Below are 112,429 nucleotides of genomic sequence, written 5' to 3'. Positions count from 1 at the left end.
GGGCCGTACCGAGATGGTCATACGGGCACCCGACTTGTAGCTGTCGGGAATACTCCACAGGAAGCCAAACTTGTTGTAGCCGTAGCCGAAGGCGCTGGCCACATCACTACGCACCCGGTCAGCCGCGATGGTGGCGACTTTGGTGCCGTTGATATAGACGTCGAGGCTGATCGACCGGTTGGGGTTGTTGGCGTCGAGAACCCAGCCGCCAATGGTTTCGCAACGGGCATGCTCGAAGGAGGAGCGATAGCTGGCGTTGGGGGCGGGCGGGGTCACCACCGTGGTGGTTGGTGGCGTCGTTACGGTCGTCGTGGGCGGGGTGGTTACCGTCGTGGTGGGCGGCTCGGTGGTGACGGGGGGTGTACCGCTCCCGGCGCAGACGTCGGTGGTGCGTGGGCTGCTGTTGAGCTCGATGCTGGTGCCGGCGGGCCGTACCGAGATGGTCATACGGGCACCCGACTTGTAGCTGTCGGGAATACTCCACAGGAAGCCAAACTTGTTGTAGCCGTAGCCGAAGGCGCTGGCCACATCACTACGCACCCGGTCAGCCGCGATGGTGGCGACTTTGGTGCCGTTGATGTAGACGTCGAGGCTCACCGACTGGTTGGGGTTGTTGGCGTCGAGAACCCAGCCGCCAATGGTTTCGCAACGGGCATGCTCGAAGGAGGAGCGATAGCTGGCGTTGGGGGCGGGCGGGGTCACCACCGTGGTGGTTGGTGGCGTCGTTACCGTGGTCGTTGGCGGGGTGGTTACCGTCGTGCTGGGGGGCGTGGCGGTCGTGCTACTGGGCGGGGTGGTTACCGTCGTGGTTGGGGGCGTCGTTACCGTCGTGCTGGGCGGAGTGGTGGCCGTTGTAGTGCTCGGTGGCGTGGTTACGGTCGTGCTGGGGGGCGTCGTTATCGGCGACTGGCCCGAACCAACGCAAATCTCGGTAACGCGGGGACTGTCGGTCAGTTCGGTCGTGCTGCCGGTAGGGCGTACCGACACGATCAGCTTATCGTTCGACTTGTAGCTGGCCGGCAGGGTCCAGGTAAATCCGTATTTGTTATAGCTGCTGCCGAAGGCGCTGGCGACGTCGTTGCGGGGCTGGTCGGCGGAGATGGTGGCTACCTTCAGCCCGTTCAGATGAATATCGAGGCTGACCGACTGGCTGGGATTGTTGGCGTCAATGACCCAGCCGCCAATGGTTTCGCAGCGGGCGTGTTCGAGCGATGACCGATACGACGGAGCAGCCGCCCGAGCGCCGGCGGTTGTGGCTGCGGGCTCCGGCTCACCAATCACCATCAGCGTCTGGTCGTCGATGGTATTGGATGATGAAGAGGCTCTGGGCTCTCCGGGAACCGCTTTCAGGTGAAGCTGGGCTTTTTCGATGAAGAGGCTCTGGTCCGTGGCCTGGCTATGCCCGCGTAGGAGCCGGAATGAGGTGCCTTCGGTGATACTGCGGAAGCGACCCTGAATGCGATAGGTGGCTACAGGGTGAGCCGGGTACGATAGTTCGTCGCCAATAAAGTCGACATAGTCTCCGCCTGTCTGTTCGAAACCCGGTGGCAGCAGCAGCTTCAGCCGGTAGGCATTGGCTCCGGGCAGGAAGAACATGGAATTGGGCGACAGGTTAAGCAGCTGCGCTGTAATGACCAGTTCGACCGATTCTCCCAGCCGTACAGACCGACGGCTTACCTGCAGGTTAAACCGAATGGGATCGCTGTAAATGAGATGAGGTAGAGGTTTGTATGCAACAGGAGATGCTTTTGTTTTAGTGATCGGAGAGACAGGTAACGCGACTTTGGGCGGGGCCGTTGATGATCGATTGGGTGGAGCGTCCTTACCGAAAAGGAGCGGGGCTGAAGAGCCGATGGCGGAATGTCTGACGCACGTCAGCAGGCATAGCAGTAGCAGGGTGCACGTACGTACACAAGCGCTCTGCATGAGCGAAAAAGGATACATGAAATTTACGGATAAAGCGGTTTGGTTGCAAAGAAAGCAAGGAAAAACTAATATGCAATAGGTATGATAGAATAAGTGTGCTAAATAAATATCCTGTCATACGTTATGTTATAATGTAAATTATTAGTAGTGAGGTTACTATATGTATTCTTGAAGTTACTTGTTTATCATAATGGAAACAACCGTTTGAAAAATATATCTGTACTCTGGAGGTAGTTGGTCTATTTTTGCTTATTCCCTATTTTCCCTTATCCTCATGAGAAAAAGAATACGTAAAGCCCTGACGTTCCTGATCGTCGGGCTCCTGGTTATTGTTGGTGCTGGTCTGGCGTTTATCCGGCTGGGACTGCCCGACGTAGGGCCTGCGCCCCTGCTGGAGATTGATTCCGATGCGGCTCAGATCGAGCGGGGGCGGTACCTGGCCAACCACGTAGCCGCCTGTATGGATTGTCACTCTACCCGCGACTTCACGAAACTAACCGGGCCCATGGTAGCCGGTACCGAAGGAAAAGGGGGCGAAGGATTTTTACGGGAGCAGGGTTTTCCGGGTAATTACTACGCCCCGAACCTGACCCCCGCGCATCTGGGTACCTGGACCGACGGGGAAATTTACCGGGCCATTACAACCGGCGTCAGTCGGGATGGCCGCGCTCTGTTCCCGGTGATGCCGTACCAGAATTTCGGGCAGATGGCCCCGGATGATATTCACGCGATTATTGCTTACCTGCGTAGTCTGAAGCCCATACAGCACGTGGTACCCGCGTCGGAGTCGGATTTTCCAATGAATTTTATCATCAACACCATACCCGCCAAACGGGAAGGTGGCAAACGGCCGGCCCCAACGGACCAGATTGCGTATGGGAAATACATAACCACGTTTGCGGGCTGTGGCGATTGCCACACACCGGTCGATGCGCAGGGGCAGGGGCTGCCCGGTATGTCGTTTGCCGGTGGGCGTGAGTTTCCGATGCCTACCGGTACGGCCCGCGCAGCTAACATCACTCCGGCTCAGTCGGGTATCGGCAAATGGACCCGCGAGGCATTTATTGCCCGCTTCAGGGCCTATACCAACGCGTCGGCACAACCCACTGTCGGGGAGGAGGGTACCAACTCAATCATGCCCTGGACCATGTATGCCCACATGACCGATCAGGATCTGGGCGCTATCTACGACTACCTCCGAACGGTAAAACCCGTTGAGCACACGGTACCGCCCTTTACGCCCAAACCCCGGATGGTAGCCACCCGCTAACAGCAAAAACGCCCCGCATCGATCGATACGGGGCGTTTTTTACGGGTGGTAACGCTAAGCCGTTCTGACCAGGTCGACCAGGGTTTCTACCCAGATCGGGCTGTCGTTCAGGCTCTCTACGAGCTGCCAGTGTTCTCCGCCCAGCTCTTCGAATAGTTCTTTGTACTCTTCGCCCACTTCGATAGTGGTTTCCAGACAGTCGGCCACGAAAGCCGGTGAAAAAGCCAGCACCCGTTTTATGCCTTTCCCGGCCAGCTCCCGGATGGTATCTTCCGTATACGGCTTGATCCAGGGGTCGCGGCCCAGTCGGGACTGAAAACAGGTGGTGTATTTACCCTCCGGAATGCCGAGCTCCCGCACGAGCCGGCGGGTGGTTTCGAAACACTGTGCCCGGTAGCAATGCTGATTATCGGCACGGAGCGATGCGCAGCACTCCCCCAGCTGACAAACCGTTTTGGTTATATCGCCTTTGCGAATCTGGCGCTCGGGCAGGCCGTGGTAGCTGAAAAGAAAATGATCGAAGTCGTGCTCAGCCATGTACTTGCGGCCCAGCTGCACAAACCCGTCGATGAATTTCGGATGTTCGAGAAACCGGTTGATGAAGCGAATCTCCGGAATGACCTGCCAGGTTTTTATAATGTCCATCACCTTTTCGTAGACCGATCCTGTGGTAGCCGAGGCATACTGCGGAAAGAGCGGAATCACGATGATGTCGGTCAGGCCCAGCCGCTGAAACTCGCTCAGACCGGCGTCGATACTGGGGCTCTGGTAGCGCATGGCCAGCCGAACTACGTACTCGTCGCCCAGCGCCTGCTGCAGCTGCCGTTCGTTGACCTGCCCGTAATATTTAAGAGGAGAGCCGTTTTCGGTCCAGACTTCCTTGTAGGTCTTGGCCGACTTCGGAGCCCGAAATGGCGCGATGATGCCGTTGACGAGCAGAAAACGGGGAATAAACGGAATATCGATGACGCGCCCGTCCATCAGAAACTCCCGCAGGTATTTGCGTACGTCGGGAACAGAAGGGCTATCGGGGGTGCCGAGGTTGACGAGTAGAACCCCCGTTTTGCCGAGCGGCTTCGGGGTGGTGGTAGTACGATTCAGAACAGGTGCTTCCATGCTGGCAGAACAGCAATTTTAACGAGTTAGTTTACCGAAAACGAGCCGGGGGCGGGGGGCCTCCCAACGCGGTGGCCGTACCCCCGGCCTGTTTACTTCGCCTGCGGATAGCGATTCAGGTCCGGGCGGGCAAAATCGCTGAACACCTCGCCGGGCAGGCCGGTGAAGACCATGATATCGGTCAGGTCACGATCACCGCGTTCGCCCGACAGCAGAATGCCGCCGTGCTTCTGGTAGTCGATCCAGGGCAGCGTGAAGCGGGGCTGCTCATCAGTGAACTTGGGAAAGTAGGCCCACTGCCAGACCAGATGCGTTTTTTTATCGACCCAGATCTTGTACTTGTTATCGGGCGTATTGCCGACGCTCTTGAACGTAAGCTGAAGCACATCGGCAGGCTTGCCGCCCTGGGTCGTCTCTTCACCCAGGTACTTGAGCGTTACGCCCGAGTCTTTCAGTTTGAAGGGCATAACCAGCCAGTACGAATCGTTGATCCAGGCGGCTTTGCCCTGTTTTACGTACTTCGCTACGGAGTCGGCGTCGGTTACTTCGGCACCCTGCCGAAAAACGCGCCCTTTGTCGTTGTTGACGTTCAGAATAACGGTCTGGTCGTCTTTGAGGTTGTCGACCCGGACGGTGCCGCTCCATTTGTCCCAGATCAGTCGGCGCGACCCGAAGAAGTTCCAGGCAATCAGGTGTGTGTTGTCCCAGGCTTTCCGGCCGCCCATGGCCGCCATCACCTGGTCGGCAATCTGTACGGCGCGGGCATCGGACCCGGCTACATCAAAGCCCGCTGCGGCCGGATTAACCGACTTGGCCGACTGGGCAAATCCAACGGTCTGGGTCAGGACGAATAAAAAAATGAAAAGTTGACGTGTTTTCATGCAGAGTGGTTGTTTCATCAGTAAAAGTATTGGAATTTCGATTTATTACCGCCAAAATCGGAATTAGTCCCGCCCGGCGGCTGTGCTTAAAATTGTAATCACCTACCGGATTGACGCTCACTCAACTCGATTATATAGTAGCCGTTGACACCTTTCGGCATTTTGCTACGGCTGCCGATGCCTGCCATGTTACCCAGCCTACGCTCAGTATGCAGATCCAGAAACTGGAAGATGAACTGGGGGTGCTGATTTTTGATCGGTCCAAGCAGCCGGTTGTGCCTACCGAGCTGGGGCTGGCCATTCTGGCCCAGTCGCGCGAAGTGCTTCGGACAGCCCGGCGTATCCCGGAGCTGGTCAGCGAGTCGAAAAACGATTTTCGGGGCGATCTCCGCATCGGCATTATACCTACTCTGGCCCCGTATCTGCTGCCGTATTTCATCGGCGAGTTTATCCGGAAATACCCGGCCGTATCGGTTCGCATCCAGGAGCTGGTGACCGAGCAGGTCGTTGAACGGCTGCGGAACGGACTCATCGACGTTGGGCTGGTGGTGACGCCACTGACCGAGAACGGCATTACCGAGGTGCCGCTTTTTGAAGAGCCCTTTGTCCTCTACGCATCGGAAGGCCATTCGTTATCGGCCAAAAAAACCATCGCACCGGCCGACCTGCATACCGATGGGTTGTGGCTCCTGACCGAGGGCCATTGTTTCCGCAACCAGGTGATCAACATCTGCGGGGCCGACCGCCAAACGCCCGACGGCTCGCTGCTGGAGCCCGCCCGGCTTCAGTACGAGACGGGCTCGCTGGAAACCCTTATCAAACTGATTGACCGCCAGAGTGGCTTCACGCTGCTGCCTTACCTGGCCACCGTCGATATGGACCCGGTTCGGCGGGCGCGGCTTCGGTCGTTCGAGTCGCCCCAGCCCGTTCGGGAGGTGAGTCTGGTCATGCACCGCAGCTTTCTGAAGCGGCAGCTCATCAACGCGCTGAAAGGCGAGATCCTGTCGCACCTGCCCGGCGAGCTGGTGCATCAGAAAACGGACCGCGGCCTGGTCGTGCAGCTCTAGGCGATGCGGTAAGCCCGGGCCGATACGGGATCGCCATCGGCCCGGGCAACACACTACCGGCCAGCCGCCAGCCGGTCGGCCAGCAGTTTTATATAGTAGCCACCCACCACCGACCGGGCCTGAAAACCAACCTGTTTGGCGTTGGTCGTTTCGTGCCAGTCGGAGAGTGGTACGCGTGTCGGCGTTTCATTCGCATATTTCCAGATGGGATCGACAAAGGCCTGGAAATCGGTGTTCGAGTCGGCCATTGTGGCGGTCCACATGATCCAGTCGGACTTGGTATAGGTCCGGCGGCTGTCGAGCGGGAGTCCGTATGGCTGCTGATTTTTGAGGTAGAAGGCCACTTCTTTCCGGGCTACCTCGGTCGGGAACACGTCGAGTCCCAGCAGCTTATCCCAGACGATATTGTATTTCTGGCTCCAGCTACCCGGTGTTTTGTCGAACGTCAGCGCGTAATGATCGCCGTCGGCATCCATCTGCATCCACCGCCGGGCCAGCTCACGCGCCAGGGTCAGGTGTTCGTCGGCCGTTTTCTCATCGCCCAGCATCCGGGCCATCTTGCCGTAGCACGCAATGCCTACAATCGCTTTGGCGGAGAGGTTGGCGTTACGGGCCAAATGACCGGCAAAATCGTCGGTGCAGAGCTGGTTGGCCGGGTCGAAGCCGTCGCGTTTCAGAAAGCCTACCCACTTGGTCAGCGTGGGCCAGTGCTCGCGCGCGAAGTCGGGTTTCCCGTCTATCTGTACCGAAGCCGCCGTCAAAATCATCATGTTGCCGGCTTCTTCAACCGGCATATCCTCCCCGTAGGTTTGCCCGTTTGCCAGCGGATAGGTGCCTACGTCGTGGGCCGGGAAGTCCTTTTTCCAGTTGCCCGATTCGCTGTAGTCGAAGATGAACCGCAGCAGCCCCTTGGCCAGTTCGTTGTTGTACAGCAGGAAGAGCGGAGCCGACGGATACGTCACGTCGACGGTACCGATGGAGCCGTTGGAGAAGTTCTCCTTCGAGAAAAAGAGGACATCGCCTTTGGGGCCAGCCACGATCTTGTGGGCCGCGATGGCCTGCCGATAGGCCAGCACGCACAGGTCGGCATAGGATTTCCCGCCCGACTTCTGCGCATCGGCCAGCAGCTGCGCATCGAAGGCGCTGCTTTTCTGCCGCAGGCGGGCGTAGTCTTTTTCGGCGGTTTCCAGCAGTCGGGGCATCGTCATCGTCTCATCCCGACGCCACCAGGCCCGCAGGTTTTTGCCGAAATACTGCACGGAATACAGGTCGTCATAGGCCAGCAGCAGGTGTTTCTGCACCGGTGTTGTGCCAACCGACCCCATCGACAGGCTGAGTGCCAGCCCCTGCTCCTGGGCGGGGCCGCTCGTTTTCTGGCCGGCGGGCAGGGTGCCCTGTTTCAGAAAAGCCGCTTTGAGGGTGGCCAGCGATCCCGGCGTCAGCTGGGTGCCGGCCTGTTCGGGTACGGCCAGATACGCGTAGCCCCAGTCGATGCGGATATTATCACCTTTTTTCTGAAGAACGGGCTGCTGCTGTGTACCCACGTTCAGCCAGCGCAGCCCCGCCGTACGGCCTGCGTCGGTAATGACGTCCTGACCGGGCGTGTTGGTAGCCACCGTGGCCGACGCCCCGAAAAAGACCTGTACGGTATGCGGTTTGCCGTCGCGGGCGCTGGTTTCGAACGTCACGTACGTAACCGGGCGGGCGGCCACCTCCAGTTCGTCGAGCAGCAGGGGCGACAGGAAGTTCAGCCGCAGATTTACCGGGCCAGCCTCAAACGTATACGCTGTCTGCGTGGCCGAAACCGTTACGCCGGTCTGGTTGGCGGTTGCCATGGCCGTTGAGGTGACGGGGTTAACGATCCCGACATCGACGAACGAGCCGCCCCCGGGGCTGACGCCGTGGAGCGCCAATACGTTTTTGCCGGGGCGCAGTGCCTGCCGGGCTTCGGCCGGGAGGGGCAGGTAGATGTATTCGCTGATATAACCCGGCTTGTTCAGGATTCGGATTCCGTTGAGGTAGATGGTGACCTCGTCGTCGTGGTTGAGGGCCAGCAGTAGTTTGGCCGGATCGGATTTGCCGTCGTAGGTAAACTCACGCCGGAGGTAGATGCCTTCCTTATGCGTCTGGCTGTTGCGCCAGGTCGTGCGGGCGTCGGGCGTATCGCCGAAGGGGCCGGGTGCCGACTGCCAGCTGCGGGCGTCGAAGTCGGGTTTCTCCCAGCCGTCGGTGGGTTTGGTCAGGGTATAGAGCGCCGTATACGGTTTCGACTCACCGGTGGGCAGAATGGGCTGGTAGGTGGTAGGGACAGCGCCCAGAAACTGATACGCCTTGCCATCGACCCGGATCAACCCCTCGAGCGACTGCGGGCGACCGGTCCAGTGGCGGGTGGGGGAGTCGGTCAGTTTATCGGTGGTACTCCACAGGCTGAAGTACGGGTCGTGGGTAACCAGCGGGTAGGCGGGTGGGCGGAGCGTCTGGGCCTGAGCCGAAACCAGCGCCAGGGCCGTCAGGAACAGCGACAGGCGGGAAGCGAAGGAACTACACATGGACACGTTCATTAAGGGGCGGCAAAATAGCGTTTAGCGCATAAAGGTAACTTACCGGGGCTGGTCTACTGATTCGTGGGCGGTAAGGGAGTAGATAGGGGAGCTGGGTTTCGGTACGTCGATGGCAATCAAAGCCTGGGCCGGGTGCCCACCCGAGGGGGCGGTGTCTGCCCGGCTACCGGTAGATAAATAGACAAATGATGGAGCGTTTGAGGGATAAGTAGACTGGTAGTTGCAGTCTATATTTGTAGTAGTCTATCCACACTTTTCTGTTCATTCATGACTCAACGTCTACGTCTAGCCGTGAGCTTACTGCTTGTTTGCAGTACCATGCTCCGGGCGCAGGACCCTCTACGCTCATCGGCCCCCTCGCCAGCCGCTATCTGTCCGGGTACGTTCCCCAATGGTTTTTTCGATATTGCCGGTACGCAGGAACAGGCGTATGCCGCCTTTGTTGTCCAGCTATCCAGCGGGAATGGGTTTCGTACTATACCCTCCGTAATCCTGAGCAATCTGGGCCGATACGGTGCACAGGTACGGGCCACCGTTCCCGCCGATATACCAGCCGGCACCTACAAGGTGAGACTGGTTGGAACCCGTGATACAACCCTGGTCAGTAATATCACTGAACTTACCGTTAAGGCAAAGCCTGCCCCGCCTAGTGTTACTGCCGAGAGTGAAGTGTGTCAACGGCCGATGGGGTCTAATATTACTTCTTTTACAGTACCTGTTAAACTAAGTTCACCAGAAGCAATCCCCCGGCTATATGATTCAAATGGTAATACCGTCGGCTCTTTGACACCCTACGGAACTGCTACCGATAAATCATTCGAAATTTATTCTGGTAATGAAATTCCTGGCCAGAGGACGTTCTTTGCTACTCAGCAGATAAACGGTTGTGAGAGCGATCGGGCACAAGCCCGAATTACTGTAAAGCCCAGGCCTTCGTCATCTATCAACGTTGATAACATTGTTGGCGTAGGCAACGGAGCTGTTTACGGAATAATAGATTACTGTCAGGGCGACAAAGCTCTACCCTTGAACGAAAAAGGACATAAACCGCTGACGGATGGATCTATAGTGCTATACTCAAAGGATGTTTTTGGTTTAGGAGGAGAATCTAAACCACCTACGCCCTCTACAGATCAGGTCGGCAGTATTCAATTTGCTTTGTCTCATTATTTGAACGGTTGTCGAGCTTCACTGCAGCCTACAGCCTACATTACCGTAAAAATCAATGCACGACCTGAAAAGCCGACCGTATCGACCAACACGGTTACAGTCTGCCAGTTTCAGACGGCCGGCGGGCTGAGTGCTCAGACCAATGCGGATGGTGCCTCGCTGGTGTGGTACGGCACAAACGCAACGGGGGGGACGGGGTCCGCACAGGCGCCGGTACCATCGACAGGCAGTGCCGGCACGTTCACCTATTACGTAGCACAGAAAGTCAACGACTGCGAAGGTGAGCGGGCGGCAATTACCGTAGAGGTGAAAGCTGCCTCACCCGCGCCTACGGTATCGGCCGTGAGCTATTGCCTGGGTGCATCGGCCAGTCCCTTGTCGGCCATAGCGGCCAGTGGCGGTACGCTCAACTGGTACGCGGCTGCTACCGGGGGCACAGGCTCTCCGGCGGCACCATCGCCGGTTACCACCAGTACCGGGCAGCAGACGTACTACGTGTCGCAGACGGTGAGCGGGAGTTGCGAAAGTCCACGGGTGGCGTTGCCCGTAACGGTCTATGGTATTCCGCCTGCTCCGCGGGTCAGTACCGCCGAGGTGTCGCTTTGCCAGTTTTCGGCCAGCCAAACGCTCACCGCAACGGGCGAGAATCTGAAATGGTATGAGCAGGCATCGGAGGGAGAAGCCCGCGGCTCGATTACCCTTACTACCGATGCGCCCGGTACCCGAAGCTATTACGTCAGCCAGACTGTCAATACCTGTGAAAGCGCCCGTACCGGCGTCAGCGTGACGATCAAAGAGGCACCGACGGCCCCGGCCGTTCAGAAGACAGCCTATTCGTTCTGCTTCGGCGACCCCGGCGCCGTCATTCGGACGGAAGTAGCGGCTCAGTCCGGCACCTACACCTGGTATGGCGTGGGGAACGGCCAGCCAACCCTCACCGATGTTAACACTGGGGAGCGGCTGCTCAGCGCGCGGGTACCGGCTACCCAGACCGGCACGTTTACTTACTGGCTGACCCGCACCGTCAACGGCTGCGAAAGCGTGGCCAGCGAAAAAATATCGGTTACCATCCACGCTATTCCGGCGGCTCCCGGGGTTGGCCCGGTGGCGATCTGTCAGAACACGGCCGCCCCCACGTTGCAGGCCACGGGCGAGAACCTGCGCTGGTACACCCGCGATAGCTCGGCTACCGGCTCGGCAACGCCCCCCGTAATCAGCACCGGGCAGGCGAGCCAGATGACCTTCTATGTAACCCAGACGATTAACAACTGCGAAAGCGCCCGGGCCACCCTGTCCGTGACGGTTTACCCCATACCCGCTGCACCGGGCGTAGCCAGCAACGGCCCCGCCTACTGCCAGAACGCGCAAGCTCAGCCACTGCAGGCCAGTGGCCAGGGCTTAACCTGGTACCGCGAATCAGATACGCGGATCGGTGAAACGGCCATTCCGGAAACCAATAGCCCCGGCCGGTTTACGTACCGGGTCAGCCAGACCATCAACGGCTGTGAAAGCCCCCGCAGCGACCTGACCGTAACCGTAACTGCCCTGCCCGAGGCACCGGCGGTTACTAGTCTGGTGAGCTACTGTCAGCAAGCGGCTGCTTCGGCGCTGACTGCGTCGGGTAATGAACTGCGGTGGTACGATATGAACGGAAACGGCAGCAGCCAGGCCCCCACACCCTCGACCGAAAATCCGGGCACAACGACCTATTCGGTTAGCCGAACCGCGGGCGGTTGCGAGAGTCCGCGGGCCGAAATCAGGGTTATTGTCAAACCTACGCCCGGCAGCCCGGCTACGGCGCCCTTGGCCATCTGCCTGAACGAACCGGCCCGAACCGTATCGGCTGGCGGGCAAAACCTGCTCTGGTACACGACCGAGGCTGGGGGCTCCGGCTCGACAGCCGCCCCCACCGTGACTACCGGGCAGGCAAATCAGACGACCTTCTTTGTCACCCAGACGATCGACGGTTGCGAAGGCCCCCGGGCTGCGCTGGTCGTAACGGTTAAGCCGCTGCCGGCTCCGCCCGAGGTAAGCCCCCGAACGATCTGTCAGTTTGCGCCCGGCGAAACGGTTACGGCCAAAGGCGAGAACCTCGCCTGGTACAACCCCGATGGGAACCGGTTCACGATGCCGCCCACGATCAGCACCAGCCAGGGAGCTACCTTTACCTACCAGGTTACGCAGACAGTTAACGGCTGCGAAGGGCCCAAAGCAACCCTGACCGTCAGAATATTGACCACCCCGGCGCCGACCGTAGCAACTACTACAGTCGAGTTATGCCAGGGCGCGACCGCACAACCGCTGGAAGCCAGTGGCAGGAACCTGAAATGGATTGACCCGAAAGGTGTGGTCAGCACGACCGCCCCGGTGCCGCCAACGGCGTCGCCAACAGCCAGCGCCGAGGGGGATATCTATTACGTGACCCAGACAGACACCAACACCTGCGAAAGTCCACGGACGGCTATTCGGGTCTTTGTGCAGACGACGCCCACCCTGTCGATCGGCGGAACGACTGCCGTTAACCTGGGCATAGAGGTACCGCTGAAGCTGGCGTTTACCGGGGTGGGCCCCTACCGCTATCGGCTCTCGAACGGGCTGGCCGGAACGGCAACCAAAGACACCACCCTGCTGGTTCTGCCCGAGCGCACGACGACCTATCGGGTGGCCGAAGTAAGTAATAAATGCGGGCTGGGCCAGCCGGGGGGCGCGTCGGCGACCATCACCGTAGCGATCCCGGAGATACAGACCCTGGACCTTGCGGCCTCTTCGGTCTGCGCAGGCACGAGCGTTTCGACGGCCTTTACCACAACGGGGGTTTTCAATCCGGGGAGTGTGTTTAGGCTACAGATTGCCCGGGTCGAAGCGGATAGCACGAAAAACGACTTTATCACCATAGGCAACCAGACCATAAACGGGCAGATCTCGGGTGTTATTCCGACCAGTGTGGCCGCGGGTACGTACCGGGTGCGCGTGATGGCTACCAACCCTAAAATTCCGATCAACGGGACCTATAGCCCTTCGTTGCTGACGGTACGAGCCCGGGCAACGGCTACGATGACGGGCAGCCGAACCATTTTTGAGGGCGAGTCGGCCAATCTGTCGGTGGCGTTCACAGGCGATGCACCCTGGGTGTTTACCTATCAGGACACTACCGGGGGGGTACTGGGCAGTCCGAAAACGGTGCAGACGGCCTCCAATCCGCATACGCTTACGGTGATGCCCGCCCGAACAGCCACCTATTTCCTGACCGCCGTCAGTAACGTTTGCGGGAACGTAACCCCACCCCACAAAACCGTGCTGATTACAGTGGCTCCGCTGCTTTCGATCGATGATCAATCGCTGGCTAGTGTGGTTGAGGTGTATCCCATACCGGCTACAACCACGCTGACGGTACGTATTCACGGCTTGCCATCCAGCCAGACGGCCCGGCTGGAACTGGTCGATCTAACCGGCCGAGCGACCTGGCAGCACGAAACCCGTCGCGATGCGGCTCTGGTGCCGCTAGACCAGCAGCCGGCCGGGACCTACATACTGCGGATTCGGGTTGGCGACCGAATGGCATCGAAGCGCATTACGAAGTTGTAGCGAACTGATGCAGACGATAAGCGCTTGAGCCGCGACCGGGCTGGTCGCGGCTCAATTTTGTACACACAGTCAGGTAAGTATCTGGCTCGGTACGCGTCATTGTATATCAGCGGATGATGTGATAATATTACCCGCTGATTGCTTCCTCTTGTTCATGAACATCTTTGCTCGTTTCGGCGCAACGGCCTGCCTGTTGTCGCTGCTGGTATGCCTGACGATCACGCCCCTGCTGGGCCAGGGACAGTTAACCCAAACCCTGCGGGGCCATGTGGTCGATAAAGAATCCAAATTTCCGCTCGTGGGCGCCACGGTACAGCTGGCCGATAAGGGCGTACTGACCGATACGGCCGGCCTGTTTCGGCTAACCGGGATACCCGTTGGGCGGCATACCGTAAAGGTGACGCTGGTGGGCTACAAGGAGATGGTGCTCGCTGATGTGAGCCTGGATGCCGGGCGGGAAAAAATCCTGGACATTGAGCTGGAAGAGGAAATCCGGCAGCTGGTGGCGGTAACGGTGCAGGCGCAGCGAACCGGCGAGGCCCGTAACGAAATGGCAGTGGTGTCGGCCCGGCAGTTTTCGGTGGAGGAAACGAACCGGTACGCGGGCAGCCGGGGCGAACCGGCCCGGATGGCTTCCAATTTTGCCGGGGTGCAGGGCGCCGACGATTCCCGAAACGACATCGTTATTCGGGGCAACTCGCCCCAGGGAGTGCTCTGGCGCGTCGATGGCGTAAGTATTCCCAGTCCCAACCATTTCGCTATTGCGGGTACATCGGGCGGGCCGGTCAGTATCATCAACAACCGGTACCTGGCCAACTCCGACTTTTTTACGGGGGCTTTTCCGGCCGAATTTGGCAATACCGTGGCGGGCGCGTTCGACCTGAAGCTACGCAACGGAAACAATGAGCGCCACGAAAAAATGGTGCAGTTCGGGTTTCTGGGCACCGAAGCCATGGTCGAGGGGCCGCTGTCGAAGAGCTCGAAAGCGTCGTATCTGGCTACCTACCGCTACGCCAACCTGTGGCTGTTCAACAAAATCGGTATCGACATCGGAACCCAGGCGGTACCGACCTATCAGGACGGTTTTTTTCGGTTCAACTTCCCGCTCAGAAACCGACGGGGCGAGTCGGTCGGGGCACTGGCGCTCTGGGCCCTCGGCGGAACCAGCACCGTCGATATCCTGATCAGCGAACAGGAGGTGAAAGACCGCAACATCTTCGGCAATAACGACCGCGATCAGTATTACACCGCGCGTATGGGGGCCGCCGGACTGACCTACACCCGCCCGCTAAGTTCCCAGACGTTCTGGAAAGCGACGCTGGCCGTATCGGGCAATTCGCAGGATGCCAACCACAATTACCTGTTTCTGCGCAGGGACGGCGACCGCAACCCGCTGGTGGTGAACAACCGCTACGTAATCGACTCGCTCCGGCCGATCCTGGACTACCGGTTTTCGGAGGTGAAGTACTCGCTGGCTACCTTCGTCAACCATAAGATCAGTACCCGCGCTACCCTGAAAGTTGGTCTGAACACCGATCTGTACCGCTTTCGGGCGTTCGACAGCGTTCGGTCGTTTACCGATCTGAGCTACACCCGCTTCACCCCCTGGCGCACGCGCTGGAACACGAACGAAACCTTTGCGCTGGTACAGCCCTATGTCAGCTTCCGCCACCGCCTGACCGAAAATCTGACCCTGACGGCTGGCCTGAATGCGCTCTGGTTTACGCTCAACACCAGCAGTGTAGCGCCGGTAGAGCCTCGGATCGGGTTGAGCTGGGACCTGCCCGCCCGGCAGAAACTGAGTCTGGCCGCAGGACTACACAGCCAAATACAGCCGCTCTATACCTACTTCTACGCCGAAAACCCGGGCAGTGGCTCGGCCGCGGGGCCGCTGGCCAACCGGACAATGGGCCTGACCAAAAGCTGGCATTATGTAGCCAGTTACCAGCGGCTGCTGGGGCGTAGCATTCGACTGCTGCTGGAGACGTATTACCAGCGCCTGTTCAACATACCCGTCGAACAGGCGCGGTCGTCGTTTTCGATGGTCAACACGGGGGCGGCCTTCTCCCGAATCTTTCCGGGTCCGCTGGTCAACACCGGAACCGGCCGTAATTACGGGCTGGAGCTAACGGTCGAGAAGTTTTTCAGTAACCACTATTATTTCCTGCTCACGGGCTCGGTCTTCGATGCAAAATACACCGGGTCTGACGGGGTGCTGCGGAATACGGATTTCAACGGGCGCTACGCCTTCAATGCCCTGTTCTCGAAAGAGTTTGTATTCCGGCGCTCGTCGCTTAACCTCGGGTTCAAATACACCACCACCGGCGGGCGCTGGTACGGCCCGGTCGATGAGGCAGCGTCGCGGCTGAACCAGGAGATTATTTACCAGAGCGCAAGCCGCAACACCCTTCAGTTTGCGCCTTACAAACGCTTCGATCTGAAGGTCGATTACAAGATGAACCGCGGGGCAGCCGACCGCCGGGGCCTGACCCATACGATCTCGGTCGATCTGGTGAATATCCTCGGTATACAGAACCTGCTGTCGCTCAGCTACGCGCCCCAGCCCGACGGCAGCTTCATCAAACAGGAATACCAGCTCGGGTTTCTGCCGATTTTCCTGTACCGCGTCGATTTTTAATGGCTGTTTAGAGGTGGCCGAAGCGCGCGAACGCCTGCCGTTCCAGCTCTTCGCGGTGGTCGGGATGGGCAATGTTGATCAGGGCCCGGGCGCGCTGGCGCAGGTTCTGCCCATACAGGTCGGCGATGCCGTATTCGGTAACGATGTAATGCACGTGGGCGCGGGTCGTGGTGACGCCGGCGCCTTCTTTTAGAAACGGAACGATCTTGCTCAGGCCCTTGCTCGTTACGGAGGGGAGGGCAATTATCGGTTTGCCGCCTTCCGACAGCGACGCGCCCCGTACGAAGTCCATCTGCCCGCCAACCCCCGAGTACTGCATGGTACCGATGGTGTCGGCGCAGACCTGGCCGGTGATGTCGATCTCGATGGCCGAGTTGATGGCCGTTACTTTCGGGTTACGCCGGATGATAGAGGTGTCGTTGGTGTAGCTGGCCTGCTTCATAGCCACCCCGGGGTTGTCGTCGATGAAGTCGTATACCCGCTGACTGCCCATGACGAAGGCCGATACAATCCGGTAAGGTAGCACGGTTTTGTGCTCGCCGGTGATGACGCCCCGCTCAACGAGGTCGATGACGCCGTCGGAGAACATTTCGGTATGAATACCCAGGCCTTTGTGATGAATCAGTTCGGCCAGGGTGGCGTTGGGAATACCGCCGATGCCCAGCTGTAGCGTAGCCCCATCCTCAACCAGGCTGGCTACGTACTGCCCGATTTTACGGTCGTCGGCGCTGATCTCGCCCGTGTGTACTTCGTAGATCGGCTCGTCGACCTCCACGGCCGCGTGCAGCATACTGGCCGGAATCAGTCCATCGCCGTGGGTGCGGGGTACGCGGGGGTTCACCTGCGCAATGACGTACTTGGCCGACCGGATGGCCGCCAGCGACACATCGACCGAGGGGCCAAGCGAGCAGTAGCCGTGCTGATCCGGGGGCGACACCTGAATCAGGGCCACATCAACGGGTAGAATCCGACGGCTGAACAGCAGCGGCACCTCACTCAGAAACACCGGCACATAATCGCCGATACCCTGCGCGAGCTGTTTCCGCATGTTGGCGCCGATAAAGAACGAATTGGGCCGGAACGACTCGCGGTACTGCGGCTCCAGATAGGGCAGGGGGCCTTCGGTATGGATGTGGCAGACTTCTACGTCGCGCAGCTCGGGCGCCCGGTCGACCATAGCCCGGATCAGGACATGCGGAGTCTGGGCTACGCTGTGGATAAAAACACGATTGCCCGACTGGATGGCCGATACGGCCTGCTCGGGCGTGGTAAGAGGAAGGATAGTGGACATAAACTGGGGAACAGAACGGATTATGATGAGTGGGGAGCGATGCGGCTGGCCGTTGTTCGGTTCGTATCCCTCCCCGCTCGTCACAACGCGTTAATTAGGGGCGTTACTGGCGGTTTTTACGTTGTCGAAAAGGGGCGCATAGTCGTCGGACAGGGTAATCCTGAGTTTGTGGAGCTCGCCCTCCGTGACCATCGGGCCGAATACCTGCATGAACTGGTGCGTATAGCGTTGGCCGGTATCGGTGTCGACATTCAGTTTGTCCGCTACACGCTCATAAAATTCGGTTAGTTTAAAGCGTTCGCCCTGGTCGCGCTCTTCGGGGCTGATTTCGCGGATGATATCGAGCAGCGGAGCCGGGAGCTGGGCGCCGAGGTTATCGGCTGCGTTGCCGGCCAGGTGCTGGGTCAGGGTGTGCAGAAAAGCGCGGGTAATATCGAGGACTTCCTGTTCGGTGTCGACGCCGAGTTTTTCTTTGCCTTCGTGGATGAATTCAGGGTATTGCATAACGTTGGTTTTGGTTTAGAAATACAACTGCTATGAACGGCGAAGTGTTGGTAATTAGCGGCAACGGGGACCGCCGGGGTCTACGGGTTTATAGTCGTTTCGACGTTTCGTTTTCGGCGGTCAGAAACTGCTGAAACCACCGCCCCGACGCCTTGACGATGCGCTGCTGGGTGCGGAAGTCGACGTAGACGAGTCCAAACCGGGGTCGGTACCCTTCGGCCCATTCGAAGTTATCGAGGAACGTCCAGGCAAAATACCCATCGACCGGAAGCCCCTCCTGCCGGGCCCGGAGCACCTGAGTGAGGTACTGCTGATGATACTCGGTGCGGGCCGTATCGTTAACCATTCCGTGCTGAACGGTGTCGTAAAAAGCCGCTCCACTCTCGGTAATGATCAGCTTTTTTATGCCGGCATACTGGCTGAACTGACGGATGATCCGGTACATGCTGTCGGGATACACTTCCCAGCCCATCTCGGTGATGACGGGCACGCCCCGCCGAAGCGCCGTGACTTCCTTGGCCCAAAGGTAAGGCATGAACAACGACTGCTCAACGACTGCCCGGAAGTAATGCTGCAGGCCAATGAAGTCGAAATCGAACGCCAGCCGCTCCATGTCGCCGGGTTTGGCAACCTTCCGGGCAATGTCGCTCAGGAAAGGCAGGGTGTCGCTGGGATAGCCGAGGCCGAGGGCGGGTTCGATAAAAAGCCGGTTCATCAGCGCATCGACCCGGGCCGCTGCGTTCTGGTCGCGGGGGGTAAACGGATCGACCGGCGAGCAGGAGAAAGCCGTGCCGATCTGAGCGTCGGGCACATTTTGCCGTACCATGCGGCCTCCTTCGGCCTGCGCCAGGGCGGTGTTATGAATAACGGGCAGCAGATTCCAGAACCCCCGACGCCCCGGCGCGTGCTGACCGGTAAAATAGCCCAGTACCGAAAAGGCCAGCGGCTCGTTCAGTATGATCCAGTGTTTGACCTTGTGCCCGTAGGCTTTGGTGCAGACATCCACGAAATCGGTGAACCAGTCGACGATCTGGCGGTTGGGCCAGCCGCCCTGGTTCTCCAGCGCCAGCGGCAGGTCCCAGTGGTAAAGGGTAATCCAGGGGGTAAGGCCCAGCCGGAGGCAGTGGTCGATCAGCCGGTCGTAAAAAGCCAGGCCCGCTTCGTTGATGCGTCCACCCCGTGGTGGGGCCGTACCGTCGGGCAGAATCCGTGACCACGACAGTGAGAACCGGAAATGGTCGAGACCCAGCTCTTTATGGAGTCGTAAATCGGATTCATAGCGGTCGTAAAACTCGCAGGCTATATCGGCATGCTCGCCGGTTTTGATCTTGCCTTTCTGTTTGCTGAACGTATCCCAGATGGAGGGGCCGCGCCCGTCGCGGTCGACAGCGCCTTCAATCTGGTAGGCGGCTGTGGCTGTGCCCCAGATAAAATCGGTACCAAATGCCGGGCGGTTCAGCAGGGGCGGGGTGTCGGTTCGGGGCGGTTGGTGGGTCGACAAAATAGACGGACTAGCGATGAAGACATAACGATCGAACAAACGCAAAGGGTTTGGTCGTAACAAAAGCTTAATATGACACCGTCGGGGCGCCGGGGGCCAGCCCGCGAAACAACCCATCGTGTCGGCCCGTATCTTTACCCCGCCACCCAGCTACCGGTTGTCTATGCCTATCATCTCAAAGAAGAAACGTGCTTATCCCATCAGTGGCCCCCTGCGGGTATATCTGGAGCAGTACAATCGCGAGCATCGGCTGCCGATACAGTATACCGACCTGCTTCGGTACGATAATTCGGCTTCGCTGTTCGACAAGCGCGACCGCGATACGCTCTGGGAAACCGTTTATTACCCGGCGCTGGAAACCGACGATATCCTGCTGGCGCTCAAAACGATCTACGCCATCCTGAAAGCCGACGGCGATATGTCGATCACGGCCCACCTCACCATCGACCGGGTCGATCTGTGCCTGTACGGCAACACCCGGCCCTTTCGGGTGCGGGTGCGGAACCTGGTCAACGATAACTTCGACTATTTCTACATCAAGAATGCCGATGCCTCCCGCATTTACGGTCTGGAGCTGGAGCATATCCTGTCGCCCAACCGCATCAGCTACCTGACCAGCGGGCAGACCCTTATCGAAGAGCACATTGCCGGGATTCCGGGCGATATGTTTTTCGAGCAGCAGATGCACGACGAGGACATGAACCCGATCCGGCTCTGCAAGGAGTTCGTGAAGTTCAACGAGCGGTGTTTCGTGCGGCTCCTGGGAGATATGCACTCGAGTAATTTCGTGGTCGACATCACGCCCGACTTCGACGAGGTCTACTACCGCATTCGCGCCATCGACTTCGATCAGCAGTCGTACGAAGGCCGTAAATCGGTCTATATGCCGCAGTACTACCGGCAGAACCAGCCTATTATCGACCTCGGTACGAGCTGTCTGACCCCCGAGAGTGTGCGCCAGTACCAAATTGAGGAGCGCTCGCTGGTAGCGGGGCGGCTGCGGGTAGAACAAGCCCGGATCGGCGATCTGATGGCGGCCATGCGGGTCGACGAAATTGCCCCCGGGGCCAACGTGGAGCAGTTGCGGGGCGCCCTGAACCGGCATTACCGAACCCGCCACTTCGATGCCTGCCGAACCATGGGCGACCTGGTCTGGCACAGTCTGGACATGCTGGCGGTTCACTGACTGGCGGCCGGTTTTTCCCAAAAAAACAAAAGGAACCGGCATCACGCCGGTTCCTCGTTTCGTTACGGTGGGGTATAGCTTAACCTCTGCGACCGAAGGGGGCGTTAGGGCGACGGTACTGCTGCTGCGCAAACAGGCGCTCGCGCTGGGCGGAGGTCAGCACAGCCAGCATGTCCTGGCGTTTCCGGAGTTGCAGCTGGCGGTAGGCGCTGGGCGTCAGGCGGGCCGTAGCTACGGTATGGTCGTAATTGTCTTCGATCTTGTGGAGCTGCTTTTCCTGACGGCGCGACAGACCAACGATGGCGTCGATACGGTCGATCTTCAGCTCCTCCTGCAATTCATCCCGGTTGCTGTTGTATTGGGTTCCGCCATACTGGGGACCACGGTTCGGCTGCGGGTAGCCACGTTGAGCAAAGGTTACGCCAGTGGTCAGAGCGAATAAGGTAAGGGCGGCTGCAATTGTCTTTTTCATGATTCAGTTGTTTTGCGTTTGTGGTTTACTGATCGTTAGAGACAATCCACGGCCGGGCGTTTAACCAGGGTATGGGCCTATCTGGCCGAATGCCGCTTTCGGGTGGCTGAGTCGCCCCGAATCACTTCTGAATGACAGGAGCGGGCGTGTCCCGCTGGCGGGCCATCGCCTGCGCCAGTATGCTGGCCACGATAAGCTGCAGCGCATGGTACATCATAATCGGCAACAGGGCAATACCGGCCACGCTGGCTGGAAACAGAACATTGGCCATCACGCTGCCCTGCACCAGCGATTTCTTGGAACCACAAAACAGCGCCGTAATCCGGTCTTCACGGCTGAAGTGGAGCAGTCGGCTGATCAGGGTAATAAACCCGTAGATGAGGAAAAACAGACCCAGCATCAGCGCGGCCAGCGAAAGCAGATCGGCGGCCGAATAGTCGGCAAACAGCCGTCGCTCGAACGACTCGCAGAAGGCCGTATAAACGATGAGCAGGATGGTGAACTGGTCGAAGTAGCGCAGGTACGTTTTGTTTCGTTCGGCAAACCACCCCAGCCGCCGGTTCAGCAATAGCCCCAGCACCACCGGCACCAGCACCTGTAGCGTCAGTTTGCCGATAACCCCGCCCAGATCATAGTCGCCACCCGTACTCGACAGCAGATAACTCATCCAGAGGGGAGTGATGAAGACGCCGATCAGGCTGGAGATGCTGGCGTTGAAGATTGCCGCCGGCAGATTACCCCCCGCAATAGAGACCATCACGACCGACGACGAAACCGTAGAGGGCAGGGCCGCGACGTAAAAGATACCGAGCCATAGCAGTTCGGTGTCGGGAGTGAGCCAGACCGCCCGGGCCGCGAGCACAACCGCCGGAAAGACGAGAAACGTGGTGAGGTGAATGACCGAATGAAGCCGGTAGTTGCGAAGCCCGGCCCGTAACTGTTCGAAGTTGAGCCGCAGCCCGTAGAAGAAAAAGATCAGCGAGACGCCATAACCCGCCAGCGATGACAGCGAGAAAGGCCCCTGCTGAACACCCGGTTCGGGAAAAAAGCGCGCCAGGCCGATCATGGCCAGTAGGGCGAGAATAAACCAGTCGAGCCCGACGCGGGCCAGTAAAGAGCCGAATGATGAGTTTGCCATACCAACGGGTAACCGACCCCGGGTGGTTTTCGTTTGAAACCACCCGGGGTTTTGGAGGTGGGCTCGAAGGGTTGCCTTTTCTACCCCCAGCCCCCTGAAGGGGGAGATGACCCCGTCGAGTGGGCTCCCCCTTTAGGGGGCTGGGGGCAAAAAAGGCAGCCCCTCGAGCCGACTAAAGTCAGCAGATATCTTCCCCAGACAACCTCTTGGCTGAGCAGACTGGGTACTGGCCAGACCACGTTTTTTGATAATGAAAAATGAACTTATAAGATGATCATCAGATCATTAATTGTACGGCGGAACGACCGCTTACGAAAAGGAAGGCTACAGGTCGGTCATTAATTTGTTTCTAAGCCTGTATAATTTATATATTAGTGTCGGAATTCGATTCCCCTATCCATGCCTTCTTTAGCTAGAAATGACAGCCAGTTGGAGCAACTGATTGACGATCTGAGTCAATTGCCTGCCTATACCATCGGGCGTCGTTTCGACAATCAGATTGTGATTGCCAACGCCAGAGTAAGCGGCTACCACGCCCGGTTGATCCGCTGTACACCCACCACCTTCGTTCTCGAAGACCTCGCCAGCAAAAACGGTTCGTTCGTGAATGGCACCCGCATCGTCCGCAAAATTGTGGATAGCCACGATACAATCCGTTTCGCCGATGCTGAGCTAACCATCCCGGAGCTACTGGCTCTGCGGAAGTCCGACCCGGTAACGGTCGAGCCGACGCCACCCCCTGCCAACCCGGAGCCCACCGCTAATCCGCTGGATTTTACACGCGCTTTTGCCGACTTACGACAGGTGTTTGACCAGTATCCTAACCTGCGCCGGGACTGTCGAAACCGCGAAAAAATGATCCGGACGGGAAGTGTACTGCTATCATCGGTGGTCGGTATCGGTGCCGTACTGTCAACCGGTGGGCTGGCGTTTACGCTCCTCTCCAGTGCGGGATTGGGCATGCTGGTGCCTACGCTATGCTCTACACTCCTGTCGACCGACGAAAAACTCGAACTCATCGACAAGGAATACCGGGAACGTTACCGCTGCCCTAACCCCACTTGCCGCGATCCGTTTGGGAGCCGGGAGTGGGAGCTGCTGGCCCATCAGAAAGTGTGTCGACGCTGCCAGGCGATCTGGGTCCGGTAAAATTATCGTCAATAGCCACTTACCTTTTTCGGTCGACACCTATACAGAGTTATACAGGCACTTTTCATCTATAATCAACGTATTATCATGTCACAACTATCCACACCCATCGATCTGCAGACTGACGTTTATCCGTCGACGCCAGCCCCGGCTACCCCAACGCCAGCCGTTGTTACTACCCCGACCAGCCGCCCGGACCGGAAGAAACTGGCGGGCATCTCGGCCGCAGCCCTCTTGCTCGGCGGAGCCAGCTGGGTGGTCAGCCGGGCCATCCTCGACAAACAGGATAATCCGGAACCCCGTGTCAATGGTGACTCATCAGATACTGGTGTACCATCGTCGATCGAGTTGCCGGCCGAGCTGGACGTAGCCGGGACGGTTACCGATGCCATGCCGTTTGAGCAGGCCTTCGAGGTTGCGCGGCAGGAAGTCGGCTTTGGCGGGGTGTTCAGCTGGCACGGCCACTGGTACAGCACCTTCGAACAGGCCGAATGGAGCAGCCTCTCGCTGGCCCAGCGCCATCAGTTTGCGGAAATGATTACCCAGGAGCAGCTGCCCGTCAAACCCTATGCCGACCCGGATGCACCGGTTGCCTCGACTCCATCGGAGGCCGAACAGGACGTAAAAGCCGGGACCGAACCTACCGTCATTGAAGGGCACGTGAATGGTCAGCGGGTTATGGGCATCGACTACGATCAGGACGGCGTCATCGATACGCTGGTGATGGAAGGAGCCGACGGCCATGCCTACCGAGTGGTCGATGCCAGCGGTGACGAAGGGCTGGACACCCTCCTGCGCTACGACTCCCTCGACGGAGAACTGGTGGAGATCAAAAAGATCGACGATCCGTTCGTGCTGAGCAACGACCAGTTCAGCCAGGGGCTGGAAGCCAGTATGTCGAAAGAAATTGTGGACTCCATTCTGGAGCCGACCATGGCGCCGGTAACCCCCGCAGCACCGACCGATCAGCTGAACGACGCCAGCACCGAACCCGATGAGGTTGACTACGTAGCCGATGCTCACGAGCCGGACGATACCTACGTCAACAACGGCGATGTCAGCGAGATGGACGAGTAGGGCGTATGACAGGCTTCAAAACTACGCTTATCACCTGCCATCAGTGCGCCCGGCGCATTATGGTTCGGGCGGCCGATGCCGAGCGCGGCAGCATCATCTGCTCTCACCTGGGCTGCGGGGCCATCAACACCCTGCAAACGACGTTTCAGTATGACGAACGGCTGGTACAGGGGCTTCCCGGCTTTGGAAAGCTGGTTTGTCAGCGCGACCCGACGCAGGTATACCCGCTTCAGTTCGGCGATAACGTGATCGGCACAGCCAATACCTGTACGGTTCAGGTAGAACGGTTCATGCATAGCGGACAGTGCTTCGTCAGCCGGCGGCATTGCACCCTGACGGTTACGTTCGATCCCTGGGCGGGCCAGCTGCGGTACCTGCTCCAGGACGGCGTTGCTGATCCGCAGCAGCCCGATACCCGACAGTATAGCCTCAACGGCACCCAGCTGAACCAGGTCCCGATTCGCAAAACTGAACTGATCGACGTCGCTGACCAGGCGCTGATTACCCTGGGCGGAGTCGATCAGTTTCGACTATTTCATTTTTCTATCCCACAACCCATGCTCGACACCTATAAAATCGAGCTGGCCTTCAACCCCGATCGCACTCAATAAGTTATGATTATTCAGCCTGCTTTGCCGCTTGCGTTTTCGCAGGTCGGTCAGCGGCCTGTCAACCAGGATGCCCTGTATCCGCCGGTCGACATGGCCACGCCAGCGTCGCAGCTCTTTATCGTTTGTGATGGAATGGGGGGCGCCGACAAGGGCGAAGTGGCGAGTCAGCTGCTGTGCCAGGCCCTCGCCCGGTACGCCAGCGCCCGACCTGAACTGGTCTTTGACAGCCACCACCTGAGCCGCGCCCTCGACGACGCGTACGAGGCCTATAACGCCTATCTGCAGGCGCACCCGCTCGTTAGCCGCATGGGCTCGACGCTGGCCCTGGTACAACTCCACGAGCAAGGCGTTACGGTAGCGCACCTGGGCGACAGCCGGGTTTATCAGTTTCGGGATGGGAAAATTATCTTCTGCACGCAGGATCACCGGCAGGTGACCGACATGGTCGAGGCCGGCATTATCACCGCTGCCCAGGCCCGAACCCATCCCTGGCGAAACCGGCTCAGCCGGGCGGTACTGGCCGTTGCCAGCGCGTCGGCCGTTGACAAACCCGCAGCCCGGCCAGCGGCCGATGTGGTCGTGCTGACCGATGTTCAACCCGGCGACTACTTTTTCATGTGTACAGACGGGGTGCTGGAAACGCTCGACGATCAGATGCTGGAAACGATACTGGCCATCGACCGGTCGGAGCGGGAGCATATCCAGTCTATGCAGATCATGTGTGCGGGCCAGACCAAAGACAACTACTCGGCTTATCTGATCGGTATCCGTCAGGTAGCCCAGCCCGAACCCGCTAGCTCTATTTTGTCATGATCGTACACGCCTTGCTGAGTCTGCTGTCTTTACTGTGGCTACCGGGTCGGGTAGCTACCGGGCAGACCTATGCTGTAGTGATCGGCATTTCGGACTACAAAGCCCTGACGTATTCGACGGGTGATCTGCGGTTTGCGGATCGGGATGCCTGGCATGTGGTTTCATTTCTGAAGAGCCGCGCCGGGGGCAACGTACCAGCCGCCAACATCCGGCTCCTGACCAACCAGCAGGCTACGCAGGCCAATATTGCGCAGGCGCTCCGGCTGTTTCGGCAGGCCCGACGCGCCGATCGGGTGATTCTGTACTTTTCGGGACATGGGCTGCCCGACAGTTTTGTGCCCTACGATGCCCGCCCCGACAGCCCGGCGCGACTGCTGAGCTACCCAATGATCAAGGCTGCCTTCCACGACTCGGAAGCCCAAACCAAACTCTGCATCGCCGACGCCTGCATGTCGGGGGGCATGACCCAGCCCAGGACCAGCCGCCCGACCCTCGTACAACCGGTTCATGACGGGAGCAACGTGGCCATGTTGCTGGCCAGCCGGTCTACCCAGTACGCGCTCGAAGATGGCCGGCTGGCCGGGGGCGCCTTCACGTATTTCATACTGCGGGGCCTGACGGGGCAGGGCGATCTGGATGGTAACCGAATCGTGACCATCCGCGAGCTGCATCGATACATTGCTCCGCGCGTCCGGAAGATGACACGTGGTCAGCAAACGCCCCTGTTTTACGGCCGCTTTTCCGACGATCTGCCCCTGGCCTATCTGTAAGCGTTCACCTGACTGATTAATTACGTTGCTTGCTATGAATCAAACGTTTACTACTTTTCAGGACTTCAGACAACGCTACCCCATCCGCCCCAACGATGAGGGAATGCTGTTGGGCAGCGGCTCGTACGGGCGGGTTATCAAGGTTGAGGATCAGCTGGAAACGGAATGGGTTGCCATCAAGATCAGCGAGTTCAAAGGCAACGATACCAAATCGCTGAAGGCCGAAGTGGAGCTGGCCCAGCGGGTGCCGCGCCAGGCCAACATTGCCCGGTACGACGCCTGCTACCGGCTCGAAACCGACACGAGCGTCAGCGATTTTGCCATCATGAAGTATTACCCGGATGGCAACCTGGCCGATCTGCTCCGGCGGGTCACGCTGACACCGGCCCAGATCTATGATATTTCGCGGGGTATCCTGCTCGGCCTTCAGCACCTGCACCGTAGCCGAATCGTACACCGCGATTTCAAACCGGCCAACATCCTGATCTCCCGCGACAACGCCGGCCGGTTCATCCCCAAGATTGCTGATTTCGGACTGAGCAAACTGGTGCGTGACGATGAAATCGAAAGTTCTGACTTCGACCTGAGCGATGGGCGCGGCACTCCCTCCTATAAAGCTCCCGAACAGATTGAAGGGAGCCGGGTGAGCTTCAACCTCGACTTATGGGCGTTTGGGGTGATTCTCTACGAGATCATGACGGGCGAAAAACCGTTCCGGGCCGACCTGCGTGTCACCAGCGAACAATCGGCCCGGCGTGAGATCGAGAAAAAAATCATTACCGTTGAGCTGCCTGCCCGGCTCGATCAGGTGCCCCAGCCGTATAATGCCATGATTCGCCGGTGTCTGGTGCGGGACATCCACGAGCGTGTTCGCAAAGAAGATGAGCTGCTCGACCTGCTCGACCGGATTCCGCAGCTGCTGGCCGACGCCAAAGCGCTGGCCGATGCCCGTCAGTATAAGCAGGCCATTGCCGTTTACGAGCAGGTACTGACCAAGCGCGAAAACCAGGCCGAAGCGCAGGCGGGTATCCGGCAGGCCAGGGCCGCGCTGGAGCGGCAGCTGCTCAACGACCTGATCGCCGAAGCCGAAACGCTGGTTCGGCAAAACCGGTTCGATCAGGCCAAATCGGTCTACGAGCAGGTGTTGCTGCGAGATGCATCACATACGGTAGCCACGCTGGGTCTGGCCCTGTGCGAAGAGCAGCTGCGTCCCAAACCTCAGCCGATCGAGCCGGAAACCGATGCATTTGTCGGCGAGCGGACTGACGTGTACGTAGCCCCACCGGCGCCTAAACCCGCTGTTGTCCGGCGTCCACCCGTCGTTAAACCACCCGCGACGGAACGCGCCAAACCCGTTTCGGGGCCGGTCGTGACCGCACCGCCGGTACCTATCGGTTTACCCATCAGGCCGGTATCGGCTCCTGTGGCTGCGGGTGTCGATACGCGCCTGGCTACCCGAACGTTTCCGTGGCGGGTGGTTGCTCCGCTGGTGGGGCTGAGCGGTCTGGCCCTGTTTTTCGTGTTACAGCAACCCGGTTTGTTCGGTGGCAGCCAGCGTGTGGAAGAGCCGGGCACAAAGAGCGACAAGGCAACGGTCGTCCCGGCAGTACCGCCCGCTGGTGAGGATAAAAAAACGCCCAGGGAAACCGCATCCGAAACAGTTTTGCCGGCTCCCGCAGGCCGGGAGGCCATCAACCAGCGCGTTACGGTTGCTCTTCAGAAGGCCAGATCGGCTTTTCGGCTGAAAGACTACGAAAAGGCGTATGTGCTGACTACCAGTGCCCTGCAGCTCGATCCGTCCCGGCGCGATGTGGCGTATTTGCGTACGGCATCCCTGAACGAATTGCGTAAGGCCAAAGCTCCCATCCCGGAAACACGCCCCCTGGCGGAGACGCCCAAACCCGGCGAGTCGCCCGCCCCGACGGACGATGCCAAAACCAAGCCGGCTGATCCGACCCCAACCCCCAAAGAAACCGGAACCAGTGCAAAGCAGCTGGCGCAGGAAGAATTTGACCAGCTCATCGACGAGGGGATGAAGGCCATCACCAACGGCAACAACAAGGCCAAAGCCATGGCTGCCTTCACGAAGGCGCAGGGCCTCACCAAAGAATACGAACTCAACACCGCCCGGGCCGAAGCGGCTTACGCCTACAACATGAACAAGGCCGGGAAACTATTTGACAGAGACGAGCTGGAAGGCGCCAAAGACTGGTACCTGGTGGCCAAAGCTGTAAAAGACACCGAAGAAGTCCGACGGAAAATCAAACAATGCACAAACTAGTATCTCCATTTTATGCGTAAACTATTACATCTATCCATCCTGCTTTCGTTACTGACAGCCCCCTTTGTGACCACCGCCCACGGGCGCACCGCCTTCAGCCTGGCAGCGGTCGATGACGAATATGACCGGTACAAGAAACGGGGCGACGATTACTTCAAAGAAGGCAAGTACTTCGAAGCCCGCCGGCAGTATCAGAACTGCCTGGAGGTGCCCGGCTTTGAGAACGACGCCTACGCCAGGGGCCAGATCGAGGAATGTACTACGGGACTGAACCTGCGCAAACAGGCCGAAGATGCCCTGCGGCAGGGCAAAGGACCCGAAGCCGTGGCGCTGCTGAACCAGCTGCTTAACCTAAACCCCGACGACGTAATTACCCGCGCCCAGTATGCCGACTATTACGAACGGGAAGGGAACGTACTCTTCAACCAGAAGCGGTATCTGCTGGCCCGGGAGAGTTATTCGAAAGCCCTTACCTATACCACCACCCGGCAGGAGACGCTGCGGCTTCAGATCAGAACCATCGACAACCTGACCCGGCCCTCCCGGCGCGTGGGGCTGAAACTGGCCACGGGCGTTGTAGCCATCGGGGCCGGGGCCTACGCCCTTCTGCTGCGGAGCGACTACCAGTCGAAACTAGATGCCCTGAACCAGATCAGCCAAACCACCGACCCAACCAATAGTGGCGAGATTGCCGACCCGGCCGCGTATCAGCAGTACAGCGATGCTTATGACGCAGCCGCAGCGGCCCAGAAGAAGAGCGGCCTGTTCAAGGCCTGCATCGGGGTAGCGGCCGTAGCGACGGTGGCCGAGATCTACCTGCTGCTGCGTAAACCCAAACCCCGCACAACGGCGCTGGAGCTGAAACCGGCCTCGCAGTCGTGGGGACTGGCTGTATCCTACAAGTTTTAACTGTTTCTGTTCACACCCATTTTCGTGATAACACCCATGAATCGTTTCTCAACCTATATTATTTTCCTGCTTATGCTGGCCGCGGGCGGCACCCTGCTCGTAAGCTGCGACAACTGGGATCTACTGCCCAACAAAAAAACAAAGCGCAGCTGTGGTGAACCGAAAGGAACGTTGCGTGCGGACATACAACAGCTGAAAGTGAACTTCAGCATCGGGGAGGCTAGCGGCACCATTGACCAGGTCAAATGGAGTTTTGGCAACGGCAGTACGACCGTTACGACCGGTACGACAGCCACGCATACCTACGCCCAACCGGGTACGTACAATGTACAGGCAACGCTTACCAACGCCTGTAAGACGGAAATAACCCTGATCACGTCGGTTACGGTGAGCAATGCCGTTCTGCCAACGGTCACCCTCCAGCCGATAGCCGATATCTCGAAGACGACAGCAAAAGCTACGATGGCGATAACCTCCAACGGGAATGCCACGATTACGGCGTATGGAATCTGCTACTCGTCAAGCAATAAAGTGCCTGCATTAAATCAGTCAGACTGTAAAACGGCCCCAATTACAGGCACCGGCGATATCAATAAAGATTTTCCAACGTCAGTAACGGGTTTGTCTCCGAATACGACTTATTATATACGCAGTTATGCCGTCAATCAGGCAGGACCTGGTTATAGCTCCCCTGTGCTAACATTTACGACGGGCCAGGACCCGTCGGTAACGACACTGGGGTCTTCCAATGTCGCGTCAACCACCGCTACCGTCGGCCTGGTCGTCAACACACCTGGTACTCCGTCGGCTGTAGAATACGGTATATGCTACTCATTGAATAGTACGCCCGATCTAAATAATGGCAGTAAACATATAGTTACAAGTCCGCCGGTTGGTGCCAATGTGTCTGTTTCGCTTACAGATCTTACACCCAATAAGACATATTATTACCGGGCGTATGCCAAACTGCCGTCTGGCGAAATAATTTACAGCACTACGATTCTGTCGTTTACGACGCCACTGGACGCCGTAACAGACGGTCTTATTGCGTCAGTATCGTTTACAGGTGGTTCTAAGCTGGATATTAGCGGCTACGATAACCATGTGATTTTTGTTGACAACCCATCCTTCACAACAGACCGGAATGGGAAACCAAACTCAGCTATTCAGCTTGATGGTATCAACGATTATTTCTACATGGCCGATAATGCTAGCCTGAATAATTTGGATGAATTTAGTATCAGCATATGGATCAAGGCGAATCCAATCAATAATGTAAATGATCGGATACAAATATTTAACAAGTCAAAATGGGCTACCAGCGAAAATGAGATGTACAGCGCACTGATTAAGAAAAGTGAGAACGGGTCGAACAACTACATATTTATGGCTGACATAAAACAAAATAGCAACTGTCAAAAGGGTTTTAACTGGCAACCATCAACATTTAGTGGTAACCTTAGTACCGGCATGTGGAATCATCTAGTGTATGTGTACTCTGGAAACAGACTAAGTATTTACTATAATAACTCACCCCTAGCGCAAAGCGATCCTCTACCAGCCGCTAAAATGGACAAATGCCCCGGTGGGGAGTTGAAGTTTGGGGCTCAGATTGTCAATTTCCCTAACTACTTCAGCGGGGCTATGGACGATATCCGGATCTACAAGCGGGCGCTTAGACCTGACGAAATAAATTCGCTGTTTGGGCAGAAATAGCAGCTAGTTGCTGATTTTTTGCAGGACTCGCTGCGCCTGCGTGTGGAAAGGGTTGGCCCTGTCGTTGCTGATTTGCTTCAGTGTCGGCAGGGCTTTCTCTTTCTGTCCGTTTTTTACGTAGGCCAGCGCCAGAAACCAGTCGGCTTTTTGCCGAAGCGACCGGGTAGGGGAGGCCTGGGCTTTGGTCAGCAGCGGAATGGCTTCGGCGGGCTGATTGTTGGCCAGATGACTTAACCCCAGCAGGTAGTTTTTGTAATGGATGGTCTGCTTGTCGGCCGGGAGCGTGGCGAGCTGGTCGATGACCTGGTCGTACTTGCCAGACTGGTAGCTACGCAGGGCGTCCAGAAACTGGTTGCGGACGGAGGGCGGTAACTTTCCCGTCGGAAACGCTTTGCGGAGTTCGCTGGTCGGGTCGGCGGGAAGGGCGTTGTTGTACGCCAGGTCAGCTGCCGGGCGGGCGGTCTGCTGGTAGGCGTAGTAGCCAGCCCCCAGCACTACCACGACCGATGCGGCCGCGGCCCAGTACCGCCAGCTTCCCAACGGACGGACCACGGCCCGTTCGGGCGCAACGGACCGGGCTGCGGATTCGGTTTGCTGATACTGAAGCCGGGCCCGTTCGAGCGCCCGTTCGATCCCGATGGCCCGCAGGCCAAGCCGCAACTCACGCTGCCGGTCAACCTCGGCCCGTAGGTCGGCATCGGCCCGGATCTCGTCGTCAAAAGCCGCCCGGTCGGCGGCCGATAATTCGTTGGCCAGGTAGGCATCAATGATTTCGTATTGCTCCTCCGACAACTTCATAGTCCCTGATTGATGGCGGTCTGCCGATAATAGGTTTTTAACTTTTCGGCGCAGTCGTATCGTTTCGATTTGACCGACGATTCTTTCATACCCAGCCGCCCGGCAATTTCGCGCAGGGACAGTTCATCTACGTAAAACCATTCCATCAGATTTCGGCACTCGCCTTTCAGCTGATGGAGTGACGCCCGTACGGCCCGGATCACATCGGCCCGCTCCAGATCTCTCTGCACATCGTCGGTCTCGGCCGCTTCGTAGCCCTCGGGCAGGGTACCGCGCCGGCGTACCCGGGCCGATTTCAGTTCGGTAAACCAGACCCGTTTGCAGTATTCGAAAAGAACGGTCGTGACCCGCGTTTCGGGCTGATACTGGTATTGGCCGGTTTCGAGGTTGAGTAGAAAATTGAGCAGCCCTTTTTGAAAAGCATCTTCGGCGTCCATGGCTGTACCGCTATTGGTGATGACCCAATACCGAAACGGAGGCAACGATTCACTGTACAAAAGTTGATAAGCTCGCTCATCGCGACGGCGCAGGGCGTCGTACAAATCCTGATCTCTGGAAAAGATCGGTAGCGGTTGAGTAGACATAGTCGTGTGGAATAGACGAATATATGATCCAATCCAATACGGACCCGTCTGGCCGCTACTTATTGCTTAATCGGTCATGCGGCCAAAAGGTAAGTCGTCGCCCGGGAAAAAAACGGATAAAAAAAACTGAAAAAAATCAGGGCGAAATGACTCACCTTTTTACGGCGTCGCCGATACAGAGCTGTAACCAGATGCTGACACTGATGAAAAACGCGACCGCTGTCTATCGAGGCCCCTGACGTTCGTACTGATGCCCGTCATTTCCTCAAAAAATTATATCCACACCCCTTTATTCGTCCATGTTCGGACAACACAATGATGAACTCAACACTAACTGTCGAAAAACCAGCCGCTGTCAATGCTGACGATTATTACTTCTACCACACCATCGATCTGCCCGGCCTGGGCGAGATGAAAGGCGAATGGGACCTCCGCCAGTCGCCCGAGAAATACCTGGGCAACGTAAGGCTTACCAACAAACGGGTTCTGGAAATGGGCGCGGCCAACGGCTTTCTGTCGTTCCATATGGAGCAGAAAGGGGCGTCGGTGGTGAGCTACGACCTGTCGCCCGAGCAGGACTGGGATATTGTGCCGTTTGCCGATAAGAACGCAGCTGCGCTGGCCCCCGACCGGAAAAACCACATCCGGAAAATCAACAACGCCTACCGACTGGCCCATTCGCTGCTCAACTCCTCCTGCGAATATGTCCATGGCTCGGTATACCACATTCCGGACTCGGTCGGGCAAGTCGATATAACTACGTTTGGCAGTATCCTGCTCCACATCCGCGACCCGTTCCTGGCCCTGCAGCAGGCCGCCCGGATCACCCGCGAAACCATTATCATTACCGACATCCTCGACAATAACCGCCAGCGGCTTATCAACACGCTGTTTGGCTGGCTCGGCAAAGGAGCCGTACGTGCGATCCGTCAGAAGCTCTTCGGCCCGTCGATGATTTTCCGGCCCGACCCGGCCATCGGGCACCCGGAAGAAACCTGGTGGCACCTGTCGCCCGAACTGCTTGAGCAGGCGCTGGGGGTGCTGGGTTTCGGTGATATTCAGATCAGCTACCATACCCAGTATTTTGCCCAGCACCACAAGAGCCAGCTCATGTATACGCTGGTGGCGCAGCGCACCGTACCCATGCGGGCGCAGTAGCCACCAGGTTCTTTTTCTATCCACCCTTTCAGATCACTGTAATGGATATTTCGTCAAAATACTTTGCGTTGCTCCGGCAGCCCGATCCGCTGATTATAAAGCGCTTGTGGGATCTTGCCGTCGATCTCTACCGGGTCGGTAAACTGCGCGAGAGCGTTTCGTTCCTGCGCTGGGAGATTGTTCACCGGCTCCGCCTGTTCCGGCTTGGAAACCGATACGTTTCTTTCACGGATCAGTCGTTTTTTTCGATCACCAACGATCGGGTCTGGCTCCGGAAAAATACGGCCGCCGGTTCAGTATCCATCAACGCGGGGCTGTCGTTCAGGGCGGTGCCGGTCGATTGGAAGTACAGTTTTCAGGCGACCGATGGTCGATTGTATGGCTGCTTGTTTTCCAGGCCGAATGCGCTGGTTGTCAGCGTTGACCGGAGCCAGTCGGTCGAGGTGCTTCACGAATTTCAGCACCCCATCGCGTCACTGTTTGTGAGCCGGAACTCGACACTGTTTGTGTGTGTAAAAGGGGTTGTTTACCAAAGCCGGAATGGCGGACTGTCGTTCAGGCCGGTGTTGAACCTGTCGACGCCGATCAGCTATTTCCTGTTCAACAACGGCATGACCGAACTGCCCGATCATACGCTACTGCTGGGCGAATACGGGTCCATCTGGCACGGGCGGTCCTGGCAGAATCTGGCCTATGTATACTCGTCCGTCGACGGGGGCGAAACCTGGACTTCGTCCGACTTTCTGCAGCGGCAGGGCGTCAACAAACACGTGCACCTGGTGCGGTATTCGGCTACGGCAAAGACGGTTTTCCTGACCGACGGCGACAACAAAAAACAAATCTGGTCGAACCGGGCGCTGGTGAACGAATCGACTGGGTTTACGACGGGCTGGCAGCTGATCAACCGCTACCACCATCAGACGGGCGGCTACCTGTCGATGGCCGAAACGCAGGACGCGGTGGTCTTTGGCAGCGACTACCTGGGCGGCACCAACTTCATCGTCAGAACCGTTGACGGAGTTCGTTTCGAGAAGCTAACCTTACCCGATCCGTACCGCCGGAGTCCGGTGATGAACCTGGTAACGCGGCAGGGCGCATCGGGTAGCGAACTATGGGCTACGACCTACAGCTGTCTGTCGAGCCAGGCCAAAAGTCTGCTCATGTGCAGCTACGATTCGGGCAAAACCTGGACCCGGGTCATCGAGTTCGACGGAGCTAGTCACGAAATTCGGCTGGTGAGCTCGTCGCAAACGCCATCCGATGACCTGTACATATCCATTACAGAGTTCGACAGCCTGCATCGTCAGCAAAGCCATCGCGTGTACCGGCTCGAATGCGACTCTACCCCCCTGGTCCAGCCCAACTAAACCGCTACAATCACCGATACGGCAGCCCTCGCCAAACCCCCGCCCTCACCCGTTGGCGTGTCCTCAAGGCAACCCACGCGCCAGCCAGGTTTTCCCATCCGGGCAGGTTGCTGTGAGGACACCGCAACGGGTGAACATAGTGAAGGGGCACCGAACCATATTCGGTGCCCTTTCTTGGTGTGGTAGTTATCCTGGTTAAAACAGGTACCGCACGCCAAACTGGAACTGGCGTGGGGGCGCAGCATTTTTCTGTAGGATACCCGCCGATGGGGGGCCAACCTGAATCTGATTGCTCTGGGTGGCATTATTGGAATAGCCACTGAGGTTCACCGTGTTGAGCACGTTAAAGGCATCGGCGCGGATCTCGAGTCGGCTGCGGTCGCCAACCGGCAGTTGATACTGAACACTGGCGTCGATTGTTTCGGACCAAGGCAGGCGGTCACTGTTGCGCGATTGGCCGGGCTGCCGGTCGCTGTTACCCTGGTAGGCATCCCCAAACGAGCCACCGTCGCCGTTGAGGTCGTTGGTGAACCGGCGCGCGCCACCTATAAGAACGGGTGACAAGCGGCTGTTGACCAGGTAATACTGCGACGCGTCGGGAATCCGGTTGATGGGCTGACCACTCTGGATCAGGGCGGCCACCGTCAGGGTCAGGTTTTTGAGAGGATAGACGTTGACAATACCGTTGATGATATGCCGGCGATCGTTGACCGACGGGCCCCACTCGGCCGCGAAATTGTTGGCATCCTGCGCCCGGAAGTTAATATCTTCCGTATTGTTTCGCAGCGACGACAGGGTATAAATCAGGCGGTAGGCCAGCGGACCCGTGCCTCGGTCTTTCTGGAAGTTGAAGCTCAGCGCGTAGTATTCTGACTCGCCGGCGGTTTCGGTCACCACGATGCTTTTGGCCCCGCCCGCCAGTCGCTGGCCATTGATCGACACGAACTGTGCTCCACCGGCGCCGGTATATACGGGGATGGGCCGTGTCGAGTCGGCGGTGGCCGTAGACCGGGCAATACCAAGCTGTCCGCTCAGACTATAGTCCCAGGGGGCGGGAGCGTTCAGGTTGCGGGTCCGGAAGAGGTTATAGCCGTGGTTATACACTGCATCGACGTAGAACAGGGTGTTGCTGTTGATCTGGTACTGATAACCGATCGACGTCTGAACGGTATACGGGTTCTGGTAACCGTTGGGGTTCAGGATCCGGTTTTCGCCCCCGTTAAACGTGTTACGCTGCCCCGCAAACGATTCCGCCGAAGGGCCCTGCAGGTAACGAACCGGAGCGCCCCCGCTGCTGGTGCCGCCCACCGACAGGTTGCCGTCGTAGGTGATGCGGTCCAGGCTGGTCGATGCGGGCAGAATACCGGTATCGATCAGGGCCTGTAGCTGGCGCCGGTAGTCGGCCGAGGTGTTGTTCTGGGCCAGCGCATCGCTGTAGATCGTGTACAGAATCTTGTCGTAAAAAAGCCCGACGCCACCGCGCAGGCTGCTGCGGGGGCTAAGTTTGTAGTTGGCACTGAAGCGCGGAGCCAGGTTGTTGAAATCGCCGGAAGCCGCCCCGCCTTTCGACAGGTTGTCGTAGTCGTAGCGCAGACCCAGCGTCAGGTTCAGCTTGTCGCTGACCGACCACTGGTCTTCGAGGTAACCACTCAGAATATTCTGGGTTTTGCCGAATGAGTTGGGACGCAGTTCAACTGAATAACCCAGCACCGTCACATCGGCCGGAATATCGGACGGGCTAAGCGCGGCTCCGAGGTTGCGGCTCCGCAGCGCGTCGAGCTGGGGCTGGGTTAGCTGAACGGTATAACTGCCGTTGGGGTTACCTCCGCCAAACAGCGAATGGGTGCCGCTGATCAGCTCCACGCCGGCCCGGATGGTGTGGTTGCCCCGGTAAAGCGTGAGCTTTTGCTGCACCTGAACGGTGTTTTCGAGCTCGTCGAACAGGTAGCCCGGATGCCCCAGGAAAGCAATGCCGACGCCCTGCGGATCGAGTACCGTAACGCTCGGGCTATTGGGGTTGAGCGCCCGGGCGTAGTTCCAGCGAAAACGGGCGTACTGCAGATTGGTCTCGGAGGTGAACCGGTCGGTCGTGTAAATGTTTTTGTTGGCAATGGTGATCGAGTTGCGGTCCTGCGCGTTGGCTGCCGACGGAAAGGCATTGCCGCCGGTTAGCCCGCCTGCCTGCCGGCCAATGGCCACAATACCGACGTTGGCCCGCAGCGACGAATGAAACTTGCTGCTCCAGAACTGGTCGAGTTTACCCGAGATCAGATCGAACTGGTTGGTACCGCGAATGGTCTGGTTAACGCCCAGCGCCGGTGCCGTCAGCAGGTTGTCTTTCACGTCGGTGGTGTGTTCGTAGTTGAGGTAGTAGAAGGTTTTGTTCTTCACCAGCGCCCCGCCGATGCCGAAACCGCCCTGGAACCGCTGAAACCCATCTTTAACCTGATTGCCCGACAGATCGCGCTGCGCGTAGGCCGAGGGCGAATCGGTGAGTCGGCCGGGCCGCGACAGCAGAAATACCTCGCCCGTGGTTTCGTTGCTGCCCGATCGGGTTGTCAGGTTGATAATGCCGTTGCCGGTGTTGCCGAACTCGACGGTGTAGTTGTTGGTCAGCACCGAGATGTTACGCACGAAGCCAACGGGCATGGCAAACCGCTGCCCCCCCAGAAACCGCTCGTTGTTATCCTGCCCGTCGATGAGGTAGTTGTTGAACAGGCCGTTGGCGCCGTTGATGCTGACGTTGGGAGCCTCGGGAAAGAAACCCGTTGCCTGGCTGACGTTCGGCAGGCGGTACAGCACCCGGGTGATATCGCGCCCTTCGACCGGCAGCTCCTGCACCTTCTGAATGACCATCTCCGACGATACTTCGGCATTGACGGTGTTGATCCGCGAGGTGCTCGTGCTGCGAACCACCACCTCGTTCAGCGTTTGTTCGGTTCGGGTGGGGAGCAGCAGCGTTACCGATCGGCGGCCGTTGGTGCGGAGTTCGATATTGTCGGACGAGGTTTCGAGGTAGTTCGCATCGTCGCGGGTGAAAACGCGGTAGCTGCCGTTGAGAGGCAGGGCTCTGAACTGAATTTTACCCTGCGCATTGGTAATGCCGGAGGTCGACAGGCCAATGGCGTTGTTTTCGAGGTAAACCGTAGCGCCTTCGACCGGCGTTTGTCGGGTCAGCTGAAGAACCGTAATGTCCAGATCCGTTTGGGCCAGTAACGTTGAGCAGGTGCCCAGCAGGAGCACGAGTGTGTAGAGTACTTGTTTCATGAATGAATTGGTAGACAATAAACGAAAAACAGCCTGCCTTACTAAGCAGGGGCATCAGCGCACGCAGCCGGGTTAGCCAGACACGTGCCGGTTTGAACAGACCGATTATGAAACGATCCGAAAAAGGAGCAGGAAGAGGACGCAGCGCGTCAGGCGAAGAGGGGCGGAGCGCGGCCCGACGAGGGGTCGATAGCCAGTGCCAGACCGGAGCCGCAGTGCCCGCAACAGGCGGCCGTTCGGGTGGGCGACAGAGCTTGTCGGATGGTGTTGAGCAGACGACTGGCAACCTGCCCCGTCCATCGAATCCGGATAATGTCGGCGGAGTTGTTCAGGTCGGTCCGGACGGGGAGTTCGAGCAGTGCGGCATCCTGCGATGAGACGAACTGCCGCATCGCATCGGCCAGCTGACCGGTTTGCCAGGGTAGTTGAGCTACCACATCGGCCTTAAACCGGGCCTGATCGAAACCAACCAGGTAGAGCCCGCCCCGGCGGTCGGGGCCGACCGGCAGCTGGCCCGCAGCCAGCGCGCTGGCCGCCCGGCGCAGATCAACGGGCGATAGGTCGGGGCAGTCGTTCCCCACGCAGATGACCCGTTCGTAGCCGCGCGCAAAAGCTGCCGAAACGGCCGAACTGAGCTGGTTGCCAAACGAGCCCCGGTGGTCGATGAGCTGATCGGAAGAGAGCAGCGGCAGCCCCGCAGCCTGCGCCTTTTGCTCGACTAACCGACGCATGGCGCGCCAGGTCGACAGGCTGGCTACTGACTTGCGGCTGGCCTCGTGGGTATCGGGGAGCGCAATCAGTAAAACGACCGTCGACGGATGGAGCAACTGCATAGGTTGTTGAAAAAACAGCCAACGGCTGGGGTATCCGGCCGTTTCTGTTTATAGACTAAACGTACGAAAAGGCCCGACGGTTGGTTTTATCAGCAGCCGTCGGGCGGTGATTCTTTACATATTTCGGCGATACTTGCCCCCTACGGCGTACAGGGCATTGCTGAGCTGACCCAGCGAACAAACTTTAGCGGCCTCCATCAGGCTCTCGAATAGGTTTCCATTGGCCAGGGCGGTAGCCTGGAGGTTGGCCAGTGCTACCTCGGCTTCGGCGCGATGACGCTCCTGAAAGGTCCGGCAGTTGTCGACCTGGCTGCGTTTTTCGTCGTCGGTGCTACGGATCACTTCGGCCGGCACGATGGTAGGTGAGCCGTTGGGGTCGAGGAAGGTGTTGACCCCCACGATGGGCAGGTCGCCGTTGTGTTTCAGGGTTTCGTAGTACATCGATTCTTCCTGAATCTTGCTGCGCTGGTACATCCGTTCCATGGCGCCCAGCACCCCTCCGCGTTCGTTAATGGCCAGAAATTCCTGATAGACGGCTTCTTCGACCAGGTCCGTAAGCTCTTCAACAACGAACGAACCCTGCAGCGGATTTTCGTTTTTTGTCAGGCCGAATTCGCGGTTAATGACGAGCTGAATGGCCATGGCCCGCCGAACCGATTCTTCGGTAGGGGTCGTGATGGCTTCGTCGTAGGCGTTCGTGTGCAGCGAGTTGGTGTTGTCGTAGATGGCGAGCAGGGCCTGCAGGGTGGTGCGGATATCGTTGAACGCAATCTCCTGCGCGTGCAGACTCCGGCCCGAGGTCTGGATGTGGTACTTCAGCTTCTGGCTTCGGTCGTTGCCCCGGTACTTGTGCTTCATCGCCTTCGCCCAGATGCGCCGGGCTACCCGACCCAGAACGGTATATTCGGGGTCCATGCCGTTGGAGAAAAAGAACGACAGGTTGGGCGCAAAATCGTCGACCCGCATACCCCGGCTGAGGTAGTATTCGACAAACGTAAAGCCGTTGGAGAGGGTGAAGGCCAGCTGCGAGATGGGGTTGGCGCCCGCTTCGGCAATGTGGTAGCCCGAAATCGACACCGAATAAAAATTCTGGACGCGGTTGTCGGTGAAGTACTGCTGGATGTCGCCCATCATTTTGAGCGCAAATTCGGTCGAGAAGATGCAGGTGTTCTGGGCCTGGTCTTCTTTCAGAATGTCGGCCTGTACGGTACCACGAACTTTGCGCAGGGTGTCGGCTTTGATCTGCTCATAGACCTCGCGCGGCAGTACCCGGTCGCCGGTGGTGCCCAGCAGGCCCAGTCCCAGCCCGTTATTGCCTTCGGGGAGCGGTCCGTTGTAGGCCGGAGCGTGGGGGCCTGATGCGGTTTGCCGGCTGTCTTCGTTGTCGGCCAGCCATTTTTCGCACTGCTGGTCGATGGCTGCGTTGAGGAAGAAGGCCAGCAGCATGGGCGCGGGGCCGTTGATGGTCATCGAGACGCTGGTGGCCGGGTCGCAGAGGTCGAAGCCCGAATAGAGTTTTTTGGCATCGTCGAGGGTACAGACGCTCACGCCCGAGTTGCCTACCTTGCCAAAAATGTCGGGACGCAGGGCCGGGTCTTCGCCGTAGAGCGTTACGGAGTCAAAAGCGGTGGAGAGCCGTTTGGCGGGCTGCCCTTTGGAGACGTAGTGGAACCGGCGGTTGGTTCGTTCAGGGCCACCCTCGCCCGCAAACATACGGGTTGGGTCTTCGCCCTCGCGCTTGAGCGGGAACACGCCAGCCGCGTAGGGAAACTCGCCCGGTACATTTTCGGTCAGCAGCCAGCGCAGCACATCCCCCCAGTCGTGGTATTTGGGCAGGCTGACCTTCGGTATTTTCAGGTGCGACAGGGTTTCGGTATACAGCGGCTGCCGGATCACTTTGTCGCGGACTTTGAACTCGTAAACGTCGGCCGTATACCGCTGCTGCATGGCGGGCCACTGCTGTAGCCAGTAGCGACAGTCGGGATGAAGCCGCGCTTCGAGTTCGGTATACAGTTTCTGGAGTTCGGTGTGTACCGACACCCTGTCCGTGGTTGCAGACCCGGGGAGCGGTGTCGGTAGAGTTTCCCCTCTGCTCGCCATTCCACCCCTGTCCGGGTCTACGACCACGGACAGGGTTTGGAGGACGCCGTCAATCTGGTAGAGTTGGCGGGCGAGGGCTGTCTGTTCGTTCACGAAGGCGTCGTAACGGCGGCTCTCTTCCACAATTTCGGCCAGGTACCGCACCCGGTCGGGGGGAATAATGGCATGGGGGGGAGCAGGGGTTGTACCTTGAATTTCTGCGTTGCTCGCGACTGGTCCCGGCGAAAGTCCCAGCGTTTCCATCAGCCGATCGAACAGGGCGTTCATGCCCGGGTCGTTGAACTGCGAGGCTATCGTGCCCAGAATAGGCAGCGCATCGTCGGCCGTGTCCCAGAGGTTATGATTCCGGCGGTACTGCTTGCGCACATCGCGCAGGGCGTCGAGCGAGCCGCGTTTGTCGAATTTGTTAATGGCAATAACGTCGGCGAAGTCGAGCATGTCGATCTTCTCCAGCTGCGTCGCTGCGCCGTACTCCGCCGTCATCACGTACAGCGTCTTGTCGGCATGTTCGGTGATTTCGGTGTCGGACTGCCCAATGCCGGAGGTTTCGACGATGATCAGGTCAAAGTGGGCGGCTTTGCAGACGTCAATGGCATCCTGCACGTGGCGGCTCAGCGCCAGATTCGACTGCCGCGTGGCCAGCGACCGCATGTAAACGCGAGGGTTATGGATGGTATTCATCCGAATTCGGTCGCCGAGCAGGGCCCCGCCGGTTTTTCGCTTCGAGGGGTCGACCGAAATAATGGCCAGTGTTTTGTCGGGGTAGGTACGCAGGTAGCGCAGCACCAGCTCATCGACCAGCGACGACTTGCCGGCTCCGCCCGTACCCGTAATACCCAGCACCGGCGGGTTCGACAGGGCGCCATCTGGTCGCTGAGCCGCAAAGGCCGGTTCGCCGGGCCGTTGCTTCTCCGTGGCGCGTTCGTTCTCGGCCGTGGTGATCAGCCGGGGAATGGCGTGGACGTCAATGGGGTCGGTGGTGGGCAGGGGGGGGAGTTCAAAATCGCACTGCTGCAGCAGGTCGTTGATCATGCCCTGCAATCCCATGGCGCGGCCATCGTCGGGGCTGTAAATGCGGGTGATCCCATAGGCGTGCAGCTCGTCGATCTCCGAGGGCAGAATGGTGCCGCCCCCTCCGCCAAAAATTCGGATATGACCTGCCCCGCGTTCATTCAGCAGGTCGTACATATACTTGAAAAACTCAAGGTGGCCGCCCTGATAGCTGGTAATGGCAATGCCCTGTACGTCTTCCTGAATGGCGCAGTCGACGATTTCGGCAACGGATCGGTTATGGCCAAGGTGAATGACTTCAGCGCCCGACGCCTGCATCAGCCGGCGCATAAGGTTGATAGCCGCATCGTGGCCGTCGAAGAGCGACGCGGCCGTGACGATACGGATTTTATGGGTCCAGCCGGTTTCGGGCTGGGACTGGGGTTTAGCGGGAGTAGCGATCATATTGATGAAGGGAATAAGGCGGAGACGAGCAGGCTGATCGTGGTGAAACAGACCGGATCCCGTTGTCGAAATCGCCTGCCTGCCGTCTGCTGGTCTGCCGTTCTTCTCCTTTTTTGCCAAAGTTACTAAAGCAATCGGGAATGGGTTTCATCCCATCGTTGCTGCTGTTTGTCCCATCTTCGCCCGACTTGCCCCCATTTTGTTGGCAGAGCCTGTCCGTCTGTCGTAGCTTTGGTTCAACCAAACAGACAAACGCCTGCCAATCTCATGAAAAAACAACTAATCGCCGGTCTGCTGCTGGCCGGAACACTCATCGGCACAACGAATGCACAGGATAACGCTTTACTCTATGAAGTGACGGGCGACGGCCTCAGCCAGCCATCCTATCTCTACGGCACCTTCCATCTGGTCTGCCCCACGGACCTGAACATCACCGAGGCTACGAAAAAAGCCATTGGCGACGCCCAGCAGGTTTATCTCGAACTGGACATGGATGATCCGGCCATGATGGGGCAGATGCAGAAGGCTATGATGATGCCCAATGGGAAAAACATCAAAGACATGCTCAAGCCCGATGATTACACGGTGCTGGATACCTACCTCAAGCAGAAGATGAACGTGAGTCTGACGCAGGTGGGGGGCTTTAAACCCATCGGCCTGATGTCGCTCATGTACATGACCGTATTGCCCTGCCAGCCAGCTTCCTACGACCTGACGTTTGCGCAGATGGCGGGGAAAGACAAGAAAGAGGTGCTGGGGCTCGAGTCGCTGGAGGCTCAGCTGGCGGCACTGGACAAAATTCCGGAGCAGGAACAGCTGAAAGGCCTGGTCGATATGGCCAGAAAGCCCGATGAAGCCAAAAAAGAATTTATGAACCTGCTCGACGCGTACAAAGCCCGCGATATTGCCAAACTGATGAATATGGTTAAAACCAGCCAGTTCAGCAGCAACTCCGTTGAGTTTGAAGACAAGCTGCTCAACGAACGGAACGCCAACTGGATACCGGTCATCGAGAAGGCCGCCAAAGACAAACCGACCTTTTTCGCGTTTGGGGCGGGCCACCTCGGTAACGATAAAGGCGTCGTGAACCTGCTCCGCCAGAAAGGCTATACCGTTCGGGCGGTCGAATAAGCCAGAAAGACATTCGGCTCTCATCCGCGATAGACCTGAAAACGCAGCTATCGCGGATGAGAGCCGATGAACGTTTCGGCGGGGATACCGTTTCGGGTGAAACCCCGTTTTTCTACTTTTTGAACGCCAGCGCTTTTACGGGCTGAATGCGGTTGATGACGAACGTCGGTAGCCAGAGTACAAGGGCAATCAGCAGGACGGTAGCGCCGTTCAGCGCCAGAATCGTAGGCCAGTCCCAGGCAATGGGGACGTGGTTGACGAAGTAATTTTTAGGGTCGAGGGGGATGAGCTGGTACCGATACTGGAGAAAACAGAAAGCCAGCCCGACAGCGTTACCGATCAGCAGTCCCCAGCCCACCATATTGAGGCCGACGTAGAGAAACACCTTCCGGATCAGGGGATCGTCGCCCCCCAGCGCCTTCAGCAGACCAATCATTGGCGTGCGCTCCATCATCAGCACCAGCAACACCGAAATCATATTGAACGAGGCCACAAACGTGACCAGCGCCAGCAGAATGACCATGTTGCGGTCGAGCAGAACCATCCAGTCGAACAAGGGGCGGTACTGATCGGTAACGCGGGTTACGCGCATATCGGGCGTTGTCTGGTCGAAGACGGCGTTGCGGGTCGCTTCGAGCTGATCGAAGTCGTTCACGAAAATTTCGTAGCTGCCTACCGAGTCGGGCCCCCAGCCGTTGAGCCGCTGCACCAGCCGGATATCGCCGATGGCAATGGTCTTGTCGACCTCTTCGAGTCCTGTATCGTAGATGCCGACGACGGTCATGCTGCGGGCACGGGGCGGGTTACCCAGAAAATACATCGGTACTTTTTGACCGACCGAAAGACGCAGCTGCCGCGCCATGTACTGGCTGATAAGAAGCTGGGTGCTGCCGTTGCCTGTATCGGCCCCCACAACCGGTACGGTGCCGGCTACGAGCGATTCGCGCACCAGGTCCCAGCGATAATCACGGCCGACGCCTTTCAGGATAACCCCCGCCAGGTCTTCTTTAGTCTTCAGAATGCCGGCTTTCAGCGCCACGGCCTGCATATACTGAACGCCCGGAATGGGCTCGCGCTGCTGATACAGCGCCGTATTGACCGGCAGGGGCGACTCCTCGTACGAGAAGTTGTTGGTGAATTTAGACACCTGCAGATGAGCCCCGAACAGGAATATCTTCTGCTGAATGGTGCGTTTGTAGCCAAACAGGATCGCGAAGGCAATGATCAGAATGGCCAGCCCCAGCGCAATGCTGGCTACGCCTACCCGCGTTACCGTTGCCGAAAAAGAGCCGATCGGGGCGTGGCGTACCTTGCGGGCCAGAAAAACAGGAACGTTCAAAGCGATGGTTACTCGTTCATAAATTACCCTCCGATGGGTAACTTGGCAGATAACGACAAAACTACGCTTTTTGCCTGTTCCGGCCGACATAGCCCGGCTCCGGTTATGAACTAACCCGGTCGGTGCGTATTTTTAGCGACTAAATCACGAGATGTAATGGGGTTGTATGCCCGATTTTTTTGGCTGATCGTGCTGGTCGGCGGTTTCGGGTTCGCCCATGCCCAATCCCCAATCCAGGTCGACAGTCTGCCCGACAACGGGCTGCTCCTCAGATCGGGCTGGCGGTGGCATCCAGGCGATCAGGCCATATGGGCCAGTCCTGACTTCGACGACCGCCGATGGAGTCCCATTCAGCCCATCCAGTCCATTGATGAACTGCCTGACTTCCAGCGCTCACCCCTGGGCTGGCTGCGGATTACGGTCAACCTGGGTTCTGCCGTTGCCCGTCAGTCGATGTCGATGGAGCTGAATCAGTACGGCGCGTCTGAACTGTATCTGGATGGCAAATTGCTGGTAAAGCTGGGAACCGTCGGGAAAAACTACGCGCAGCAGCAGTCCTACACGCCCGCCACCTGGGAGCGCTACCTGCTGCCGCCGTTGACGGCTGGTCGGCATGTCATAGCCGTACGCCTATCCCAGCACAGACCACCCGGCTACGTGCCTCATCTGTATTACCAGAGTTTGCCGATTTTTTTTGTGAAGCTGGTGCGGACCGAGAAGACTACCAGCGAGGTGGCCGAGCAACTGTTTGCCTCTACCCTGACGAACTACATGCTGGTCGGGATATTTTTCATGCTGGGTGCCATCCATTTTCTGTACTTCTATTACCGGCGTCAGCGCATCAACCTGATCTTCGGACTGACGGCCGCATCCTGTTCGCTGTTTATAGCCCTGCTTACCTCGCTGGGGGTGATTACCAGTCCGGAAGCCGCGGAGTGGATGTCGCTGGTGGGAAATCTGATGGTCACCTTGTTCATGACCCTGCTGCTGGCGATCTACTACGTGTATCTGGGATACCGGTTGTCGTGGCTGTTCTGGCTGATAGCGGTTGTTCTTTTCGTATCGCGCCTGCTGCTGCATTATTCAGATTACTCAAAGGCGGGAAGTTTACTATATACTGTAACGGTTGTAGTCTTGTTCATTGATGGGTTGCGGGTCAGTATCCTGGCCAACCGGGCTGGTCGACCCAATGCGCGGCTGGTGCTGGGTAGCTCGCTGGCGCTGCTGCTGATTCTGGTTGTGGGCGGGTTTGCCAGCGCCTGGCTCAGTGATGCGTATCCGACCTATGCCGCCTACTGGGGAAACGCCACCAATCTGCTGTTTTTTGTGGTACTTCCGATCAGCTTTGCCATCATCCTGGCGCGCGAATACGCGCAGACCAACCGCAGCCTTGAGGCCCGGCTGGATGAAGTTGAACAGCTGTCGGCCGAGAAAGAGAGCCTACTCAAAAGCCAGAACGAGACGCTGGAACGGCAGGTGGCCGACCGTACCGCCGAACTGCGGCAGTCGCTGGCCGAACTGCGAAGTACCCAGCAGCAGCTGGTGCAGCGCGAGAAAATGGCCAGCCTCGGCGAGCTGACAGCCGGCATTGCCCACGAAATCCAGAACCCGCTCAACTTCGTCAACAACTTCGCCGAGGTATCGGGCGAACTGGTTACCGAACTGGAAGAAGAACGAGCCAAAGAGCCGGATAAACGGGATGACGACCTGGAAGCCGAACTGCTGGCCGACCTCCGGCAAAATCTGGACAAAATCAACCAGCACGGCAGTCGGGCGTCGGGCATCGTGCGCAGTATGCTCGATCATGCCCGTAATAATACCGGCCAGCCCGCCCTAACCAATCTGAACGCGCTGGCCGATGAATACCTGAAGCTGTCGTACCATGGCTTGCGGGCGGCCCATAAAGACTTCAACGCTCAGCTCATCGTCGATCTGCAACCGGATCTGCCTTCGGTAGCGGTGGTGCCGCAGGAGGTGGGGCGGGTGCTGCTTAACCTGTTCAATAACGCTTTTCATGCGGTGCGGGAACGACAGCTGCTGAGCCCGGCCGGCTACCAGCCCGCCGTTACCGTTCAGACCCGGCAGGTAGCCGACCAGGTCGAGATCCGGGTGAGCGACAACGGAACGGGGGTGCCCAGCGAGGCCGCACAGAAAATTTTTCAGCCTTTTTTTACCACCAAACCAACCGGCCAGGGCACCGGACTTGGGCTGTCAATCAGCTATGATATCATCACCAAAGGCTACGGGGGCGTTCTGTCGCTAGATTCTACTTCGGCCAGCGGTACTACCTTTGTTATTCAGCTACCCATCCGGCAGCGGCCGGGTGCTGATCAGCATACCGATTAATTACTGATTTGTTATGAATCCAATTTCCATTCGTTCGCGCATCGTCACCGCAGTTTGTATACTCTTAGTCATTGTCAGTCAGGGAGCGCAGGCCCAACCCGTTACCGGAGCCTCACAACTGCCGCTGTACCTGCCCGCCCTGCAGGGAAAACGGGTGGGGCTGGTCGTTAACCATACCTCAACGATTGGGCGTACCCATCTGGTCGATACGCTCCTGGCGCGGGGCATCAGCATAAAAACCATTTTTGCGCCGGAACATGGCTTTCGCGGGCAGGCTACCGATGGTGAAGAAATCAGCAGTGGGCGCGATTCGCGTACGGGGATTTACATCACCTCGCTCTACGGCAAGAACCGCAAGCCAACGCCCGAGCAAATGGATTCGCTGGACGTAATCCTGTTCGATATCCAGGATGTCGGTACCCGTTTCTATACGTACATCAGCACCATGCATTACGTGATGGAAGCCTGCGCCGAAACCCGTAAGCCCATGATCGTGCTGGACCGTCCCAATCCGAACGGGCATTACATCGATGGCCCTGTACTTGACCCCAAGTTTAAGTCGTTTGTCGGTATGCACCCTATTCCGGTCGTTCATGGACTGACCATCGGCGAACTGGCGCGTATGATCAACGGCGAAGGCTGGCTCGGGCCCGGCCGGATCGCTCCGCTGACGGTTATTCCCGTAAAAAACTACACCCACAAAACGCCCTACGTGCTGCCCATACCGCCGTCGCCCAACCTGCCTAACCAGCAGTCGGTGCTGCTCTATCCGTCGCTTTGTTTCTTCGAAGGAACGGTGGTGAGCATTGGCCGGGGCACCGATAAGCAGTTTCAGGTGATTGGCTCGCCCCTTACCAAATACGGCCCGTATACGTTTACCCCCGTCGATAAGCCCGGTGCCATGAACCCACCCCAGGAAGGTAAACTCTGCTACGGCCTCGATCTGTCGACCGTACCGGTGTCGCGCCAGAGCCTGGTGCTAACGTACCTCATCGACTTCTACAAACGCGCTACGGACAAAACCAGCTTCTTTCTGGCCACGAACTACATCGATAAGCTGGCGGGTACGGATCAGCTGCGGCTGCAACTGCAAACGAGTGTCCCGGAAAGCCAGATTCGGAAGAGCTGGCAGCCATCTCTTAACGCTTATAAGTTGACCAGGAAAAAATATCTGCTTTACCCTTAAATACAGCTGAGCCGTCAATCGAATCAACAGACTCTCACGTATATACGTCATGTAACTTGCTGAATCGGTTAGGTTAAAATAGTTGGCAGCAGTCTATTATGTGTACAGACATCTAAGTAGATTTGCGTTTTACTTACCGTCGTCTTGTGAAGTCCTTACGTATTGTCGCTTTCTTTCTGGGATTCTTCCCTGTCATGGTTCAGGCACAGTCTGTTGTCCTGGACCAATGGCCCACACCACTTCAACTCTACCCCCGCGATCAGTCCAGCCAGTGTGCCGTAACCATCAGTGGCCGTATCCCGATCGGGAGCGCCAGAGCCGTTTCTCTGGTTGTTCATCGAAACCAGACCCTGTATCAGCATAACCGGGTTGCTGTCGACTCGCTAACGGGGCGGTTTGCCTTCAGGCCCATCATCAAAGCGGAGCTGAGCGAGTACCGGTTTTCGCTGTTCGTGCATCCGTCGGCCGGTGATTCGGTGCGGGTTGCTGTTCGTGACAGCATCGTCTGTGGCGATGTGTATCTGGTCATGGGCCAGTCGAATGCGGTGGGCCGGTTCGATAACAACGCCTACCGGAGTGAGTTCTGCCGGACGTTTGGCGTCAATCGGGGCGATGTGCCCTACAACCCGGCCGATACAGCCTGGAGCCTGTCGAATACGACGGAAGGCAATAACGCGCTGTGGGGTATTGAACTTCAGCGCCTGATCGCGCAGCAGCAGGGTATCCCAACCGCTGTCATCAACGGCGCTGCGGGCTCTACCTCCATCAACAGCCACGTGATTCGGGATGCGACCCAGCCCACCAATCTGAATACGCTCTACGGCCGGTTGCTGTACCGGGCTACCAAAGCGGGCGTGGCCGGTCAGGTTCGGGCCATGATCTGGCGGCAGGGCGAAGCCGAAGCCGTTGGCGATCCGGACACCTACAGCCGGTTGTTTCCGCAACTGTATGCCAACTGGAAGCGCGACTACCCCGGCCTGACCAAAGTGTACCACGGGCAGCTGAACCTGCTGACCGAAAACAAGATACAGGCCGGTGCCCTGCGCGATTACCAGCGCCGGTCGAAAGCCATATTTGGCGATAACGAACCCATCGCAACCGTCGGCCTGCCCGGGTACGATGGCATTCACTATGGCGAGGCCGGTTACCGGCAGTTCGGTACGGAACTGTACCGGCTGGTGGCCCGCGACCTGTACGGCGCAACCGACACCAGCAACATAGCCTCGCCCAATGTGCGCAAGGTGTTTTACAGCACCCCCGAGCAGAATGAGATCACCCTGGAGTTTGAACCGGGGCAGGTGATGCGCTGGCCCGCCGACACCATCATTGTCAATACGATAAACGGCGCGCGCTACACCCAGAGCCTGCGTAATTTCGTGTATACCGATTACCCATCCGGTGAGTCGAACGTTGTACAGTCCGTGTCGGAACAGGGCAACCGGCTCGTGCTGAAACTGACCAAGTCCGTCAACGCCAAAAATCTGACGTATCTGCCGTCGTCATACCGGGATCTGGAAGTCGGGTATTACGTTGGCCCTACCATCCGAAACCAGCGGGGTATGCGGGCGCTGACCTTTTTCCAGGTGCCCATTGCGGCTCAGCTGCCCGGTGCTCAGGCGCTGCAGGCCGTTCCGATCGATACGATGGCGATCCGGCTGGCCTGGAAATCGCCCTCGGCCGCTATTACCCAATGGGTGCTGGAGCGGGCCGATACCAGCGGGCGGTTTCAGCTGCTGGCTACGCTGCCCGGTTCGGCTACCAGTTACCTCGATCTGCGGCAGACCTCACCACTCAGGCCTATGCGCATCGGCGCCATCTACCAGTATCGGATACGGGCCGTGAATCAGGAGGCCGAGTCGGCCTCCTCGCCCGTAGTTACGGCGTCGCTCCAGCTTATTCTGTCCATAAAGCAGGAGTTGCCGGTAAGCCGGACCGCGGTTGATACCACCTTCGTTCAGACTGCCGTGCTGATTCCGAACCCCGCCAGCGACCAGGTTCGGCTCAAGCTGCCGCCCGACTGGTCGGGCGATACGGTTTCGCTGCTGGTCACGAATGAGTCGGGCCGGGTCGTGCTGTCGCGCTCAGAACGGGTGCCGGCCGGCGCGTCGTCGATGCCGTTTTCGGTGGCGGCCTTACCGGTAGGGCCTTACCTGATTACCGCTCAATATAGGGGTGGCGGGCTGCGCTCCCGACTGATTGTGGTTCGCTAGTGACCCGTTCAGACAGGTGGTACAGGGGGGATTCCTGGTTTTTAGGTCAGCGTATTGAAAAATGCCCTACCTTTGTGCTTTAGAGACCAATCCATGGCCACCGAACAGATTCTGATTCTGGATTTCGGTTCGCAATACACCCAACTCATCGCCCGCCGGGTCCGCGAACTGAACGTTTACTGCGAAATCCATCCTTACAACAACATTCCAACCATCAGCCCGGATGTAAAAGGCGTCATCCTGTCGGGTAGTCCGTCGTCTGTGCGCGATGCCGACTCGCCTGATGTGCATCTGGCTGCTTTTCGCCATAAGCTGCCCGTTCTGGGCGTTTGTTATGGCGCACAGCTGCTGGCACACACCAGCGGGGGCGAAGTACAGGCGTCGGCCATCCGCGAATACGGGCGGGCCAAACTGGGCACCGTCAATACCGACAGTCCGCTGATGCGCGGCATCGACCAGCACTCGCAGGTCTGGATGTCGCATGCCGATACGATCACCAACGTTCCCGATTCGTTCCGGGTCATTGCCTCAACGGATACGGTGCGGGTGGCGGCTTTCGAGGTCGAAGGCGAACCGACGTACGGCATTCAGTTTCACCCTGAAGTGACCCACTCGCTGCAGGGTAAAACGCTGCTCCACAATTTCGTTGTCGACATCTGCGGCTGTTCGCAGAACTGGACCGCCGAGTCGTTTGCCGAAACGACCATTGCTCAGCTGACCGAGAAACTGGGCGACGACAAAGTCGTACTGGGTTTGTCGGGCGGAGTCGATTCGTCGGTGGCGGCAGTGCTCATTCACCGGGCTATCGGCAAAAACCTGTACTGTATCTTCGTCGACAACGGCGTATTGCGCAAAGACGAGTTTGCCGGGGTATTGGAGTCGTACAAAACGCTTGGCCTGAACGTGAAAGGCGTCGATGCCAAAGACCGCTTTTATACAGCCCTGGCCGGCCTGACCGATCCCGAGGCCAAGCGTAAAGCCATCGGAAAAACCTTTATCGATGTGTTTGACCACGAAGCCCATCTGATCGAAGGCGTTTCGTGGCTGGGACAGGGAACCATCTATCCCGATGTGATCGAGTCGGTTTCGGTCAAAGGACCATCGGCTACCATCAAGTCGCACCATAACGTTGGTGGTCTGCCCGACTTCATGAAACTGAAAGTGGTTGAGCCGCTCAACACCCTTTTTAAAGACGAAGTAAGAGCCGTAGGCCGCACCCTGGGTTTGCCCGATGCCATCCTGGGCCGCCACCCGTTCCCGGGGCCGGGACTGGCGATCCGTATTCTGGGAGATATTACGCCCGAAAAAGTGCAGATTCTGCAGGAGGTCGACGCCCTGTTCATCAACGGACTCAAGCGGGAGGGCCTGTATGACAAAGTCTGGCAGGCAGGCGCTATGCTGCTACCAGTACAGTCGGTGGGCGTTATGGGTGATGAGCGTACCTACGAACGAGTCGTGGCGCTGCGTGCCGTAACGAGCGTCGATGGCATGACCGCCGACTGGGCCCACCTGCCGTACGAGTTCCTGGCCGATATTTCGAACGAGATCATCAATCGGGTCAAAGGCGTAAACCGGGTCGTGTATGACATCTCGTCCAAACCCCCGGCCACCATTGAGTGGGAATAAGCAAACTGGTTGACAATGAGAACATGAGTCATTCCGGAGTTTGGAGGGCAATTGGGTGAGTAGCCACTAAAATGGCCAAAGCGGCTCGTAGTCAATAGAGCGGTGTCAGTACAGACTGGCACCGCTTTTCTGTTCTATGGCGCCAGCCTCGCCATACAAACAGGAGGTGAAAACTATTGCTGTCTCCATCAATATGACCGCGTTATTAAGCCCTTACGAGCGTTTTATGTCTAAGCGAGTTAGCTTCGTCTGTCTGCCTGTATTCATGATCAATACCGCGTTTTGTATTGCATAAACCGCGTTTCGTTTAGCTGACGGGGCGGGCACTGGGCTGACCTTTGTATCGTAATTAATGGTTCAAACCACAAGACGATATGAGCATATTGAAAACAATACCGCTAGGCAGTCAGGGTTTACAGGTCTCCGTACAAGGATTGGGCTGTATGGGCATGAGCGATTTTCCCGGCGGCACGATATACGGTACGCCCGACGAACGCGAAAGTATTGCCACGATTCACCAGTCGCTTGAACTCGGAGTAACCATGCTCGATACGGCAGACGTATACGGCCCCTTCACCAACGAACAGCTAGTGGGTAAAGCCCTGGCGGGAAAACGCGACCAGGTTACGATCGCGACCAAATTCGGTTTCGAGGTCGACGACGCCGGCACCATTACCTACGCCTTTAATGGCCAGCCGGCGTATGCCCGGAAGTCAATTGAGCGATCATTGAAGAACCTCAAAACGGATTACATTGATCTGTATTACCTGCACCGGCTGGACCCCAACACGCCCATTGAAGAGACCGTAGGGGCTATGGCTGACCTGGTTCAGGAAGGAAAAGTCCGGTATCTGGGTCTGTCGGAAGTGCCTTCGGACATCATCAGACGGGCGCATGCCGTGCATCCCATCACGGCCATTGAGAGTGAGTATTCGCTGTTTGATCGGGGCGTAGAAATAACGGGGGTGCTGGAAACAACGCGGGAACTGGGTATCGGCTTTGTGGGCTACTCGCCCCTGGGACGAGGGTTTCTGTCGGGTGCGATCAAATCGCCGGCCGATTTTGAGCCAACTGATTCACGCCGGATGTTTCCCCGCTACCAGGGCGACAACTTTTATAAGAACCTGGAGTTAGTTAAGAAGCTGGAATCAATGGCCGTAACGAAAGGCGTTTCCGCTTCGCAACTGGCCCTGGCCTGGGTACTCGCTCAACACGTAGTGGCTATACCTGGAACGAAGCGACGAACGTACCTGGAAGCCAATGTGGCCGCTGCTGCTATCACGTTGAGCCCTTCGGAACTCGACGAACTCGATGCAATTCTGCCAGTGGGCAGCGTAGCGGGCTCCGCTTATCCGGTTTTTAGCTAACCAAACTCCGTTTCGGGTTGTTGGATTGCCCATACAGGCGAATCAACAACCCGAAACGGATTACAGCCAATGGTTTATCGTATCGATGAAACACACGACCACCGACATCCAGACGCTACAGACCGTTACCGAGTATACCCGGTTCTACGACCTGCCCGCCCCCGCGCATCCCTTGCTCACCCTGATTGATCTGGGAGCGGCTAATCAACAGGTGGTGGCCCGTGGCGGCAAGGGTATACACAAACCAGTCGCCCTCCAACTCTACACGGTATTTTTAAAACGAAACCTGAATGGATTGCTGTACTACGGCCATCGCCCCTACGATTTCAGCGAGGGAGTCATGGGTTTTTCAGCGCCCGGCCAGGTATTCGCTGTCGATCCGTCACTAGATACCACCCAGGTGACGGGCTGGATGCTGGTCTTTCACCCGGACCTGCTGCGGAAATACCCGGTAGGCAAACGAATCGGCAGCTATGGCTTTTTCGCCTACGCCGTGCATGAAGCGCTCCACCTGTCGGAACAGGAAGAAGTTCAGCTTGGCCGATTGCTCGATAACCTGCGGGCGGAGTGCGACCGGCCGATCGACGCGTTCAGTCAGGACGTATTGGTAGGCCAGGTCGAGTTGCTGTTAACCTACGCCGACCGTTTTTACACCCGTCAGTTTGTTACCCGGCGTTCGGTCGAACACGACCGTGACGAAGGATCGGTATTGAGCCGGTTCGAGACGGCGCTGAAGGACTATTTCGCGCAGGAAACTGACCAGCCTTTGCCAACGGTTCAGTTTTTCGCCGATCAGCTGAACGTGTCACCCGCCTACCTGAGTGATCTGCTGCGCGTACTGACTGGTCAGAACACCCAGCAGCACATTCACCAGGCCCTGATCGAAAAAGCCAAACGGCTCCTGCTGACAACGTCTCTGTCGGTCAACGAGACGGCTTTTCAGCTTGGCTTCGAATACCCACAGTATTTCAGCCGCCTGTTCAAAAGCAAGACGGGCCTCAGCCCGGTGGCCTTCCGTTTCTCGGCGCAATAGCGACTTCGCTCCAGCAACAGCTATTAATGACACTGGCTGATAATCGTATACTGGGTCGCTCCGGCCTGGTGGAGACTGGACATCATGGCCTTTGGCAACACGGCCTGGAACTCGCCTGACGACACCCGCCAACTGATCTTTAATGAGTACGTCGATGCCGGGGGTAACTTGATCGACACCGCCAACGCCGATTCTGGTGGGCGCAGAGAAGAACTCGTCGGCCAGTGCATAGCTGATGGCGGGTTGCGCGACCAAATTTGGCTTCAACACGCCCCCGCGCATCCCGCGCGCGGGGAGCAACGGCCGCAAGCATATTCACCACGCCCTCGAAAACTTCCTGCGTCGGCTGAAGACCGACTACGTGGACCTTTACTGGCTGCACGTCTGGGATATGGTGATACCCGTGGAGGAGGTGTTGCACACGCTGGGCGCTCTGGTGCAGGCGGGTAAGATTCGGTATATCAGTTTTTCAGACATGCCCGCCTGCTACACGGCTCAAGCTGCAATCTTAGCCGACGTTCATCAGATACCCGGCCCCATTGCAGATGGAGTACTCGCTGGTGGAGCAGGGGCACACTCCTGCCGGTCGCAAATGCGGACTGAGTCTGTTGCCCTGGAGTCCGCTGGCTTTCTGGCGGGCAGGTACCAGCAGAGCAACGAAGGTGCCGACAGGCAGGGACGACTGGGCGGCTCACCGCTTAGTTGGTAGAAGGATAGATGTCAACGTACCCAGTATCAGGCTTGTGTGCGTCACGGTCCCGTCATCTTGTATCAGAACTCCTGGTAAACGGTGCCAAACCGCGTTCGTAAGCATTTGACAGTTTCCCTCCGATGACTGGTAGCTTGCCTGGTGGCGATTTATAGTATAGCTGGTTATAAAGTCGTCAAATAACAATTGCTTGGTTGTATTGTGTAAGTTTGTTCCATGGGGCCAACAGAAACAATAGCCGATTTTTACCGACTGAAATTTAACCAGCAACCGGCTGGTCTGCACCATGACGCCACGCATATCAATGTGTTCCGCTTAGAGGACTGCATCGGTCAGGGGACCGTTCCTGTTCAGTACAGCCGCCGTGATTACTACAAAGTTTCCCTGATCCGGGGAGACAACCTCTATCATTACGCCGACAAAAGTATCCGGGTTAATGGGTCGACCCTGCTGTTTTTTAATCCGCAGGTGCCCTATAACTGGGAGCCTCTTTCCGACAGGCAAACCGGGTTCTTCTGCATCTTTCGGGAGGCCTTCATGGCTGAGCGCATGCGCAGTAACCTGCAGGAGTTACCCATGTTCCGGATTGGGGGTAAACCGGCTTACCCGCTCGAAGCCGCCCAGGATGACCTGGTAAGCGGGCTTTTTGAGAAAATGCTAGCTGAAGTCAACTCAGACTATATCTACAAATATGATCTGATTCACAGCTACCTCTCCGAATTGATTCATACAGCCCTGAAATTCCAGCCCTCCGACAGCCTTTATCAGCACCCGGATGCTAAGTCCCGCACCACGGCTGCCTTTATCGAGTTGCTCGAACGTCAGTTTCCCATCGAGTTGCCGGGGCAGCGGTTCCGGCTACGGTCGGCCAGTGATTTTGCCCGGCAGTTGTCGGTGCATGTCAACCACCTGAACCGATCCATCCGTGATACCACCGGCCGGACAACGACGGCTCACATCGCCGATCGGCTTATCAGCGAAGCCACCGCCTTGCTGAAACATACCGACTGGAACATTGCTGAAATCAGCTACTGCCTGGGCTTCGACGAACCAGCTCATTTTACCTACTTCTTTAAAAAGCATACCCGACTGACCCCATCTGCCTTTCGAACTGTTTGAATTTGGTAAGCATTGGTTTGATTGGCGAAAGCCGGGATAGACCCTGCTCCCCGACCTTTGCTGCCAATAAACACGCAAGCAACATGGAGAACAAAAAAGTATGGTTTATCACGGGGGCCTCTAAAGGATTCGGTCTGGGTTTGGTCAATCAATTGCTGGAGGCCGGCCATGCGGTGGCAGCAACCTCCCGCACTATCGATGGACTGCGCCAGGCCGTTGGTCGCCAGTCGGCTGATTTTCTGCCACTGGCTGTGGATCTGGAAAACGAGGCCAGTGTTAGAGAGGCCCTCAACGCCACCGTCAGCCAGTTTGGCCGTGTTGATGTAGTCGTCAACAATGCGGGTTATGGCCAGCTGGGTAGTCTGGAAGAATTGACGAATGAAGAAGCCCGGGCCAATTTCGAGGTCAATGTATTCGGGATGTTGAATGTCATCCGGCAGGTTATGCCTTACTTACGGAAACAGCAGTCCGGTCATGTCATTAATATTTCTTCGATTGCCGGCATTACGGGTAGCTTTCCTGGCTGGGGTATTTATTGCGCCACCAAATTTGCCGTCGAGGGCTTATCGGAATCGCTGGCTGCCGAGGTAGCCCCCTTTGGGGTGAAGGTAACAATCGTTGAGCCCGGTTATTTTCGGACCGAGTTCCTGTCGTCAGGCTCGATGCGGGTCGCGCAGGGGCAGTTGTCCGATTACGCCCTGGTGCGGGAGTCAGAAGCTATGCATCGGGAACAAATCAGAGGCAATCAGCCCGGTGATCCGGTAAAAGCGGTAGCCGCGATAATCCAGGTGGCTAACGCGCCCAACCCGCCCCTGCATTTGCTGCTCGGTCAGGACGCTTACGATATGGCGTATGGGAAAATACAGGCCTTGCAGCATGATCTGGAAAACTGGAAAGCCGTTACCGTAGCCACCGGTTTTACGACGGTTGGCGATTCTGCCACGTCCTAAGCACGAACGATTAGGCAGATCCGTATGGTGTGGTTGACTGAGCACACCATACGGATTACTCGTCAGACGGCCGGTCAACGATAGCGGTGGGTCAATCCAGCAGGGCCAATTGTCCCGGACCCCTATCCAGGCACATGCATCTGGGTAAATAAGCCGTTGCGGCCACTCATTCTAAAGACCATTACCCGTACCCACGAGGATAGCTCTTATGCCTCCCCTGGCTGCGGGCGTCTACCCGTAACGGTATTTGACTGGGTTCGTTCAGATCCGAAGCCCAGCGAGAGCTTCCTGGCTGTCTATCAGTAAAACTCCCAAATGGATACTATGGAAGGCTAGGGTGTCTTATCCCCTGTAAATTGACCAGCTGATCCGGAAATAGCAGGTAAAACCCCAGGCCTGTTACCGTACACAAAAACAGGTACTTATACTCTTTCAGATGCCCTGTATGCCTTGAAACTTTAGGTGTCAATATTGACGCACCTAAAACCAACTTATCATGGCAAACACCTTTTCAATCTTTAAAGAAGGTACTTCACCTATCAAGGTGGAGGGCGCTTACCGGTCGTTTGATCACTACAAAGATTTAGTGAAATGGACACGCCGTCGAATTAGCGTACTGATCGTCGTTGACACCTCGGTTCGCATTGGTGAAAATGATGGTTTTGGCGTTGGTCGTTTTATCAAGCTGTTGCGGGAAACGACGGTGGGTTGTACCGTTTTTAAGGTAGACATTGCCCAACGGCCAACGGTCATAAACCCGGCCGATATTGTGTTCACGGAAGTAGCCTCACCCGGCCCGTTTGAGCCCAGATACATCGACTTTCGTTTCGACTCCACCTCCGGTGGCAATCCGGTGCTGAACCGCTACCACGAAGTATTCCTGTTTGGCTTCGCGCCAGACAATGCTGCCGGGCCAGACACAAACATCACCAGTCACCCCTGGCATAGTACCGACGCCGAGTTACGGGTATTGACCGACTGGATGAACCAGGGAGGGGGCGTATTTGCTACCGGCGATCACGACTACCTTGGTGCCAGCATGTGCCATCGGATACCCCGGGTGGGCAGCATGCGCAAATGGACCAACGCCGATGGTGTACCGCCAATTAACGGGCCATCCAGACTGGATACCAACCGGCCCGCCACCCCCGATGAAGATACCGGCGTTGATGTGATTGCCAACGCCAATGAAAGCGATAACCTGCCCCAGACCATTCAATGGGTGCCCCAACGCATTATTCGGCAGGGATTTTTCCGGTACAAATACCCCCATCGGATACTTTGCCACCCCACCCATGGCCCCATCAATGTAATGCCTGATCACCCGCACGAGGGTCGTTGCGAGGACCCCGCCACCATTGACTATGCGGCTACGGTGGGGTTTGGGCCGGAGAAGGAATACCCGGATGCAGGTGGCGTACAACCCAGGCCGCAGATTATCGCCTACGGAACTATTGAAGCCAAGTTGAACCACCAGAAAGGGCCAGTGAACGCTGCTCACTTCCCCATGATCAGTGTGTATGACGGCCGTAGCAATGGCAGCACCGTGGGCCGTGTTGTCGTCGATTCCACCTGGCACCACTGGTTCAATATGAATCTGATTGGGTTGGAGAATGCGGTCAATAAAACAAACTGGGAAAAAATAAGCCGCTATTTTATCAACGTAGCCCTCTGGATAGCCCCTCCTAACGTAGGTCGTTATTGCTATTGGGAGTTGTTACTCCTGCATTTTGAATACACCGGATTGCGGGAAATTAACCGCAATACGCCCCTGCTTGAGGTGGGCATCGTGGTGCGGCAAGCCCTTTGGGCACGCTTTGGACGCTGCTGGACCATTGACTTTATCCTCTCCCAAATCCCTATATTCCGGCCCCGGCTGTATACCTATTTTGACAAGTTTAACCCAGCCGAAAAGTTACAATCGCCATTTGACCTAAGCGATATTATACAACCACAGTTCGATTTGATCGAGCTGACTCTTTGGGGCCATATTTACCGCAACATGGAGCCCCTGGCCGATAAACTTCGCTATTCATTAAGTACTACTGACAGAAACTCATCGCTGGAGTTACAGGCCGAAGACATAGAAAAAGCAACGGTAACGGGCGTAGGCACTGCTTTTGAACAGATCGACAAATTGATGGACGTAGATTTACGAGAGATAACCCAGGCCTTCAAAAAGTAATAAAAGCCCGGCTGCACTCTTCAGAGGTTGTTTGGGGAAGGTATCTGCTGACTTTAGTCGGCTCGATGGGCTACCTTTTTACCCCCCAGCCCCCTAAAGGGGGAGCTCATTCGGCGGAGCTAACTCCCCCTTTAGGGGGCTGGGGGTAAAAAGGTAGCGATTCGGGCTAGTAGGATTCACATCAATTCCTTCCCCAAACAACCTCTTAGGCCGGGCCGCCGTCGCGGACCTGGGGGGTAGAAAAGTCAGCCCATTCGAGCCGATTAACGTCAGCAGATACCTTCCCCAAACTCCCCCTGCAGGGGCTATTCAGATTGCTAACAAGTATTATTCAGCCAGCCCCTGTAAGGGTTAATTCAGCTGCTGGCTGATTGCCCGACCCGCCCGGTGCAGGGCCTGTTCTATCTCTTTCCGACGGCGGGCGTTGCAGCGCACTTGAGGCAGAAAAACACTTAGACTGGCGATGACCAGGTCGCCCCGACGAATGGGGACAGCCAGCCCGATGATATGCGTTTTGGAAATGGTAACAGCCAGCTCATCACGCCGGATACTGGCCAGGCTGGAAGCCAGGCCCTCGGCCGTAGTGGCCTCTTCCCAGACATCCGATGCCGGTAAACCAATTTGATTAACCAGACTTTCCAGTTCACGGGGGGGCATGAAGGCGACCAAAAGCCGACCACTGGCCGTTTCATACACGTTTCGTTCGGTTCGGCTGCGAACCTGCAAATCCTGATCACTATTGACCAGGTGCAGAATGAACCGCTTGTTGTTGCGAATGACGCCCAGAATAGAGGTTTCGTTCAACTCGAGCGTCAGCGCTTCCATAACCTCTTTCGACGCCGACACCAACTGCTGCTCGTAGTTGGCGTTGTTGGTCAGGCTGAAAGCCATCGGACCCAGTCGGTAGCCTTTTTTACGCCCTACATGTTCGAGGTAATTTTTGGAGACCAGCGTCTGCAGGATGTTGGCACAGGTGGCCGGGTTGAGCTGCAACCCTTCGGCTATCTCGGTAAGCGTAGACGGCCGGGTTTGGTCACGGGCTACGTACTCCAGCACATCCAGCGCTTTAATAATGACTAGTACCATAACGGAATGTAAGCAAAATCGGATAAGTAACGGCTGACAGATTCGCTTCGTTTTCGGATGGAAAGGAGTTAACGCCCCATCCAGCCACCATCTACTGTCAAAATGGTGCCATGAACGTAATCAGCGGCCGCGGATGCCAGAAAGACAGCCGGCCCTTTAAAGTCGTCCGACTCACCCCAGCGCCCAGCCGGAATCCGGGATAAAATACTTTGGCTGCGGTCGGGGTCGGCCCGCAGGGCTTCGGTATTGTCAGTAGCAATGTAACCCGGTGCAATGGCGTTGACGTTTACCCCTTTGCCTGCCCATTCATTAGCCAGCGCCTTCACCAGACTCCCCACGGCACCTTTGCTGGCTGCATAGCCCGGCACGTTGATGCCGCCCTGAAACGTCAGTAGCGAAGCCGTGAATATTATTTTACCCTGGCCACGTTCGAGCATGCCTTTTCCCAGTTCGCGGCTCAGCACAAACTGCGCATTCAGGTTCGTTTCAATGACCGTATCCCAATACTCGTCGGGGTGCTCGGCGGCCGGCTTGCGCAGAATGGTACCGGCATTGTTAACCAGAATATCGATGACGGGAAACGCACGCTGGATCTGGTCAATGAACGCATATAGCGATGTCCGCTGACTAAAATCACATTGGTACCCGGTGAACTCCCGGCCCAGCGCTTTGATAGCCTGCTCTACCTCACTCCCGCTTGTCTCGAGTGACGCAGAGACGCCAATAATATCGGCCCCAGCCTCCGCCAGCCCTATGGCAATTGCTCGGCCAATACCCCGTTTGCAGCCCGTTACCAGGGCCACCTTACCCGTTAGGTCAAAAAGAGAAGCGACACTCATAGTGTATCATTGTTGTAGTAAGACGCAAGTATAACAGATAAATACGAAATAACACGACTGGTAAGCTGGACGCCCAGCCTAGCGTGAGCATTTCGTTGAAATTGGATTATTTGTAGCAAATGAGCTAATGTAATTAAGAAAAATGAGATAAAATTATAATAATACTTATACCTGAAAACATGGAATAATTATGATTTATAAAAAATAAGTGAAAATAATTGCTGGATATTGATAAAAGATATAGTATTGCATTATAGAATTGTTATTTACTATTGTCAAATAATAATCATTATGAACCCTGACTTTACTTCCCGCATTCGAAAGAGAACCTGGCTGCTGCTGATGCTGGGGCTGGCTGTTTTTCTGACAGCTCATGCCCAAACTACCCTGACCGTCACCGGCCGTGTTACCGATGAAACCGGCCAGTCATTACCCGGCGTGACGCTATTGCTCAAAGGCTCCTCCAACGGTACAACAACCAACGCGGAGGGGATCTACCGGCTATCGGTGCCTGCCGGTAATGCCGTACTGGTTGTATCCTACGTGGGGTACCTTAGCCAGGAAGTAGTCGTTGCCAACCGGTCGACGATTGATGTCCAGTTGACACCCGGCGATAAAACGCTGGGCGAGGTTGTGGTGGTTGGCTACGGTACCCAGGAAAAGAAAGATCTGACGGGCGCCATTGCTTCGGTGAGTTCAAAAGATATTCAGAAGTTACCCGTCTCGGGCGTCGATCAGGCATTGCAGGGGCAGGTAGCGGGCTTGCAGATTTCGCAGAGCAACGGTGCGCCCGGCGGCAACACCAACATTCTGATTCGGGGTATTGGCTCAATTTCAGGCGGAAACGAACCGCTCTTTGTGATTGACGGATACCCGGTGACCAACTCAGGCATCGGCAACCCGCTCAACACCATCAACCCCAACGATATCGAGAGTATCGACGTGCTGAAAGATGCCTCATCAACGGCTATCTATGGATCGCGCGGCTCTAACGGGGTTATCATGATCACAACCAAGCGCGGAAAGGCGGGTAAAGCACGCATCGAAGTGGACGCGTACACGGGTTTTCAGCAGGTAGCCAAAAAACTGGATTTATTGAATACCCGCGATTTTGCCCAGTTCGTCACCGAAGGGCGTAACAACGGCTATCTGGATAACGTGGCTACGGGAAAGGTAACGGACCCGAATTCTGTTCGCCCCAATTCGTACCAGATTCCGAGTATCCTCCAGGGCGACCTGTCTAAGCTTCCCGATACGGACTGGCAGGACGTTATTTTCCGCACGGCCCCGATTCAAAACTACCAGGTGTCGGCATCGGGCGGTACCGACAAGCTGCGGTATGCCTTGTCGGGCGGTTATTTCAGCCAGAAAGGCATCATCATCAGTTCCGGTCTGGAGCGCTACAGTTTTCGGCTTAATCTGGATGGCAAACTGTCGGATAAACTCACGGTGGGTGTAACGATGCTGCCAAGTTTCACTAAAATCGACGATGTCAGTGCCATTGGCCACTCGGGCGGGGCGGTGGTGCAGGCGGCTTTGTCATTGCCTCCGTATGTGCCTGTTTATGACGCCAACGGCAATTACACCATCACCTACCAACCCACCGAAGGCGACATTGCGTATCCGCATCCGGTGCAGTTGGCGAATGAATTACAGATCAACGGCACCCAGTTCCGCCTGTTTGGGAATGCCTACGCCGAATACGAAATCCTGAACGGCTTGAAGTTCAGGTCGACGGTAGGGGCCGACCTGAACTACTCGAAAAACCGCCGGTTCGATCCCAACACGTACAACCCGGTATCGGTGCTGACCAACGCCACCGCCACCAACAGCGAAGCCACCAACTGGCTCACAGAGAACACCTTTAGCTACAAAAAGCAGGTGGGTCGCCACGCCGTTGATGCCGTGGTTGGTTTCACCGCCCAGAATGCCTACGCCAATAGCATTCAGGCGCAGGCCACCCGCTTTCCCGACAACCTGATCGACAATATTAACGGGGGTACGGTCAATGCGGGGAGTGAGGGCACAACGGTTCATACGATGCTGTCGTACCTGGCCAGGGTCAACTACTCGCTGAACGACAAATACCTGTTTACCGCTACTGTTCGGCGCGATGGGTCATCCCGGTTCGGTGCCGACAACCGGTGGGGTACGTTCCCATCGGCATCCGTGGGCTGGCGGGTATCGGAAGAGAATTTCATGAAGGGGCTGACATTCGTGTCGGACCTGAAGTTGCGCGCCAGCTACGGCCTGACCGGTAACAATGCTATTGGCGATTATCGGGCCATTGGCCAACTGCGCGATGCCAACTATGTGCTGGGCAATGCGCTGGCCCCCGGTCTCGGCCGGTCGTCGTTCACCAATAGTTTGCTGGGTTGGGAATCGATGAAGCAGCTTGACCTGGGCATTGACTTTAGTCTGCTCAACAGCCGGGTTGCCGTCACGGCCGACTATTACGACAAGCGCAATACCGACATGCTCTTTAGCATTCAGACCCCATCGGCAACCGGACTGACGAGTGCGCTCGTCAACCTGGGCGAAGTGCAGAACCGGGGTATCGAACTGGCGCTCACCACTCGGAATACGGTGAAGGCGTTTAAGTGGACCACCAACTTCAATATTACCTTCAACCGAAACAAGGTGCTGGCCATGAGTGCCGAAACGGAGAAAATATTCTCGTCGGCACTGGGCCGGCAGGTATACGCCGTGACGCAGGTGGGCGACCCCATCGGAAGCTTCTTCGGTCGGCGGATGATCGGCGTGTTCCAGACCAACGAAGAAGCGACGACCTACGGTAAACAGCCCTTCGCCAAAGCGGGCGATTTCAAGTGGGAAGACATCAACAACGATGGCCGGATCGACGATAACGACCGGACGGTGATCGGCAGTCCCCATCCCGACTTCTTTTTCGGCTTTAACAACAATTTCTCGTACAAGGGCTTCACGCTCGACGTGCTGACTAACGGTATGGTGGGGCAAAAGATTTTCAACTCTACTTTCTCGATCAACACCTCCGGCGTTCAGAACCAGATTCAGGAGGCTTTTGACAACCGCTACGTATCGCCTACACAACCGGGCAACGGCGTGTATGGCCGCGCTATCCGCGGAAGCCGGAACAACAACACGGTGTTTAGCAGTGCCTACCTGTTCGATGGGTCGTTCCTGCGGATTCGCAATGTCTCGCTCGGCTACAACATACCCACGTCTGTCGTGAATCGGCTGCGTCTGGGCTCTGCGCGGGTGTATGCCACGGCGACGAACCTGTTCACCTTCACCAACTATAACGGCTTCGATCCGGAGGTGAGCGGATCGGGCGACGATGTTCGGGCGGCTGGCCTCGACTTTGGCACGTACCCACAGGCCCGTACCATCACGTTTGGTATCAATCTCGGTTTTTAACCCACCACTTTACCTTCACAAGACGATGAAAATCAAGTATATATCTTTGGTTCTGCTGGCGCTGTTATCGACCGCCTGTGAGGAGTCATTCCTGGAGCAGGTGCCGGTTACCGAACGAAGCGAAGTTAACTTCTACAAAACAACGGCTGATTTCAACAACGCCGTGGTGGGGGTGTATGCGACCCTGAAAAACCCCGGTTTATACGGCGGGGGAAGCGGTGCCCTGTTTTCGATGGCCGAAATCATCACCGACAACACTGATCTGGGTGTTACGCGTCAGCCGGTAAACCTCCCGATCTTCGAGATCGACGACTACCTGATTACGATCTCTAACGCTACCGTCGGGGCTGCCTGGACGGGGCATTACCTGGGCATTGCCCGGACCAATGCCATTCTGGATCGCCTGCCTGCCACCACGATTCCGCAGGCGAGTAAAGACAGGTTCGAGGGCGAGGCCAAGTTTATGCGGGCCATGTTCTACTTCAACCTGGTTCGGTTCTTTGGTGATGTTCAATTGCTTACGTCGGAGGTTAGCTCGCCCTACGGGGCTAACGACCTGCCCCGGAGTCCGGCGGCTCAGGTGTACGAACTCATTGTGAACGACCTGAAAGCAGCCGAAGAGAAATTACCCGCTACGATTGCCAACGCCGAAGCCGGCCGGGCGTCCCGCTGGGCGGCAAAATCATTGTTGGGTAAGGTCTACCTGACCCTTAAGCAGTACGATAATGCGGCTGCAAAACTAAAAGAGGTTGTCGATTCGAAGGCGCACGACCTGATGCCGTCGTATGCCAGTGTGTTTGCCAACACAACCTCGTTTGCGGCCAATCGCGAGGTGATTTTTGCGGTGCAATACCTGTCGGGACAAATCGGGCAGGGCTCCGATATGTGGTCGAACTGGGCACCGTTCAACGCCGGTACTGCCTTGCTCGGCACGGGCGGTGGCGGTGGTGGCGGATTCAATCGCCCCACGGCCGATCTGGTCAAAGCCTACGAAGCGGGTGACGTGCGCAAGGATGCGTCGTTGCTAACCACTTATAAAAACGCGCAGGGGCGCGATGTGGCCGATGCGTATGTGGTGAAATTCCGGCAACAGGGAGCACTAAATGCCGACTCCGACGTCGATTTTCCGATACTACGCTACGCCGATGTACTGCTGATGTATGCCGAAGCGCTCAACGAACAGGGCAAAACAGCCGACGCCCTGCCGTTCCTGAATCAGGTTCGGAAACGGGCCGGCCTCGCTGACAAAACGGGCCTCACCCAGGCGACAATGCGGCTGGCCCTCGAAGACGAACGCCGGGTTGAGCTGGCCTTCGAAAATCATCGCTGGTTCGATCTGCTGCGTACCGATCGGTATATGACGGTTCTGACGGCCAAAGGGCTGAAGGTGTTGAGCCATCAGAAACTGTACCCGATCCCACTGCGCGAAATTGATCTGAACAAAAAGCTGACACAAAATACAGGCTATTAAGCCATTGGCCATGTCACGACTGAGCGTCATCTTACTGGGAGTTGTCTTGTTGTTGTTGGAGTTTCCTCTGAACGCGCAGCCGGTGAAACGACTGTACCTGGCCAACGACGACCATACCGACTATATGTGGACGGGGAACGAAGCGCAGTACGACACGGTGTTCGTCCGTATGCTCGACTATTACCTCCGGCAGATCGATTCGACCCAGCATTTACCCGATGATTTTCAGGCGCGGTTCAATTGTGATGGCAGTTACTGGCTCAAAACGTACCAGAAGTTTCGGAGTCCGGCCCAGTTCGAACGGCTCATTGGTCGCATTCGGTCGGGGCATATCAGCAGTCCGCTCAATGGGTTGGTCAGCACGTATGGGGGCCAACCCACCGAAGCGGTCCTGCGGGGCATGTATTACGCCGGGCAACTCGAACGGCAGTGGAATTTACGGTTCAGGATGGCGGTATGCATGGAAAACCAGACGCTGCCACTCGGCCTGAGTTCGCTCTGGGCGGGGGCGGGGGCCAAATACAGTTGGCGGGGCGTGTGTGGCTGCGCGAGTAAAATATCCCACGAAAGTCTGGCGCACCGCCGAAACCAACTTTACCGCTATATGGGTCAGGATGGCCGGTCCGTCATCATGAAATGGTACAATCGACCCATCTATAACGGTCGGACACTGGGCGGCTACGCCGAAGCCCGGCGCGAGAAAGTGCCAACGGATATTGTGGGCGACATGGGTAAGGTGATAACCGACCTGAGCACGATGTGCGATACCGTTTCGGCCCGTTCGGTTTATCCGTTCAATGTAGCGGGTGCGTTTGGCTATGGCTGGGATGATCTGGATACCTATGTGTCGCCCGCCTTTACCACCGCAGCCCAACGGTACTCGACGGCCACTCGCCGGGTACGTGTCTCGAACGAAGAAGACTTCTTTGCCGACGTTGAACGTACCTACCCGAAGCTCCCGACTGAGTCGGTGAGTTATGGCAACGAGTGGGATTTGTACCCCGTCTCGATGAACGAAACCACCGCCCATATTCGCCGGGCCACCGAAAAACTACGGTCGGCCGAGGGGTTGGCGGCTCTGGTATCGCTCAAAGACAGCACTTTTGCCCGCGACCTGAAAACGGCCCGCGATCTGGCCTGGGAAGCCTATGGCCTGTATTGGGAGCACGACTGGACGGCTGATGGCCCCGTATCGAAACGCGAGCGAGCCAACTGGCAAACCAAACTGCACCATCGGATTGTCGGGTACGTAGATTCGCTCTATACCCGGGCGGTGTTGGCGATGGGTCAGCAGCTTAAGGCCAACCCGGGAGCGAGAGCACAGCGGTTTTACGTATTCAATCCCCTGAACTGGTCGCGAAACGATTTTGCTGATGTTGCGTATGCCGGAAATGGCCCTGTCCGGGTGATTGATTTGCAGATAAACCGGGAGGCTATTAGTCAGCTGATTCAAAAAGGCGGCAAATCATTCGTGCGCATCTGGGCCGAAAACGTACCATCCGTCGGCTACAAGGTCTATGAAATTCAGCAGGGATCGCCGACTCGATGGCCCGACGCGGCTGAGGTAGCGGGTGAGTTTATTCAGAACGACTACTACCGAATTCGGCTGAAAAAGTCGGGTGTCATCAGCGAACTCTATGACCGGAAAGCGAATAACCGTCAGTTGGTGAAGCCGACCTATGGGCGATTGCTGAACGACATTGGTACCACGAATCCCGACGCGGGTAATTCGCTGGTCGCGGAAAATAAAGGCCCCGTATCGGTCACGTTCAAAGCGGTTTCCAACGACCCAATTGCTCATACGGTACGGGTAACGCTGTTTCGGAACAACCGGATCGATATTGAAGACAGCCTGCAAGCCAATTTTGGGGATGTGAAAGCCTGGTCGTTTTCACTGAACCTCGATAAGCCAACGACTAACCACGAAGAGTTGGGGGCAATTCTGACCGCGAAAAAGGAGACTCGTGGCGGCCACTATGCCAGCCAGAATGCCCGGCATGATTACCAGACCTTCAACCACTTTGCCGACGTCGCCGAACCAACTTACGGGGTCACGATCTCGAATCAGGATTGCAGTTTCTTCAAGCTGGGTCAAAGCATCGCAACGGCGGCCCGGCCCGATTCGCTTTGGGAAACGTCGGCCCAGTTGAACGCGCTGGCTGGCGGGCAGGTAGATACCTATGGGTCCGGCAAAAAAGACACGCTCCGGCTGGGTATCTACAATCAGAATGGGGTAAAAGACCTCCGCTACCACTTTGCCCTGACGACTCACTCGGGTGCATTCGACGCATTGGTTGCCATGAAGTTTGCACTCGAACACCAAAATCCGCTCGTAGCCGGAGCCGTAACGGGTAATGCTGGTACTTATCCTGAAACGACATTCTCGCTGCTGAAAACCGACGCTCCGGGCTTGCTGATCTGGGGCTTGAAACCGAGCGAAGAAGGAATCAACAACGGTCTGATTGCCCGGTTCTGGAATCTGAACAAAACGGCCGCCACACCCACGCTGAATTGGGCATTGCCAATCCGCCGGGCCTGGCAAACCACGCATATTGAAACCAATGAGCAGGTGCTGAAGCCTATTAGTACCAGTCTGAAAACGAGTTTTAGCCCTCGTCAACTGAACACGTATCGGATTCAATTCTAAACGAGAGCTTGATTGTCCATAAATGTCAATACGTATTTGAGTAAACTGATTAATCATAGGTTGGAATGGAAAGGCCGTCGGGCCGCCGACGCGGGGAATCCTGGCGGCCTTTTTTGTCAAACAACTAATGAATGAGTACTGATAACCTACCTTAAAACACCATTATGCTTCGTCGTCTGTTTCTTGCCGTCAGCCTTCTGTTACCTCAACTCATTCTGGCACAACCTGATTGGAAGGTTGTAGGGCAACTTAAAACGCGTGATGCCAAATCCATCAAATCGAGCACCTGGAGCATCGGGGGCGAAACACTCGACCGCGATTACACCGACTACCAATCGTACAAGTCGTATTTGGGACCATTGGGGGCCAAACGGATCCGGTTGCAGGGCGGCTGGAGCAAGTGTGAAAAAACGAAAGGGGTATACGATTGGAAATGGCTCGACGTGGTTATTCCCGATGCGGCTTCGCGCGGGGTAGCGCCCTGGGTCGAGCTTTCTTATGGGAACCCAATTTATGAGGGTGGGGGTGAAGCCAAGCTGGCGGGCCACATCCCAACCTCGCCCGAAGCCCTGGCCGCCTGGGACAACTGGGTGCGTGCCATCGTAGCGCGCTACAAAAATCAGGTGCCGGAATGGGAAATCTGGAACGAGCCTGACCTCAACCCATCGCACACGGGTAAAGAAATCGGCGAGTTTTATATCCGCACAGCCCGATTGGTTAAAGCTATCCAACCCAACGCTCGACTGATTGCGCTCGGTATGGCCAGCGTGACCCGGCTTGACTTTGTAAAGGACTTTTATGAGACACTCAAAAAGGAAAATGCGCTCGATTTGGTCGATGTAATGACCTACCACGGCTACGCGCATAACCCCGACACCTCGTATCCAAGGATTGAAGAGATGCGTAAACTCGTCTGGAGTTATAAACCGGGCGTTGTGTTTATGCAGGGTGAAAATGGGGCACCGTCGACCCCCAAAGAAATTACCATCGGTGCTATGCGCGATCAGGACTGGAGCGAGCTAACGCAAGCTAAATGGGACCTGCGACGGATGCTGGGCGACCACGGACGGGGCATCGCCACTAACCTGTTTACCATCTCCGACATTCACTACGCGGCCGGCGACCACATGGTTGGCGTAAACACCAAAGGCCTGTTGCAAACCAATCCCGACAAGACCATCAAGCGCCCTAAACTAGCTTACAAAGCCGCTCAGCACGTTTTTTCGCTGTTCGACGATCAAATCGAGCGAGTGCCCGATGTCAGACCAACCGTAAATCAGGAAACGGTGAACGGGTTTGCATACCGCCACAAATCAACAAAGGGCAGTCTGGTAACCCTTTGGAGTAAAGAAGCCCGACCCGCCGAGGAATATGTGGCCAAACCAACGATGATAGCTATCAAGGGTCAGTTCAAAACTCCAGTTTTCGTGGATTTGATCACGGGTAAAGTTTACGAGATCCCCAAAAAGCAGTGCCAACAATCAGGCGACACCTGGACATTTTCCGAAATACCCATACCCGATTACCCGGTATTGATTGCCGAGAAATCGGCCGTACATCTGTAGAGACGCATCCTTGCCGCACCGGCGGACCGGTCTCACCGCCGGATGGTACGCCGAAAAACAAATTGCTGACGCACGGGAGACGCAAGGATGCGTCTCTACAAACACATGAAAAATCTCCTGTTCGCCTACTTACTGCTCCTTTCAGGCACCGCATCTGCCCAGTTTATCGATACCTCAACCGAGCGGGTTAAAACGCCGTTGTCGGTCAAATTTAAGCGAATCGGAACGCTGAAGCCACGGTCAACAAACGACATTGCTTCGTCGCGCATTACAGTGGGCTGCGAAACCCTTGACCGCGATTTTACCGACTTCAACGGGTACAAAGCGTACCTGCCTCCGCTGGGTGTCAAGAAAATCCGGTTGCAGGCAGGATGGGCCAAGTGCGAGAAAGTGAAAGGGGTGTACGACTGGACGTGGCTCGACGAGATCATCGACTTTGCCGTTGCCAACAAGATTGACCCCTGGCTCGAAACCTCGTACGGCAATCCGATTTATGAAGGCGGTGGCGGGCGGGGTCTGCTCAACAGTATGCCGACTTCACCCGAAGGCTTCGCGGCTTACGGCCGCTGGGTCACGGCGCTGGTCACCCGCTACAAAGACCGGGTGAAGGAGTGGGAAATCTGGAATGAGCCCGACCATCCGATGCAGAAAAATTCGCCCGAAACAACCGCCGAGCTAAACATCCGGACGGGCGAGATCATCAAACGCATTCAGCCGGAGGCCAAAATTGCAGCCCTGGCCCTCGCTACCCATACCGACACAACGTACCTGAACCGGGCCTTGACCGTATTTGCCGACCGGAAAAAACTGGATTTGTTCACCTGGGTATCGTACCACAGTTACGCCTTCCGGCCCGAACAATCGTACATAGGCGTGGCCTCATTCAAACGGCAACTGGCCAAATACGCGCCCAACCTCCTGCTCCGGCAGGGCGAAAACGGAGCGCCTTCCGGCTACATCCCCAGCTACGCCCTCGACAAGTACTACTGGACCGAATATTCGCAGGCCAAGTACGATATGCGCCGGTTGCTCGGCGATCTGGGGCGCGACATTGAAACGTCGGTGTTCACCATCATCGACATCCGGTATGCGGGCGACACGCCGGTGCTGAACATGAAAGGCCTGATTCAGTCGGATCTCGACAAGACCGTCATTCGCCCGAAAGTCGCTTACTACGCGGTGCAGAATCTGGCCAGTGTGTTCGACAACCGGCTCGAACTAATTCCCGGTTTCAACGCGACAACAACCGCTAGAGAGTCGATTTCTTTATTCGGATACAAGCAAAAAGCGGGAAAAAAGCAGTTGGTCGCCGTTTGGTTAGACAGCAAAACGCCCACGAACCTGTTCACGACCACACCCATCGACATCACCATCAGCGACGGAAATTTCGATACCCCCGTCTGGGTCGATCTGCTGACGGGGCACATCTACGAAATCCCGAAAGGAAGCTGGCAGAAAACGGGTACAACCTACACCTTCAGCAACGTACCCGTTTACGATTCGCCCGTATTGATCGCTGATAAATCAATTTTTAGACTCTAAACATCCATGAACAGCAAGCTTCTCTTTCTATTCGTTCTGATGAGTAATCTGCTGTTTGCTCAACCGGAAGCGGACAAGCGGGTCGCTACGCTGACCGTGGCCGAGCGGGTGCTGAACAAGGGGCTGGCTACCATCGATATGGGGTTGTACCCTGGCAGTTTGCTGATGCACGGCATGGCGGAGTTGAGCATCGTTCAAAAAGACCCCAAAACCCTGAGCCGGGCGCTTGAGCTATTCGCGCAGTTCAACAGTGGCAAGATCGACGGGCGGGGGAGTTTTATCAGCTACAAGGCCGGAGGCAGCGGGGCCGCTTACCTAACGTACCTGAAAAAGTCGCCCGCGCTGACTGATCAGGTAGCCCGCTTTGCGGAGAAGATGGTCAGTGAACAGAAGCGTTCTGCCGAGGGAATCCTGACCGCCAACTGGGCCAAAGACAGTCTCGATCAGGTGTTTATCGACATGGCTTTTGCCGTAACGCCTTACTTGCTTTACAGCGGGTTGGCGCTCAATAAACCCGAATACGTGGACAAAGCGGTGTTTGAAACGCTGGAGCTATTCAGGGTTCTTCAGGATGCCAACGGCCTGCTCCATCAGGGTAGGGGTTTTCAGGGGAAGGGCGTGATTTCGCAGGACAACTGGAGCCGGGGCAACGGCTGGGGCGCGTTCGGGCTGGCTTCGTTGGTCCGCGACTTGCCCGATTCGCACCCGCAGAAAAAAGCCGTCAACGCACTGGCGAAGTCATTCTTTACGGCGGTACTCAGCCATCAGAACAAAAACGGGTTGTGGCACCAGGAAATGACCGATACGTCGTCGTATGTGGAAACGTCGGGCAGTGGACTGATGCTGTATGCCATCGGTATTGCCATCGAGAAAAAAGTGCTCGATCAATCGTATCTGCCCGCCTTCAAAAAGGGCCTGAGCGGCTACATGGCCTATATCGGCGACGACGGATCGGTAAGCCATACCTGCGGCAGTTGCCTGTGTCCGGGAAAAGGAACCAAAGCCGATTACAAAAAGCAGGGCTGGAAATTCAACGATCAGCACGCATTTGGCCCGGCTGTTCTGGCTTTTACGCAAGCCGCCAAACTGGGCATCATTACCATTGACGCGCCAACGGCGGGCTATTTCGTGGCTAACGAAGCCTCGCTTCGCAAGCCGCAGACGTATGTTCGGTATATGCCCGAAGCCAACGGGAATATCCTCTGGGAAAATGACCGCGTGGCCTTCCGGGTCTACGGGCCACCCGTAAAAGACCGGGTCAGCAGTGGCATCGACGTCTGGACAAAATCCGTCGAGTACCCCATTACCGACAAGTGGTACAGCCTGAATGCCGAGGGGCTGGAATACCATATCGACCGGGGCGAGGGCTGCGATTTTTTCCACGTCGGTTTCGGGCGGGGCAACGGCGGAACAGCCATCTGGTCGAACGACAAGCCCTACATTTCACAGCCCTACGCCACGCACAAAATTCTAAAGAACACCCCCGACGAAATCGCGTTCGAGCTGGTTTTCGACCCCTGGAAAGTGGACGGCGGACCGGCGGGGCCCTTTATGGTGTCGGAACGCAAGGTGATCAGCATGAAAATGGGGACGAACTTTTTCAAAGTCGTCAGCACATTCGAGACAGATCATAAAGGGCCAATCACGGTCGGCATCGGCATTTCCTATGTCGGAATGCCGGACCACGACAAACCCGAAATCTTGACCGATCCCAAAACCGGCCTGCTCAACGTCTGGGAATCGTATTTGCCCGCTAATGGCGAATTGGGCACCAGCATCATTGCCAACCCCGCGCTCATCAGCGGGTTTGCCACCCACAAAAATGAACAGTTCGTGCTGGTCAACGTCAAAGCGGGTCAGCCCATTACCTATTACGTAGGCGCGGGTTGGACCAAAAACCCGCACGTAAAGACAAAGCAGCAGTGGCTAACGTACCTGGAAAATGAATTACCCAAACTGACCTTTTAGCAAATGAATAGCCTGATAAGGTGCCTTGTTATGAAGCGTTTGCTGCTGATACCGCTGATGCTATGGTGTACGTTGCCCGCTTTTGGGCAGCAGAAAGCACCGTTTGTATTAGTCAGTCAATCGCAGCGGGCTGTAATCGTGCTGACCGGGGATGAGACAGAACCCGTACGGTTGGCTGTTCGGGATTTGATTCATGATGTAGAAAAAATTACGGGCAAAACGCTGGGAACAGCAAACAAGAAAATGCCCGGTCAGGCAGCTGTATTCATTCAGACCAAAGCGGGGTCAGCCCCGGAGCAATTTGAGCTAAACGTCCGAAACGGCGATCTGTACATCACCGGAACCAATCCACTCGGTACCGTCTTTGGCATCTATTACTTCGCTGAGCAGTATCTGGGCGTTGACCCCATGTATTTCTGGAATGATCGCATGCCCCGAAAGCAAGCGGTGTTACGTTGGGAAACCATTCAGTACCAGTCGAAAAAACCGACCTTTAAATACCGGGGCTGGTTCATTAATGACGAGGATTTGCTGACCGAGTGGTACGCAAATACCGGCCGCCGAAACATCGACTACCCGTTTTACCAGCAGGTAGCCGCCCCCAACCTTATCGCCAAAGTCTGCGAAACGGCCCTTCGGCTTCAGTTCAACCTGATTATTCCGGCCAGTTTTATCGACATCCGAAACCCGGCCGAAGCGACTCTGATTCAGGAAGCATCCAAACGGGGTCTGTTCGTTTCCATGCACCATGTGGAGCCAATGGGCGTGAGCGCGTTTTCGTATTTCAACTACTGGAAAGCCAAAGACGGCAGTAGTCCGCTGTTTTCATACTTCAGTAATCGCGAGAAGGTAGAAGAAGTATGGAGGGTATATGCTCGTGAGTGGGCGAAGTACCCAAACGTAATCTGGCAGATTGGCCTGCGCGGTATTGCCGACCGCCCCATGTGGCTGGCCGACCCCAACACCCCCCAAACCGATGCAGACCGGGGCAAGCTCATCTCCGACGCGATGGCGTTTCAGATGCGGCTGATTCAGGAAGTAGACCCTCGCCCGAACCCACCTGTGACCACCACGCTCTGGGCCGAAGGCTCGGTGTTGAACCAGGCCGGACACCTTCGTATACCAGAAAAAGTAACCGTCGTTTTTGCCGACAATTCGCCGGGGTGGCGCTGGCAGGCCGATTTCATGCAAACGCCCCGTTCGCAAAAAAATACCTACGGCGTGTATTACCACCACCAGCTATGGGGTTCAGGGCCTCATCTGGTGCAGATCGTGCCACCTGCGCAAACCTATAAAGTACTGAGTCAGGCGGTGCAAAAAGGCGATACGACCTACTGCATCCTGAACGTGTCGAACGTGCGGGAGTTTCAACTAGGCATTGCGGCTTCGGCGGAGATGCTGCGTGACTTCGCCGGATTTGATACCCGGCAGTTCAACGACCAGTGGTTTGCCGAGCGATTTGGTTCGTCCGCAAAGGCGGTGGCCCAGGCTTACCAGACCTATTTCGACAGTTTTGTCCTCAACGACAACACGGGCACACCAATTCTGATGGACGGCCAAACGGCCAGCCTTGGGGCAGGTATGCTAACCGAGTTGAAAGCTCAACTGACCGACTCGGTTCAGTACCAGGCTATCCTGAAAAACAAGCAGACCGAAACGGAGGAGAGCAAATGGATAAAGTCGGCGATTGGCGATATGCGGTCGGGCGATTTGTCCCTTAGTGAACAGCTGGTTCGGGTTGTCCGGCAGCGAGAGGGACTGATGCGAGCCGACGCACTGGCGATAAAAATAGCCCCTCAGCTAACGCCCGAGCAGCGGTTATTTTTCGAAGTCAACTTTGTTGCCCAAATCAAAATAATGCTTGGACTGGAAGACTGGCTCATGCACCTTATTCAGGCGAAACTGGCCGCTGATGCCGCCGATAAGAGCAGCGTAATACAGCATTTACAGGAGGCTACGCGGGCTATTTCGCTCGCTCAGCAGGGCAAAGCGTTGAGTGCTAAACCCGAGAAATGGAAAGACTGGTACCGGGGCGACAAGAAGCTGAACCTCGCCCGAAAAGAGGCCCTGACCAACGAAGTGATAACGCTCCTGAACTAGTAGGCGCCTGACGAATGAACTGCCTCAGCCAAAAGACCATAAAGACCCGGACCCCTTTTACTCATTAACCGTATGAACCAACTTAAAGCGCTCGATTACACGGCCATTGTCCTGTACATGATTATGATGTCGGGCATCGGGATTTTCCTGGGCCGATTTGTCAAGAACATCAACGACTACTTCAAGGGTGGGAGTGGCGTGTCGTGGGTGGCTGGTGGGATCAGCAACTTCATGACCAAGTTCAGCACCTTCATCTTTGTGGCCTACGCGGGCATCGCCTACTCCGATGGACTGGTGGCCATTACGGTGATCTGGAGTACCGTGTTTCCTTCTCTGATTGCTATTGGCTTTTTTGCCAAACGCTGGAAACGGGCGGGCATCATGAGCCCCGTCGAGTTCCTCGAAACGCGCTATAACGCCCCCATTCGGCAATTGTTTTCGTGGAGTGGTGTGGCCTTCAAACTGCTCGACGACATGATCAAACTGTATTCCATCGGGCTCTTTATCACGGCGGCTTCGGGAATGCCGTTCGAAACGGCCGTCATCGGCTGTGGTATTGTTGTGACGCTGTACACGGTCGTTGGCGGTTTCTGGGCCGTGATTGTGACGGATGTTGTGCAGTTTGTAATCCTGTTTTTCGCCACGCTGATTCTGGTGCCCCTGGCCTACAATGCCGCTGGCGGCCTGGAGAATATGCAGGCGGTTATACCCCAGAACATGACCTGGTTCAACGGTAAGAAAGGCATTCCGATCTGGCTGACCACGTATTATATTCTGCTCATCATCCGGTACCTCGGCAACTGGACGTTCATTCAGCGTTTCTACAGTGCCAAAACCGAAACCGACGGGCAGAAACTGGCGGGGTTGTCGGCGGTCTTTTTCTTTATTTTCCCTATCATTTTCCTGTTTCCGCCCCTGGCTGCTCGGGTCATTCTGCCCAACCTGCCCAACCCCGAAATGGCGTATGTAAGCCTGTGCGTGAAGCTGCTTCCGTCGGGTATTATGGGGTTGATGATGGCCGCTATGTTTGCCGCCACCATGTCGGTGCTCAGTGCCGAATACAACGTGACGGCCAGCGTACTGACCCGTGATATTTACCAGCGTGTGTTCCGGCCCAACGCCAGTGGCAAAGAAAGCCTGCTCGTCGGCCGACTGATGACTTTACTGGTGGGGGCTATCGTTACGGTCGGGGCTTTGTTTGTGGCCGGGTTTGGCGGGGCGTTTGAAGCCAACAAACTGCTGGCGGGCATTTTCGCTGTGCCCATGATCGTGCCCGTTATCGTGGGTGTGCTCATGGCCAAACCGCAACCCTGGGGCGCGTTGGTAACCTTGTTCGGTGGGGTTGCGTTGGGTTTCTTGCTGCATGTGTTTTTTGTGAAAACCGATGCGTTCAACCTCGCCGGTCCGGGCGTCATTGATGAGGTGCGCTGGGCCATTGCCACACTGGTCGAAATCGGGTTCTGCTTCTCGGTATTCATCCTGTCGGGCTATTTTAAATCAGCAGATAGCGCCTACAACAAGCGCGTGGCGGCTTTCTTCCACAAACTGACCGTGCCGTTTGTGCCGGTCCAGGAAAGTAAAAACGACGATGCCTTTGCCGATGCTATCAAGTTGATGTATGGCATCGCTTTCGGGCTCACCGGCCTCATGTTCGTCATCATGGGCTTCCCCTCGCGGGCTATGCTGAGCGGGCAACTGGCGCTGGGAGCCGGGAGCGTGTGTCTTGCTCTCTCTGCTTTCTTATGGTACAAGGCACGAAAAGCAGCCGCTCTGCTTAAAGAAGAAGTTCCCACAGCAACAACCGTACACTAATCGAATCACAACCTTACACATATGAATAACCTCAACAATAACCGGGACGCCGACCGCCGGATCGCAGACCGAGTAATCTTCATCACCGGCGCATCGGGTGGCATTGGCAAGGCTACGGCCCTGCAACTGCTCGATCAGGGTGCAAAAGTCTTCGACTTCAGTCGAACCCGTCAGCTTTCCGATGAAGTACAGCACGAAAACCTACGCTCGTTCAAAGGTGATGTCAGCAAAGAAGCCGACGTGCAGGCCGGGTTTGCCGCCTGTCTTGAGGCTTTTGGCACCGTCGACGTGCTGCTCAATAATGCGGGTATGGGCGTGCTGACAACCGATCTTTCCATGACAGAACTGGATGCGTATGAGCAGATGGTCAACGTGAATATGCGGGGCGTTTTTCTATGCAACCGCGAAGCCCTGAAGGTGATGAAGCCGAAGAAATCGGGGCATATCCTGACCGTAATTTCAATGGCTGGACAGCGTACGAACCCCAATGCCCCGGTCTATGCAGCTTCGAAGTTTGGCGCTCGTGGTCTCAGCAGTGGTCTGGCCGATCAGGTCATCAAAGAAGGGATCAGAGTGACTGATATAAATCCCGGCCCTACCGATAGCGACTATTGGGGCGATCGCAAGGTGCCCCGTGAGAAGTTTCTGAAGGTAGAGGACGTAGCCAACGTGATCACGTTCGTGCTCAACCAACCGGATTACGTGGTGATCCGTGAAATTAATTTCGACAACATGAATTTTCTGGCAGGATGATAACGAACACACTCCATACCCACACGAACGGCAACGGCCAGGCTGTTGCGGCATCGCCTTTTCCCATCCCGGTTGCCGAGATGCGCGAGCGGTATTTGCGGCTCTACACGGGGGCGGTCAACGATGTGCTGCGGTTCAACTACAACATGCACGCCACCAGTTTGCCGCCCGAGTTTGCGCCCCTGCGCGAGGCCATGAAAATGGCCGGACTGGCCTTTACCGTGAAAGGTGGCCCCGACATTACGACCGACGGGGAGTTTGAGATGCGCGCCCAGATGCTCGAAGACCTGCACGCCGATTCGGTGGTTGTGTGGGATTGTACGGGCGACACCGTCACCTCACAATGGGGCGAAGTGATGACCATGGCCGCAAAAAAAGCAGGTTGCCGGGGCGCGGTAGTCAACGGCATTCGTGATACGCAGGCGATTCTGGAACTGGGTTTTCCGGTGTTTCACAAGTACAAAGCCAACACGGGCATGCTCGGTCGGTTTCGGATGCACCACTATCAAAAGCCGGTGCTCATGGGCGAGGTAACCGTAAAGCCCGGCGACTGGATTTTCGGCGACATTGACGGGGTGATTTCGATCCCGCAGAACATTGCGTATGATGTGCTACTGGCGGCCGAAAAAATCCTGCACAAAGAAGACGAAATCCGCGAGATGGTCGAAAGCGGCATGAAACCAACCGACGTAGTGAAAAACGGGGGGTACTTCTGATTTTTGTCATGCTGAGGAACGAAGCATCTTGCTTTTTAACCGATACCGAACGTACCCGGATTCTGACGGGTCTCCAAAACGGCGAGCCATTGGTAAGTCGTTTCTATGCGGCTTTGCACAAACGCGTCTACGAACGGGTTGCCACGAAGGGACTGCTAGGACCTGGTGCCACCGTAGCCTGGTATTATCCGGCAGCCGAATACCTGTCGGACGCGGCCATGCTGTATGCGCTGGAACCCGACGAAGGACTGGCCAACTGGCTACGCACCGTCACGCTCGATATTGCCCGAACATCTGCTTACGACTGGGCTGGACCAGCGTTTCGTGACCATTTGGAGCCGCTGACGGGACACCTGGAAACGGCGCATTTGTGCTGGGCGCTGAGTGCCGTTTATGATCTGGCTCGTGACGTCTTTTCTGAGTCGGAACAGGCCGAAGTACGGCAAGCACTGACCGAAAAAGGCATTATTCTCTGTCGGCGGTGGATCGATAAAAACACGCACCTGGCCAACTGGCGGGGCATTCTGATGTCGGGCGTACTGGTAGCGGCAGCGGTTCTTAACGAGCAGGAGTTGATCGATCAATACGTATCGGAATGGCAACGCTGTGCACTGGCATTCCAGCCCGATGGTTCCTACGGCGAGTCGTTGCAATACGGCAATTACCTGGCGTTTGCGCTCATGCTGGCCTATGAATCGCTGAGCCGAACGTACCCGGAAAAAGCCGCCCTGCTCGACGTAGGTACGTATGGAAAGGGCATTCGCTGGGTGGCCAGTAGCATGTTCTACGCCAAACCTCTTGCTGAGAATGGAAGCGGTTTCTGGGGCACCGAACCCCGCGCCCGGGCCGCCAATTTCAATGACAGCGCGGCCCTGTTCCGGCCTTCCGGCGACCTATTGCTACACCTGGCCGTTCATGCCGGAACAGACGACGAAAAGCAACTGGCGCGTGGCCTGTTTGCCAGCTACTACGAGACCGTTCCTACGCAGGGGCCGCACGAATTGGCGACCTTCGGGATGCACAACGATTGGGGTTTTCTGACCCTGCCGCTGCTGACCCACGATTCAAAAGCCGCCAGTCCACAAGAAGTGGGTTTGCCGCTGACGACGGCATTCAGTAACGGCCACACGTTTATGCGCGACGCCTGGGACGGAAAGACCATCGTAGCCATCAACGGTGGGGGAGAGGGGCTGCACGGTCCCGGCCATCTGCACGGCGATCTGAACAGTTTTATCCTCGTGCATAAGCGCGAACGGCTGCTGGTCGACCCCGGACATAGCTGCTACCGAAACCTGATTCACGGCCTGGAGAGCAGCACGCAAACACACAACACCTGCACCTTCCTCGTGGAAGCAGAAACGCTGGGTTTGCAGGAGGATAAGGCCAAAGCCACCATGCTGGAGCAGAAAAGCGTGCTGCCTCGTCGGTTGCTGATCAACGGCGTCCCCGGTCCGGCTGTCGACCGAGGAAATCGGCGGCTGATTGTTGCGCACGATGAACCCGTTTCGGTCGTTGGCTCGGAGATTGGTAACGCTTGCGGTGCGCCTATCGACACGTTTTCAAGATTCTGGCTCATGGCGGGGAGTAATGTTTTGTTCGTCATTGACCGGATCGAGGCAAGCCAACCCGTGACAACGGTCTGGAACTGGCTCGTCAATAACCGCGACGGTCAGGCGCAGGTCGATACGCAACCTACGTGCCTAACTGTTCGACGAAATGAGGCCGGTATGAAGCTGTTTCACTGTGGCAACGGTAAAATCGGGCACCCCGTTTATGGGTACGTCCACGATGCCTACCACGTACAGCCCAACCAGTATGGCGAAGGGAAACCCGGTAGTGGCCTGCTCTACCGCTGGACAGAAACGGCTCCCGCAACCACCCGGACGGTCGTTCACGCCATTGCCCTCGACGACGCTATCACGCTGGAGCGCTGGGCGTTAACCGTAGATAAAAACGCGTTCACGCTATCGAACGGGCAGAAAAAATGGACGCTAATCGTACAGGATGACGAAGCCCATCAGCTTTCGTTAGTTTCGGGGCATGGCCGACGTTGGGATGTGCTTAACGAATCGGGCCACTATTCTCTAAAACGAATGCCCGATCATGGCTAAATACCTGCTTCTGAATGCTTTTTTTCTCTCAAGCCAACTCAGCACGGTGGCTCAACCCTCCCTGCCAACTGGTTTGGACCGTGCCAATTTCCATTTGTATGTGTTGGCAGGCCAGTCGAATATGGCGGGCCGTGGCAAGGTCGATACCCTTGATAAAACCCCACATCCGCGTGTGTGGATGCTGAACAAAGCCAATCAGTGGGTGCCTGCTACCGAGCCGATGCACTTCGACAAGCCAGCGGTGGTGGGTGTTGGGCCGGGTTTGGCGTTTGGTAAACTAATGGCCGAACAGAACCCCAACGCGTTTATTGGCCTGATTCCAACGGCGGTTGGCGGGTCGGCCATCGACGCCTGGACTCCTGGAGGGTACCATGAGCAAACGAAGAATTATCCCTACGATGAAGCCATTAAACGGGTTCAACTGGCGCAACAGGCAGGTACGGTGCACGGCATTCTGTGGCATCAGGGTGAAAGTGATAGCAAACCCGACCTGGCGGCTGGGTACGAAGCCAAGCTCACGGAGCTAATCGGGCGCTTTCGGCAGGCGTTCGGCAGTCCCGATGTGCCGGTTGTGGTGGGTACGTTGGGGGATTTTTACTTATCGAAGAATCCGGCGGCTACCCAAATCAATGCCACGTTGTCCAATCTACCCAACCGGCTGTCGCGGGTAGCCTTCGCCGATGCATCGGGCCTGACCGATGGGGGCGATGCTACTCATTTCAACGCCGAATCGGCCCGCGAGCTGGGACGGCGATATGCAAATGCCATGCAGGCACTGGAAACGAAAAAGCCATGAATCCTCTAAAACTAAAAGGAATCGATCACCCCGGCGTCGCGGCCAATGACGTCGAGCAGCTTGCCGACTGGTACTGCGAGGTATTCGGCTACGAAAAGTGGTTCAGACACCCGAAGCCGGTCTGGATGCTCAAAGCCCCCGACGGCACCCTGCTCGAAGTGATGCCCAAAGATGACACCGCCCGTCCTGAACGCACCACCTGGACACCCGGCTGGTCGCACCTCGCCCTGCGCGTCGAAAACATCGACGACGCCATCGCTTTTCTCGACACCAAAGGGGTTCGCTGGGGTGGCTCGGTCATCAACGCCATCGGTGGCGGCAAAGTCCGTAACCTCTTTGACCCCGACGGGAATATGCTGCAAATTCTAGAAAGACAGGTGTTACTGTAGAGACGCGACACCTCGCGTCTCATCATGCGCCAGCACACACGCGTCAGCAATTTCATTCGCAAACAGGCGTCTCATATACCGGATGGTAGGCAGATGAGATTGCTGACGCATGCTGAGACGCGAAGGGTCGCGTCTATACGTAAAAAATCCAAACACATGAAAGCACTCCAGTTTACAGGAAATAAAACATTTGATTTACAGGACGTTGATAGTCAAACACCTGCCCCCGGCGAGGTTCGTCTGAAAGTAGCGTACTGTGGCGTGTGTGGTACCGACGTGCACATCTACCACGGTGCTATGGCGCAGCGACTCTCACTGCCACAGGTGATTGGCCACGAAGTGTCGGCCGAAATCGACACGGTGGGCGAAGGCGTATCGGGCTGGCAACCCGGCGATCGGGTAACGGTTCGGCCGCTGAAGCCTGGTCAGGAAATGCCGGTAGACAACGGCGTTCAGCACATTGGGCAGAACCTGAAATTTATCGGCATCGATACCCCCGGTGGTATGCAGCAGTACTGGAACGTACCCGCTAGCACTCTCCACCGCTTACCCGACAACTTACCGCTTACGATTGGGGCGATGATCGAACCGCTGGCCGTTGCCTGTCACGATGTGCGGCTGGGTGAGGTGAAAGCGGGCGAGAACGTCGTGATCATCGGTGGTGGGCCCATCGGGATGTTGATTGCGCTGGTGGCCCGACAGAAAGGAGCGAATGTGCTGATTTCGGAGGTAAATGAAACCCGTTTGCAACTGGCCGATTCGATGGGGCTGGCGACGGTCAACCCGAAAGGAACGGATTTGCTCGCTCATGTCGAAGACTTCACCAATGGCGCCATGGCCGATGTCGTTTTCGAAGTGTCGGGTGTTCAGGCGGGCGTCACGACCATGACCCAACTGCCCCGGGTCCGGGGTCGGATCGTGATGGTGGCTATTCATGCCGAACCCAAAGCCGTTGATCTGTTTCGCTTTTTCTGGCGGGAGTTAAAACTGATCGGTGCCCGCGTCTACGAATCCGAAGATTTCGACGAAGCCATCGCCCTGGCCGCGTCGGGTACCTTACAACTCGACGCGCTGATCACCCAGATTTCGCCCCTGGCCGATGCCAAATCGGTGTTCGAGACCATCGACAACAACCCGGCGGGCATGAAATATTTATTACAATGCGACGTATAAATTCGATCGTTCGTGTGGTCTGGGTGGTCTGGCTAGGCGCGTATGTCAGCGCTCAGGCCCAGATAGACGTGCGAACGTTGCCGGCACATCCGCGTTTATTGGCGAATGCGGCTCGCTTTGCTGAACTGAAGACCCAGAACGATACGGTCTCTCAACGGCTGAAAATCTATATACAACACGAAGCTGAACGGCTCCTGACCGCTCCCGAAATCGTGTATCCGACAACGGGTTTTAAGTTTAGCCAGATGAGAACCGTGCAGGGGCGTATTATTACCCTGGCGATGAATTATAGGCTTACCGGCGACAAGCGCTATCTGAACCGCGCCCGTCAGGAACTGGTACAACTGGCTGCCCTGCCCGACTGGGCTCCCAACCACTTTCTGGATGTGGGCGAAGGCGCGCTGGCCGCGGGTATCGGACTCGACTGGCTGTATGATGACCTAACTCCTGACGAACGCAACCAGCTTACCCAGGCCATCGTCAAAAATGCCTTATTGCCATCGCTGAACGTTGCGGAGGGAAACGGAAGCTGGGTAGATGGCGATTTCAACTGGACGCAGGTGTGCCATGGTGGCTTGACCGTGGGGGCGTTGGCCATTGCCGAACGGGAGCCCGAACTGGCTACGAAAATCATCAACCGGGCCATTAAGAACGTGCCCCATGCCGGAGCCGTTTATGCGCCCGACGGAGCTTATCCCGAAGGCCCCAGCTACTGGTCGTACGGAACCACGTTTCATGTGCTGCTGATCGAAGCGTTGCGCTCGGCTTTGGGTAAGAGTTTCGGGTTGGAACAGTTTCCCGGCTTTCTGAAAACGGCCGATTACAACCTGCAAATGGTGGGGCCGAGTGGTTTGGATGTCAACTATTCCGACTACCACCTCGAAACCCAGAATGAACCCATTATGCTGTGGTTCGCCCGGGAAACCCAACGGCCAGATCTGGCCGGGCAGGAACTGGCCGATGTGAACACCTTGTATCGGGCGGCTGTCTCGAACACCAAAAGCAGCGTGACTGCGAATCGGCATACACCCCTCGAACTGTTGTGGTGGAAGCCGGAACTGGCTGGACAATCGACCATTACACGGCCCCGCCACTGGACCTCGCAGGGTGTTTTGTCGATGGCGGTGATGCGGTCGGCCTGGCAGGACCCGGCGGCCACGTTCGTGGCCATCAAGGGCGGAACGCCCAATCATTCGCACGCGCACATGGACGTGGGCAGTTTTGTGCTCGAAGCCGATGGCGTTCGCTGGGCCATTGACCTGGGTACCGAAAGCTACGACAGGATGCGGGCCGCCAAACTCGACCTCTGGAACTACAGCCAGAACAGTACCCGCTGGACTACGTTCCGGGTTGGGCCGGAGGGGCACAATATCCTGCGCTTCGACCAGCAGCCACAGCAGGTCGATGGGAACGCCGGCATCAGCGTGCTGCCCGGCACCGATGGCAGCCTGGGTAACCGTATCGACCTGACGTCACTCTACCGGCATCAGGTAGCCAGCGTGACGCGTAGTATCCGGCTGTTGCCCGACCGTTCGGTGCGGCTGGATGATGTCTGGACCACCGCCGACCGCTCGGTGACCGCTTCCTGGCAATGGCTGACCAGGGCCAGCGTGAGCAAAACGCCCCGGGGTCTGCTGCTGCGGCAGGATAACCAGTCGCTGGAGCTCCTGCTATCGGCATCGGAACCCTATACGGTGGTCATTGACGATGTGTCGCAGCCCCGGAACAGGCAGGATTCGGCGAATCCGGGCGTCAGCCGCATCGTAGTTCAACTTCAAACACCTGCTCAAACAACGACAACCTTACAGGTGCGCATGATTCCCGGCCGCGCTACCGTCGGCCAGAAGTAGCCCTAACTCGCTAGTTGTACCACCATGAGAACTACCTTCTTTACATCCACCATTGCCCTGGCGGCCAACCTGCTGACCCTGATGGGTGAACCTGCGACTGCCCAGCCCATCGACACCCGTCCCGACCGGGTGAAAACCGATTTTGCCGTTGCCATGCCCCGCATCGGCACCGTAAAACCCCGCTCCACCAGCGAGATTACGGGGTCTAACTGGCTGATCGGCTGCGAGACGATGGACCGCGACTTCACCGACTACGACCAGTACAAAGCGTACATCGCCCCCCTCGGTATCAAACGGCTGCGGATGCAGGCGGGCTGGGACAAGACCGAAAACGTAAAGGGGCAGTACGACTGGGCCTGGCTCGACTACATCATTGACGATGCCCACCGGCGCGGCTTCCAGCCCTGGCTACAGACCTCCTACGGCAACCATAACTATCCCAACGGGGGCGGGGCCAACCTCGGCGCGGGCGTACCAACCTCGCCGGAGGCTCTGGCGGCCTGGGACCGCTGGGTGGAGGCCATGGTGAAGCGGTACAAAAACAAAGTCGTCGACTGGGAGATCTGGAACGAACCCAACTTTGGCGACAACCAGGAAAACACGCCCGACAAATTTGCGGCCCTGACCATCCGTACTGTCGATATCATCAAGCGTATTCAGCCCGAAGCGCGGGTGTCGGGCCTGGCCATGGGCCACATCGATCTCGACTATGCCGACCGGTTTTTTAAGATCCTGGCCGACCGTAAAAAGATTCTTCTGTTCGATAACTTCACCTATCACGACTACGTCTACAACCCCGATTCACACTACGGCAAGGTGATGAAGCTGCGGGCGGTGCTTGACAAGTACGCGCCCGGCATTCCGTTGCGGCAGGGCGAAAACGGCTGTCCCTCGGGGGGCGGAAGCGGCCGGGGCGCCCTCTGGGACTACGACTGGAGCGAGCTGACCCAGGCTAAATGGGACCTGCGCCGGATGCTCGGCGACCTGGGTCACGACATTGAAACGAGTATTTTCGGGCTCATCGAAATGGCCTATACCAGCGGCCCTATCAACCGGCTTAACTACAAGGGCATTATCAAGTCCGACTCGACCAAGCGGGCCATCCGGCCTAAGATGGCCTATTACGCCATTCAGCATGTAACGTCGATTTTCGATAACTCGCTGGAGCGGCTGAAGAAACTGAAGCCGTCGTACAACAACGCCTACCTGCCCGCCGATCAATCGGAGGTGGTCTACAGCCGCAGTACCGACCGCAGCCTGGCGGTGTACGGCTACCGACACAAAAACACCGGGAAACAGGTCTACACCATCTGGTCCGACGAGTATATCCCCACGGACTCCAACAAGACCCGCAACCTGACTTTTACCTTTATCAACGGCCACTTCGACCAGCCGGTCTACGTCGACCTCATCAGCGGGGGCGTGTACGAGATTCCGGCCGGTCAGTGGAAAAAGACGGGCTCGACCTATACCTTTACCAACATGCCGGTCTACGACGCGCCTATCCTGATTGCCGATAAAAGTCTGGTTAAGTTCCAGTAAATCGGTACGTGGCGAAGCAACGGTACAGTCCGTTGGCCGACTGAAATGACACGGCCAAAACCGGGAAAAAACCGACAGCGCGCTGTTTTGCAGAATGACGGATTCGCGGGCACCGGATCCCTTCGTTTAACTTTACCATTGACCTTCTGTGAAAACCCACGCAATTGGTATTGACATTGGCGGAACCCGCACCAAAATCGGCCTGGTCAACCTCGCCAGCGGGCGGGTTGAAGCCATGCATATCACCCCGACCGAAACCAGAGACGGCGGGCGTTTTCTGGCCCTGATCGGGGAAGCCATCCGTCTGTTTACCGACCGGGCCGCAGCCGAGGAGACTGAGGTGGCGGGGGTGGGCATCGGCGTGCCCGGCTTCGTTTTTGCCGGTGGTGTGGTCGATTCGACTTACGGCTTTCTCGACTTCATGGAAGACTATCCTCTCGCCGATCTCATCACGCGGCAGCATGGCCTGCCCTGCCGGCTCGACAACGACGCGCGGGTGGTAGCCCTGGGCGAAGCGCTCTACGGGCAGGGGCGGGGAGTTAGTCGGGTGCTGGTGCTGACGCTGGGCACCGGCTTGGGACTGGGCTTCACCATCGACGGGCGGCTGGATGGCTCGCTTCCGTTTGCCCACATGGGGGGGCACCTGACCGTTGTAAGCAGTGATGCCGTATGCTACTGCGGTAAAACGGGTTGCCTGGAGTCGCTGGTTTCCTCGGCGGGTATCCAGCGAATTGCCAGCCGCCGGGCCTGGGCAGCGACCTATCCGACAGTACCACCGACTGCCGAAACCATTTTCAGTCAGCAGCTGGCAGGCAATGACGACGCCAGGGCGATCATTGACGAGTACGTAGGCTATTTGAAAACTGGCATCGACAACTACATCAATCTCTACGCACCCGACCTTGTTGTGCTGGGCGGAGGTATTGCGAAAGGACTCCAGCACTTGACCGACCAGCTGCATACACCCAGTCTGCTCAATCCATACAAGGCGTACAAAACCCGGGTCGCTGTTTCTGAACTGGGCGAGCAGGCTGGTATTCTGGGCGGTGCCGCCCTGTTCACTGAGCAAACATAAGTAAGAACGTAAACACGAATTGTTGGGTTGGTTTTCCGTGTCACCCGTTTCTAGTACCATTCATTATGATGAAATCTTGGATTTTGTACTCGATAGCCGCGGCCTTTTTCTGGGGCTCCTGGGGCGTAGTGGCCAAGCTGATTTCCGACCAGGTGTCGCCGTTTGCCAACCATGTGCTGTTCAGCGCCGGGATGCTGTTGACCCTGCCCCTCATCCTCCGCAAACTCAGTACGCAGCGCCCGAACCGCCGGGGCATTGGCTGGGGACTGGTGGCCGGCGCCCTGGCCGTAGCGGGCAATGTAGCCGTCTATCAGGCGTTCACGGCCGGTGGGCTGGCGGCTATTGTTATTCCTGTAACCAACCTCTACCCACTCGTTACCATCGCAATTGCGCTGCTGGTGTTTAAGGAAAAACTTAACTGGCTCAACGCGCTTGGCATTCTGCTGGCCATTCCGGCGGTAGTCATGCTCTCGGGCGAATCGCTGCTGTTCGACAATCCAACCGCTTTTTTTACCAGTCTGGGCCTTAGTCCGTGGCTTGTATACTCGCTGATCGCCTTGTTTTTCTGGGGTGTGTTCAGTGCGGCTCAGAAAGAAACGACCAACCATATATCGGCCGAGTGGTCGTACGTGAGCTTCATCCTGTCGTCGGTGATGATTGCGCTCGTGTTCGCAGGCCTGGGCCTGGCCGACCTCAACCTCTCAACCCAAACCCTGGGCCTCGGTTCGCTGGCCGGTATGCTGAACGGACTGGGTGTACTGGCCAGTTTTGTGGCCTACGGGGCCGAAGGGAAAGCGTCTAAAGTAACGACCATTGCCGGGGCGCTGCAACCCGTTTTCACCATCGGGCTGGCCATTGTCTTTCTCAACGAAAGTGTATCCGTAACGGAGTCGCTGGGTATCGCGCTCGCCGTCGCGGGGGCGCTGACCCTTTCCTACGAAAAAGAAAACGTACCGGCTGACGGTGTGCCCGTCGCCAATCCCTGAACGTATGAATCCTGTACTTGCCGAAATTCTGGAAATTCCCGACCGGGCCCGCGAGGGACTCCGCAGCCCGGTCGACCCGCTGCCGCTACACGTGCCGTATCTCGGTATGGGCTCGTCGTATTTTGCGCCCCTGGCCTTCAGCTACCTGGGTCTGCCCATTTTCCCCCAACTGGCTTCGGAGTACGTGTATTACCTGGCCAGAGACGAGCGGGCGCCCATGGCCGTGCTGCTGTCGCAGTCGGGCCAGAGCAGCGAAGTGCTGTGGTGCCGCGACCTGTTTGATCAGTACGTGGCCGTGTCCAACAATCCCGCCAGCGACTTGTGTACTGCCCCCAACGTGGCTCGTGTGGTAGCCATCGGGGCGGGGCTGGAGCAGTATTCATCGTCCAAAACCTACGTCAACACCCTCGTTGCCCTCTTCCGGGGGTTTGGGTTGTTGCCCGATGCGGCCGTGCGGCAACTGACCGAACGCTTCGGGCAGTACCACGAGCAGGGGCAGCAGCTGGCCGAGCGGGTACTGGCCCTGCGGCAGCAGCATCCGCTGCACGGTATGTACGTTACAGGCAGCGGTCCCAATATCGGCACGGCCCACGAAGCCGCTCTGATCCTGAGCGAAAGCACCAAACTCTCGTTTCAGGGGCTGCCCATGGCGCAGTACGACCATGGTCCCAAAGAAACGGCGACGAATAGCCTTCTGATTCAGATCCTGGCGAAGGGAGCCACCTACGACCGCACCCGTCGGCTGTCGGAGCGGGTTGAGCGGGCCGGGGCGCAGGTGCTGACGGTAGAAGCTCCCGACGATGTGGCCGAACCGTTTTCTATCCTGCACACTATCGTACCGTTCAATTTCATGGCGTATTACATGGCGCAGGGAATGAACATCGGCGAAACGTTCGTGGTGGGCGGTAAAGTAACAGAAGCCATCTAACAGGTTCCGGGCCGAGTTCATGAAAACACTTCTTCTGATCGTTTCGTTAGCGGCTTCGGTTTCGACCGTTCGGGCGCAGGCTGTTAAACGACTTTACCTGGCCAACGACGACCACACGGATTATATGTGGACGGCCAGCGAAGCCCGGTACGACTCGGCCTTCGTGCAAATGCTCGATTACTACCTGCGCCAGATCGATTCGACAAGACATAACCCCGACGACTTTCAGGCGCGGTGGAACTGCGACGGTAGCTACTGGCTCAGAACGTACCAGACCTACCGTAGTCCGGCTCAGTTTGACCGGCTGATGAACGCGATCCGGTCGGGGCACATCAGCAGCCCGCTGAATTCGGTGGTGAGTACCTACGGCGGGCAGCCCACCGAAGCTATGCTGCGGGGGATGTACTATGCCGGGAAGCTGGAGCGCCAGTATACCCTGCGGTTTCCGATGGCCATCGCCATGGAAAATCAAACCCTGCCCATGGGCCTGAGTTCGCTCTGGGCTGGGTCGGGCGCGAAATACAGCTGGCGGGGCGTTTGCGGCTGTGCCAGCCGGCTTTCCAGGACCAGTCTGGCCCACCGGCCGCACCAGCTGTACCGCTATATGGGCCCCGACGGGCGGAGTGTGATCATGAAATGGTACAGCCTCATTGGCGAAAACACGGGGCTGGGCGGCTACAGCGAGACCCGACCCCTGCGCAAAACCGCCGGCATTGCCGCCAATTTTGCTCACACCATCGATGGCCTGACGGCGCTTTGCGATACGGTATCGGTGCAGTCAGCGTATCCGTACAACGTGGCGGGGGCCTTCGGCTACGGCTGGGACGACCTGAGTACATTTCAGGCCCCCGCCTTTATTGCCGCTGCCCAAACCGGTACGACGCCCACGCGCCGGGTTCGGGTATCTAACGAAGAAGATTTCTTTCGGGATGTGGAGCGAAGCTACCCCGGCCTGCCCAGCGAGTCGGTGAGTTACGGCAATGAATGGGATCTGTACCCCGTATCCATGAACGAGACTACGGCCCAGGTGCGCCGGGCTACCGAAAAACTCCGCTCGGCCGAAGCCCTGGCGGCACTGGTGTCACTCAACGACACTGCCTTCGCGGCCGACCTGACTCCCGCTCGCCAGCAGGCCTGGGATGCCTTTGGACTCTACTGGGAACACAACTGGACGGCCGACGGGCCCGTGACGCGGCAGGAGCGGGCTAACTGGCAGCTTCGGCAGCAGGGCACCATCAGCCGCTACGTCGATACGCTCTACAGCCGGTCGGTCAGGGCGCTGGGCCGTCAGATCAGGGCGGCCGACGCGACCGCCCGGCGGTTTTACGTTTTTAATCCCTTAAGCTGGTCCCGGAGCGACGCAGCTGACTTGCCGTTACCGTCGACCCGGCCAGTGCGGGTTATTGACCTGGCAGAAAACAACGAAGTAGCCAGTCAGGTCATTCAAAAAGGGGGGCGAGCCTATCTGCGGATCTGGGCCGAAAACGTGCCTTCGGTGGGGTATAAAGTCTTCGAGATTCAAAACGCTACACCCCGTCCTCAGCCCATGGCGGCTAAGGTGACCAGCGATGTCATCGAGAATGCATACTATCGGCTTCGGCTGCGTCCATCCGGGGTTATCAGCGATCTGGTTGATCGTCGGGCTGGCAACCGGCCGGTTGTTCAACCCGTTGGCGGGCGGTTTCTCAACGACCTGGGAACGGTCAATCCGGATGCCGGCCAAAAGGTTGAGGTCGAAAATGCCGGGGCGGTATCGGTCACGCTCAAAGCCGTTTCCAGCGACCCCGTTCCGCATACGGTTCGGGTAACCCTGTACAAGAGCAGCCACCAGGGCAAGTCGACCGGCCCGGCCCGTATTGATATTGAAGACAGTATCCAGGCGAATTTCGGTGATATAAAAACCTGGGCGTTTTCGTTCAATCTGACCAGGCCAACAACCCGCCACGAAGAGCTGGGAGCCGTTCTTACCGCCCGGGAAGAACGCCGGGGTGGACACTACGCCAACCGGAGCCGCACCGGCGGAGCAGCCGGAACGGGACCCGCCCGCTACGACTGGCTCACGTTTAATCATTTTGCCGACCTAAGCGAAGCTGCGTATGGGGTAACCCTCTCCAACCTGGATTGCAGCTTCTTCAGGCTCGGCGGCAGCACCGTTGATTCACTCTGGGAGCAGTCGCCCCAGCTGAACGCGCTGGCGGGGGGGCAGGTCGACGGGTCGGAGCTGGGGATCCGGCAGCAGAACGGAGCCACCGCGTTTCGGTACCAGTTTGCGCTCACCACCCACCCGGCGGCTTTCGATGCGCAGGCAGCCATGCGATTTGCACTCGAGCACCAGAACCCGCTGGTAACCGGTGCGGTAACCGGCCTCGTCGGCAACTATCCTCCGATGACGTATTCGCTGCTGACGGTTTCGGACAGGAACGTGCTGCTGTGGGGGCTGAAAACCAGCGAGGAGGGGATCAGCAACGGCCTGATTGCCCGGTTCTGGAACATAACCCACACCGCCATGGCACCAACGCTTCGACTGGCCATGCCCATCAGCCGCGCCTGGCAGACCACGCACATCGAAACGAACGAGCGCCCCTTATCCCCGAGGAAAGGCAGGCTCACCCTACCGTTTGCGCCTAGTCAGCTGAATACCTATCGCCTGCAGGTGCAGCGGTAAGCAAGTTGACTGACAGGCGGGTAAAGCCGCTTACCCGACAGAACGACCGCGGAGCGTACACCAGCCTGGCACCAAAGCCGGGAAAAACGGACAGTCGCTCCGTTTATCAGCTAAAAGGGTAAAGCAGGAAGGGCAGACAATCCCGGAGAGCCACACATCCCGGACCAACCAACTAGTTGTGAAACAGACCTATTCGCCATGAATCAATTGCTTTTACTCGTTCTGCTCTTAACTACCCCATTCGTCTCGGCCCAGACCTGGTACGTATCCGGCACCGGCAACGATGCCAACGACGGCAAATCGGAGAAAACAGCCTTTCGTAGTTTACAGAAAGCCGCCGGTCTGGTAGAACCCGGCGATGTGGTGCTGATCGGCAATGGGATCTATACCAACACCGACACCGGTAACGGCAGCGCGGTGCTGAATATCACTCGTTCGGGCAAACCCGGTGCCTGGATAACCTGGAAAGCCCGGCCCGGCCACCAACCCGACATCCGGCCCGTGGGCTGGTGCGGTATTCAGGTGTCTGGCTCGTACCACATCCTCGATGGCCTGTCGGTAACGGGCCGGAACGATTCGATTGTGTTGCTGAAGGCGCAGGAAGACGCCAAAAAGCCAAAGCCCGACCCCGGTTTTAACACCAACGGTATCTTTTTCAACGGTCGCAACAACCCGCCTGGCAGCAAGCCACACCACCTCATCATCCGCAACTGCACGGTGGGTAAATGCCCCGGCGGAGGCATTGTCGGGATCGAAATGGATTACCTGACCGTCGAAGACTGTACCGTGTTCGACAATGCCTGGTTTATGCGCTACGGCGGATCGGGTATTACCACCCTCAACAACTGGGCCTTCGATGATGCACCCGGCTACCACATCGTTATCCAGCGCAACCGGGTCTGGAACAACAAGACCCTCGTGCCGTGGGAGCGCATCAACAAACTAAGCGACGGAAACGGTATCCTGCTCGACGTGACCGACCAGAACACGGCCAACGGTGCCACTAACCCCAACGCCGACGCCGTGGTGAAGCCTGCCAGCCAGACGGTGACCCAGCCCGCACCCGATCCCAAACCCGCCCGGCCCGAGTGGAAAGGCCGTGCCCTGATTGCCAACAACCTGAGTGCCTACAACGGTGGGTCGGGCATCCACACCTTCCGGACGCGGCATGTCGACATCATCAACAATACCACCTACCATAACGGCGGCATCGTGGGCTACCAGGAACTGTTTCCCAACCGCTCCGACGACGTGGTGATTCTGAACAACATTATCGTGCCACGCCCCGGCGGTCAGGTCACCTCCAACAACCGCAACACCAACATCCGCTGGGATTATAACCTGTACCCAACGGCCCAGACAATCTTTACGGGGCCTAACGACCGGGTGGGAGACCCCCGCTTTATTGACCCGCGCCCCGACCTGCTGACGGGTAATTTCCGGCTGGCCAAGGGCAGTCCTGCCCTGCATTCAGGCTCCGCCGACGTGCCGCTGCCTACCGATCTGCTTAAAAAAGCCCGGCCGGCCGGTAGCGGTCGCGACCGGGGCGCCTTTGAACAGTAAATTCCTTGCACCTATGCCTGAGTCAGTTCCTGGGATACCGATCCGCTTTTACGCCCCCGAGTGGGGCAATACCCTTCCGTTCGGGGAGTTTTGCCAGCGCGTGAAAGCGGCCGGTTATGACGGGGTCGAGCTGGCCCTGCCCCTGGATGAGGTCGCCAGCCAGACGCTCGTGGACACGCTGCGGACGCACGGCCTGACGTGGATTGGGCAATACTACCAGTCGGTTGAGCGCGACCTGGCCGAGCACAGTCGCAATTACGAAACCTACCTGCGCCACCTGGCAGCTTTCGGGCCGGTGTTCATCAACTGCCAGACGGGAAAAGATTACTTCAGCGTTGCGCAGAACAGCCGGTTGTTTGAGCTGGCCGCCCGAATTTCGGCGGAAACGGGTGTGCGTATTATCCACGAAACCCACCGGGGCAAGGCGCTGTTTGCGGCTCACGTAACGCAGGAATACCTCACCCGCCTGCCTGACCTTCGCATCTGCCTGGACATTTCGCACTGGTGTGCCGTCCACGAATCCATGCTCGAGGATCAGCCCGAAGCGGTACAACTGGCCTTGTCCCGCGCCGACCACCTCCACAGCCGGGTGGGTTTTCCGGAAGGGCCGCAGGTGGCCGACCCCCGCGCCCCGGCCTGGACCGAAACGCTCAACGCCCACCTGGCCTGGTGGGACCGGTTGGTAGCCATCCACCGCGCCCATGGTACGCAGCTGACGGTCAACACCGAGTTTGGCCCGGCTCCGTACATGCCGCTGCATCCCTACACCCAGGAACCGCTGGCCAGCCAGTGGGACGTGAACGTATTTATGCTGAACCTGCTGAAGCAGCGTTACGCTTAAGGTTGGGGGGTAACCTGTATCCCCTCCCGTTTGCGATACCCGGCGGGGGAGAGGCCCATCTGCTTTTTGAACAGGCGCGAAAAATAGAACGGATCGTCCATGCCCAGCTGCGCGGCTACCTCGTTGACGCGCAGGTTGCTGAAGTGAAGTAGCTGGCAGGCCCGTTGAATGCGGAGGTGGTTGAAATACTCGATGGGCGCGTAGCCGGTATCCTGCCTGAACTTGCGCGAGAAAAACGACACCGACAAATGGGCCGACTGGGCAATATTATCCAGTGTGACCGGTCGGGACAGATTGTCCTGCATGAACTGAATGGCCCGGTCGGTGGCACTGACGGGTGCCGCTACCCGCGTTTTGGGCCGGAAGTTATCGGGCAGGACAAACGACGCCAGAAAATACGGAAGGGTCAGGTTCGCAAAGAGCAGGTTCGACTGGCTGTAGCCGTTCAGAAAGGTGTCGTAAATACGGTCGAAGAGCGCAATGCGTTCGGGGGAGAACACAACCCGAACCGTCTGGGGCAGCTGGTCTGCGTTACCCAGGGTGGCCCAGACCGACTCCGCGCAGGCGCTGCCGTTGATATGAAACCAGTAAATCGTCCAAGGCTGTTGGGGATCGGCCGCGTAGGAATGCGGCACGCCCGGCGCAATAGCATACAGGTCCCCCGCCTGCAGCTGTACCCGACCTTTCGGTACCTGAACCCAGCCCAGTCCGTCGGTGCAGTAGATCAGAATTACCTGCGACATGCCCGTTGGCCGCTGGTAGTAGTGGTGCAGCGCTTTGGGAAAGAAGCCCATCTGGGTGATAAACAACTGGTTGATGAGCGGCATGGCCCGGCATTTATCGATGACCTCTTTCGGCATTTCAATCATCCGCTCGCCGGTAAAGCCCCGGCCTTTCCGGTTTTGTCGATTCGTTGCCATTGTGCAGCTGTATGTGACCGCCGAAGGTAAGATAATCCAGGTTTAGGCCAAAATCATTCATCTGACCGATCCTCGAATAACTGAATTTTGTGATTACAAAATACAATATCCATAGGCAGCTCACAGATCGACTGACCGGGTATAAAGCCATTCAGCATGAAGCAGTCCTTCCTATTTTTTCTCACCGTTTGTATTACCCTGGGGGTCGTCAGATCAGTGCCGGAGGGCTTCGCCCAGTCGGCGGCCTCGGGTGCTGCCCGTCCTTTCGCCAGCTGGACAGCTACCGAACTGGTGCTGAACAATGGGGTCGTGCAGCGAACGATATCCCTGCCGACGGCCGTTTCCGGTTCGTTTCTGACCACCACCTACAAGCCGGTGAACGGAGCGTTTAAGTACTTCACCCAAACGAGCGCCGACTTCCAGTTCGAGCTAAACGATACCGTATATACCGGTTCCGGCGACTGGACACTGAAAACCATAGAGAAACTTACCGATGCCCGGCAGGGCGATGGCGCTGCCGTTACGCTGCAAAGTAAGGATGGCCGGATCGAGCTGAGGGTTAATTTTTTATTGTATCCCGGCCAGCCTGTTATTCGGAAAAGCCTGACGATCAGAAACCTGACGGGCGAATCGGTGCGGCTCGAATCGGTTGATGTCGAGAAGTTCACGGTAACCCCCTACTACGCCACAACGTTTAGCTGGATTTGCCACGATTATGGTCGGCGCCGTTCCATTGGTCCTTACGATGGCAACTTTCAGGATGCGCTGCTGACGGTGCATAACAGCGATTGGCAGCAGGGCATTGTTATCGGCAATGAGGCCTCCGGCGTGGTGAAACATACGTCTGTTTTCTGGAACGAACCCACTATACTCAGCGGCCTGACGCACAAGGACGCCCGCTTCCCGTTTCGGAAATACATTCATAAAGGCGAGTCGTTTACCACCCCGCAGGTCTTCACCATCGTTTACAATGCGCACAAAGACCCGGATGAGGTACTGAATACCGCCGTGCCTGATTTTGTCCGTAAACACCTGGGCATACGCCTGTCTGAGCTGGCCCAGAAACCCACTTTCGTCTACAATACGTGGGTGCCTTTCCGTAAAAACCTCAACGAAAAGCTGGTGATGGAGCTGGCAAAGGCCGCTGCCGATGCGGGCATGAAGGAATTCATTATCGACGATGGCTGGGCCGACAATTATGGCGACTGGAACATCGACAAAAAGAAATTCCCCAACGGCCTGAAACCCGTTTTCGACTACATCAAATCGCTGGGTATGAAGCCGGGGCTGTGGGTCAGCGTGGGCAGTGCGTCGCCCGACAGCAAAGTGTATCAGGCCCATCCCGACTGGTTTGTGCTCGACGAAAAGCAGCAACCGGCCAACCTGCATGAAGACGACCTGTCGATGCGTACCGCCTGCTTTGGCACCGGATGGCGAGGCTATATCAAAGATGTGCTGCTCAAACTGGCGCTGGAATACGGCTTGGAATACCTGAAGCTCGACTTCACGGTGGTGACCAGTACCTATCGTTTTGGGAACAAGGTAACTGGCTGCTACGCCAACAACCACAAAGGCCATAAAGACCATCATGAGTCGCTCTATACCAATTATGAAGAGGTCTGGCAGTTGTTCGATGAGCTGCACGCGGCCAAACCCAACCTGTTTATCGACTGCACCTTCGAGACAATGGGTGGCCTGCAACTGATCGACTACGCCATGCTCAAACATGCCGAGGGCGACTGGTTGTCTAATTTCTACGGCCCACCCGATGCCAACGTCGACCTGCGCGTTCGGAATATGGCCTGGTGGCGTTCGCCCGCCATACCCGCCACGGCCCTGGTCATTGGGAACCCCGAAATGCAGGACGCCGGCTGGGAAATGCACATCAAATCACTGGCCGGTGCGCTGCCCATCATGCTGGGTGACCCCCGTAAACTGCTGCCTGCGGATCTGAAAAAATACCGGGCCTACGCCGACTGGCTGCAGGCGATGGAAAACAGGCATCAGATCATGACCTACCGGCAGGATTTGCCTGGTTTTGGCGAACCGAAAGAGGGCCTGTGGGATGGCTTCCAGCGCATCAATACCGAGACCAGACAGGGAGGCATTATTGGCGTATTCCGGCATGGGGCCACCGAAACGAAACGCCAGGTCACCGTGGCGCACCTGGACCCGTTAAGGCGCTATCAGGTGCTAACCATGAACAACCAGCTGGTGACCAGCCTCACCGGCCAAGCCCTGCAAACGACCGGCTTCCCCGTAACCATCAATGAACGGTACGGCGGGACGCTTTTTCAGATCAGTAGTCAGTAACGCAATCGAAACACACAGATTTATCAATAATCGCTATGACAAATCAGCCATTAACTTCCGAACAGGTCCGGCAGTATCAGCAGGACGGCTATCTCATTGTTCGTAACTTTCTCAGTCAGGAAGAGGTCGACAAGCTGTACCGGGTAGCCATCGACGACAGCGCGGTGAGTAAAAACGCCATCAACGTGAACGACAGCACCGGCAAACGCAGCAAGCTCTCGCTCTGGTACAAACCCGGCAACGACACCTACGGGCTGCTCACCCGCAGCGAACAGCTGGTCAACGCGGCTGATGCGCTGCTCGACGGCGATACGGCGGTCTGCCATTTCCACTCCAAACTCATGCAGAAAGAACCCCGGGTAGGGGGGGCCTGGGAGTGGCATCAGGATTACGGCTACTGGTACAAAAACGAGTTTCTGCTACCCGACCAGATGATGTCGGTGATGGTTGCCATTACCGATGCCAACGAAGAAAACGGCTGTTTGCAGGTCATCAGGGGTTCGCACAAAATGGGCCGGGTCGAGCACGGGTTTGCGGGCGAGCAGGTAGGAGCATCGCAGCGGTACGTCGATCTGGCCCTGCAAACCATGGAGCGGGTATTTGTGGAGTTGAAAGCGGGCGACGTGCTGTTCTTCCACAGCAACATTCTCCACCGGTCCGAGGCCAACCTGTCGGACAAGCCGCGCTGGTCGATGATTTCGTGCTACAACCGCCAGGCCAACATCGGCTACAACGACTCTGCGTCGTCGATGTCGAGTATTACCCCCATTGAAGTTGTTCCCAACGAGGCTCTGCTGACCTGGGAAGCCGCCGGACTGGCCGAAGAAGGCGCTGATTTTCTGGCTAAAGAAGCCGACGTCGCGCTGAAGTAAAAAGCAGGCAACGAAGAGATGCCCCTGCGTATCTCTTCGTTGCCTGCTTTGTTTATCTCTGTATTTGCTTTCCCCTAAACTCCCATGGCCGTACTTATTCAATCCCAGTCCCAGGCTGTCAGCAGTCTGGCTACTATCAACCGGCAGTATGTGTACCTCATCAGCGCCATTGCGGCCCTGGGCGGGGTATTGTTCGGCTTTGATTTGGTCATCATATCGGGTACGGTGCCGTTTTTTACCCAATTTTTTCGGCTCGATGCGTTCCAGACGGGCTGGGCGGTGGGCTGTATCAACCTCGGAGCGGCCCTGGGTGCCCTGCTGGCGGGCAAACTGAGCGATTCGCTCGGTCGGCGCCGGCTGCTGATGCTCTGCGCGGGGCTGTTTGCCCTCACGGGCGCGGGCACGGGCTGGGCTATGAGCTTCCCGCTGTTTGTCGGGTTTCGGATGCTGAGCGGGGTAGCCGTGGGGGCCGCGGCCCTGGTGTGCCCCATGTACGTAGCCGAAATTTCGCCCGCTACCATGCGGGGGCGGATGGTGTCGTTCTACCAGCTGTCTATCGTGATCGGCATTCTGCTGGCCTACCTGTCTAACTACCTGCTGCTCAACACCGGTGCCGATAACTGGCGGTGGATGTTCTCGGCCCAGTCGGCCCCGTCGCTGCTGTTCTTTGTGGGCCTATTCTTAGTGGCCGAGAGCCCGCGCTGGCTGATCCGCAAAGGCCGGCACGAGGAGGCCGGCGGGGTACTGACCCGCATTGGCGGACCGGACTACGCCCAGACCGAAGCCGCTCAGATTCAGGCCAGCTTCGCCCAGGAATCGCGCGAAGCCGTGGGCGACCTGTTCCGCAAAGAGCTGTGGCCTATCGTGTTTATCGGCATCGTAGTGGCCGTATTTTCGCAGGCCGTGGGGCAGAACTCCCTGTTTTCTTACGCGCCGGAGTTGTTTCGGCAGGCGGGCATGGGGCAGGATTCGGCCTTTTTGCAGTCGATCATCATTGGCGTCATCAACTTTCTGTTCACCTTCGTAGCCATCGGCACCATCGACAAGCTGGGCCGCAAAAAACTACTGCAGTACGGTTCGGTTCTGCTGGGTCTCGACGCCCTGGCGCTGTCGGCCGCGTTTTATTGGCAGTTGCCCGGCGCGTGGGTGCTGGTATTTGTGCTAACGTTCATCGCCATTTATGCCGCCACGCTGGGACCGGTAACGTGGGTGGCCCTGTCGGAGCTGTTTCCCAACCGGATTCGGGGCAATGCCCTCGCGCTGGCTACCCTGGCGCTATGGATTACCAATTTCTTTACGACGGCCTCGTTTCCGATTATGAAGCAGCACTGGGGTCTGCCACTCACTTTTGGCCTGCATGCCCTGCTGTGCTTTGTCTACTTCCTGTTCGTGCGCCTGCGGATGCCCGAAACAAAGGGTAAATCGCTGGAAGAAATCGAAAGAGAGTTAACCCGTATGCCTGACTGAACTATACCGGAACATGGAGTCAGACGGCCTTGTCAGACCATGGCGCTGACCCATATTTCAGCAATGTTCCACCCTGTATTCCTAAAACCGGGCTAAAATTCACGTTGGGCGTTTAGCAGGTATACCCCTTTTGTATGATGAAACGAATCGCGTTGCTGGCCGCTGTCGGCTGGTTTCTGGAACAGCCGGTTTGTGCGCAGCCGATCGGTAACTGGGGCATGTCGGCGAAGGCGCTTCCCGTTTACCACTATACCGGGCCGCTGCCCTTTACGGCGGTCGACCAAAACGGCCAGGACGCCAACCTGCCCGAAGATCCGTATTTTCTGCTGGGCAACTACCGCATGGCCCTCATCACCCACGCCAGTGGGCGCTACCAGCTCCTGACGGCCGAACGGGCCTGGGCACGCGTCAATGCGGCTAGCCAGACCAACTACGGCTGGAACGATGCCCGCGTTGTGGTTTCAGCCGGCCGGGGCAGCCACACCACCGACCTGGTGGGGGTAGGCACGATAGCGGCCGATCCGAACCGGGTTCAGAAAACGTTCGGCGTGGGGTTTGCCCGCTACGACTATCAGCTGCCCGACCAGGTACGCTGCACGCGCGTCCTGTCGGTGAAGCCATCGCCTGTCATCCACGCGGGCAGTCCGGCCTTTATCGTAACGGTAGCGCTGACCAACCAGAGCAACCAGCCGCAAAATCTGACCTATACCGAGCGGGTAGGAGTCAATTTCGTGCTCAACAGCACGCAGTATACCGACCCGGCCAAACGCCCGCTTCGGTACCGTGCCCGCACCAGTGCGGCAAACGATCGGCAAACCGTGCTGGCCACGATCACCCACCAGCCCAACGAATTTCTGGTCCTCCCCGGCGCCAGCGAACGCTACCCCTACGACCTGGCTCCGCCCGCCTTGTTCATGAAGGCACTGCCCGACGGCAGCGGGCAAACGGCCACCGTCGGGGCCACTGGCGATACGCTGGCGGCCCGCGTCAGCACCCGCCTGAAACCGGGACAGACGGTCCGCTTCAACCTGGTTATCGGCCTGACCAAAGGTGCCGATCTGAAGGCGGTCGACAGCGAGGTAGCTGCGCTGCTGGCGGGCGCCAATACCAACGGTCTGGCAGACGGCCTGTTTGCTGAGCAGTGGAAAAAAAAGTTACCTGATCTGTCGGCCGAGACCAGCGAGGTGCTGAAGCGCGAGATGCTTTGGAACGCTCACATGCTCGAAGCTTCGGCCAAATACAGCGACTATTTTGGGGAGACCTTCATTCCGCAGGGCACCGTGTACAGCTATTACTTTGGCGACAACATCTCCAACCGCGATCACCTGCAGGCGGCCCTGGCTGCCTGTTATACCAACCCCGCCCTGGCCAAATCGACGATGCGGTATGTGATGAAGCATACGGAAGCGGACGGCGAAATCAAGCGGGGCAACAACGGCTACGGCTACACGGCCCCATCTATCTACAAGGAAAGCGACGAACAGCTGTTTTTCTTTCTGACGCTGGCCGAATACCTGCTGATTACGAACGATTACGGCTTTCTGAACGAGCCGGTGGCCTATTACCCCGCCGAAGCCGGGCGGACCGATTCGGTGCTGACGTTCGTGAAAAAGTATTTCGTCTACCTGCGCGACGAAATCGGGCTTGGTCCCAACGGCCTGGTGCGGATGCTGAACTCCGACTGGAGCGACAGCTTTTTCCACGACCATTCGCCGAACATCTTTGCCGGATCGGCGGAGTCGCACCTGAACTCGGCCCTGGTGCTGGCCACCTTTCCTAAGCTGATTACAGCCCTGGAAAAAGCGGACAACCCGCAGGCCGCATCGCTCCTGACCGCCCTGCGCCAGTACCGGACAACCGTTGCCGAAAACTACCTGCGCGATCTGGGCAGCCGTACCTTCTCGGCCCGGGCCTACCTGAACAGCAAGCTCAAATTTGGGCTGGACAACGTATGTCTGGAGCCGCAGGGCTATCTCTTGCAGGCACCCGACCTGACCAGCGAACGCAAACGGGAGATTTACGCCTACGTCAAAAGCCGGCTCCTGACGCCCGAGAAAATTGGCGCCCGCTCCCGCGAACGGTCGCTCTGGGGTCGTAATCCCGACGGCGAGGACGGGGGTATCTGGTTCTCGCTCGAATACCCGCTGCTGCTGGGCGTAGCCACCTTCGACAAAGCCGAAGCGTGGTCGCTGCTGTCGACGTTTTCGTTTGCCAATTTTGCCCGGCAGTACCCAAACTACTGGGTGGGCCACTGGACAGCCGCCGACGAGGTAAACTCGACGCTCCACCGCGAGGGACTGTATGCGTTCTGGGTGCCGTCGCCCGACCGGAAACGGGCCTTTCAGGGCTATTGCTCGCACCCCCATTCTTGGCCCCTGTTCTGCTACTTCAAGCTCAAGGCGTTATGAAACGAGGCAAGGTTGGCTGTCATCCAATGATCAGGAACTATATAGCCGCGAAGCCGTCTGGAAAACCCCGAAGGAGCTGTACGGGGAGTAGGTAATGGGAATAGAAGCAGACAGCGTTTCACAGGCGGGTTATCCAGTCCCGTACGTCCAGATTGCGCAGCAGCTGCCGGTCGGCGGGGCTACCACTAAAGGTGTCGATCCGGGCCAGACTGCCCTTCGTCAGCCGACCGCTGAGCCACTGCCGAAGTAGGTCGATTACCAGCTGCTCCCCCGCCGAAGCCTTGTTTTTCCGCTTCCGTTCTACCGACCTCAGGGCGTGGGTCAGGTAATCGGCGTTGCCGAGCCGGGCGTGCAGCAGCAGGTTCAGCAGCCGACTCTAGGTATAGAGTGTACCCGGCAACGAACGAGCGGGCAGGGCCAGCACCCGGTTGAGCCGGTGCAGACCGGCCGACAGCTGACCCAGACCCAGGTTCAGCCGCACCAGCAACAGATCAAATTCGGTGCGGGTGGTCATGGGCAGCTGGCTTAGTTCCCGCTCGAAGCCGGCCGGGTCGGCCTGGTACGGCGCCAGCAGGGCAACAGCATCGGTATAGTGCCGGGCATCGACCAGGCGTAGTAGCGAAAAATACAGCGCCAGGTACGGCACCAGGCGGTTAAGACCCTGAACGGGGGTGTCGATCAGCCGAAGCCGGTCAATGAAATACGGCATGGCCTCGTACTGCTCCAGCAGGCGCAGGTCGGCCAGAATACCTTCCAGCAGCTGGACATAGTACAGCGGCTGGTGGGTCCAGAGGGTGGGGTTTCGCGCAAACAGAGTCTCTAATTCCCGATACACCCGCAGGCTGCCCGCCCCGTCGCCAATCATCCGGAAGTAGGCCGACTGGAAATGCAGATGCTGCTGCAGCAGGGCGAACGATCGGCGGGAGGGCCCAGTGCGGGTCTGGCGATTCAATAGCTGGTATTCTTCCAGCAGCAAATCGTTAAGTCGGAGCGTATCGGCCGGGCTGCCCACAACCCCCCGGGCCTGGTAGCGAAACAGGAGCGTTTCGTACAGGGCCGCGTGCTGCAGGGCCGCCTGCGACTGGTCGAGCTGTTGCCGGATCTGGTCGTGCAGGCTGGCCAGAGCGGGCTCGTCGACCCCATCGAACTGCAGCCGCACCCACTGTTCGGCCTGCTGCCGGGCAGCCAGCACGGCATACAGGCCCCGCTCGTGCTGCTGGGCCAGTAGCCGGGCTTTTTCGAGCTGGTCTTGACTGGCCTGCACAAGCCCCCGCTCGTAGAGAATCTGGCTGTCGTGCAGCAGCTGGCCAATCCGCACCTCAACCCGCTGGTTCTGCTCAAACTGGCGGAGCCGCTGCATCACTACCCGGTACAGGTGCTTGCGGGCCGGCTCGAGGGTAGAGCCGGGAAACTGACGGTCCAGCTCAACGGTCAACTCCTCGTTTAGCGTATCGTGCGCCAGCAGGCAGTCGAACAGGCGCAGAAAGCCTTTGTCGACCCCTGAACCGCCCGTTGTTAGCCGACAGTAGCGCTTCTCCGATTTTGTGAGCGAATGAATCAGCGGGTGTAAAACGTCGATAGTCATGTAGGATTAGCTGACAGATTCTGTAAACATACGTCTAAACGGCTCGTGTCGGTCATATTTTGCCGATGAAGTTGTAAGTAGGAATAGCTAAACGTAAAAAATCTGTTCTGATCAGGATGCTATTTTTTGGTAGGTTTGTTCAATAACATTCGCCACTATGTCTGCAACAGTTTTTGTCATTGGTAGCTCGAATACGGACATGGTCATCAAGGCCAGCAAATTACCGGCTCCCGGCGAAACGGTCATTGGCGGCACGTTCCTGATGAACCCCGGGGGGAAAGGAGCCAACCAGGCCGTAGCAGCCGCCCGTTTGGCGCTGATCTCGTCCGATACGGGTGCTTCACCTACCGTTACTTTCGTCGCCAACGTGGGCAACGACGTGTTTGGGAGGCAGGCACTCCAGCAATTCGAGCGGGAAGGCATCCGGAGTGAATTTATCTCGACCGACGCTGACGAGCCTTCCGGGGTGGCCCTGATTGGGGTCGACAGTCGGGGTGAAAACAGCATCATGGTGGCGTCAGGCGCCAACGCCCGGCTAGACCAGCATCAGGTGGCCAATGCCCTGGCGTCCATCAGCGAGCCGGCCAGTACGGTTATTCTGCTGCAGCTGGAAACGCCCCTGCCCACGGTGGAGTATGCCATCCGGCAGGGGTACGAGCGGGGCATGCGGGTGGTGCTGAATCCGGCCCCGGCTCAGGTGCTCGACCCGGCGGTGCTGGCCTGCCTCTATGCCATTACGCCCAATGAGACCGAAGCTGAACTGCTCACCAGCATCCGGGTTACCGACGAAACCACCGCCCGGCAGGCCGCGCAGCACCTCCACACGATGGGCGTGCCTAACGTTGTCATCACCCTCGGCGCGCGGGGTGCCTACGTATCGTCGGCGGGGAGCGATACCCCACCCGCTCTCCTGCCAGCTCCGCCCGTTACGGCCGTCGATACCACGGCTGCCGGCGACTGTTTCAACGGCGCGCTGGCCGTAGCCCTGGCCGAAGGAAAGGCATTGGCCGATGCCGTGGCCTTTGCCTGCAAAGCTGCCTCCATTTCCGTAACCCGGCTGGGGGCTCAGGCGTCGCTGCCCCACCGCCCCGAAGTAGATGCCATCCCCCTTGTACTTGCTTAACCTGTTATAAAGCGCCCTTACTCCATGAAAAAAATCTGTTTCCTGCTGCCCTTACTGACCCTGCTGGCACTGAGCCCCGGTCCCCAGCCGAAACGTACTGCGCCCGGCACGATAACCCTCTCTAAAGCCACCTTACAGGACAAAATCAAAGGCGGCTGGGCGGGTCAGGTCATTGGCTGCACCTTTGGCGGCCCGACCGAATTCAAGTTCAACGGCACCATGATCAACGACTACCAGCCCATTCCCTGGTACGATGGCTACATCAAAAAAACAATGATCGAGAACGTGGGCCTGTACGACGACCTTTACATGGATCTCACGTTTGTGGATGTATTCGAGAAGAAAGGTCTCGATGCTCCCGTCGCTGAACACGCCAACGCGTTTGCCCGGGCCGGTTATATGCTCTGGCACGCCAACCAGGTCGGTCGAAACAACATCCTGAGCGGCCTGAAAGCCCCCGACTCGGGCCACTGGCTCAACAATCCGCACGCCGACGATATTGACTTTCAGATTGAAGCCGATTTTTCGGGACTGATGGCCCCCGGTATGCCCAACACGGCTATTCAGATCGGCGATCCCATCGGCCACATCATGAACTACGGCGACGGCTGGTACGGTGGCGTGTTTGTGGGAGCCATGTACTCCCTGGCGTTTGTCAGCAATGACGTCAACTACATTGTCCGCGAAAGCCTGAAGACGATTCCACCGCAGAGCACCTTTTATCAGTGCATCAGCGACGTGATCAGCTGGCACCGGCAGTACCCCAACGACTGGAAACGGACCTGGTTCGAGATTCAGCGGAAATGGTCCGATGACGTGGGCTGCTCCGATGGCGTATTTGCAACGTTCAACATCGACGCCAAGGTGAACGCGGCTTACATTGCGCTGGGGCTACTCTACGGCCAGGGCGACTACACCAGGACCATGCAGATCAGCACCCGCGCCGGGCAGGATTCGGACTGCAACCCCTCGTCGGCGGGCGGTATTCTGGGCACCATGCTGGGCTACGACAACATACCCGCCTACTGGAAGCAGGGCCTGAAAGAAGCCGAAGACATCGATTTTAAATATACCACCCTGTCGCTCAACGATGTCTACAGCATTGGTATGAAACACGCCCTGCAGGTCATCGGGCGCAACGGCGGCAAGGTAGACGGCGAAACGGTTTCCATTACCCTGCAGACGCCCAAAACCGTGCGGCTCGAACAGGGCTTTACGGGCCATTTTCCCCTCGAAAAGCGGCCCATCAACAAACCCCTGGCCGACGAGTACACCACCACCTTCAACGGTATCGGCTATATTCTCAGCGGAGAGGTCCGGCCCAAGGGACAAACGGCTTCCTACCAGTACGAGAGCGATTTTGTAGCGCAGATGGAGGTGTATATCGACGGGAAAAAGCAGGAAACGGCCAGCCTGCCCGCCAGTTTCACCCGCCGTCGGTACGACCTGGCCTGGAAATACCAGCTGCCCGCCGGCAAGCACACCCTTCGGCTGAAGTGGCTCAACCCCACGCCAGACGTAAACCTGAGGCTGAATAACCTGCTCGTTTTCGGCGATAAACCCGTACTGGCCCGTTACTAATCCTGCCCTATGTTCATCATCGATACCTACGGCACGGCCGTACTCTTCTGCCTCATCACCATGCTGTGCTGGGGCTCCTGGGCCAATACCCAGAAACTGGCCGCCGGCACCTGGCGCTTTGAGTTGTTTTACTGGGATTACGTGCTGGGCATTGTTGCCCTGGCGCTGCTGTCGGCCCTGACGCTGGGCAGTATGGGCGAGGGAGGCCGCCCGTTTCTGGCCGATATCCGGCAGGCCGATCCCGCCAATATGGGGTCGGCGCTCTGGGGCGGGGTGCTATTCAACGCGGCCAATATTCTGCTGGGGGCAGCTATTGCCATTGCGGGCATGTCGGTCGCGTTTCCGGTGGGTATCGGGCTGGCGCTGGTTATCGGGGTGGTGGTCAACTACCTCAACGCACCGGTGGGCAATGCGGCTCTGTTGTTTGGCGGTATGGCCCTGATTGTGATCGCCATTCTGCTCAACGCCTTTGCCTACCGCCGGACAGCCACCCAAACCACCGGCCGCTCAACGAAAGGTCTGGCCCTGTCGGTGGTGGCGGGTTGTTTGATGGGCCTGTTCTACGGCAATGTGGCCCAGGCCATGTTTCCCGATTTTGCGGTGCCCCAGCCCGGTAAGCTTAGCCCGTATACGGCCGTCTTCTTTTTTGCCCTTGGTATTCTGCTCAGCAACCTGCTGTTCAATACCCTGCTTATGCGTCGCCCGTTCGTGGGTACGCCGGTCAGCTACGGGGATTATGGCCGGGGCACGGGCCGCGACCACCTGACCGGCGTGCTGGGCGGTATGATCTGGTGCCTGGGTATGCTGTTCAGCATCCTGGCGTCCGACAAAGCCGGGCCAGCCATCAGCTACGGGCTGGGGCAGGGGGCTACGGTGGTAGCGGCTCTTTGGGGCATCTACGTCTGGCGCGAGTTCCGGGCGGCTCCCAAAGGCGTGGGCGCCCTGCTCAACGCCATGCTCGTCTGCTACATCATCGGCCTTGGCCTGCTGATTGTGGCCCGCTAACGGAGGCTGGAGAAACAAAACCGGTTTAGCCAATCCATCAAACGTTTGGCGTAGCCAGCCCATCGCACAGTCAATGGGCGTAGATCACCTGCACCGTTAGGCCACTGCTTTCTCTGCCGGTTTCATCAACCGCCGTAACCCTCAGGGTGCCGTGTTTGGCGGCTTTCACGTCTGCCGCTACAAGCTCGGTGGTTGTTGCTCTGCAATTGGCTTGAATCAGGGTATAATCTGGTGAGTTGCCAACATGGCTGTAGATGTTGTAAGCAACAGCGTCGGGGCTTTTATCCCACCGGATAACGATTTTTTCACCCTGCTGCTCGTTGATATGCAGGTTCGACGGGTTGGCCACTTTGCTGGCAGCGGGTAGGCCCGTGATGGTAAAGACATCCCCCGCCTGGGTAGCAAACGCAATAAAATCCCGTTTTGGCGAGGTTATGGGCACTCTGTTTCCGGTAGCAGACTGTACAGTAGCCTGGTGGATGTTGGGGTAGCGCAGTTGGCAGAGGCCACCTGCGTTGGATTTGATTGTGAATCTACGGGCCTGTCCATCCGTCCATTGAGCCGATACCTCAAAATTTCCCCGTGCCAGCAGACCCGAATAAGCACCGGTTTTCCACGCCTGCGGCAGGGCGGGTAGCAGATCGATAAACCCTTCATGACTTTGCAGGAGCATTTCGGCCACCCCTGCCGTTCCGCCAAAATTGCCGTCGATTTGAAAAGGGGGGTGGGTGTCCCATAAATTATTCAGCGTTCCTTTTTGCAGCAATGACCGGTACAAGGCGTAGGCTCTGTCGCCGTCTTTTGTTCGTGCCCACAGATTGAGTCTGAAGGCCATACCCCACCCCGTTGCTTTATCGCCCCGTCCGTTTAAACTTGTTTTGGCCGCATCCAGCCAGGCGGGGGTCGTCGAGTTGATGAGCGTACCCGGATACAGACCAACCAACTGCGATGTATGGCGGTGCCTGGGGTCGCCGATTTCGCCGTAGTAATTTTCTTCCCGGTATTCTTTAATCTGCCCCGACATGCCTATCAGAACCGGGTCAAGCCTGGGTAACTGAGCCTGAATGACAGCCAAAAAAGGCGTGGTATCGCCCAGTTCCTGAGCGGCTTTCAGCACGTCCCGGTGGTTTTCGTAAATCATCTGCTGATCGAACGCAGTGCCCATTGTCTTATAATGCTCCTTCACTTTCTGCCATCGTTGCTCCGGAGAATAGGATGGATAGGTGAGGAGTACGCCCGCCGTATCGACCACTACCTTGGCCAGGAATTTAGACATGCCGAGCAGGGCCGGATAGGTGATGTTTTTCAGGATTTGTTTGTCGCCCGTAAACGCATAATAGTCCCAGAACAGTTTCGTCGTCATCGTGCCGGTGCCTGGCCCGGAATGAATACCCGGCTTTGAGATGGAATACGCACTTGCTCCGGTTCCGATGGTCCAGCCATTTTCGCCATCGCCCGCCACCAGCCTGTGGGGGTTGTTCCGTTTGAGGTAGTCCGTTGCTCCTTGCGTGGCGGCCCGGCGATAAGCCAGATTGTAATCGGCAAACGACTGAAACAGCTCGGTCAGGTTAGTTGTAAAGACGGGCCAGTAATTCATCTGTATGTTGATATTGTGCCAGTAGCCCCCCGTCCAGGGCGTGATGTCGTACTGGCTCCAGATGCCCTGAAGATTAGGTGGTAACGTGCCGGGGCGGGACGAACAGATGAGCAGATATCGCCCATACTGAAAGTACAATTCTTCGAGGTACGGGTCAATGACGCCTGCTTTGTAGTTGTTCAACAGCGCGTCTGTTGTCAATGCCGACTCGTTTGCGCCCAAATTGACCGTGGCTCTATCGAACAACGCGCTGTACTCGTTTCGGTGAGACGCCAGTAACTGAGCGTACGTTTTGGCCGATGCTTTTTCCAGAATAGCCGTTACCCTGCGGTGGGGCGAGGTGGTGTCGGCTAACTTTTTGCTACTCGTATGTTCCTCAAAAATGGAACTGTCCAGTTTATAATTTGTGCCGACCGCCACCAGAATAAGGGCCGCATCGGCGCCGGTGACCACAATCTTCCCGTTATCACCGTCCGCATCCGTGATGGCTTTCAGCGTGCCGCCCGTTGGAATGACCCTGAATTGGCCTTCGAACCGAATATTGAGGTGTTCCAGCTTGCCCGATAAGGTGATGAGGTCGTTTTGGGCCGACACGCGGCCCACGCGTCCGTTGTTTTTGGAGGCCGGGCCAATTGGTTTTTTGTACGGAATTTCAGGCCGAACGGTAAACGACAGTTTATTTTTCTGGCTGGCCGTTAGCCGGATGGCGAGTACTTTATCCGGATAACTGGCTATGTATTCCCGCTCATACCTGACCCCGTCCTGTTCGTATTTTACCGTCGACACCGCATCGTTGAGCCGCAAGCTCCGGCTGTACTTTTGGGGCGTTTTGTGGTTGAAGTCCAGGTACAGCTCGGCAAAATTAGTTAAGCCTACGCCACCGTAGAGACTTTTGGCGGCCATGCTGTTTTCGGTCAGTTGTATTCGTTCCGTTACCGTCCGGCCAAACAGCGAGGCTCCCATATAGCCGTTCCCAATCGGCAGCGACCAGTTTTCCCAGGCGGGGTCCAGCGGGGTGGCTTCTACCAGTGTCTGGGCATTGAGCGAATCCAAGCTCGTTATGGGCAGATTCGGCACGGGTTTGTCGTACCATAGCCGATAGTTTTTGGAGCGAGGTTTTTGGGCAATGCTAATCCCTGTCCACAAGCTGGCAACAACGAAAAAGAAGAGACGCACTTTTTTCATTCCAGATCGACTTTTGTTCGGTTTAGTAGCTGAAAAGCAGCAGGTGCTTCAGTCATCGACTTTGCTGCGTAATGGGCAGTCGGCAAGGCTCCCCGCCGGGTTAAGAGGTTGTTGGGGGAAGGTGGTTAAGCCCTTTGAGCCACGCAGACAGCCCGTCTTAC

The 112,429-nt window shown here is 57.3% G+C and carries 75 protein-coding genes and 1 pseudogene; 56 read left to right on the top strand and 20 right to left on the bottom strand.

The genetic code is table 11. The annotated features are described in order from the left end of the window. The coding region (locus B1C80_RS28550; protein ID WP_201723573.1) for a hypothetical protein at positions 1 to 1,596 on the bottom strand (1,596 nt) is incomplete at its 3' end. A 604-nt stretch (positions 1,597 to 2,200) separates the two neighbouring features. On the opposite strand from B1C80_RS28550, the gene B1C80_RS20925 reads away from it, so the two are divergent. After that, positions 2,201 to 3,196 (top strand): cytochrome c, encoded by a 996-nt coding sequence (locus B1C80_RS20925; protein WP_077923167.1) that lies wholly within the window; start codon positions 2,201 to 2,203, stop codon positions 3,194 to 3,196. A 54-nt stretch (positions 3,197 to 3,250) separates the two neighbouring features. Here the strand turns inward: B1C80_RS20925 and hemH are convergent, their stop codons facing one another. After that, entirely contained in the window at positions 3,251 to 4,312 is a 1,062-nt protein-coding gene (gene hemH, locus B1C80_RS20920; protein WP_077923166.1) for a ferrochelatase, read from the bottom strand. Between the two features lie 92 nt (positions 4,313 to 4,404). After that, positions 4,405 to 5,193: a hypothetical protein gene (locus B1C80_RS20915; RefSeq protein ID WP_077923165.1), complete on the bottom strand. Its 789-nt coding sequence runs from the start codon at positions 5,191 to 5,193 to the stop codon at positions 4,405 to 4,407. Between the two features lie 110 nt (positions 5,194 to 5,303). Here B1C80_RS20915 and B1C80_RS20910 point away from each other — a divergent pair, with 110 nt between their 5' ends. Next, on the top strand, positions 5,304 to 6,260 hold the full coding sequence (locus B1C80_RS20910; protein WP_077923164.1) for a hydrogen peroxide-inducible genes activator: 957 nt from the start codon (positions 5,304 to 5,306) through the stop codon (positions 6,258 to 6,260). A 53-nt stretch (positions 6,261 to 6,313) separates the two neighbouring features. Here B1C80_RS20910 and B1C80_RS20905 read toward each other — a convergent pair whose 3' ends face one another. Then, complete coding sequence (locus tag B1C80_RS20905) at positions 6,314 to 8,809, bottom strand: glutaminase family protein (protein ID WP_077923163.1); 2,496 nt, start codon at positions 8,807 to 8,809, stop codon at positions 6,314 to 6,316. A gap of 1,182 nt (positions 8,810 to 9,991) precedes the next feature. Here B1C80_RS20905 and B1C80_RS20900 point away from each other — a divergent pair. Both B1C80_RS20900 and B1C80_RS20895 read left to right on the top strand, forming a co-directional pair. Next, positions 9,992 to 13,576, top strand: a complete 3,585-nt coding sequence (locus B1C80_RS20900) for a T9SS type A sorting domain-containing protein (protein ID WP_236648869.1) — start codon at positions 9,992 to 9,994, stop codon at positions 13,574 to 13,576. 154 nt (positions 13,577 to 13,730) lie between these two features. Next, entirely contained in the window at positions 13,731 to 16,214 is a 2,484-nt protein-coding gene (locus B1C80_RS20895; RefSeq protein WP_077923161.1) for a TonB-dependent receptor, read from the top strand. 7 nt (positions 16,215 to 16,221) lie between these two features. On the opposite strand, the gene B1C80_RS20890 is transcribed toward B1C80_RS20895, so the two are convergent. The 3 genes from B1C80_RS20890 to B1C80_RS20880 form a co-directional block, all read right to left on the bottom strand. Continuing rightward, positions 16,222 to 17,505 (bottom strand): acetyl-CoA hydrolase/transferase family protein, encoded by a 1,284-nt coding sequence (locus tag B1C80_RS20890; protein ID WP_077923160.1) that lies wholly within the window; start codon positions 17,503 to 17,505, stop codon positions 16,222 to 16,224. A gap of 90 nt (positions 17,506 to 17,595) precedes the next feature. Continuing rightward, on the bottom strand, positions 17,596 to 18,009 hold the full coding sequence (locus tag B1C80_RS20885; RefSeq protein ID WP_077923159.1) for a DUF2267 domain-containing protein: 414 nt from the start codon (positions 18,007 to 18,009) through the stop codon (positions 17,596 to 17,598). Between the two features lie 88 nt (positions 18,010 to 18,097). After that, positions 18,098 to 19,510, bottom strand: coding sequence for a GH1 family beta-glucosidase (locus B1C80_RS20880; RefSeq protein WP_369822727.1), 1,413 nt, complete (start codon positions 19,508 to 19,510; stop codon positions 18,098 to 18,100). A gap of 163 nt (positions 19,511 to 19,673) precedes the next feature. Between B1C80_RS20880 and B1C80_RS20875 the strand changes: the two genes are divergently transcribed. Further along, positions 19,674 to 20,696, top strand: coding sequence for a hypothetical protein (locus tag B1C80_RS20875; RefSeq protein WP_077923172.1), 1,023 nt, complete (start codon positions 19,674 to 19,676; stop codon positions 20,694 to 20,696). A 79-nt stretch (positions 20,697 to 20,775) separates the two neighbouring features. Here B1C80_RS20875 and B1C80_RS20870 read toward each other — a convergent pair whose 3' ends face one another. Both B1C80_RS20870 and B1C80_RS20865 read right to left on the bottom strand, forming a co-directional pair. After that, the gene (locus B1C80_RS20870; protein ID WP_077923157.1) at positions 20,776 to 21,168 is read right to left on the bottom strand and encodes a hypothetical protein; all 393 of its coding nucleotides are present in this window, start codon (positions 21,166 to 21,168) and stop codon (positions 20,776 to 20,778) included. A 121-nt stretch (positions 21,169 to 21,289) separates the two neighbouring features. After that, positions 21,290 to 22,306 (bottom strand): bile acid:sodium symporter family protein, encoded by a 1,017-nt coding sequence (locus tag B1C80_RS20865; protein WP_077923156.1) that lies wholly within the window; start codon positions 22,304 to 22,306, stop codon positions 21,290 to 21,292. Positions 22,307 to 22,705: 399 nt separating this feature from the next. Here B1C80_RS20865 and B1C80_RS20860 point away from each other — a divergent pair, with 399 nt between their 5' ends. The 8 genes from B1C80_RS20860 (at position 22,706) to B1C80_RS20825 (ending at position 31,632) form a co-directional block, all read left to right on the top strand. Continuing rightward, a complete protein-coding gene (locus B1C80_RS20860) occupies positions 22,706 to 23,455 on the top strand; it encodes an FHA domain-containing protein (protein ID WP_077923155.1) in 750 nt (249 codons plus the stop codon). An 87-nt stretch (positions 23,456 to 23,542) separates the two neighbouring features. Then, positions 23,543 to 24,532 (top strand): hypothetical protein, encoded by a 990-nt coding sequence (locus B1C80_RS20855; protein WP_077923154.1) that lies wholly within the window; start codon positions 23,543 to 23,545, stop codon positions 24,530 to 24,532. A gap of 5 nt (positions 24,533 to 24,537) precedes the next feature. After that, entirely contained in the window at positions 24,538 to 25,143 is a 606-nt protein-coding gene (locus B1C80_RS20850) for an FHA domain-containing protein (RefSeq protein WP_077923153.1), read from the top strand. Positions 25,144 to 25,146: 3 nt separating this feature from the next. Beyond that, positions 25,147 to 25,956 carry a PP2C family serine/threonine-protein phosphatase gene (locus B1C80_RS20845; RefSeq protein ID WP_077923152.1) on the top strand — a complete coding sequence of 270 codons (810 nt, stop codon included), beginning with the start codon at positions 25,147 to 25,149 and terminating at the stop codon, positions 25,954 to 25,956. Beyond that, positions 25,953 to 26,726, top strand: coding sequence for a caspase family protein (locus B1C80_RS20840; protein WP_077923151.1), 774 nt, complete (start codon positions 25,953 to 25,955; stop codon positions 26,724 to 26,726). Before B1C80_RS20845 ends, B1C80_RS20840 begins: the two co-directional genes overlap by 4 nt. A gap of 34 nt (positions 26,727 to 26,760) precedes the next feature. Continuing rightward, the gene (locus tag B1C80_RS20835; protein WP_077923150.1) at positions 26,761 to 29,007 is read left to right on the top strand and encodes a serine/threonine-protein kinase; all 2,247 of its coding nucleotides are present in this window, start codon (positions 26,761 to 26,763) and stop codon (positions 29,005 to 29,007) included. 12 nt (positions 29,008 to 29,019) lie between these two features. Continuing rightward, positions 29,020 to 29,916 carry a hypothetical protein gene (locus tag B1C80_RS20830; protein WP_077923149.1) on the top strand — a complete coding sequence of 299 codons (897 nt, stop codon included), beginning with the start codon at positions 29,020 to 29,022 and terminating at the stop codon, positions 29,914 to 29,916. Positions 29,917 to 29,952: 36 nt separating this feature from the next. Then, positions 29,953 to 31,632 (top strand): LamG-like jellyroll fold domain-containing protein, encoded by a 1,680-nt coding sequence (locus B1C80_RS20825; RefSeq protein ID WP_077923148.1) that lies wholly within the window; start codon positions 29,953 to 29,955, stop codon positions 31,630 to 31,632. A gap of 3 nt (positions 31,633 to 31,635) precedes the next feature. Here the strand turns inward: B1C80_RS20825 and B1C80_RS20820 are convergent, their stop codons facing one another. After that, positions 31,636 to 32,430: a tetratricopeptide repeat protein gene (locus B1C80_RS20820; protein ID WP_077923147.1), complete on the bottom strand. Its 795-nt coding sequence runs from the start codon at positions 32,428 to 32,430 to the stop codon at positions 31,636 to 31,638. Further along, positions 32,427 to 33,014 (bottom strand): RNA polymerase sigma factor, encoded by a 588-nt coding sequence (locus B1C80_RS20815; protein WP_077923146.1) that lies wholly within the window; start codon positions 33,012 to 33,014, stop codon positions 32,427 to 32,429. Before B1C80_RS20815 ends, B1C80_RS20820 begins: the two co-directional genes overlap by 4 nt. 315 nt (positions 33,015 to 33,329) lie before the next feature. On the opposite strand from B1C80_RS20815, the gene B1C80_RS20810 reads away from it, so the two are divergent. Then, on the top strand, positions 33,330 to 34,172 hold the full coding sequence (locus B1C80_RS20810; RefSeq protein WP_077923145.1) for a bifunctional 2-polyprenyl-6-hydroxyphenol methylase/3-demethylubiquinol 3-O-methyltransferase UbiG: 843 nt from the start codon (positions 33,330 to 33,332) through the stop codon (positions 34,170 to 34,172). Positions 34,173 to 34,213: 41 nt separating this feature from the next. Continuing rightward, complete coding sequence (locus tag B1C80_RS20805; RefSeq protein ID WP_077923144.1) at positions 34,214 to 35,539, top strand: glycosyl hydrolase; 1,326 nt, start codon at positions 34,214 to 34,216, stop codon at positions 35,537 to 35,539. A 195-nt stretch (positions 35,540 to 35,734) separates the two neighbouring features. Here the strand turns inward: B1C80_RS20805 and B1C80_RS20800 are convergent, their stop codons facing one another. The 3 genes from B1C80_RS20800 to B1C80_RS20790 form a co-directional block, all read right to left on the bottom strand. Further along, complete coding sequence (locus tag B1C80_RS20800; protein WP_077923143.1) at positions 35,735 to 38,806, bottom strand: TonB-dependent receptor domain-containing protein; 3,072 nt, start codon at positions 38,804 to 38,806, stop codon at positions 35,735 to 35,737. A gap of 149 nt (positions 38,807 to 38,955) precedes the next feature. Further along, positions 38,956 to 39,639 (bottom strand): DUF2064 domain-containing protein, encoded by a 684-nt coding sequence (locus tag B1C80_RS20795; RefSeq protein ID WP_077923142.1) that lies wholly within the window; start codon positions 39,637 to 39,639, stop codon positions 38,956 to 38,958. A 114-nt stretch (positions 39,640 to 39,753) separates the two neighbouring features. Next, positions 39,754 to 43,194: a methylmalonyl-CoA mutase family protein gene (locus B1C80_RS20790; RefSeq protein ID WP_077923141.1), complete on the bottom strand. Its 3,441-nt coding sequence runs from the start codon at positions 43,192 to 43,194 to the stop codon at positions 39,754 to 39,756. A 267-nt stretch (positions 43,195 to 43,461) separates the two neighbouring features. Between B1C80_RS20790 and B1C80_RS20785 the strand changes: the two genes are divergently transcribed. Continuing rightward, the gene (locus tag B1C80_RS20785) at positions 43,462 to 44,325 is read left to right on the top strand and encodes a TraB/GumN family protein (RefSeq protein ID WP_077923140.1); all 864 of its coding nucleotides are present in this window, start codon (positions 43,462 to 43,464) and stop codon (positions 44,323 to 44,325) included. A 112-nt stretch (positions 44,326 to 44,437) separates the two neighbouring features. Here B1C80_RS20785 and B1C80_RS20780 read toward each other — a convergent pair whose 3' ends face one another. After that, positions 44,438 to 45,664, bottom strand: a complete 1,227-nt coding sequence (locus tag B1C80_RS20780; protein WP_077923139.1) for an ABC transporter permease — start codon at positions 45,662 to 45,664, stop codon at positions 44,438 to 44,440. A gap of 156 nt (positions 45,665 to 45,820) precedes the next feature. Here B1C80_RS20780 and B1C80_RS28770 point away from each other — a divergent pair, with 156 nt between their 5' ends. The 11 genes and pseudogenes from B1C80_RS28770 (at position 45,821) to B1C80_RS20730 (ending at position 60,395) form a co-directional block, all read left to right on the top strand. Beyond that, positions 45,821 to 48,010, top strand: coding sequence for an ATP-binding protein (locus B1C80_RS28770; RefSeq protein ID WP_077923138.1), 2,190 nt, complete (start codon positions 45,821 to 45,823; stop codon positions 48,008 to 48,010). Positions 48,011 to 48,023: 13 nt separating this feature from the next. Then, entirely contained in the window at positions 48,024 to 49,196 is a 1,173-nt protein-coding gene (locus tag B1C80_RS20770) for an exo-beta-N-acetylmuramidase NamZ domain-containing protein (RefSeq protein ID WP_077923137.1), read from the top strand. A gap of 146 nt (positions 49,197 to 49,342) precedes the next feature. Next, positions 49,343 to 51,406: a sialate O-acetylesterase gene (locus B1C80_RS20765; protein ID WP_236648868.1), complete on the top strand. Its 2,064-nt coding sequence runs from the start codon at positions 49,343 to 49,345 to the stop codon at positions 51,404 to 51,406. Between the two features lie 93 nt (positions 51,407 to 51,499). After that, on the top strand, positions 51,500 to 53,032 hold the full coding sequence (guaA, locus tag B1C80_RS20760) for a glutamine-hydrolyzing GMP synthase (RefSeq protein WP_077923135.1): 1,533 nt from the start codon (positions 51,500 to 51,502) through the stop codon (positions 53,030 to 53,032). Between the two features lie 449 nt (positions 53,033 to 53,481). Then, positions 53,482 to 54,399 carry an aldo/keto reductase gene (locus B1C80_RS20755; protein WP_369822726.1) on the top strand — a complete coding sequence of 306 codons (918 nt, stop codon included), beginning with the start codon at positions 53,482 to 53,484 and terminating at the stop codon, positions 54,397 to 54,399. Positions 54,400 to 54,484: 85 nt separating this feature from the next. After that, the gene (locus B1C80_RS20750; protein ID WP_077923171.1) at positions 54,485 to 55,432 is read left to right on the top strand and encodes an AraC family transcriptional regulator; all 948 of its coding nucleotides are present in this window, start codon (positions 54,485 to 54,487) and stop codon (positions 55,430 to 55,432) included. 84 nt (positions 55,433 to 55,516) lie between these two features. Then, a pseudogene (locus B1C80_RS29010) lies at positions 55,517 to 55,630 on the top strand (hypothetical protein); the annotation flags it as partial. A 37-nt stretch (positions 55,631 to 55,667) separates the two neighbouring features. Beyond that, positions 55,668 to 56,141, top strand: a complete 474-nt coding sequence (locus tag B1C80_RS28540) for an aldo/keto reductase (protein ID WP_077923133.1) — start codon at positions 55,668 to 55,670, stop codon at positions 56,139 to 56,141. Positions 56,142 to 56,357: 216 nt separating this feature from the next. Beyond that, positions 56,358 to 57,260, top strand: coding sequence for an AraC family transcriptional regulator (locus tag B1C80_RS20740; RefSeq protein ID WP_077923132.1), 903 nt, complete (start codon positions 56,358 to 56,360; stop codon positions 57,258 to 57,260). 83 nt (positions 57,261 to 57,343) lie between these two features. Then, positions 57,344 to 58,210, top strand: coding sequence for an oxidoreductase (locus B1C80_RS20735; protein ID WP_077923131.1), 867 nt, complete (start codon positions 57,344 to 57,346; stop codon positions 58,208 to 58,210). A gap of 496 nt (positions 58,211 to 58,706) precedes the next feature. After that, positions 58,707 to 60,395, top strand: a complete 1,689-nt coding sequence (locus B1C80_RS20730; RefSeq protein ID WP_077923130.1) for a hypothetical protein — start codon at positions 58,707 to 58,709, stop codon at positions 60,393 to 60,395. Positions 60,396 to 60,746: 351 nt separating this feature from the next. Here the strand turns inward: B1C80_RS20730 and B1C80_RS20725 are convergent, their stop codons facing one another. Together B1C80_RS20725 and B1C80_RS20720 are read right to left on the bottom strand one after the other, a co-directional pair. Further along, positions 60,747 to 61,481: an IclR family transcriptional regulator gene (locus tag B1C80_RS20725; protein ID WP_077923129.1), complete on the bottom strand. Its 735-nt coding sequence runs from the start codon at positions 61,479 to 61,481 to the stop codon at positions 60,747 to 60,749. 68 nt (positions 61,482 to 61,549) lie between these two features. Next, on the bottom strand, positions 61,550 to 62,320 hold the full coding sequence (locus B1C80_RS20720; RefSeq protein ID WP_077923128.1) for an SDR family oxidoreductase: 771 nt from the start codon (positions 62,318 to 62,320) through the stop codon (positions 61,550 to 61,552). 291 nt (positions 62,321 to 62,611) lie between these two features. Here B1C80_RS20720 and B1C80_RS20715 point away from each other — a divergent pair, with 291 nt between their 5' ends. The 22 genes from B1C80_RS20715 to B1C80_RS20610 all read left to right on the top strand — a co-directional run bounded on the left by B1C80_RS20715 (position 62,612) and on the right by B1C80_RS20610 (position 96,212). After that, entirely contained in the window at positions 62,612 to 65,719 is a 3,108-nt protein-coding gene (locus tag B1C80_RS20715) for a TonB-dependent receptor (protein ID WP_077923127.1), read from the top strand. A gap of 25 nt (positions 65,720 to 65,744) precedes the next feature. Then, complete coding sequence (locus B1C80_RS20710; protein ID WP_077923126.1) at positions 65,745 to 67,190, top strand: RagB/SusD family nutrient uptake outer membrane protein; 1,446 nt, start codon at positions 65,745 to 65,747, stop codon at positions 67,188 to 67,190. Positions 67,191 to 67,200: 10 nt separating this feature from the next. Next, positions 67,201 to 69,837: a glycosyl hydrolase-related protein gene (locus B1C80_RS20705; RefSeq protein ID WP_077923125.1), complete on the top strand. Its 2,637-nt coding sequence runs from the start codon at positions 67,201 to 67,203 to the stop codon at positions 69,835 to 69,837. A 164-nt stretch (positions 69,838 to 70,001) separates the two neighbouring features. Next, on the top strand, positions 70,002 to 71,402 hold the full coding sequence (locus B1C80_RS20700; RefSeq protein WP_077923124.1) for a hypothetical protein: 1,401 nt from the start codon (positions 70,002 to 70,004) through the stop codon (positions 71,400 to 71,402). A 105-nt stretch (positions 71,403 to 71,507) separates the two neighbouring features. Then, positions 71,508 to 72,944: a hypothetical protein gene (locus B1C80_RS20695; RefSeq protein ID WP_236648867.1), complete on the top strand. Its 1,437-nt coding sequence runs from the start codon at positions 71,508 to 71,510 to the stop codon at positions 72,942 to 72,944. A 6-nt stretch (positions 72,945 to 72,950) separates the two neighbouring features. Next, positions 72,951 to 74,912 (top strand): DUF4861 family protein, encoded by a 1,962-nt coding sequence (locus tag B1C80_RS20690; protein WP_077923122.1) that lies wholly within the window; start codon positions 72,951 to 72,953, stop codon positions 74,910 to 74,912. Between the two features lie 30 nt (positions 74,913 to 74,942). Further along, a complete protein-coding gene (locus tag B1C80_RS20685; protein ID WP_161492797.1) occupies positions 74,943 to 77,012 on the top strand; it encodes a glycosyl hydrolase 115 family protein in 2,070 nt (689 codons plus the stop codon). 72 nt (positions 77,013 to 77,084) lie between these two features. Further along, the gene (locus B1C80_RS20680; RefSeq protein WP_077923120.1) at positions 77,085 to 78,824 is read left to right on the top strand and encodes a sodium/solute symporter; all 1,740 of its coding nucleotides are present in this window, start codon (positions 77,085 to 77,087) and stop codon (positions 78,822 to 78,824) included. A gap of 21 nt (positions 78,825 to 78,845) precedes the next feature. Beyond that, positions 78,846 to 79,577, top strand: a complete 732-nt coding sequence (locus B1C80_RS20675; RefSeq protein WP_077923119.1) for an SDR family oxidoreductase — start codon at positions 78,846 to 78,848, stop codon at positions 79,575 to 79,577. Beyond that, entirely contained in the window at positions 79,574 to 80,293 is a 720-nt protein-coding gene (locus B1C80_RS20670; RefSeq protein WP_077923118.1) for an RraA family protein, read from the top strand. Before B1C80_RS20675 ends, B1C80_RS20670 begins: the two co-directional genes overlap by 4 nt. A gap of 8 nt (positions 80,294 to 80,301) precedes the next feature. Then, the gene (locus B1C80_RS20665) at positions 80,302 to 82,404 is read left to right on the top strand and encodes a heparinase II/III family protein (protein WP_077923117.1); all 2,103 of its coding nucleotides are present in this window, start codon (positions 80,302 to 80,304) and stop codon (positions 82,402 to 82,404) included. Next, positions 82,397 to 83,200: a sialate O-acetylesterase gene (locus B1C80_RS20660; RefSeq protein ID WP_077923116.1), complete on the top strand. Its 804-nt coding sequence runs from the start codon at positions 82,397 to 82,399 to the stop codon at positions 83,198 to 83,200. The genes B1C80_RS20665 and B1C80_RS20660 overlap by 8 nt, the downstream gene beginning before the upstream one ends. After that, entirely contained in the window at positions 83,197 to 83,589 is a 393-nt protein-coding gene (locus tag B1C80_RS20655) for a VOC family protein (RefSeq protein WP_077923115.1), read from the top strand. Before B1C80_RS20660 ends, B1C80_RS20655 begins: the two co-directional genes overlap by 4 nt. Positions 83,590 to 83,745: 156 nt before the next feature. Next, positions 83,746 to 84,762 (top strand): zinc-binding dehydrogenase, encoded by a 1,017-nt coding sequence (locus B1C80_RS20650; protein WP_077923114.1) that lies wholly within the window; start codon positions 83,746 to 83,748, stop codon positions 84,760 to 84,762. Next, entirely contained in the window at positions 84,750 to 86,612 is a 1,863-nt protein-coding gene (locus B1C80_RS20645) for a heparinase II/III family protein (RefSeq protein WP_077923113.1), read from the top strand. Before B1C80_RS20650 ends, B1C80_RS20645 begins: the two co-directional genes overlap by 13 nt. Positions 86,613 to 86,693: 81 nt before the next feature. Then, positions 86,694 to 88,154, top strand: coding sequence for a beta-galactosidase (locus B1C80_RS20640; RefSeq protein ID WP_139361702.1), 1,461 nt, complete (start codon positions 86,694 to 86,696; stop codon positions 88,152 to 88,154). Between the two features lie 148 nt (positions 88,155 to 88,302). Next, positions 88,303 to 89,229 (top strand): ROK family protein, encoded by a 927-nt coding sequence (locus B1C80_RS20635; protein ID WP_077923111.1) that lies wholly within the window; start codon positions 88,303 to 88,305, stop codon positions 89,227 to 89,229. Between the two features lie 65 nt (positions 89,230 to 89,294). Continuing rightward, entirely contained in the window at positions 89,295 to 90,215 is a 921-nt protein-coding gene (locus tag B1C80_RS20630) for a DMT family transporter (RefSeq protein ID WP_236648866.1), read from the top strand. Positions 90,216 to 90,219: 4 nt separating this feature from the next. Next, complete coding sequence (locus B1C80_RS20625; protein ID WP_077923110.1) at positions 90,220 to 91,143, top strand: SIS domain-containing protein; 924 nt, start codon at positions 90,220 to 90,222, stop codon at positions 91,141 to 91,143. A 19-nt stretch (positions 91,144 to 91,162) separates the two neighbouring features. Beyond that, positions 91,163 to 93,808 (top strand): glycoside hydrolase, encoded by a 2,646-nt coding sequence (locus B1C80_RS20620; RefSeq protein WP_077923109.1) that lies wholly within the window; start codon positions 91,163 to 91,165, stop codon positions 93,806 to 93,808. A 198-nt stretch (positions 93,809 to 94,006) separates the two neighbouring features. Then, positions 94,007 to 95,371 (top strand): right-handed parallel beta-helix repeat-containing protein, encoded by a 1,365-nt coding sequence (locus B1C80_RS20615; protein ID WP_077923108.1) that lies wholly within the window; start codon positions 94,007 to 94,009, stop codon positions 95,369 to 95,371. A 13-nt stretch (positions 95,372 to 95,384) separates the two neighbouring features. Beyond that, the gene (locus B1C80_RS20610) at positions 95,385 to 96,212 is read left to right on the top strand and encodes a sugar phosphate isomerase/epimerase family protein (protein WP_369822725.1); all 828 of its coding nucleotides are present in this window, start codon (positions 95,385 to 95,387) and stop codon (positions 96,210 to 96,212) included. On the opposite strand, the gene B1C80_RS20605 is transcribed toward B1C80_RS20610, so the two are convergent. Then, a complete protein-coding gene (locus tag B1C80_RS20605) occupies positions 96,209 to 97,132 on the bottom strand; it encodes an AraC family transcriptional regulator (RefSeq protein WP_236648865.1) in 924 nt (307 codons plus the stop codon). The genes B1C80_RS20610 and B1C80_RS20605 overlap by 4 nt on opposite strands. 156 nt (positions 97,133 to 97,288) lie before the next feature. Between B1C80_RS20605 and B1C80_RS20600 the strand changes: the two genes are divergently transcribed. The 4 genes from B1C80_RS20600 (at position 97,289) to B1C80_RS20585 (ending at position 104,192) form a co-directional block, all read left to right on the top strand. Further along, positions 97,289 to 99,445 carry a glycoside hydrolase family 36 protein gene (locus tag B1C80_RS20600; RefSeq protein ID WP_077923107.1) on the top strand — a complete coding sequence of 719 codons (2,157 nt, stop codon included), beginning with the start codon at positions 97,289 to 97,291 and terminating at the stop codon, positions 99,443 to 99,445. Positions 99,446 to 99,480: 35 nt separating this feature from the next. Next, positions 99,481 to 100,317, top strand: a complete 837-nt coding sequence (locus B1C80_RS20595; RefSeq protein WP_077923106.1) for a phytanoyl-CoA dioxygenase family protein — start codon at positions 99,481 to 99,483, stop codon at positions 100,315 to 100,317. A gap of 84 nt (positions 100,318 to 100,401) precedes the next feature. Then, entirely contained in the window at positions 100,402 to 101,784 is a 1,383-nt protein-coding gene (locus B1C80_RS20590; RefSeq protein ID WP_077923105.1) for a sugar porter family MFS transporter, read from the top strand. A 134-nt stretch (positions 101,785 to 101,918) separates the two neighbouring features. Continuing rightward, complete coding sequence (locus tag B1C80_RS20585) at positions 101,919 to 104,192, top strand: hypothetical protein (RefSeq protein WP_139361701.1); 2,274 nt, start codon at positions 101,919 to 101,921, stop codon at positions 104,190 to 104,192. A 376-nt stretch (positions 104,193 to 104,568) separates the two neighbouring features. Here the strand turns inward: B1C80_RS20585 and B1C80_RS20580 are convergent, their stop codons facing one another. Further along, positions 104,569 to 105,777, bottom strand: a complete 1,209-nt coding sequence (locus tag B1C80_RS20580) for a hypothetical protein (RefSeq protein WP_236648864.1) — start codon at positions 105,775 to 105,777, stop codon at positions 104,569 to 104,571. A 157-nt stretch (positions 105,778 to 105,934) separates the two neighbouring features. On the opposite strand from B1C80_RS20580, the gene rbsK reads away from it, so the two are divergent. Genes rbsK through B1C80_RS20565 form a run of 3 tightly spaced genes read left to right on the top strand, consistent with a single transcriptional unit; the run spans position 105,935 to position 109,486 of the window. Further along, a complete protein-coding gene (gene rbsK, locus B1C80_RS20575; protein WP_077923103.1) occupies positions 105,935 to 106,900 on the top strand; it encodes a ribokinase in 966 nt (321 codons plus the stop codon). A 24-nt stretch (positions 106,901 to 106,924) separates the two neighbouring features. Beyond that, entirely contained in the window at positions 106,925 to 108,481 is a 1,557-nt protein-coding gene (locus B1C80_RS20570; RefSeq protein WP_077923102.1) for an ADP-ribosylglycohydrolase family protein, read from the top strand. A 9-nt stretch (positions 108,482 to 108,490) separates the two neighbouring features. Beyond that, positions 108,491 to 109,486, top strand: a complete 996-nt coding sequence (locus B1C80_RS20565; RefSeq protein ID WP_077923101.1) for a GRP family sugar transporter — start codon at positions 108,491 to 108,493, stop codon at positions 109,484 to 109,486. Positions 109,487 to 109,556: 70 nt separating this feature from the next. Here B1C80_RS20565 and B1C80_RS20560 read toward each other — a convergent pair whose 3' ends face one another. Continuing rightward, positions 109,557 to 112,268: a glycoside hydrolase N-terminal domain-containing protein gene (locus B1C80_RS20560; RefSeq protein WP_077923100.1), complete on the bottom strand. Its 2,712-nt coding sequence runs from the start codon at positions 112,266 to 112,268 to the stop codon at positions 109,557 to 109,559. Between the last annotated feature and the right edge of the window lie 161 nt (positions 112,269 to 112,429).

The sequence above is a fragment of the Spirosoma sp. 209 genome, from assembly GCF_002006735.1.
Classification (GTDB): domain Bacteria; phylum Bacteroidota; class Bacteroidia; order Cytophagales; family Spirosomataceae; genus Spirosoma; species Spirosoma sordidisoli.
This window is presented reverse-complemented; position numbering and strand designations above follow the sequence as displayed.

Excerpts from the sequence above, each read along its gene's own strand:
- B1C80_RS20925 (WP_077923167.1), top strand. The coding sequence starts at position 2,201 with ATGAGAAAAAGAATACGTAAAGCCCTGACGTTCCTGATCGTCGGGCTC.
- hemH (WP_077923166.1), bottom strand. The coding sequence starts at position 4,312 with ATGGAAGCACCTGTTCTGAATCGTACTACCACCACCCCGAAGCCGCTC.
- B1C80_RS20915 (WP_077923165.1), bottom strand. The coding sequence starts at position 5,193 with ATGAAAACACGTCAACTTTTCATTTTTTTATTCGTCCTGACCCAGACC.
- B1C80_RS20905 (WP_077923163.1), bottom strand. The coding sequence starts at position 8,809 with ATGTGTAGTTCCTTCGCTTCCCGCCTGTCGCTGTTCCTGACGGCCCTG.
- B1C80_RS20895 (WP_077923161.1), top strand. The coding sequence starts at position 13,731 with ATGAACATCTTTGCTCGTTTCGGCGCAACGGCCTGCCTGTTGTCGCTG.
- B1C80_RS20890 (WP_077923160.1), bottom strand. The coding sequence starts at position 17,505 with ATGTCCACTATCCTTCCTCTTACCACGCCCGAGCAGGCCGTATCGGCC.
- B1C80_RS20885 (WP_077923159.1), bottom strand. The coding sequence starts at position 18,009 with ATGCAATACCCTGAATTCATCCACGAAGGCAAAGAAAAACTCGGCGTC.
- B1C80_RS20875 (WP_077923172.1), top strand. The coding sequence starts at position 19,674 with ATGCCTATCATCTCAAAGAAGAAACGTGCTTATCCCATCAGTGGCCCC.
- B1C80_RS20870 (WP_077923157.1), bottom strand. The coding sequence starts at position 21,168 with ATGAAAAAGACAATTGCAGCCGCCCTTACCTTATTCGCTCTGACCACT.
- B1C80_RS20865 (WP_077923156.1), bottom strand. The coding sequence starts at position 22,306 with ATGGCAAACTCATCATTCGGCTCTTTACTGGCCCGCGTCGGGCTCGAC.
- B1C80_RS20860 (WP_077923155.1), top strand. The coding sequence starts at position 22,706 with ATGCCTTCTTTAGCTAGAAATGACAGCCAGTTGGAGCAACTGATTGAC.
- B1C80_RS20855 (WP_077923154.1), top strand. The coding sequence starts at position 23,543 with ATGTCACAACTATCCACACCCATCGATCTGCAGACTGACGTTTATCCG.
- B1C80_RS20850 (WP_077923153.1), top strand. The coding sequence starts at position 24,538 with ATGACAGGCTTCAAAACTACGCTTATCACCTGCCATCAGTGCGCCCGG.
- B1C80_RS20845 (WP_077923152.1), top strand. The coding sequence starts at position 25,147 with ATGATTATTCAGCCTGCTTTGCCGCTTGCGTTTTCGCAGGTCGGTCAG.
- B1C80_RS20840 (WP_077923151.1), top strand. The coding sequence starts at position 25,953 with ATGATCGTACACGCCTTGCTGAGTCTGCTGTCTTTACTGTGGCTACCG.
- B1C80_RS20835 (WP_077923150.1), top strand. The coding sequence starts at position 26,761 with ATGAATCAAACGTTTACTACTTTTCAGGACTTCAGACAACGCTACCCC.
- B1C80_RS20830 (WP_077923149.1), top strand. The coding sequence starts at position 29,020 with ATGCGTAAACTATTACATCTATCCATCCTGCTTTCGTTACTGACAGCC.
- B1C80_RS20825 (WP_077923148.1), top strand. The coding sequence starts at position 29,953 with ATGAATCGTTTCTCAACCTATATTATTTTCCTGCTTATGCTGGCCGCG.
- B1C80_RS20820 (WP_077923147.1), bottom strand. The coding sequence starts at position 32,430 with ATGAAGTTGTCGGAGGAGCAATACGAAATCATTGATGCCTACCTGGCC.
- B1C80_RS20815 (WP_077923146.1), bottom strand. The coding sequence starts at position 33,014 with ATGTCTACTCAACCGCTACCGATCTTTTCCAGAGATCAGGATTTGTAC.
- B1C80_RS20810 (WP_077923145.1), top strand. The coding sequence starts at position 33,330 with ATGATGAACTCAACACTAACTGTCGAAAAACCAGCCGCTGTCAATGCT.
- B1C80_RS20805 (WP_077923144.1), top strand. The coding sequence starts at position 34,214 with ATGGATATTTCGTCAAAATACTTTGCGTTGCTCCGGCAGCCCGATCCG.
- B1C80_RS20800 (WP_077923143.1), bottom strand. The coding sequence starts at position 38,806 with ATGAAACAAGTACTCTACACACTCGTGCTCCTGCTGGGCACCTGCTCA.
- B1C80_RS20795 (WP_077923142.1), bottom strand. The coding sequence starts at position 39,639 with ATGCAGTTGCTCCATCCGTCGACGGTCGTTTTACTGATTGCGCTCCCC.
- B1C80_RS20790 (WP_077923141.1), bottom strand. The coding sequence starts at position 43,194 with ATGATCGCTACTCCCGCTAAACCCCAGTCCCAGCCCGAAACCGGCTGG.
- B1C80_RS20785 (WP_077923140.1), top strand. The coding sequence starts at position 43,462 with ATGAAAAAACAACTAATCGCCGGTCTGCTGCTGGCCGGAACACTCATC.
- B1C80_RS28770 (WP_077923138.1), top strand. The coding sequence starts at position 45,821 with ATGGGGTTGTATGCCCGATTTTTTTGGCTGATCGTGCTGGTCGGCGGT.
- B1C80_RS20770 (WP_077923137.1), top strand. The coding sequence starts at position 48,024 with ATGAATCCAATTTCCATTCGTTCGCGCATCGTCACCGCAGTTTGTATA.
- guaA (WP_077923135.1), top strand. The coding sequence starts at position 51,500 with ATGGCCACCGAACAGATTCTGATTCTGGATTTCGGTTCGCAATACACC.
- B1C80_RS20755 (WP_369822726.1), top strand. The coding sequence starts at position 53,482 with ATGAGCGATTTTCCCGGCGGCACGATATACGGTACGCCCGACGAACGC.
- B1C80_RS20750 (WP_077923171.1), top strand. The coding sequence starts at position 54,485 with ATGAAACACACGACCACCGACATCCAGACGCTACAGACCGTTACCGAG.
- B1C80_RS28540 (WP_077923133.1), top strand. The coding sequence starts at position 55,668 with ATGGCGGGTTGCGCGACCAAATTTGGCTTCAACACGCCCCCGCGCATC.
- B1C80_RS20740 (WP_077923132.1), top strand. The coding sequence starts at position 56,358 with ATGGGGCCAACAGAAACAATAGCCGATTTTTACCGACTGAAATTTAAC.
- B1C80_RS20735 (WP_077923131.1), top strand. The coding sequence starts at position 57,344 with ATGGAGAACAAAAAAGTATGGTTTATCACGGGGGCCTCTAAAGGATTC.
- B1C80_RS20730 (WP_077923130.1), top strand. The coding sequence starts at position 58,707 with ATGGCAAACACCTTTTCAATCTTTAAAGAAGGTACTTCACCTATCAAG.
- B1C80_RS20725 (WP_077923129.1), bottom strand. The coding sequence starts at position 61,481 with ATGGTACTAGTCATTATTAAAGCGCTGGATGTGCTGGAGTACGTAGCC.
- B1C80_RS20720 (WP_077923128.1), bottom strand. The coding sequence starts at position 62,320 with ATGAGTGTCGCTTCTCTTTTTGACCTAACGGGTAAGGTGGCCCTGGTA.
- B1C80_RS20715 (WP_077923127.1), top strand. The coding sequence starts at position 62,612 with ATGAACCCTGACTTTACTTCCCGCATTCGAAAGAGAACCTGGCTGCTG.
- B1C80_RS20710 (WP_077923126.1), top strand. The coding sequence starts at position 65,745 with ATGAAAATCAAGTATATATCTTTGGTTCTGCTGGCGCTGTTATCGACC.
- B1C80_RS20705 (WP_077923125.1), top strand. The coding sequence starts at position 67,201 with ATGTCACGACTGAGCGTCATCTTACTGGGAGTTGTCTTGTTGTTGTTG.
- B1C80_RS20700 (WP_077923124.1), top strand. The coding sequence starts at position 70,002 with ATGCTTCGTCGTCTGTTTCTTGCCGTCAGCCTTCTGTTACCTCAACTC.
- B1C80_RS20695 (WP_236648867.1), top strand. The coding sequence starts at position 71,508 with ATGAAAAATCTCCTGTTCGCCTACTTACTGCTCCTTTCAGGCACCGCA.
- B1C80_RS20690 (WP_077923122.1), top strand. The coding sequence starts at position 72,951 with ATGAACAGCAAGCTTCTCTTTCTATTCGTTCTGATGAGTAATCTGCTG.
- B1C80_RS20685 (WP_161492797.1), top strand. The coding sequence starts at position 74,943 with ATGAAGCGTTTGCTGCTGATACCGCTGATGCTATGGTGTACGTTGCCC.
- B1C80_RS20680 (WP_077923120.1), top strand. The coding sequence starts at position 77,085 with ATGAACCAACTTAAAGCGCTCGATTACACGGCCATTGTCCTGTACATG.
- B1C80_RS20675 (WP_077923119.1), top strand. The coding sequence starts at position 78,846 with ATGAATAACCTCAACAATAACCGGGACGCCGACCGCCGGATCGCAGAC.
- B1C80_RS20670 (WP_077923118.1), top strand. The coding sequence starts at position 79,574 with ATGATAACGAACACACTCCATACCCACACGAACGGCAACGGCCAGGCT.
- B1C80_RS20665 (WP_077923117.1), top strand. The coding sequence starts at position 80,302 with ATGCTGAGGAACGAAGCATCTTGCTTTTTAACCGATACCGAACGTACC.
- B1C80_RS20660 (WP_077923116.1), top strand. The coding sequence starts at position 82,397 with ATGGCTAAATACCTGCTTCTGAATGCTTTTTTTCTCTCAAGCCAACTC.
- B1C80_RS20655 (WP_077923115.1), top strand. The coding sequence starts at position 83,197 with ATGAATCCTCTAAAACTAAAAGGAATCGATCACCCCGGCGTCGCGGCC.
- B1C80_RS20650 (WP_077923114.1), top strand. The coding sequence starts at position 83,746 with ATGAAAGCACTCCAGTTTACAGGAAATAAAACATTTGATTTACAGGAC.
- B1C80_RS20645 (WP_077923113.1), top strand. The coding sequence starts at position 84,750 with ATGCGACGTATAAATTCGATCGTTCGTGTGGTCTGGGTGGTCTGGCTA.
- B1C80_RS20640 (WP_139361702.1), top strand. The coding sequence starts at position 86,694 with ATGGGTGAACCTGCGACTGCCCAGCCCATCGACACCCGTCCCGACCGG.
- B1C80_RS20630 (WP_236648866.1), top strand. The coding sequence starts at position 89,295 with ATGATGAAATCTTGGATTTTGTACTCGATAGCCGCGGCCTTTTTCTGG.
- B1C80_RS20625 (WP_077923110.1), top strand. The coding sequence starts at position 90,220 with ATGAATCCTGTACTTGCCGAAATTCTGGAAATTCCCGACCGGGCCCGC.
- B1C80_RS20620 (WP_077923109.1), top strand. The coding sequence starts at position 91,163 with ATGAAAACACTTCTTCTGATCGTTTCGTTAGCGGCTTCGGTTTCGACC.
- B1C80_RS20615 (WP_077923108.1), top strand. The coding sequence starts at position 94,007 with ATGAATCAATTGCTTTTACTCGTTCTGCTCTTAACTACCCCATTCGTC.
- B1C80_RS20610 (WP_369822725.1), top strand. The coding sequence starts at position 95,385 with ATGCCTGAGTCAGTTCCTGGGATACCGATCCGCTTTTACGCCCCCGAG.
- B1C80_RS20605 (WP_236648865.1), bottom strand. The coding sequence starts at position 97,132 with ATGGCAACGAATCGACAAAACCGGAAAGGCCGGGGCTTTACCGGCGAG.
- B1C80_RS20600 (WP_077923107.1), top strand. The coding sequence starts at position 97,289 with ATGAAGCAGTCCTTCCTATTTTTTCTCACCGTTTGTATTACCCTGGGG.
- B1C80_RS20595 (WP_077923106.1), top strand. The coding sequence starts at position 99,481 with ATGACAAATCAGCCATTAACTTCCGAACAGGTCCGGCAGTATCAGCAG.
- B1C80_RS20590 (WP_077923105.1), top strand. The coding sequence starts at position 100,402 with ATGGCCGTACTTATTCAATCCCAGTCCCAGGCTGTCAGCAGTCTGGCT.
- B1C80_RS20585 (WP_139361701.1), top strand. The coding sequence starts at position 101,919 with ATGATGAAACGAATCGCGTTGCTGGCCGCTGTCGGCTGGTTTCTGGAA.
- B1C80_RS20580 (WP_236648864.1), bottom strand. The coding sequence starts at position 105,777 with ATGACTATCGACGTTTTACACCCGCTGATTCATTCGCTCACAAAATCG.
- rbsK (WP_077923103.1), top strand. The coding sequence starts at position 105,935 with ATGTCTGCAACAGTTTTTGTCATTGGTAGCTCGAATACGGACATGGTC.
- B1C80_RS20570 (WP_077923102.1), top strand. The coding sequence starts at position 106,925 with ATGAAAAAAATCTGTTTCCTGCTGCCCTTACTGACCCTGCTGGCACTG.
- B1C80_RS20565 (WP_077923101.1), top strand. The coding sequence starts at position 108,491 with ATGTTCATCATCGATACCTACGGCACGGCCGTACTCTTCTGCCTCATC.
- B1C80_RS20560 (WP_077923100.1), bottom strand. The coding sequence starts at position 112,268 with ATGAAAAAAGTGCGTCTCTTCTTTTTCGTTGTTGCCAGCTTGTGGACA.